Origin of the sequence: Pseudoalteromonas sp. OF7H-1 (assembly GCF_022347825.1) — a bacterium.
In the GTDB taxonomy this organism is placed as follows: Bacteria; Pseudomonadota; Gammaproteobacteria; order Enterobacterales; family Alteromonadaceae; genus Pseudoalteromonas; species Pseudoalteromonas maricaloris.
Map to the genome: position 1 here is coordinate 115344 of NZ_JAKRFX010000001.1, position 115343 is coordinate 230686.

The window sequence follows — 115343 nt, forward strand, 5'->3', positions numbered from 1 at the left end:
CTATCTGACTTTTCAGTTCACTGCCAAAGTTACTAAGCCGGCGTTTAATCAGTTGATAAGAGTCTTGTTCGAGCGTTCGCTCTGGCGCTTGTTGTGTTGCTTCCGTCATTCTATGCTTTCCTATGTGCGCTGTCGCAAATGGGGGAGAGGAGCCAAGAAGATTGACTCCTCAGGGTTAATTACTCTAGAGGTTCGCTTTGTTTACTGCCATTTAACGAGCCGCCAAGTAACTTGAGTAGCTGCTGTTTGTCCGCATCTGAGCTATTGCTTAGCTGTTGGAAGAACTTACTCATGTTGATGTTTTTTAGCGTTTCTGACGACGCATTAGCACCAGCCAACACCCCTTTTAGGTCGTCCATCAAATTACGTTCACCGTTTAGGTGATCTTTAAATACGGTTTGTACCGTCTTACTTTCGCCGACTAAGCCGTCAATTGACTTGCCCACTGTGATGGCATTCATAAACTGGTTAAAGAACTGGCCGTCGCCGCCCATAAAGTTGATATCAGCACCGCTCAGTGCTTTACCTAATACTTCAGCCTGACTCGCAGAAACCTGCTTGTTCGCCTCGATACTCGCAAGCGTCAGCTCTTTTTGTTGGTTTAACTGTAGCGTGAAGCCTTCGTATTCACGGGCGTCTTTATCCATCTTATTCAGTGCTTCTAGCTTCTCTGTAAGACCTTTGGCTTCTGCTGACATCTTACGTTCAAGGTTGATAGCTTCTGCTTCACCTTGTTTTTCAATTGCCTCAGCCATTGCTGATTGAACCTCAGCTTCTGCCAAACCAATTTCACGTTTGCCTTGCGCTTCGGCTTCACTTTGCTTCTTGGTTGCCTCTGCCATTGCTGCTTGTACTTCGGCTTCGGCGCGGCCAATATCACGTTTACCTTGTGCTTCGGCTTCTAGTTTTTGCTGTAGCACTTTAGCGTCTGTTTCGCCTTGTATCGCACTAGCAGCGGCTTTTGCCTTGATGATATCTGCTTCTGCAAGACCAGGTGCTGCCGCTTCAACTTGGGCAGCCTCGGCAAGAATTTTCTTCGACTCTGCGGTTTGGTTCGCAATACGTAGTTCTGCTGCGGCCATTTTTTCCATTTCACGGGCTTTAAATTCGGCAGCTTGCTCTTTAGCTTTAGCCGCTTCAATATCTTTAACCAACGCTTCTTCGGCCTCAGCTTGAGCAAGAATAATTTTTGCTTGTTTTTCACGCTCGGCTTCAGCAATACATTGCACGTCTTTGATGCGCTCTTGTTCCTCGGCAACGGTTTTCTCAACGGCAACCCGTTCGCGTTGGACATCGGCGATTTCTTTTTGCTCGACTTCCAGCGCTTTGGCTTTTTGGATACGTAAAATTTCGGTTTCACGCTCACGTTCGATAATTTCAATCTGGCGAGAGCGTGTGACTTTTTCTTCTTCAATGCCGAGTAAGCGAAGGCGATTTTGTTCTGCAACATCGATTTCACGCTGTTTATTGTGCTCTGCAATTGCGATCGCTTCGTCCGCTTTGAGACGTGCTTCTTCGGCTTTTAAGCGCTCTTCATGCTTAACACGTTCAGCTTCTGCGGCTTCGCGGGCGCGCACCGACTCGATTTCACGGCGTTGTCTCGCGCTGGCATCTTCTCGTTGACGCTCGACTTCTGCGGCTTTTTCAAAGGCTGCTTGGTTTTGGTTGTCGATTTGCGCTTTTTCATCACATTTAAGCTGGTTAGTTTCCACGTTTTGGCGTGAGGTCTTTTCGGTAATACGGCGAATACCTTCAGCGTCAAGAATGTTATTTGGATCTAACTTGTCGATTGAAGTTTGTTCAAGATAGTCAATTGCCACATCTTCTAACGTATAGCCAGATAAATCTTGTCCAATCACTTCTTTAATAGAATCTCGGAACTCATTACGATGTGTAAATAGTTCCTCAAAATTCATGCGCTTACCAACGGTTTTCAAGGCTTCGGAGAATTTTGCCTCAAATAATGCTTGCAAGGTTTCTGGTGCCGATGCGCGGGCACAGCCAACTTGTTTCGCAACGCGTAGGATGTCTTCTTTATTTTCGTTTACGCGAATGTAAAAAGTGATGGCGATGTCAGCACGGATATTGTCTTTACAGATCAGGCCGCTATTTTCACGACGCTCCAATACCATGCGGTTAGTTGAAATATCCATGACTTCCATTTTATGGATCACAGGTAGCACAATGCCGCCCGTTGTCGTGACATCTGGCTCGTTTTTCATCTTATTGATGATTAATGCCTGACCTTGTTCAACCTTGCGGTAGAACTTTCCAATCAGAAGTAGAATGGCAAAAATAATGACGATGGATATGCCCACGATTGCGAGCACCGGTCCGAGGTTGTTTAGAAATTCCATGTTTTTTCCTGCGTTGCGCTATGTTGTTTGAGTTGGTATTAGCTATGCCAACTCGTTCCTAAATTCCGTTATTTTTCGTACTATTACCAAGGTTTAGCCACAATCGTGTAGCTATGTGTAAGGGTGTCATGTTCGATAAGTAAAGCACTGTCTCCTAGTGTGAAAGTGTTATCTTCATCCGAGCGGACTTCGATAAGTTGCTCCGTTCCTTGAATAAATACTCTGGCTTGACCGAACGTGTTGCTAACCCTTGATGTTGCAATAACGCATTCGAGCCCAACCAGCGCTTGCTTAGAAGTGGTTTCTTGGCTTTCGAAAAAGCGTCGTAATGGCCTTACAATGACGGCTGTGAGTGGTAATGCTGCAATGAGGCTGGCAAGCATAAATACCGTGCCCATCAGGTAGTAAAAAATGCCATTGCCTAGTAGGTAAGCAAAAAACTGTTGCACATAAATACTGATAATCCAGCCCAGCGCGATGATTAAACTCAATGAAATACTCACAGGGACGCCGCCAAAAGCGACTTCCCAAAAAGAACCAGAGCTTGCGCCTTCGGCTTCAATATCAACATCGCCTTCTAAGATATCGATATCAGCAAAACCGAGTAAAGCAATTAACCAGAACAACAGCACTATCAGTAATAGTGTTGAAAAAATAACAGTGGGAAACGTAAATGCAGTATTTAAAAATTCCATTGCTGATCCTAGTTCCTTGTATTTCCTTTTAAGCGGTTAAGTCAGTGAATTGTCCACTCAGCGCCGCAAGGTGTCTTTGTGTTTATCAAGCGGTGAGTTCCGCATCATAGAATGTGAGATGATTGAGTGAAGCGAATAGCGTTCGTGTCCGGTAAGACGGAGACACTGTAGGAAACAAATCCGAGAAGCTAATCAATCAGCTTAAAAACCATCCATGCGTAGTGAGAAAACCTCACATGCGTTTCTAAAGTTGCCACAATTAGACATATTATGTCAAACGTTTTTTGCTGTAAAGATAAGCAATTTATTCTGTTTATCGTGATAGTGGGGAAGCGTGTTCGTAGAAGCTAGAGTATCAGAGTATGTGCTAACCTGTGAGTTAGCACCGATAAAAATAATAGACTAAACGTTATCGAACAGGGTTTTTACTTTATCTAAAGTAACGTCGATTTCAGATACTTTGGCAGGGGCAATAAAAATCGTGTCATCGCCAGCGATGGTACCTAATACGCCATCTGCGGTACCTAATGAGTCAAGTAGCCTCGCAATTAACTGTGCAGCACCGGGACTGGTTCGAATAATAATCATCATTTCGTTGTGCATAATATCAACGACTAACTGACGCAAAGGGCTTTTTGCTGTTGGCACGCTCATTTCAGCGGGTAAGCAGTAAACCATTTCTTGCTTAGCATTACGTGTACGCACAGCACCAAACTTGCTCAGCATGCGCGACACTTTGCTCTGACTGACGTTGTCAAACCCTTGTTGTTTTAGAGCATCAACAATTTCACCTTGAGAGCCAAAGTTTTCTTCTTTTAAAATGGCTTTAAATGCTTTGATCAGTGCTTCTTGTTTTTCTTGCGGCTGCATAGTCTGTCTTCTTTTACGGCTAATCTTTAAATTCTACACAAAACCGCCGAGATTCCCAAATTTGCGCGACCAAAATGGCAGTCGTAAAGCATAAGTGTACAAAGTGTCGCGATCTTTACACTTTTATTTAAGACATTAGTCAAAAAATCTCGAAAATAACCGTGATTAATTTGTGTTTAACAGCGCTTTTCATTATCTTTACTGCACACTCAATTCCACCTTCAAATTATGGAGAATTCAAATGAAAGTTGCTGTATTAGGTGCCGCTGGCGGTATCGGTCAAGCTCTATCTTTATTGCTTAAAAATGGTCTTCCAGCTGGCTCTGAGTTAGCGCTTTATGACGTTGCACCTGTTGTACCTGGTGTTGCAGTTGACTTATCTCACATCCCAACTGCGGTAAAAGTAGCGGGTTATGGTAAAGACGACCTAGACCCAGCTCTTGCTGGTGCTGACGTAGTGCTTATCCCAGCTGGTATGCCTCGTAAGCCTGGTATGGACCGTGCTGACCTATTCAACGTTAACGCAGGTATCATCAAGACACTTGCTGAAGGTATCGTTAGAAGCTGCCCTAAAGCACTTGTTGGTATCATCACAAACCCAGTAAATGGCACGGTACCAATCGTTGCTGAAGTGTTCAAAAAAGCAGGTACTTATGATCCAGCTCGCGTATTCGGTGTAACAACGCTTGACGTTATCCGCGCTGAAACCTTCATCGCAGAGCTTAAAGGTCTAGACGTTGCTGAAGTTAAGATCCCAGTAATTGGTGGTCACTCAGGTACTACAATTCTACCTCTACTTTCTCAAGTTGAAGGTGTTGAGTTCACTGATGAAGAAGTTGCTGCACTAACGACTCGTATCCAAAACGCGGGTACTGAAGTGGTTGAAGCTAAAGCGGGTGGCGGTTCAGCTACACTTTCAATGGGTGCAGCAGCAGCACGTTTCTGCTTCTCGCTAGTGAAAGGTCTACAAGGTGAAGAAGTACTTGAGTACGCATACGTTGAAGGTAACACAGGCGATGCAACATTCTTTGCACAGCCAGTTATCCTTGGTAAAAACGGTGTAGAGAAGTTACTTCCTTACGGTGAGCTAAGCGCGTTTGAGCAAAAAGCAAAAGACGACATGCTAGCGACACTTGAAAAAGACATCAAAGAAGGTGTTGATTTCATGGCGTAAGCCAGATTGATACAAAAAAACCAGTCGCTTCACAGTGACTGGTTTTTTTATGTGTGATTATTCTTAGTGAAGAATACGTGCTCTAATAGTTCCTTCAACTGCACTTAACTCTTTCAACGCCACTTCAGAGTGGTCGCTATCGACGTCGATAACCACGTAACCAATAGATTCATCCGTTTGTAGGTATTGCGCCGCAATATTGATACCGTGCTGAGCGAACGCTTGGTTGATTTGCGTTAGTACGCCTGGGCGGTTTACGTGTACGTGTAATAAACGACTTCGGTTTGATAATTCAGGTAGAGAAACCTCAGGGAAGTTAACAGCCGTGACTGTTGAACCATTATCTGAATATTTCGCCAACTTACCCGCGACTTCCACACCGATATTTTCTTGTGCTTCTTGGGTAGAACCACCGACGTGTGGTGTTAGCAGCACATTGTCAAACTCGCGTAGTGGTGAGACGAATTCTTCATGATTAGATTTTGGCTCAACGGGGAATACATCAATAGCAGCGCCGGAAAGCTTCTTGGCCGCCAATGCTTCAGCTAAGGCGTCGATATCAACAACCGTTCCACGTGATGCGTTAATTAGGATTGCGCCTTGCTTCATCACTTCAATTTCAGCCATGCCGATAAGGTTTTTGGTCTGTGATGTCTCCGGTACATGCAAACTGACCACGTCCGCTCTTTGTAACAATTGCGTAAGCGTGTGTAACTGCGTTGCGTTGCCGAGCGTGAGCTTATCTTCGATGTCATAAAACTCGACGTTCATCCCGATATTCTCAGCCATAATGCCAAGCTGGGTGCCAATGTGACCATAACCAATAATACCTAGCGTTTTACCACGAGCTTCGTATGAACCGTCGGCAGATTTATCCCACTCACCGCGATGCGCCTTTGCGTTGCGCTCAGGAACACGGCGCAGTAACAAGAGAATTTCACCCAGTACAAGTTCAGCCACAGAGCGAGTGTTAGAAAATGGCGCGTTGAATACGGCGATACCACGTTTTTTAGCGGCATCCAAATCCACTTGGTTGGTGCCGATGCAGAAACAGCCAACAGCGACCAGCTTTTCAGCTTGGTCTAATACTGCTTCCGTAAGGTGGGTACGCGAGCGGATCCCGACAAAGTGAGCGTCTTTGATCCGCTCGATCAGCTCAGGCTCCGGTAAGGATGTTTTAACGTAGTCTATGTTGCTATAACCGTTGCGCTTTAGCGTCTCAACGGCGCTTTGATGCACGCCTTCTAACAACAAAATTCGAATTTTATCCTTTGATAACGAAACCTTGCTCATCTGTAATCTCACTAGTTGATTTTAGGCCCTTCTGGAGTGCCTGTTATTACAACGTCAGCGCCACGCATGGCAAATAAGCCATTAGTCACGACGCCAACAATCTGGTTAATTTTTTCTTCAAGCGCTTTTGCTGCGCTAATTTCTAGGCCATGCACATCAAGAATGACATTGCCGTTATCAGTGATAACGCCTTGGCGGTAAACTGGATCGCCACCTAATTTTAGTAACTCTCTTGCCACGTAACTACGCGCCATTGGGATCACTTCAACTGGTAGTGGAAATGCGCCTAGCGTCTCAACATGCTTTGTATTATCAACGATACAAACAAATTTCTTGGCAACGGCTGCAACGATTTTCTCGCGCGTCAGTGCTGCGCCACCGCCTTTTATCATTTCGTTGGTGCTGTTGATTTCATCTGCGCCATCAACATATACCGCAAGCTCTGACACATCGTTTAACTCGAAAACTTCAATACCAAGTGCTTTTAGCTTCTCTGTTGAAGCTTCAGAGCTTGATACTGCCCCTTTGATTTGATCCTTGATACTGCCAAGCGCATCAATAAAGTGGTTTACCGTCGAGCCTGTGCCAACCCCAACAATGGTGTTTTCTTCTACATAGTTCAAAGCTGCCCATGCTGCGGCTTTTTTCATTTCATCTTGAGTCATAACGCTACACTTAGTTGTCATTGAAGTTGTATGGAGTATAACTCAATCAAAGTGTCAGCGTCATGGTCAAAAGCGCCTCAAAATGCGCTTAACTGTTTGCCTGCTCAATTATTTTTTGGCCAAGTGTATAGTTGGGTTGGAGTGAGGATAGTTGGGAGCGGTACATCCCAAGCTGCTGTTGGTAAGCTTGGAACTTGCTGGCAATCATGAGCAAGGCCAACAAGTGCTGGTTTAGCTCGCTGCTCAGCGTAGTGTAACGCTAATGTTCTATCGTAGTACCCACCGCCCATACCGAGGCGATTACCTTGCTCATCAAAAGCAACCAGAGGCATCAACAGTAAATCCAATGATGCAAGCGGTGCCACAGCTGAACAATCTAACTTAGGTTCCAAGATAGCATAGCGATTTGCCTTCATGGGTGAGTTTTTTTCATACTTCTGGAAGAGTAAATTTGCAGGATTGAAGGGGTGGATTACGGGTAAGAAAACCTGGTGTTTTTTGTCCCAAAGCGATTGAATTAAAAGGGATGTATCTAGTTCGCCATCGTTTTGAATATAGACCCCTACATTGGCATTTTCTGGGAGGTTTATTTGTTGAAAAAAATTAATATTGAGATGCGCCGCAGCTGTTTTCTGTTGCTCTGCTGATAGCGAGTTTCTTGCATTTCTAATCGTTTTTCTCAAATTAGCACGAGTAACTTGAGATTTATTTATGTTGTTATTAGTTTTATTCATTCTAACGCGAGCCACTCAGGGAAAAACAAACTTACACCAAGCAGAATAAATAAAATAATTAATACAGCGAGCAGATAATATAGCCAAGTCTTAGATTTAGCCGGAGGGCTAGGCTCAAAGTCGAGTTCATCAAATAGCTCCTTCGTCTCCCATTCTTCGTCTGTTGTATCTTCTATTTTAGTATGGGGAGTTGGTGCTACGCGTTGCTCGAGCTCCTCTAATCGTTCTTCGATGCGTATTAGACTGCTTGTGATGTAATCCAGCGCTTCAAATACGCGCTCTTGATCTGCGTTGGTAGGGGTCGCGGCTGTTTGGCTTTGCAGCTTGGCATTGATCCCCGCGCTTGCAAGTAATTTTACCTGTTTTAGCGCTTTGGCTTTATCTGCAGGAGCAAACAAGTTTTTGCCAGCGTAAAATTGCTGGATCTTTGAAGGTGAGGTTTTCAACCTGTCTGCCATTGCGATAGCGGCGCTTTGTTGATCCTTACCGTCGGCCATGCCAACGAAGACGACTTTAAACTGCTCGTTCATGGTGCGTGCCTAAGTTGTAGAGAGATAGTATTGAGTATATCTAGATTATAGGTAACTGTAGAAGGATAAAAGGAAATTTTTACAATCTGGTGAGCATTAAGATAAGTGACCGCTTGCGCGGCCACAATGGGTTGGAAATTTAGTAAAGTGCTGACTGATCCGCTTTGGGGGTTGTTTTTAAGATAAATTCGCGGAGATCTTCGTTCGACTTTTGTAAATCTTCATGACGCAGGTACATCATGTGTCCGGAGCGGTAACCTTTAAAGCTTAAGCGATCACGCATTTTTCCGCTCGGATCGAGTTGCCACATATTGTACTTGGCATCAAAGTAATTCGTTGCGCCATCGTAATAGCCAGATTGGATCATCACGTTTAGGTAAGGGTTTTGTGCCATTGCTAATCGTAATTGCTCACCGACATTATTATCGCTGTTATCCCAAGGGTAAACTGAACCAAACATATTATATTTTACATCGGTTTTATAGTTGAGCTCCGTTGCGAAGTAATGATTAATCGCTGGCGTAAATGAGTGCAACCAAGAGGTCAGCTCAGGCCAATAATCAGGGCGAGAACCTGCGTCTCTTTTATCAATACCAAGATAGCGTGAGTCCAACCGACCAAGCGTATAGCCACGCTCACGCAATAGCTCTTTCCAAAATGCCGCAGTAGGAATATCTAGGTTGTTTTGAGCTACAAAGCGCTCGCTTAAGCCACTATATTTAGCAACGGCCTGTGTCACACTTTGCTTTTCTTGGACACTGATAAATGCGCCTTTGGCGAGTGCGGGAAGATACTGATCAACCGTATATTGTTCAACCTCTGCAAGTACTTCGAGTAAATTTTTATTTTGCAATTCAGAAGACAACGCTTTGTGGTACCAAGCGGCGGCAGCGTAATACGGTAAACGGTTTGCCACTTCAACCGGACCTTCTCGTTTAATGCCGATTTCCGTAGGAGATACCAACACCACGCCATTGAGGTAAAGCCACTGGTTGTTTTGCATCGCGTGCGCAAGACCTGACACTCGAGTCGTGCCGTAGCTCTCACCAATCAGGTACTTAGGGGAAAGCATACGCTCATTGCGATGAATAAATGTATTGAGCCATTCGGCTAAGTACTTCACGTCCGCGTTGACGCCAAAAAACATCTTTGTTTGTTCGGCTTTACTAGGATATTTACCTTCAGCATTTTTGAGTACGCGAGAATAACCTGTGTTGACTGGGTTTACATAAACAATATCGGCAACATCTAGCACTGAATATGGGTTATCTTTCAAGCCGTAAGGTTGCAGTGGATATCCTTCGTCATCAATTTTTAATACTCTTGGGCCAGTATAGGCAATGTGCATCCACACGGAAGCAGAGCCCGGACCACCGTTAAATGAAATCAACAGCGGACGTTTGCTCATATCTTTGATTTTTGTGCGCTTGTAGTAGGTGTAATGCAACGTTGCAACTGCGTCGCCGTTTTCATTCCACACCGGCTGTGTGCCTGTTGTCGCGGTGTAGTTAATACGTTCACCTTTTATTTCGGCTCTATGCTCAGTTGTTATTTTATGATCTATCTCAATTGCGCGGTTGTGCTCTTCAGCTATGCTTGGCGCTGAGAGTAGGGCACAACTCACGAGCAATAGTGGTAGTAGTTTTTTCATTGCTTCCTCGGTATTGCAGTCGGTATGTCTGCATTAAAGAAGTATTTCATCTGAAATTCAAAGCCATTGAGACAAACTCAACAAAAAAAACGGCAGGTTTGAAAAATAGGCTGTTGTAACCTCGTTTATCGAAAAGTAACGAATTTGAGCCGATTTGGTTTTTTTTAGTGCAAGATTCGCGTATATTTAGTACTTTATTATGTAGTAATAAAGTATTTAGCCCCGTTAAATTCTTGTTTCACTGCGCTTCTCGTTGTACTTAAGAGATCTCAATCCATGCAAAGAATTTTAATTGTTGAAGACAGTAAAGTCGTACAACAGGTATTGCGACACCTTGCTGCTCAGCATCTAGATGTCGAAATCGATTTTGCTTGGTCCCTCAAGGAAAGTAAGGACTTCTTAGCACAGCACCAATATACATTGGCGCTGGTAGATTTAACGCTGCCCGATGCGATGGACGCAGAGGTCGTGCAGCTTACGCTCAGCCACAAAATTCCCACTGTGGTGCTGACCTCAAAAATAGATGAATATAGCCGCCAGCAAATGCTTGAAATGGGCGTGGTGGATTATGTGATTAAAGACAACCGTGATTCATACCTATACGCGGTCAAGTTAGCATCTAGACTGTTGAGAAACCAAGGTTGCAAGGCGCTGATCGCCGATGATTCTGTGATCAGTCGAGCGGTAATGAAGCAAATGCTTGAAAAGCAATTATTTACAGTGCTTGAGGCGCAAGATGGCGAACAGGCATTGGAGATGTTGCTATCTGACCATGAAATTAAACTGCTGCTGACAGACTTTGCGATGCCGACGATGGATGGCTTTGAGTTGGTGAAATCCGTTCGTAATAGTCGCGGACGAGATGAGTTGGCGATTATTGGTCTGTCTGGCGCTGGAAGTCATGGTTTGTCAGCAAAGTTTATCAAATACGGCGCCAATGACTTTTTGGCAAAACCTTTTATGAGTGAAGAGTTTCATTGCCGCATCATGCAGACGATGGAGCAGCTCAATTTGATTGCAGAAATCAAAGAATATGCGCATCGTGACTATTTAACAGGACTTTATAATCGCCGTTATTTCTGTCAGCAAGCAGAGCGTTTAATCAAGAACAAACCGAGTCAGCATATATTGGCATTGTTAGACCTCGATCATTTTAAATCTATTAATGATCAATATGGTCATGAAAGCGGTGATGATGTACTTAAACAAGTTGCTGATTTACTGCGTAGTGCATTTGGTCACTACATTGTCGCACGTATTGGTGGGGAAGAGTTTGCTTTGCTTATTCCAAGCTCAGATATGAAGATGGCAAAGCACATGCTAGAAGACTTTAGAGAACGCCTTGCGCAGCAAGCATTCAAAATTCCTGAGGGTAAGCATTATTGCACCATCAGTATTGGCCTCGCGGCTTGCCAATCAAAGAGTCTAAGCGAAGTAATGCGCAAAGCTGATAAAGCGCTCTATAAAGCGAAGGACAAACAACGAAATTGCGTTATCGCGCATTAGCTTTTCGTTATTTGGGTGTTTATGCACCAACTCAGTTCAGTCTTTATATCAATGCACCTAGATGGTGCATTTTTTATGCGTGAAATTCTATCTCCTACTTTAATTCATTGTTAATTAAGGAATAAAAAATTTGGCACAAAGGTTGGATTACTGCATACAACAGGATCAACTGTCCTAAGGGGACTCAGCATGAAAATGATAAGTGCAATAATAAAACCATTTAAGCTTGATGAGGTACGTGAAGCGTTAGCCGATCTGGGGATTGAAGGTATGACGGTTGTTGACGTTAAAGGGTTTGGACGTCAGCGCGGTCATACCGAACTGTATCGCGGTGCAGAATATCAAGTCGATTTCATTCCAAAAATAAAAATAGAAATTGCGACGTTAAGCGAAAACGCCGAGCGTGTTGTGGAAACGGTTACAAAAGCTGCGTTCACTGGAAAAATTGGTGATGGAAAAATCTTTGTTTACGACTTAGACCAAGTTGTTCGGATCCGTACCGGCGAACTTGATGAAGAAGCCATTTAAGGGGAGCCAGGCAATGGAAAATACAATAATAGAACTAAAATTTTCATTAAATACCTTTTACTTTTTGATCTCTGGCGTCTTAGTTATGTGGATGGCAGCCGGATTCGCTATGCTTGAAGCGGGATTAGTACGCTCAAAAAATACCACTGAAATCCTTACCAAGAACGTCGCACTGTACGCTATTGCTTGTACTATGTATTTGCTTATTGGTTACAACATCATGTATGTCGATAATGCCGAAGGTGGGGTTTTACCAAGTCTTGGTGCGCTCATTGGCAGTGCTGCTAAGGATGCCGACCATGCACTGCAATCCGACTTTTTCTTCCAAGTAGTATTTGTTGCAACGGCCATGTCAATTGTCTCGGGCGCTGTTGCTGAGCGTATGAAATTGTGGGCGTTTTTAGCATTTTGTGTGGTGTTAACTGGTTTTATCTACCCATTAGAAGGCTATTGGACGTGGGGCGGTGGTTTCTTATCTGAGCTTGGCTTTGTTGACTTTGCCGGCTCTGCCATTGTGCATGGTGCCGGTGCTGCTGCGGCACTAGCGGGTGTTTTGTTACTTGGTGCGCGCAAAGGAAAATATGGCAAAAATGGTGAGATTTACCCAATTCCAGGCTCCAACATGCCACTGGCTACACTAGGCACCTTTATTTTGTGGATGGGGTGGTTTGGCTTTAACGGCGGATCTCAACTGTTCCTTGCCGACAAAGAAAATGCCATCGCGGTCAGCCAAATCATGCTAAATACCAACGCGGCGGCGGCTGCAGGTGCGGTGGCTGCACTGTTGGTGTGTAAATTAATGTGGGGCAAGGCGGATTTAACTATGGTGCTTAATGGTGCACTAGCAGGTCTGGTGACCATTACCGCAGAGCCTGCCTCTCCAACACCTGTATTAGCGCTTATCCTCGGTGCCATAGGTGGTGCATTGGTGGTGTTTAGTATCGTTGCGTTAGATAAGGCAAAAATTGATGACCCTGTCGGTGCTATCTCTGTTCACGGTATATGCGGTGCGCTGGGTGTGATGATGGTGCCATTTTCAAACTCAGACGCTACTTTCCAAGGTCAGGCTGTGGGACTTATCACTATTTTAGGTTTTGTTTTCATTGCTTCTTATATTGTCTGGAGTGTATTGAAAGCGAGCATGGGGATCCGCGTTGGCGAAGAAGAAGAGCTAAGCGGTATGGATCAACATGATTGTGGCGTAGATGCCTATCCCGAGTTCGTGACAGTTCGCGGACAGTAATACCAATTTGGCTCTCGGTCAATATTGTAAAGTTCTCGTTGTCTAAACAAAGTGGGTCCAGTAGGGCTCACTTTTCTTTATAAATATTATTCTACTTTCAGCAGTTGTTAATTTAGGTTACCCTACCATCTTGCGATTCATTTTTTAGTTTTACTTGGGTCATGACGGATAAAAAGAAAAGAACACCTGCCAACAAATCAAACGTCAAAGCGAACACTTCGCGTAAAAACAATACCCAGCAAAACGGTTCTAAGATGCAAAGAATTAAAAGCCGTGTACTGAGCACGTTGTGGTCTTTCTTTTGGAAGGGGACTATTGCAGCGATATTCCTTGTTGCAATCTATATCATCTACTTAGACGCGAAAATAAGCCGGCAGTTTGAGGGTAATAAGTGGGAACTTCCCGTTCAAGTTTATGCCAGATCGATGCAGTTTTTTCCTGATCAGTTCCTTAATGAGGATGAAGTGCTGTGGGAGCTGAAGCGGCTTAACTATTCTCGTGTAAATCGTATCAGCCGTACCGGTCAGTATACCGTTCAAGGTCGTACAATCACCATTCATCGTCGCGCGTTCGAATTCTACGATGGCCCAGAAACAGCGCGTATTTTTACGCTTAATTTTGCTGGTAAAAAGCTTGCCAATATTGTCGATAATCAAGGTCGGCGCTTAGCTGGCGCTCGCTTAGAACCGGTGCAAATTGCTCGGATCGGCAATGAATCGCGTCAAGACAGAGAGTTTGTTCCGTTCGATAAATTCCCTAATATTTTAAAAGAAACACTGCTGGTGGTAGAGGATAGAGACTTTTACCAACATCATGGTGTTTCTGCGCTGTCTATTTTACGTGCGCTGTATGCCAACATCAAAGCTGGGCGAACTGTGCAAGGTGGCAGTACGCTTACACAACAGCTCGCAAAGAACTTTTATCTCACCAGAGATCGCACCTTAATCCGCAAGGTGAATGAAGCGTTCATCGCATTGATTTTAGATTTCCGTTACAGCAAAGATGAAATCCTCGAAGCCTATTTAAACGAAGTGTTTTTGGGACAAGCCTATAATCAAGGCGTTCATGGTATGGGGCTTGCGGCCGATTTTTATTTTGGTAAGCCAGTGGACGAGCTTGAGTTTGACCAAGTCGCTATGTTAGTTGCGATGGTTAAAGGGCCATCTTTTTATAACCCAAGACGCTATCCTGAGCGGGTAATGGAAAGGCGTGATTTAGTCTTGAGGCTAATGGTAGAAAATGGCCTTATCACAACGCCCGAATATCGCGCAGCGCTGGCAAGGCCGATTGATGTACAGCCTTTAAAAGCGAGCCGTATGCAGTCTTATCCTGGATATTTGGAGCTGGTGAATCGCGAGTTAAAGAAACTGGTGCCTGATGATGACATTGTCGACTCTGGAATTCGGATTTTTACCTATCTCGATTTACAAAAGCAAACGGCGATGGAAGATGCCGTTAAAAAGGGCTTACCTTACTTAGAGCGTCGCTTTAAAACGGAAGATTTAGAAACTGCCATGCTGTCAGTTAATGTTGAAAAAGCGGGTGTATCGGCGTTAGTTGCTGGTCGTCAGTTGAAGTTTTCAGGTTTTAATCGGGTATTAGACACCGAGCGTAATATAGGTTCACTGGTCAAGCCCGCTATTTATTTGAGTGCTTTGTCGAATCCAAACTACCATTTGGGCATGCTGCTTGATGACAGCCCCCTTGAAGTGACAGACGGTTCAGGTAAGGTCTGGTCTCCAGAGAACTTTGATCATAAATTCAGAGGCCAAGTGCCAATGTTTGAAGCGTTCAGCAATAGCATCAATATTCCGGCAGTAAACCTTGGTTTGGATGTGGGGGTTAATCGAGTCGCACAAACTTTGAATGACCTTGGTGTCTCTAAGTCGATTCCACTTTATCCTTCTTTATTATTGGGCGCGTTAGAGCTATCTAGTTTTGATATTGCAGAGGCGTACACCACGCTTGCTGCAGATGGTAAGCAGAGCGAGTTGACCAGCGTCATGGCTATCACCGATTCACTGGGTAAGCTGGTATACGAACATCCGGTACAAAAAAGCCAAACGCTAGACAGCGACGCGGTATACATGACGAAATACGGTATGAAACGCGTAACCAAAAAAGGCACTGCAAAACGCCTCAATCTTCACTTCCCCTCAATTCAACTTGCAGGGAAAACGGGGACGAGTAATGATTTAAGAGACAGCTGGTTTGCCGGTTTTGACCAAAATACGGTCACCGTTGCTTGGATTGGTCGTGATGATAACAAGCCAACGGGATTAACGGGCAGCCAAGGGGCGCTTGAGCTCTATATTCGTTACCTAAAACCACTAAACCCACAAGCGATTGTTGATGAGCGTCCAAAATCCATTCGCTGGGCGTTTATCAATCCGAAAACGGGTAAGCAGTCGCCTCCGAGTTGTGGTCCTGTATTGCAGCTACCTATTAGAGAGAGCATGTTCGAACCAAGACCTGGATGTTGAACCAAGTCTTGGCTACTAGGGTTTGTTGACGCTAGCACAGTCTCTAAGCTTTAAATTTATCGATTTCTTTATTTAAAGTTTGTGAGAGCTTGCCAAGCTTTTGTGCATCGCTTTGGGTCGCTCTTGCGGAACCCAGAGTATGCTGTGCTAAGTTACTGATCTCAGATGATTCATTCAATGCGTGTTCGGTCGCTTGGGTTTGTTGCTGTACCAGCTGACTGATCAGTTTCCCTTGCTCGTCTATGTCTCGCATGCTTTGCTCTGCGTGCTGTAGGACTTCATTAGTATCATTTGCGGCGATAACACTTTGCGCCATATTGTCTTCACTGCTGCGCATTTTGTCTTGCGTGTCTCTGGATGCAGCTTGTAAAGATTGAATAATATTGTGTATTTCTTCCGTTTGTTGCTGCGTTCTTTGCGCAAGCGTTCTAACCTCATCCGCTACCACCGCAAATCCTCGGCCTTGTTCACCTGCACGAGCAGCCTCAATTGCGGCATTGAGCGCGAGTAAATTGGTTTGCTCGGCAATCTCTCTAATCGCGGAGCTCACCTGACTAATGTTTTGCGTGTCTTCCGCGAGCTTATCTAAGGCTGCACGACTTTGTTGAAACTCAGCTTGTAGTTCGGTCATTTGCTCTGCAAGGGCTGTGGTATTGACGCTACTTTGCTTTACTTGTTTGGCTGCTACGGAGGCCAGCTCTGTTGCGCTAAATGCGGCATCCTCAACCGAGCGAGCGGACTGTGCCATATTCTCGAGAGAATGGTGGATAGACTGGATTTTATTCTCCTGCTGGGCAACGTCCTTCTCAGTATCTTGGCTTATTTTATTGAGTGTTCTTGTTGCATGCTGTAGCTCGTCACTACTTAATCGAACGTTACCAAGCAAAGAGATAAAGGCATGTAGTACCGCATTAAATTGTTCAATAATTTGGCTAAGCTCGTCGGAACCAGTTGTCTGCGCTTTGATGCTTAAATCCCCTCGGGAAGCGCTCTGCGCTGCATGTGAGAAAGTCGTGATGGTGCCCATGACCGAGGAGTAAAAGCCAACCATAAGATAAATAGCGATGATCAGTGCGAGTAGTGAAGCCAAGGCAACGGTGTTTCTGATCCACCGTTGCTGGTTTTGTTTTTCAGCGACAAGCGCGGCAAGCGTGGGTGTTGCAACATTAACAAACTGCTTGATAGCATCACTTGCACTTTGGTAGTAACGGTTAAATTGCGCTTGTGACAGTGCTAGTTCATCAGGGTCTAACAAGCCTGTTTTCACCGCTTGCTGGTAATCAGAGAGACTAGACTCAAGCTCAGCTAAGGGCTGACTGAGCTGCTTTTTGAGTTGCTGGTTATCATTGATAGCAATGTTAAGTTTGCCTGAAAATTGTGTCGTGACGACAGGTAATCCTTTGTTTAAATTGGATAGTGCAATAAAACTATCTGGAGTAAAACTGCCTCTACTGATGATATCGCGTGCCTGCGCCTCAATTTGATTGATTTGCGATATGAGTCTTGGCGCAGATTCAACAAGCGTGCGATTCAGGTAACTGCGTCCAAGATCATCATCGACGGCAAGTTGAGAGGCAATAGAGAGCTGTTCAAGGGCGCTTGCGCCTGCGGCGCTCACTTTAGGTAGTTTAGCGCGTTGCAATAAAATTGAATTATCGGAAGCTTTACCCGCTAAAATGTTTTCCAACATACTAGGGTAAAGCGTGAGCCCTTGCCTCTGCATCTCACTGACAGAAATAGAATGGTTAAGTACACTGTTTAGAAAAAACAAGCTGAGGCTTAGCGGTAGTAATAAAATACCAAATACAACGGCCATTTTGGTTTTGTATCGCAACCGCGCCATCAAACGGGTTGCAGGATTAATGAGTGTATTAAATCCAGCCATCACTTCCTCTGTATGATAGTTTTAACTTAGCACAGCGTTATTACCTAAGTGCGCCTAAATAACTTGAGTCTAGGTTAAATAGACCGAAGCTTTTGAAAAGCTTATTCAAAGCGTAGCTGAAAAAACAAAAAAAGCCCTGAGCGGGCTTTTTAAATACAAACTAATATGGGTTGTAATCTGTGATTACAACTTGGCAAATGCACGCTTTGCAGCATTGATAGTGTTAGCGATTTCTTCGTCAGAATGCATTGTGCTCACGAAACCCGCTTCGAATGCAGATGGGGCTAAATAAACGCCTTCATCTAGCATCAGATGGAAGAACTTTTTGAAGCGCTCTAGATCGCATTCAGTTGCTTGCTGATAGCTGGTTACTTTTTTAGCGTCAGTAAAGAAGAAGCCAAACATACCACCTGCGTAGTTAGTCGTAAGCGCGATACCTGTTTCATCAGCAGCCGCTTGGAAGCCTTCACACAGGGCTTTACTCTTAGCTTCAAGCTCTGCGTGCAGCCCTTCTTTTGAAAGTAGCTCTAGCGCTTTTAAACCGGCGGCCATGGCAATTGGGTTACCAGATAGCGTGCCCGCTTGATAAACAGGACCAACTGGGGCGATGTAATCCATGATTTCTTTTTTACCGCCAAACGCACCCACTGGCATACCGCCACCAATCACTTTACCTAAACAGGTTAAGTCTGGGGTGATGTTGTAGTACTGTTGAGCACCACCAAGTGCAACACGGAAACCCGTCATGACTTCATCAAAGATAAGCACACTTTGATTGTCAGTACATACTTCGCGCAGGCCTTCTAAAAAGCCTTCTACCGGTGGAATACAGTTCATGTTTCCAGCAACAGGTTCGATGATCACACAGGCGATTTGATCTTTGTACTGCTCAAAAATCGCTTTTACTTCATCAAGGTTATTAAATGAAACCGTTAACGTATGCTTAGCAAAATCGGCAGGAATACCAGGGGAGTTAGGCACGCCCATGGTAAGTGCACCAGAACCTGCTTTAACAAGCAAAGAGTCAGCGTGACCGTGGTAACAGCCTTCAAACTTTAAGATCTTATCGCGGCCGGTGTAACCACGAGCAAGGCGAATAGCGCTCATGGTCGCTTCTGTACCAGAGCTTACCATGCGTACTTTTTCAATAGATGGTACTAGCGCTTTTACTTTTTCCGCCATTAGGATTTCAGTTTCCGTCGGCGCGCCGTACGATAGGCCATTTTCAACCGCTTCAAGCACTGCTTGTTTAATCTCAGGATGGTTATGACCTAAGATCATCGGGCCCCAAGAACCCACATAATCAATGTACTGTTTACCGTCGGCATCAAAGGTGTGAACGCCTTCGGCTTTGGTGATAAATAGTGGCGTACCACCTACACCATTAAAAGCGCGAACAGGAGAGTTAACGCCTCCAGGGATTGAGTCTTGGGCGCGTTTAAATAAGTCTTGACTGATTGTCATTGTCGATCCTTTTTAGCTTTCACGTTTGCGGCTAAACCAAGGTACTTCTACCTCGTGTTTTTCCACTTGGTTTTCAACACCTAGCGTTAGGGCAAAAAGTGCCATACGGATCAATACACCATTTTGAACTTGGCGGAAGATAGCTAGGTTGTCGTTGTTATTTAGGTCGTTGTCTAGCTCGTTTGCATCACTACGGCTGTCGCGAGGTAACGGGTGCATTAATACTGAGCTAGGCTTACAGTGAGCGTCATAAATCGCTTGGCTGATCCTAAAACCACCACGGTATTTGTTTGCTTCTTCTTGAGAAGGGAAACGCTCTTCTTGAATACGAGTCTGGTAAACGATATCGGCAGCTAAATTGCCTTCCATCTTAGACACGACTTCAATACGATGACCGGCATTGTCTACGACATCTAAAATAGACTGAGGCATTTGTAAGCCATCCGGTGCAACCATTGTAAAGCGGATATCTTTGTAGTGGCTAAGTAACTTTGATAAAGAATGCACGGTGCGGCCGTATTTTAAATCACCGACTAGGGCGATGTGCATGCCGTCAATTCCAGTGCCAAAGCGGCTAAGCTCTCGGTCAATCGTCAGTAAGTCCAACAGTGCTTGAGTTGGGTGTTCATTAGGACCATCGCCACCGTTGATGACAGGAACATCGGAACCGGTTGCAAACTCGGCTACTGAGCCTGCGTCTGGGTGGCGCATTGCCACGGCGTCAGCATAAGCTGAAATCACACGGGCGGTATCGTACAAAGATTCGCCTTTTGCCAGTGCTGAGCTTTGCATACCTGTGGTTTCACGGACTAGGCCTCCCAGCAGGTTAAATGCGGTGCCGAAACTTACGCGTGTTCTCGTGCTTGGTTCAAAAAATAGATTTGCCAAAATCGCCCCATTAAGTACTTGGGTACGTTTTTGCTTTTTAGCATAGGGTTCCATTTTTTTGGCAATGGAGAAGATGTGTTCAATTGAATCTCTGTCTAATTGATTGACAGAAAGAATGTTTTCACCTTGGAAACTGAACATTTGGCGATTCCTAAAGACAAATTGACTACCGGGTTGCAAGGTCGCTCACCCAACCAGATAACACGCAGATTGTGGGCGGTTACTTGGGCGCATATTATACCCAAGTACCCCCAATAATGCACGGTTACAGTGCAGGTTTTAAAACGGCAAGAAAGACAATGGCTAATAGGATTAGTACGGGAAATTCGTTGAAAAAACGATAGAACTTGTCGCTTTTACGATTACGATCATGTTTAAAATCGGCAAGCAATTTAAAGCAATAGCCATGATAAATATAAAGTAAAATCACTAAGGTCAGTTTGTAGTGCAGCCACATACTGTGTTTAAACCACTCACGTCCATATTCTGTAATCGTTAAGACTCCAAACACCGCGGTGAGAATAGCAAATGGAGTTACAAAATAGAGTAGGCGGCGCTCCATGATTTTGAGCATTGAGCTACAAGATTTTTCTTCAGTCATCGCGTGATACACAAAGAGACGTGGCAGATAAAAAATCCCTGCAAACCAGGCAATCATAAAAAAGATATGTAAGGCTTTATACGTTAGCAATAAGCTCATTATAAATTCCACTTTTTAGATTAGAGTAAACTGTTTCTGGTGGTGAGTATGTGACGAATTTGGTCCCATCGCAATAACCCAAGTATTTGTTTTTCATCCTTTTGGTTGTATATATACACCGCGCCTGAACGTTTATCTTTAAGCACATCAAAGGCGTCTGCTAAGGTCGCTTGTGTGCTTAGTCCTTGTAGCTCGATATAAGAGACCGATACGCTGCCTTCGGAGATTAAGTTTAAATCGTATTCGGCTAAGCGGTAGCCGCTCTGTTCATCATAAACAATGAGCGGTGTTTGGCTATCAACCGCGGATAGGGTTTCCTTTATCTGCTCTTTGTCATCGGAATAGAGCAGTTTAAAATTCTCATCCATCTCAGCCACTATCCCTACTTTCTGTAATGCCTCTTTTGCCGGGGATACTTGGTAAGGCAGCCCTTGGAAATCTAGTTGTTGAATAAAAATAGAGCGGTTGCCAAACGCCTGTAAAGCCGTAACGTAAGCTGTGGTGATCACCAGCATAGCTGGAACGATTATTTTTGGATTGGAAGTCAGCTCCATTACCGCTGTGAGTGCAGCAAGCGGGGCGTGCAAAGTTGCCGCAAGTAAGCCTGCCATACCGAGTACACCATAAGTTCCCGCAACATCGACGCTGGGTTCAATAAACTGGGCAAAGAAAGACATCAAGGTGCCCATGATGACCCCAAGCCCAATCACTGGACCAATAATACCACCGGGAATACCAAGTCCAATCGCAAATAAAGTCGCCATCAGCTTGGCAATCAATATTGTGGTGAGTAGCTGTAAGTTATGTGGAGATTCAACGGCTTGGGTGATAGCGCTCATACCTGAACCCATGGCTCCCGGTACGGCGTAGCCAATTAATCCCGCAATTAAACCCGCTAATAAAAGGCGAGGAAACATGCTGATGGGCTTAAAAGTTTTGATGATCAGCATTAGATTTTGATTGAAGGCAAAAGCAACCGCTCCTAATGCTGCACCACAAATAATTAAATAAGGGTAATGCCAAAAACTCAACGGAGTGATATGAATGAGCGCCAGCTCGGAACTATTACCAAACACATATTGCGTGCTCATTGCACCGATCACTGAAGCCAACATCACGGGCACGAAAATGTGAATTTTATACTCCCTGAGCACGACTTCCATAACGAATATCACCGCCGCGAGCGGGGTGTTAAATGAGGCCGCAATACCTGCTGCTACACCGCAACCGGCCAAAGTTCGCGCAGCATTGAGTGGTAGATGTAAACGCTCTGATAGAATGCTCGCCGCTGTTGCCCCCATGTGCACAGATGGTCCTTCTCGACCAACAGAAAAGCCACTGATCAAAGCAACGGCACCACCAAAAAATTGGTTAGCAGAATTCCAAATTGGCATATGACCGTAGTGGTGTTTGATCCGATTGATCACATATGGAATGCCCAAACGGTAATGCTTAAACCCGGTTAAGGCGGCAAAGACCGCGATGAGTAGCGCAGCAAGCACAGGCAAAAATAGCCGATGTAGCTCAGAAAGCTCGGTAAAGTCATCAGGTTTATCGAGAAATGTGCCTTGGATTAATTCAATAGTAAGACGAAAAGCAATGATAAGTATCGCCGCAAGCAGGCCAGCACCGGCACCAAGTAGGCACAGTTGCGCTGAAGTTTTAGGTTTTGCAAGGCTTCGTCTTAATGTATCCAACGACATGAACGTCATTCCACAATAGTAAACCGTTTAAGAATATCAAATTTTTTACACTAAGTCCTTGTGCTAACGCAACTTAACTGAGGCAATAGTCTTATTTTCTTTGGTTAAGCATTATAGATACCAATATGCATTCAATAGCAGGTTAGGTGCAGAGTTAAAAATCTCTCAATGACAAAAAATAAATAGAACCGTTTTGACAGGTGAACGACGAGTTCTTTGTTCCAAAAGTGGATCATTTATCAAAGATAATTGGTACAAACGCTATACTTGATTAAAATACTCAGGTATTAGATAATTTGCAGATTACAGGATTAGGGGTCTAAATCTATGTCTGAACAATTACCAATTCAGTTTTCTGACGCTGCCGCAAGCCGCGTAAAGGAACTTATTGAAGAAGAAGAGAATGCCAATCTTAAGCTACGCGTGTATGTAACGGGTGGCGGTTGCTCAGGCTTTCAATATGGTTTCACTTTCGATGAAAAAGTAAATCCGGGTGATTTGGAAATCGTAAAAAACGGTGTCACTATGGTTGTCGATCCAATGAGTATTCAGTATCTAATAGACGGAATCGTAGATTATACTGAAGGACTTGAGGGTGCACGTTTCTTTGTGAACAACCCCAATGCAACAACCACTTGTGGCTGTGGTGCAAGTTTCAGCGTCTAGACATTATTCGCACTACGTTCCACTAAAGAGTCATGCGTTTGTCATGGCTCTTTTTGTTTCTGCCCATCACAACTCAATTTGCTTTATTCGTCACAAACTCCCTGTTAAATACATCATTAAGACAAAAAAGCCCAAAACAAAAGATGAAAATACTAAGATGTAGATAAAGCCTTTTTTCCCTTGCTTAAGCGGCACGCCGTTAGAACGAAGGAAGTAAATCCAGCCTAAGCACAATAGAATTGGCAGTAAAAACAGTAATCGAATCATCTAGTAATAGCCTCTTTTTTAACCACTCAGTAAATGTTAGCTGTAAGTTTTTATTTTTTAAAGAAAAATAATTTATTTCAAATACTGGTACATTTTTTAAAAAATTTGTTAAAGTGTTACTGGATATTACAACCCTTAATGAATTAAGAAAAAGTAAAAAATTAATTAGGTGTTACTCGTGTTTTAGTCTATACCTAATTGGGTACATAGGGACAAGTTAACATTTTGTCTACGTGTTACTGGTTTGGCATAACTTATCGCAGCTAGCTGGTAAGTTGTACCGCATTCGGGGTAAACTGTAAGCTTGAGCGAGTTCTAAAGGCAAAAATGCTGAGTTCATACAGGCTTAACATTTTGCATTGTAGAGTTCCTCGATAAGCTACAACTGTAATATTTAGATAATAACTAAATGAGACGGGCATATTTCATTTAGATAATTTAGTCTTTCATCTAGTAGGAGATGTTTAATTATGATGGGTAAAACGGTTTCTTCTGAAGAAAACGGCAAGCTAACGAAGTGGCTAAAATCAAAGCGCCACGAGAAAGGTCACACAATGCGTAGTCTTGCGCAGGTGTTAGGTACGCCTCATTCATTCATCGGTAAGATTGAGAATCAAGAACGTCGATTGGATGTCATTGAGTTTTTACGTTACTGCGAAGCGTTAGAAGTTGATCCTTATGAAGGCTTACAGCTAATCAAAGAAGATCAATAAGCGTTTAGTTAGCAAAAACGTAAAAGGTGCAAGGACCTGCACCTCTAGTTTTTGTTAGCATGATACGCCTTTTCAATAGCATACAGCTTGTGCCGAATAAAATATAAAAACAATAATGATGGAAGCACCATAAGCGCAGTTAGCGCGAAGAAGAGTGCCCAATTACCTCCAAGCAAATCATCTATCACAAAACCACTATAGCCTGATAGCACGGTACGGCCTAAACTGCCAAGTGATGCCAGCAAGGCATAGTGGGTTGCACTAAATGCTCTATCACAGAGCATAGAAATAAATGCCACCATGGCGACCAATGACCAAGCTTGGGTAAAGCCGTCTACCACAATTGCTAGCGCGTACAGATGTTCTTGAGGGCCAGCTATGGCAATCCAAGAAAACATTAAATTTGATGCGGCCATAGCAACACCACTAATAAATAAGCCCTTCACGATACCGTATTTATGGTTAAAGATACTGCCAAGAAAAGCAAATACGATAGTGATCACGCCGGTACCAAGCTTGGAATATTGTCCGATTTGGGTATTTGAAAATCCAACTTCTTTATAAAATACGATGGACATACGGGCTAAAAAGGCCTCACCTATCTTAAATAGAAAAATAAAGGCGAGTAGGGCACATGCCGTTTTAACCCCATTTTTTTCAAAAAATCGCTTAAAGGGTTCAACCAAAGTCACAGCAAGCCAGGCATAGATCTTTTTAGACGCATTTGACGAAGCACTGTAGTTAAGTTTTTGCTCGTAACTCTTCTGTAGTAGTGCCTGTACTTGCTCGCGATGAGATTTTGGCTCTTTTGCCAACAAAGTGACAACTAACAAACACACTACGATGACGCTTAGCATCTGATAGATGATGGGCCAACTAAAGCCGGGTAAATCGGCCATAAAGAACGGAATTGCACCAAGTAAGGCATAGCCAGACCACCAACCTGAAGTCGCCATCGCTGCCGCTGCCGTTGCCTTTTCACTTTCATCTTCTGGTAAAATGTCGATGCGATAAGCATCTATTGCAATATCTTGTGTAGCTGAAAATAACGCAATAATAAAGCACAATAATGCAGCATGCGAAAGGTGGTCTTTAATTGAAATAGTGGCTAATGCAAAGGTGGCAACAATAATAATAAACTGGCAACTTGCTATCCAGCTTCGTCTTTGCCCTAAGCGATTATACAGCAGAGGGATTTTTACTCGGTCAACGAGTGGGGACCACAAAAAGTTGATAGTATAGGCGCCATATACTAGGCCAAATAGGCCAATGGTGCTGCGGCTTAACCCTTCATCTTTAAGCCAAGCTGACATCACCGAACCAATCAATACCCAAGGAAAGCCGCTACTTATTCCAAAAGCAAAGACAGTTAATAGACGTTTGTCTTTGTAATAACCAAGATATTGTGAAAAGCTAGATGATATCAACATAAAAGGGTATTACTCTGGCTGCTTTAATACTTCGACTGAAAGAATAATGACGGGCTCTTTAGGTATAAAGGTATAGCCAAGCTTTTCATTGTAGCCGGTTTCCACCTTCATAATCGCGTCCAGTGTTTCATAGCCTTCAGAGACATTCCCGAACACGGCAAAACCCCAGCCTCTACCTGGGTTCAAGTGATCGTTGTCATCCATATTAAAGAAAAACTGTCTGGTACCTGAGTGTGGTTTGTTGTCTTGGTATGCCATGGCAATGGTATACATATCATTTTTCAGACCATTACCGCTTTCATTGAAGATAGCTTCGCGCTCAAACATGCCATCGTACTCTTTGTCGTAGCCTCCACCTTGGATAACAAAGTCTTTTTCATTGGCTTCATCACGCTCAACTCGATGAAAGACAGAGCCGTTATAGTCTTTGTTGATAACGTAAGTTAAAAAGTTATTTACTGTAATAGGCGCTCTCGATCTGTCTAGTTCGACAATAATCGGCCCTTTACTGGTATTGATTTGAACTCGAGGGAATAGATTATTCTTTTGTACGAATTTACCGTTCATTTCGGCAAAGACATTCATACTTAATAATAGGATGGTTAAGCTTAGAATTATTTTTTTCATTAACTTCCTCTCACAAATTGAATAAATTCAGGATCTTGAACGATTCGAGTAACAACCTGTTGAGCTAGGTTGTTGAGCTGCTCTTCGACTTTGGCTTGGTCGTGTTTTAGTGGGCCATTTAAATTAGCACTACCTTTATATTGCTTTTCGAAACTGCGAGCGCCTTGCTTTATCAGTACGGTGACGTCAGCTTCAGCATCACTTTGATGAGTCGAGAAAGATTCATCAATAATCGCTTTAAAGCGATTGATATTCACAGTGATTTGCGCAGCAGCGGCCGGTGTTATTTGCGCGCCATGTGCGGTGAGTGCTTGCGTTAATACCTGATTGAAATTAACTGGTAAATTAGCATCAGGTACGTAAAGTGCGGGCTCTTGGTTTTTCACGCGAATGGTGTATTTTGTGGTCCGCAGGTCGTTTACTTTGACCGCCACATTGGCGGCAAGCGCGTTTGACGAAGGTCCTTGATACTCCGGATGAAGAATGACACTGCGTGGTGAGCTTTCACAGCCCACGAGTATCAAGGTTAGCAAAATAATCAGCAATGAAAAACGCATGAAGTTAGCTCCTCTTTATTGCACTTAAAACAGTGAATTTTTTGTTGTTGCCTAGTGTCTTGCTGTTACCGAACAAACGCTTGAGTTTGTCGTCGTATTCCAAGTGGCGGTTACCGATAATTCTTAACTCTCCCCCTTGGCGAAGCGCAGCCTTAGCTTGTAAAAACATCTGCCAAGCAATGTGATCGGTGATTGCGTTGGCCTGATGGAATGGTGGGTTACACAGTATCAGATCCGCACCGTAATTTTCAAAACCCGTAAGGCAGTCGTTTTGAACGAACTGACAATCAGCAACACGCTCGGGTAGGTTATTCACGATATTTTGCTCCGCGCTATGCACCGCCATCGCCGACTCGTCGATAAAGGTGACGGTGGCATTTGGCATTTTTGCGAGCGTCATCAATCCGATGACACCATTACCACAGCCGAGATCAATGACCTTCAATGGTTTTTTACCCATAGGAAGGTAATTGATAAAAAAACGTGCGCCAATATCAAGAGAGTCTCGTGAGAAGACATTTGCTTCATTCGACAAGATAAAATCGGTTTTTTCCAGCGGCCAAGACACAGGGAATTTACTATCAATGGCTTTGGCTGACGTCTTGCTGAACACTAAACGCGATTTTTTTACCGCTAAGCTAGTCGTTGGCTCAGTCAAAAAGTGGCTAAAGCTTTTTAAAGTTGAGGTGTGAATTTCTTTTGCTTTGCCAGCCGCAATTACGGGAATGTCTGTAGTCAGTTTACTTAACTGTGCAAGTTGCGCTTGCAATAGCCCTGAATTTTTGGGAATTTTTATTAATATCAGATCGATATCTTTTGGCAGCTCATCCATGCTAGTGAGTACATCAACCTGAGCGTCCGCAAGTTCGTTGGCCTCTAAATTATACTCATAGGCGAGGGTACTTACATAAGAGTCGGTGACTACTGTGCAGTGCTTGTCAGCAAGTGCACAGCATAATGCGCCAAAACTATCGTTGAGAATGAGAATACGGTTTGCATCGCGGTGATGTTCAAAGACATAATCTAACAGGTATTCGTCGGCTGAATCCCAAGCTTGTAAGCTGCGATTTTTTTGATCGAGTGGAAACCTATGTAGCGTAAAAGGGTTTCCGGCTAGAATTGCATCAGTCGTCATGTGAATGTTCTATAAATAAAAGCAGCGGGTAGTTTAACATGAGAGCAGTAGACAAAGCACGGAACTTGCCGAGCGGTTTTAGCTATCAAGCACAGGCTATTAGCTTCGACAAAAGTCTAGCGCTATATAATGTACTACTGAATAGCCTTGCGTGGCAGCAAAATACCATCACCTTATTTGGTAAGACCCATCAAACGCCTCGACTTGAATGCTTTATTGCCGACCCAGACGTGCATTATAGTTATTCGGGAAAGCGACTCGAAAATGCTCCTTGGCCTTCGGTATTGCTTGGGATCAGACAAACGCTAGAACGCAGATTTAATATTCCTTTTAATGCGGTATTGGCCAATTATTATCGTAATGGTCAAGACAGTATGGGCTGGCACAGTGATGATGAACCCGAACTCGGTTTGACGCCCATAATTGCTTCACTGTCGCTTGGCGCGACCCGCAAATTTAAAATACGCCACAAAGTAAGCCTCTCTGTAACCGACATTTTATTGGAAACGGGCAGCTTATTGGTAATGCAAGGTGATAGCCAGCGCGACTATCAACATGCTTTGCCAAAGCAGGCCAAGGTGACTCAGGGGCGTATTAATCTCACCTTTCGAAGTGTTGGAAATACGCGCTGAACGGCGTATAGTAGCGTCACGAATTGCTCTAGGAGACAAAGTATAATGTCAATGCAATCACAGATTTATGACAAAATAGCTGAAGCCGTTGCGTGCAAGCATCTGAACGTTATCAATGAAAGCCATATGCACAGCCGTGGCGAAGAGTCTCACTTTAAAGTCATTGTTGTAAGCGAACAATTTGTCGGCCAGAGGCTGCTGCAACGTCATCGAAAGATCAATGAAGTGCTAAAAGATGAGCTGCAAAACCATATTCACGCTTTGGCCATTCATGCCTATACACCAGAAGAGTTTTCAGACAAAGAAGGTCAGACGCCAGAGTCACCTAAATGCTTGGGTGGTTCTAAGTTCGATAGCTGATCAGATGTGTGTTTTACATATCTGCCAGTACACTACGCAGTAATTTTAATAAAGTGAGAGCAATCTCACTTTTATTTTGTATCAAATCAATGGATAGGATCTCTTATGGTCATCAAACCAAAAATTCGTGGATTTATTTGTACTAATGCGCATCCGGTAGGCTGTGCTGCACACGTTCAAGAACAGATTGAATACGTAAAACAACAAGGCCAAATCGAAAATGGCCCCAAGAATGTATTAGTAATAGGTGCATCGACAGGCTATGGCTTGGCGTCGCGTATCACCGCTGCATTTGGTGCCGGTGCGAAAACGCTAGGTATCTTCTTTGAAAAAGAAGGCTCAGAGAAAAAAACAGCATCAGCGGGTTGGTATAATACGGCTGCATTCCAGCAAGCTGCAGAAGAAGCGGGTTTATGGTCTAAAAATATCAATGGTGATGCGTTTTCTGATGAGTTGAAGCAAAAAACCATCGACACAATCAAAGCTGAATTGGGTAAAGTAGATTTAGTGGTATATAGCCTTGCGTCTCCTCGTCGTAAAGACCCTAAATCTGATGAAGTTTATTCTTCAACACTTAAGCCAATTGGCTCAGCTATCACGACTAAAAACCTAAATACTTCTAAGCGCGTTATTGATGAAATGACAGTTGAAGCTGCTAACGAAGACGAAATCGCCAATACGGTTAAAGTGATGGGTGGTGAAGACTGGGAACTTTGGATTGATGCACTTAAGCAAGCAGATGTGTTAGCTGATGGTTTCAAAACAACGGCATACACTTATATCGGTAAAGAGTTGACTTGGCCAATATACGGCCACGCAACGATTGGTAAAGCAAAAGAAGACTTGGACCGTGCGACGCTGGCAATTCGCGAAACCACAGCGGATATTAAAGGCGAAGCTTATGTGTCTTCACTGAATGCAGTAGTGACGCAGGCAAGCTCTGCTATTCCAATTATGCCTCTTTATATCTCTGCACTATTTAAAGTGATGAAAGGTGATGGTACATATGAAGGGACAATCGAGCAAATCCATGGATTGTTTACTGAAAACCTATATGGCCAATCACCGCGCTTTGATGATGGCGGTCACTTGTTCCAAAACTATAAGGAACTAGAAGACGGCGTTCAAGCTCGTGTACAAACTATTTGGGATACTGTTGATACCGATACAATTGATGAATTGACGGATTATGTTGGTTATCACAACGAATTCTTGAAGCTATTCGGCTTCGGAGTTGACGGCGTAGATTACGAAGCTGATGTGGATGCAACGGTAGAAATTAGTCACCTCGTTTAATTTCACGGTTTTTGATCTCACTGTTTTTGATTTTGCGGGCAAAGTGCGAATTGGTACTTTGCCCGTTTTTGTTTGACCGTGAATTTTTACTTATTTTGCAGATAAGGGTAAGAAAAATTTTATCTATGCAACTTTGGTCTATACTCCTTCCAGTGATGGATTTTTCAACTAATCTAAATCCACGTTAAAGTCGTATTAATTTCATAATTCCACTCGCATACTCAGTACGATTAATGTTAAAATCAGAGAAATATGTGAGGACTTTTATCACGACGCTGCTTTTTTGTGCGCGTTGAGAGGTATTTTAAAGGGGCTTGTTTGGGAACCCTATCCGGACTCATAACTTTCTGCTCTTTATACCTAATACTTAGTACAAACGAGGTGGCGCTGTGGTGACTAAAGATATTTTCAGTTTCTTTCCGTTAATGTAATGCAAGTGCGTATGATCAACATAAAAAAAGGTCTGGACTTACCAATAGAGGGCGCACCTCAGCAAGTTATTCATGATGGTTCTGCTGTCAAACGAGTAGCTGTGCTAGGTGAAGAATTCATCGGTATGCGTCCTACCATGCATATTCGTGTGGATGACCAAGTCAAAAAAGGCCAAGTTCTTTTTGAAGATAAAAAGAACCCAGGCGTCAAGTTTACTGCGCCAGCTTCTGGTGTAGTTAAAGAAATTAACCGTGGTGCTAAGCGTGTACTTCAATCCGTTGTGATCGAAGTTCAAGGCGACGAGCAAATCACTTTCGAGAAGTTTTCAGCTGCTGATTTAAGCAACTTAGACTCTGAAAAAGTGAAGGAAGTGCTAATCGAGTCTGGTCAATGGCCAGCGCTTCGTGCACGTCCATTCAGCCGTGTCGCTGTGCCGAGTGCAACACCTAGCTCAATCTTTGTGACAGCAACAGATACTAACCCGTTAGCAGCAGATCCTGCTGTTATCATCGCAGAAAACGTGGAAGCGTTTGAAGCGGGTCTAGCGGTTGTATCTCGTTTGACTGAAGGCAAAGTATTTGTGTGTAAGAAAGCGGGTGCTAACGTACCTAGTTCTTCTATCTCACAAGTAGAAGTTCATGAGTTTGCAGGTGTGCACCCAGCAGGTAACGTGGGTACTCACATTCACTTCCTAGATTCTGTAGGTACAAACAAGCAAGTTTGGCACATTGGTTACCAAGATGTCATCGCGTTTGGTAAGTTGTTCCTGACAGGTGAAATCTACTCAGACAGAGTTATTGCTCTAGCAGGTCCTCGAGTTAAGAACCCTCGCTTAGTAAAAACTCATGTCGGTGCGTCGCTAACAGATTTAGTTGCAGGCGAGCTTGAAGACGGTGATAACCGAGTCATTTCTGGCTCTGTGTTAGCTGGTAAAACAGCAACTGGCCCTCATGCTTACCTTGGTCGTTACCATACTCAAGTATCAGTTTTACTTGAAGGTCGCGAGAAAGAGCTATTTGGCTGGATCGCTCCGGGTAGTGACAAATTCTCAGTAACACGTACATTCATTTCACACTTAACACCTAGCCGTTTGTTCAAGATGACAACGTCTACTGGTGGTTCTAAGCGTGCGATGGTACCAATCGGTAACTATGAGCGTGTTATGCCACTCGATATTTTGCCAACGCTATTATTACGTGATCTTATTTCACGTGATCTAGATTCTGCGATTTCGTTGGGTGCACTAGAGCTAGATGAAGAAGATTTAGCACTATGTACTTACGTATGTCCGGGCAAATATGAGTACGGTTCAATCCTGCGCGATTGCCTGACTACTATCGAGAAGGAAGGTTAAAAATGGCCTTAAAGAAATTTTTAGAAGACATTGAACCTCACTTTGAACCTGGTGGTAAACACGAGAAGTGGTACGCGCTTTATGAAGCCGTAGCAACTATCTTCTATACTCCAGGTTATGTAAACAAAGGTGCAACGCACGTTCGCGATAACATCGACCTAAAACGTATTATGATTTTAGTGTGGATGGCGACGTTCCCTGCAATGTTCTTTGGTATGTTCAACATCGGTCACCAAGCTGCGCTTGCACTAGGTAACGGTTTTGAGCTTGCTAATACTTGGCAGGTAGCTATCTTCCAAGCACTTGGTGGTGAATTAACCGCTGATGCCGGGTGGGGCGCCAAAACGTTCTACGGTGCGTGCTTCTTCTTGCCTATCTATGCAACCGTGTTTGCGGTTGGTGGCTTCTGGGAAGTGTTATTCGCGTCAGTTCGTAAGCACGAAGTAAACGAAGGCTTCTTTGTAACCTCGGTTCTATTTGCGCTTATCCTGCCTGCGACAATTCCGTTATGGCAAGCTGCTTTAGGTATTACGTTCGGTGTAGTTGTTGCGAAAGAGATCTTCGGTGGTACAGGTCGTAACTTCTTAAACCCAGCGCTTGCAGGTCGTGCGTTCTTATTCTTCGCATACCCAGCTGATATCTCTGGTGACACAGTGTGGACTGCTGTTGACTCATTCTCTGGTGCAACTTATCTAGGTCAAGCTAGCGCAGGCGCTTTAGATTACAGCAATATGGACCTTTGGTTTAATGCGTTTTATGGCTTTATCCAAGGTTCTGTTGGTGAAACGTCGACCTTAGCTATTTTATTGGGTGGTTTGTTCCTCATTTATGTTCGTATTGCATCATGGCGCATTGTACTGGGCACATTCATCGGTATGGTTGTGATGTCATTTGTTCTAAATGCAATCGGTTCTGAAACTAATGCTGCGTTTGCAATGCCTTGGCATTGGCACTTAGTACTTGGTGGTTTCGCATTTGGTATGTTCTTTATGGCAACAGACCCTGTATCTGCGTCTTTCACAGACAAAGGTAAGTGGTTATACGGTGCGCTAATCGGTGTAATGGTTGTGCTTATCCGTGTTGTTAACCCGGCATATCCAGAGGGCATGATGTTGGCAATCCTATTCGCTAACCTTTTTGCTCCACTATTCGACCACTTCGTAGTGCAGTCTAATGTGAAGAGGAGATTGGCACGTGTCAACTAAGAATGAATCAATGGGCAAAACGCTCGGCGTAGTTGTTGGCTTATGTTTAGTGTGTGCAATCGTAGTATCTTTTGCTTCGGTTCAGCTTCGCCCTATGCAGCAAGCAAACAAAAACGAAGATATTCAACGTAACATTTTAGCCGTTGCTGGCTACGATAAAGTTAAAAACGTGTCTGAAGTTTTTAACCAAAATATCGAATCACGTGTTGTTAGTCTTAAAACAGGTGAGTTTGTAGAAGACGTTAAAGCGGAATCTTTTGACTTTGAAGCGACTAAGTTTGATGCCAAACGTAGTTACAAACTTTCAAAAGCAGAAGACAAAGCGGGTATTCAACGTATCACGAATAACTCTCCAGTTTATTTCGCAAAAGATGACCAAGGTAAAGTGTCTACTATCATTCTACCAATCCAAGGTTACGGCCTTTGGGGTGTGATGTATGGCTTCCTTGCGCTAGAAGCTGATGGTGAGACGATTAAGTCAATCAACTTTTATAAGCACAGCGAAACTCCAGGTCTTGGTGGTGAAATCCAAAATCCTAAGTGGACTGCACTTTGGGATGGTAAAGAGCTTCCTATCGACGTAGTTAAAGGTAGTGCTGGCGGTAACGAACACAAGGTAGACGGTCTATCTGGTGCAACACTTACTTCTAACGGTGTTGATCACACAGTTGATTTCTGGACAAGCGACAAAGCGTTTGGTCCATTCCTTGCGAAAGTACGTAAAGGAGCATTGAACTAATGGCTAATGCAAAAGAAATGAAGGAAGTCTTGTTTGGTCCTGTTTTTGCGAACAACCCGATTGCACTACAAGTGTTGGGTATCTGTTCTGCATTAGCGGTAACATCAAGCCTTAAAAATGCACTTATCATGTCAATCGCGTTGACATTGGTTACTGCGTTTTCAAGTTTATTTATCTCAATGATCCGTAATCACATTCCTTCAAGTGTGCGTATCATTGTCCAAATGACGATTATTGCATCTTTAGTAATCGTTGTAGACCAAGTGCTTCAAGCCGTTGTTTACTCAACAGCAAAAGAACTATCAACGTTCATCGGCCTTATCATTACTAACTGTATCGTAATGGGTCGTGCAGAAGCATACGCAATGAAGTCGCCACCAACAATGTCATTCCTTGACGGTATTGGTAACGGCTTAGGTTACTCTGTTGTACTTCTAACAGTTGGCTTTATCCGTGAACTATTTGGTGCAGGTACATTGTTTGGCGTTGAAATCCTTCCACTTATTTCTGAAGGTGGTTGGTATCAGCCTATGGGTCTACTAGTTATGCCATTCAGCTCGTTCTTTATTGTTGGTTCTTTCATTTGGGTACTTCGTACTTGGAAGAAAGAGCAAGTAGAAGCGAAGGCATAAGGGGAGAGAGATGGAACAGTATATTAGTTTATTCGTTAAAGCGGTTTTCATTGAAAACTTAGCTTTATCTTTCTTCTTAGGTATGTGTACTTTCTTGGCGGTATCTAAGAAAGTAACAACGTCGCTAGGTCTAGGTATTGCGGTAGTTGTAGTACTTGGTATCTCTGTACCAGTGAACAACTTAGTTTATCACGCAGTGCTAGCGCCGGGTGCATTAGAGTGGCTAGGTTTTGCAGAAGTAGACCTTAGCTTCCTACGCTTCTTGACGTTTATCGGTGTAATCGCAGCGCTAGTTCAAATTCTAGAAATGACGTTAGATAAGTTCTTCCCTGCGCTATATAACGCACTAGGTATCTTCCTACCGCTAATCACAGTTAACTGTGCGATTTTCGGTGCGGTATCATTCATGGTTGAGCGTAACTTAAACTTCGGTGAATCTGTAGTTTATGGTCTAGGTTCAGGTGTGGGCTGGGCACTTGCTATCGTATTGTTAGCAGGTATTCGTGAGAAGATGAAGTATGCAGACGTTCCTGATGGTTTACGTGGCTTAGGTATTACCTTTGTTACTGTAGGTCTAATGGGCTTTGGCTTCATGTCATTCTCTGGTATTTCACTGTAAGGTAGCGAGGAAACTATACGATGGAAACTATTGTATTAGGCGTAAGCATGTTCATCGCTATCGTTGTGATGCTAGTGCTTATCATCATTGCAGCGAAATCGAAGCTTGTAGCAAGCGGTGACGTTACAATTGATATTAACGGCGATCCTGAAAAGGCGATCAAGACTCCTGCTGGCGGTAAGCTACTAGGTGCACTTGCAAACGCGGGTATTTTCGTATCGTCTGCATGTGGTGGCGGTGGCTCATGTGGCCAGTGTCGCGTACATATTAAAGAGGGGGGTGGTGATATTCTACCAACCGAACTTGACCACATCTCTAAAGGTGAAGCACGTGAAGGCTGTCGTCTAGCGTGTCAGGTTAACGTTAAAAACGACATGGAAATCGAAGTTGAAGAATCAATCTTCGGTGTTAAAAAGTGGGAATGTACAGTTATCTCTAACGATAACAAAGCAACTTTCATCAAGGAGCTAAAACTAGGCATCCCTGAAGGTGAAGTTGTACCTTTCCGTGCCGGTGGTTACATTCAGATTGAAGCACCAGCTCACCATGTTAAATATGCAGACTATGATATTCCTGAAGAATATCGTGCTGACTGGGAACGTTTTGGTTTCTTTAAGCTAGAGTCTAAAGTTGACGACGAAACTATCCGTGCGTACTCAATGGCTAACTACCCAGAAGAGTTTGGCATCATCATGCTAAACGTACGTATCGCAACTCCGCCGCCAAATAACCTAACATTACCTTGTGGTAAGATGTCATCGTACATCTGGTCACTTAAAGAAGGTGATAAGGTTACTATTTCTGGTCCATTCGGTGAATTCTTCGCGAAAGACACAGATGCTGAAATGGTATTTGTTGGTGGTGGTGCTGGTATGGCGCCAATGCGTTCACACATCTTCGATCAGCTTAAGCGTCTTAACTCTAAGCGTAAGATGTCTTTCTGGTACGGTGCACGTTCTAAGCGTGAAATGTTCTACGTGGAAGACTTTGACGGTCTAGCTGAAGAAAATGATAACTTCCAATGGCATGTTGCCCTTTCAGATCCTCAACCAGAGGATAACTGGGAAGGTTACACGGGCTTCATTCATAACGTACTTTTTGAAAACTATCTTAAAGACCATGAAGCGCCAGAAGATTGTGAGTTCTACATGTGTGGTCCTCCAATGATGAACGCGGCAGTTATTAACATGCTTAAAGACTTAGGTGTTGAAGACGAAAACATCCTACTTGATGACTTCGGTGGTTAATTAGGTTTCGGTCTAACAATGAACTTAAGTTAGAATATAAGCCCTCCAGCAAAATGCTTTGCTCGAGGGCTTTTTTATACCCGTTGGTACTAAACTCAGGGAATTCTGATGCAAGCAAGTTACGCTTTTTTATCTAGATTTTTTATTATTTCGTTTTTATTCGTTTTTTTAACAGGGTGCCAAGACGCTAAACCTGAAGCCAAGGAAATCGTGCTGACTGGTAAAACCATGGGCACGACTTACAACATCAAGGTATTCCCCGGTGAAAAGCCGCTCGAACAAGCGCAGTTGCATGAGGAGGTTGAGCAAGCATTAAAGGCTGTTAATCAATCTATGTCCACCTATATCCCAGATTCTGAGATTAACCAGTTCAACCGTTTAGCCGCAAATACTGTTATGTCTATCAGTGAAGACTTTCGCTTGGTAGTTGCTGAATCTATCCGCCTTGGAAAGTCGACCAAAACGCTTGATGTTACGATGGGACCGCTTATCGATTTGTGGGGATTTGGTCCTGACAAAAGACCAACAATGCGTCCGTCACAGGCCGAGTTAGACGATATGCGCACTCGTATCGGTGTTGATAAGCTTATTTTAAATGACCGTGGTCTTGCGAAAACAGTTGCGGGGCTGGAATTATCATTTTCTGCAACCGCTAAAGGTTATGGCATAGATAAGGTCGCTGAGGTGATTGAGAGTCATGATATTCATGACTATATGGTTGAAATCGGTGGCGAGCTTCGCGTTTCTGGCAAGAAGCCGGATGGTGAGTGGCGTATTGCTATCGAGAAACCCGATGCGCCTGTTGGTCAACGCCAAATTCACCGCGTGATAGAGCCCGGCAAAAATGGTATTGCAACTTCAGGAGACTACCGTATTTTTTATGAAATGGACGGTGAAACCTTTACACACCTCATTGACCCTACAACGGGTCGCCCAGTTAAACATGAGCTGGTATCGGTAACGGTACTACATCCATCTGCGATGACAGCTGATGGCCTAGCGACGGCATTGACTGTGATGGGCACGGAGCGTGCAAAGGCGTATGCCACTGAGCATCAACTCCCCGTGTATTTGATGTATAAAAGTCCTGAAGGGATCAAGAGTTACGCGAGTGAAGCATTTAAGCCGTACTTGAATTAAGCTGAACAACACCCCATAATTTAATTGTGAGTGACGCCATGAAAGCGTATAATTTGCGCGTCGTCACTCAATTCAATGTAGCAATAAAAGGGGCTAGATAATGTCTTTATTCCTCCTTACTTTCGGTTTACTTATGCTTATCGCTGTTGCGATGGCTGTAGGCGTTATCGTACAAAAGAAATCCATGGCCAGTAGTTGTGGTGGTTTGGGCTCAATGGGCATTGACAAAATTTGTGATTGCGACGATCCATGCGACAAACGCAAAAAGCGGTTAGCAAAAGAAGAGATGTGGAAAGAAAACCAGATCCTGTAACCGTAGAATGATATTAATTGAAAACGCAAGCTTAGCTTGCGTTTTTGCTTTTTGGGTAACAAACCTTAGGTTAAGTAAAAATGCAGCGGCAGCTATATTTTGTTCGTCATGGTGAAACGACCCTATCAGGCCATTTACTTGGAGTGACAGATCCCGAACTCAGTACCATAGGCGCTCAGCAATTGCTGCAATCGTTAACGAGTCTAAGTGGCCTGCGGCGTATTATTAGCTCTCCAAGGAAGCGCTGTCTGAATACTGCTACAGCCTTTGCAAAGCAGTATCAACTCCCCGTTGAGGTGGAGCCAAATCTCGCCGAATTTGATTTTGGATTATGGGATGGACAATCCTATGATACGCTTTGGCGAGAAACCCAATCTCCAAGTATTGGCGATTTTTGGCAAAACCCTTGGCTGCACACGCCTCCTGAGGGCGAGTCTATGTATGATTTCCATCATCGGGTCGCCACATGGTGGCACAGCATTTTGGCGTCGCCAAGTGAAGAGTGTACCGCCGTCGTAGCGCATGCTGGAGTAATAAAAGCGCTTGTAGCACTTATTCTTGACCTATCGCCTGAGCTTACTGCATACCAATCGAAGATAGATATTCCTTATGCGGGTATAGTAAAAGTTGAGGTGTTTTACGACAGTAGCCAAACGGCTTGGCCAAAAGTTGTATTTTAGACGTCTAGACTTCATAATATTGCAAATTTCGTGATAGGCAGATATTGGGAATGAGGTGTGAGTCCTCAACTGTCCCCGCAACTGTAAGTGCTTGAGCCTTGCCTCTTGCATAAGTCAGATACCAAGGCCTATCCATATACTTAAGCGGGCAGACTTAAGTCAAAGTTGTCGCTTGTCTATAAGCTACTACTTTGCCGTGCCCAATCAGAGGTGCTATGGCAGTCACTCCACAGTTTCAAGTCGATAAACTTAGCGTGCAGCTTGGTGGTAAAGCCATCTTAAAGGCACTCAGCTTTGCTATTAATTCGGGTGAATTTATTGGTTTGCTCGGACCGAATGGTGCTGGAAAGTCGACTTTGCTGCGCACTTTATATCAATACACAGCACCAAGTTCTGGGGCGCTACTTTTCAATGGTAAGCCGTTAGCTAGTTATGGACGTAAAGCCTACGCGAGACATGTTGCTGTAGTGCTACAAGAGATCCCCGCTGAGTTTACTCTGCCATTATTTGATATGGTATTGATGGGGCTAACACCGAACAAATCACTGCTCGCGACAACGACGGCCGCTGAAAAACAGGTAATCTTACATGCCATTGAGCAAGTTGGATTGAGCCATAAATTGGAGCAATGTTTTAGCTCCTTGTCTGGTGGGGAGAAGCAAAGGGCAATGATCGCACGTGCTATGGTGCAAGCGCCTCAAGTATTGATAATGGATGAGCCCACCAGCCATTTGGACATTAAATATCAAATCCAAATTATGGAGCTGGCCAAACAGCTTGGTGTTACTATCATTGCGTCTTTTCACGACTTAAATTTGGCTAGCGCCTTGTGCGACCGCTTATTAGTATTAAATAACGGTGAGCTTGTTGCAGATGGGTCGCCACTTGAAGTCATTACCGAAAGCCTATTAAGCCAAGTTTTTGGGGTATGTGCAGAGGTTTCTACTGTCTGCCATCCGCCAAATAACAGTGAGATCCCACATATACGCTTTTATTACGGGTATCAATTATGATTGCCGCAAAGCGGATCGCGTTGATATCGATACTGCTATTGAGCTTGTGCTGTTTTAGCATGCTGATGGCACTTAAGATCGGTGCGATTGATTTATCTTGGCATACGGTTATACAAGCGATTATTAATTTTGATCCCAACGTACTTCAACAACGGGTGGTAGTTGAACTTCGTCTGCCACGGACGTTACTGGCGATGAGTGCGGGAGCAGGACTGGCGATAGCGGGCCTTATTTTACAAACCGTGACGCGTAACCCTCTAGCTGATCCTTATTTATTTGGTATTTCTTCAGGTGCTTCATTCGGTGTGGTGGTGCTTATCGCGCTATTTGGTGCACAGTCTAGCCTAATGATGTCTGGGGCTGCATTTGTCGGAAGTTTGCTGTCTATCTTGCTACTTTTATTTGTGGCAAATCGCAATGCGCTACAGCAGGTGGAAACTATGCTCTTGGCGGGCGTTGCACTTTCTTTTCTGTTCAGTGCCTTTACCAGCTTGTTGCTTTATTGGAGTGACCCTCAAGCCATCAGTGCAATCTTGTTTTGGAATCTAGGCTCGTTTGCAAGGGCGAGCTGGCAATGGCTATGGCTTCCATGTTTGGTCGTGCTACTGAGTTTTATCACGCTTTTAGTGATGCGTCGGCCACTCAACGCCTTGTTGCTCGGAGATGAGAGTGCCACCACGCTTGGCGTGAATGTAGGACGAGTGCGAATAGGTATGTTGTTATTGAGCTCCTTACTCACCGCAGTACTTGTGGCTGCGTGCGGCGGAGTCGGATTTGTAGGCTTGATGATCCCGCATATCGTGCGCTTTTTTATCTCGCAAGCAAAGGTGATTGGGCTTGTGGCCACCGCGCTGTGCGGTTCGCTTTTGATGCTATGGGTGGACGTATTGTCGCGCACGCTTATCGATAATCAGGAACTTCCTGTGGGTGTGATCACCGCTGCCATTGGCAGCGTGTTCTTCTTAGCATTGCTTATTTTCAAAAATCGCCGCTCTGGAGGCGTCGGAGTTACCCATGGTTAAACCGTTAGATACTCGCTTAAACACGCTTATTCAACAGCGCATTGACTTAAAAACCAAACCGCTAGGTGCGCTAGGTAAGCTTGAAGCCTTGGCTGCGCAGCTAGTACAGATCTTCTCACAAGGGCAGACGCAATTAGACATAGAGCAGTTAGCAATAATACGCCCTGCAATGTTTGTTTTTGCGGGTGACCATGGTATTGCAAGCCAAGGGGTTTCTATTGCGCCAAGCGAGGTGACTGGACAAATGGTTGCAAACTTTGTGCAGGGGGGCCGCGATCAACGTCTTTTGTCGACAACTTGGTTGGCAGTTAACCGTAGTAGACTGTGGCACATTAGTGCCATGTGAGCCTGCGCCGAATTTGCGCTCACAGCGACTTGGCGATATTACTCATGCTTTCCATAAACAGTCCGCGATGAGCGAAATGCAGCTCAAGCAAGGACTTGAATATGGAGAGCAAGTGGTGATGTCCGCTATTGAAGCGGGTAGCAACGTGATTGCTTTTGGTGAAATGGGGATTGGCAATACCAGTTCTGCAGCTGCAATTTTAGCGGCGCTTAGCGGGGCGAGTGTGGAATTATGTGTGGGGCGTGGTACAGGCATTGACGATGAAACGCTTTGCAAAAAACGGGCACTTATCAAACAGGCTCTAGAATATCATCAAGATAAGCTTGCGACGCCAGAACAAATTTTGCAGCGCCTGGGTGGCTTTGAAATTGTGCAAATGGTTGGTGCCATGCTGGCGGTTGCTCGGGCACAAAAAGTGATTATAGTGGATGGCTTTATCTCCACCGCAGCGGCTATGTTGGCAAGTAGAATAGCACCGCATAGTAAGCAATATATGGTGTTTGCTCACGGCTCTATGGAGCAAGGCCATAAGTTAATGTTGGAGCAGTTAAACGCTGAGCCATTACTGCATTTAGATATGCGCTTGGGTGAGGGAACGGGCGCCGCTCTAGCGCTTCCATTATTACAAGCTGCGCTAGGCTTTTTTTGCGAAATGGCAAGCTTTGCCGATGCCCATGTTACGCAAGTGGTAGACGCATAATGCAGTGGCAACAAGAGTGGCGACTGTTTAAGCTTGCTGTGGTATTTTTAACGCGAGTGCCAATTCATTTGGATCCTGCCCCTTCATCTGATGAACTTAACGAAGTGAGTGGTTACTTTGCTTTAGTTGGTTTATTTGTTGGTGGCTTCTCGGCCATACTTGGCTATGTTGCCAGTAGTAGTGTGTCGCCAATGTTCGGCGCCGTCGTTGCACTGGCTGCGAGTATTTTACTTACCGGCGCTTTCCATGAAGACGGTCTTGCCGATGTTTTTGACGGTTTTGGCGGTGGCTGGAGCCGTGAACAAAAGCTTGAGATCATGAAAGATAGCCGCCTTGGTACATACGGTAGTTGTGCGCTGATATTACTGTTAATGGCCAAGTTTTCGCTTTTGACCATGCTCTTTAATGACTTTGCAGTGACACTCGCTGCATTTATTTTAGCCCATAGCCTAAGCCGTGCCTTTGCGGTGTCTTTAATCGGTGCGCTTAACTATGTACAGGCTGATGAGCTGAGCAAAGTTAAGCCGGTAGCGAAACATCTATCAAGTGCTGCGGCGACTCGCCTTACGCTCACTACCACCGCGATTTTAATTTTTTGTTGGCCATGGCTTGCGCTTTCACTGTTCGACTTGCTGATGCTGTGTACTTGCTTATTTGTGTTAAGACTTGTGTGCATTAAATGGTTTAACGCGCAACTCGGTGGTTACACCGGAGACTGTTTAGGGGCTGCGCAGCAACTTGCTGAGCTTGCTATTTTGCTTTTTATTGTGGGTCATCTCTAATGGCACAAATACAGTTAATACTGGGCGGTGCTCGCTCAGGCAAGAGTCGCTTGGCAGAGCAGCGCGCTATTCTATTGTTAGAGCAAGGTGCGGTGAACGAACTTTACTATGTTGCAACTGCAAAAGCCCAAGATGAAGAAATGAAAAGCCGCGTGTTTGCTCACCAGATGCAGCGTGATAGCCGCTGGCAGCTAGTGGAAGAGCCGTGGCATATTGATAAGCTTATTGCTACTGCACGCGAAGATGCGCTGTTACTTATCGATTGTTTGACCTTATGGCTGAGTTTTGGCTTATGCGAAATGGGCAAAGCCGCGACCATAGACAAAAAAGAACATGTGCTGGCGGCACTAGAAAGCTGTGCTGCCACTGTTATTTTGGTGAGTAACGAAGTGGGGCATGGGATAATTCCGCTTGGCGAGCTAAGCCGTGAGTTTGTTGATGAGTCTGGTTGGCTCCATCAAGACATTGCTAAAGTGGCCGACAGAGTCGATTTTGTTATTGCAGGCTTGCCACAATGTTTAAAAGGTCAAGACGTATGAAAACCTTAATGGTGCAGGGTACCACGTCGGATGCCGGTAAAAGTACACTGGTTGCGGGACTTTGCCGGGTGCTGCAACGAAGAGGCTTATCGGTTGCGCCTTTTAAGCCGCAAAATATGGCACTAAATAGTGCTGTCACACCTTGTGGCGGTGAAATTGGCCGGGCACAAGCACTCCAAGCCGAGGCCGCAAAAGTCCCGCTATCCACAGACTTTAATCCTATTTTGCTTAAGCCAAACTCTGACACTGGCGCTCAAGTGATCATTCACGGCAAAGCCATTAGCAATATGGAAGCAGCCGCTTATCATGACTACAAAAAGGTAGCGATGGAGGCCGTACTTTCCTCACATCAACGCCTCAGCGAACAATTTGAGCTGTGCATAGTGGAAGGGGCGGGGAGCCCAGCTGAGATCAATCTGCGTGAAAATGACATTGCCAATATGGGGTTTGCCTGTGAAGTCGCGTGCCCCGTGATCATTATCGCTGATATCGACAAAGGCGGGGTGTTCGCACACTTGGTTGGCACACTTGCGCTATTAAGTGACTATGAACAAAGCTTGGTTAAAGGGTTTGTGATCAATCGCTTCCGTGGTGATATTGCGTTATTGCAATCTGGACTTGACTGGCTCGAGCAAAAAACGGGTAAGCCTGTACTTGGGGTATTGCCCTATTTGCATGGCTTAGCGCTCGATGCAGAAGATGCGGTGACGGTGGACAATATCTGTGAACGGGGATCGTTAAGCGTCAGGGTTTTACTATTTCCTCATATTAGCAATCACACCGACTTTGACACCTTGCGCTTAAACCCTGAAGTGGATTTGCGTTACGTACGCTATCAAGAATCTATAGGTCCTTGTGACTTAATCATTCTGCCTGGCAGCAAAAATGTGTTGAGCGATTTAACCTTCTTGCGCAAACAGGGTTGGGCAGAAGAAATCAAACGGCACCTGAGGTACGGTGGTAAGGTACTAGGTGTGTGCGGCGGTTTGCAAATGTTAGGTAAGTTCATCAGAGATCCAAATGCGGTGGAATCAACACTCGGTGAAGTCGCTGGGCTTGGTCTGGCTGACTTTGAGACCACACTCTCAGAGCAAAAAGTACTGACGCAAGTATCTGGCATTTGCCAATTGGATGAGCAAAGTGCTGAAATTTGTGGTTACGAGATCCATGCAGGGATTTCTTCTGGAGCGGCACTCGAGGTGCCATTCTTGCGATTTAACACACATCCAAATAACAGTGTGCAGGACGGTTTTATCTCTCGAGATAATCAAATTGCAGCCACCTATTTACATGGTTTATTTGATACGGTCGCCGCGACACAGGCTATCTTGTCTTGGGCCGGTAGTAAGCAAGCGGGTACAGCCGCGATTGATTTAGCGAAGCACAGAGAGCAGCAAATTACGCGTCTTGCCGACAGCTGTGAAGCACATTTAGATTGGCAAAAATTGATGAAAATAATTGAGGAATAACATGAGCGAACAACAAGATAAGCATCAGCAACGACAGCAAAAAGTAAAACAACAAGTCGATGAAAAAATTGCCGCAGCGCAGCAAGAGCAGGGCATTTTACAAGTGATCACAGGTAACGGTAAAGGTAAGTCAACATCTGGTTTTGGCACCGTTGCACGCTGTGTCGGTCATGGTATGAACGCTGCGGTTGTACAATTTATTAAAGGAACCTGGGATTGCGGTGAACGCAATTTGCTCGAAAAAGTCGGCGTGCCATTTGCTGTCATGAAAACGGGCTTTACATGGGAAACGCAAAACCGTGAAACTGACACTGCTGCTGCGCAGGCGACGTGGCAGCAAGCAAAAGTATGGCTACAAGATGAAAGCATCGATTTGGTATTGCTTGACGAAATTACGTATATGTTGAGCTATGACTATCTAGATTTGGACGAAGTCATAACGGCGCTAGAAAACCGTCCTACCATGCAATCAGTGATTGTAACTGGGCGCGGTGCACATCGACGCCTGACCGAGCTTGCAGATACCGTGAGCGAAGTGCGTAATGTGAAGCATGCGTTTGAGGCCGGCATTAAGGCGCAAAAAGGGTTTGACTACTGATGCTAAAATTCGCCTTATTTATTGTTCTAGGTTTTGCCTTTAGCGTTAGTGCTAAGCCCGCAGAGCGGATCATCGCGCTTGCGCCTCATATTGTCGAAAATCTTTATGCAATAGGAGCTGGGGAGCGGGTTGTAGGCACGGTAGCCTATGCAGATTATCCAGAATCAGCCAAGCAACTGCCTCAAGTTGGTGACTATCAAGGCATTTCGGTTGAGAAAATTTTGGCACTTAAGCCTGATCTTATCATTGCGTGGAAAAATGCAAGTCACGTTCCTATGCTTGAAAAGCTCGAAAGCTTTGGTGTTGAGGTGATTTATAGTGAAGCGAAATATCTCGATAAACTACCCGAGGAGTTGCTACGCCTAGGTAAAATTACTGGCTTTGGAGCCCAAGCTCAGCAACAGGCTGATTTATTTACTAAACGTTTAAATGAGCTAAAAGCCCAGTATACACAAAGCGCTAGCTTAGCTGTATTTTATCAATTGTGGCCATCACCGCTAATGACAGTGGGAGGCGAAAGTTGGTTACAGCAAGTATTTACTGTGTGTAATGTGAAAAATGTTTTTGCCGACGCCACCACGGACTATCCGCAAATTAGCATTGAGAATGTTCTGTTGAAATCACCACAAGTGATTGTGATCCCAGAAGAAAAGACTAAACAAGAAGTTAAGTCAATTGCATGGCAGCAATGGCCGTCGATCCCTGCGGTAAAGCACCAACAAACTATTTCGGTGGATGCCGATCTGCTCCATCGTTATAGCTATCGTATGCTCGAGGGAATATCGGATTTATGTGGTAAACTCGACGTTTCTCGAAGCCATTATAATATGATGAAAAAAGGTGAAGCATGACAACGTGGAGTGACGTGTTAGGTCAGGAAAAACAACAAGATTACTTTAAACAAACCATGGATTACGTGGCAGAGCGTCGTGCTCAAGGTATAAATGTGTTTCCGCCCCATGAACAGGTATTTGACGCGTTCAAAGTCACGCCTTTTGATCAGGTTAAAGTGGTGATTTTAGGGCAAGATCCCTACCACGGACCCAATCAAGCTCATGGTCTATGTTTCTCTGTGTTGCCAGGGATTAAGCCGCCGCCGTCGTTAAATAATATGTATAAAGAGTTGGTGCAGGATATTGACGGCTTTCGCATACCTAATCACGGCTACCTAATTGACTGGGCTAAACAGGGCGTACTACTGTTAAATACGGTGTTGACGGTAGAACAAGGCCAAGCCCATTCACATAAGCATTTGGGCTGGGAGCGCTTTACAGATGTAGTGATTGAAAGGCTTAATGCCCACAGCGAAGGTGTGATTTTCTTACTCTGGGGCTCACACGCCCAGAAAAAGGGTAAAAGCATAGATACAAACCGTCACCATGTTTTACACGCACCACACCCTTCGCCGCTCTCAGCACATCGCGGCTTTTTTGGTAGTGGCCATTTCAGTAAAACTAATCAGCTGCTCACCCAAATGGGTAAGCAGCCAATCGATTGGCGATTGGCCGAGCTATAGCAGATAAAAACCAAAAAGAGCGCCGTGAAGGGCGCTCTTTTTAGTTAAAATCAAATTCGTCTAAATCAACACTGTCTGCGAAAATATCCAATTCCTGTAGTTCTTTGCGTAGTCGCTGTTTATCTTTTAGCGCTTCAATTTCACGCCATTTTCTTTTTTTGCCCTTAGATGAAGTTTTTTTCCTAGTATCCGGACTTTCTAATAATTCTAATAACTCGTCTAGGGTATCCATGAAAATCTCCTATTGATAAAAACAACCTAAAGTGGCATTTGCTTTGGCTGTTGTTAGCACTACAACTGCAATGACACCGTTGATTTCTTCATACTATTTGGCAAACCTCAATATGAGGAACCGATAAAAGTCTGATAGCTAAAGTACGCTACAAACAACCCCGCGTTGCTTGCTTTTTGTACCAAAACCAGAAAGTAGCGGCATCAATTTTCACTTCAAGTGATATTGATATACCACAGACGGGATAAAAATAAAACACAATTGTGTCTTTTGGGTTAAAAGCAAGTGACAGTTTGATGAAGGTCAACTCGGGTGATATCTAGGAGGTGTTCAGAAGGGGTTGTATTGAGAGCGATAACAAAAACGCCGCAATATGCGGCGTTTCGAAATCGAATGTTTAAGGCACTTACAGTGCTTTAAAGCGTGCGACTAATGTTTCTTGTGCATCGGCAAATGAGCGAATACCTTCAGCAAGCTTTTCTGTAGCCATTGCGTCTTGGTTATGTAACCAACGGAACTCACTTTCGCTAAGCGCAGCAGGTTTTGCTTTAGGCGTAAAGTCAGCCTCAAGTAGGTAATCTTCGTTTGCAGGCATTGCAGCAAGCTCTTCTAATAGAGAAGGGCTAATCGTGAGCTTATCGCAACCCGTTAGGGCTAGAATTTCACCTGTATTTCTGAAGCTGGCGCCCATTACAACGGTTTTATAACCGTGCTGTTTATAGAATTCAAAAATACTACGAACAGATTGTACACCCGGATCTTGTAGTGGGTCAGTTGGTTTTTCTAGGCCGTTGGCAACGTGCCAATCTAGAATACGCCCAACAAATGGTGAGATTAAAAATACGTTTGCGTCGGCACATGCACGTGCTTGCGCTTCGCTAAATAGCAACGTTAGGTTACACTTAACACCTTCTTTTTCCAGTGCTTCAGCGGCTTTAATACCTTCCCAAGTCGATGCAATCTTAATCAAGATTTTGTCTTTGCTTACGCCTTGCGCTTCATATAAATTTAATAGCGTTTTTGCTTTTGCGATAGTTGCTTCGGTATCAAAAGATAAACGTGCGTCTACTTCGGTTGAGATATATCCCGGCACAGAGTTTGCGATTTCTTTACCAATCACAACGGCAAAATAGTCACAAGCAAGCGCTAATTGCTTTTCAGCGTCACTTTCATTGGCTTTGGCATAATCCCAAGCTTCTGTTAGATAAGGCTGATAAGCAGGCGTCTCTGCCGCTTTAAGTAAAAGAGAAGGGTTAGTTGTTGCATCCTCAGGCTGTAGCTTGCGGATGGCTTCAATGTCACCGGTGTCAGCGACGATTGATGAATGTTGTTTTAGCCTATCTAATGCTGAAGTCATGTGTTCCTCATTCCAATATTGATAACAGCGAAGTGATATTAGACGCCTTATGTTGCAACACCATTAAATAGCTGAATAGGTCATATGTCCGTATCGGGCGACATATCACACTCGTTATTTAGGGTTATTGTTATATAAGGTCGAGTTGTAAAGCGAAGCTGTACTTTAACAGCGAATTGCTTAAACCCAAGTGAAAGCGGACAAACACTTGAAGTTACTTGGGGATAGTGTTGAAATTGACATTAATTACTAGCTAAGTCAATAGGCAAACCATGATCACAGTTATCTCTCCAGCGAAAAACCTAGACTATGAAACACCCGCACCAACCAAGATGCACACACAGCCAGAGCTGCTGGAGCATAGCGAGTCACTTATTCAAGTTTGTCGCGATTTATCACCACAGCAGATCGGTAGCTTAATGAAGATAAGCGACAAGCTCGCTGGCTTAAATGCGGCAAGGTTTGCCGAGTGGTCAGAGCCTTTTACACAAGACAATGCTAAACAAGCTATTTTTGCTTTTAATGGCGATGTGTATGTCGGTTTAGAAGCACAAAGCCTAACTGAGGCTAATTTAAATTATGCGCAAAATCATTTACGTATCTTATCTGGGCTGTATGGCATCCTAAAACCACTTGACTTAATGCAGGCCTATCGTTTAGAAATGGGTACAAAGTTAAGTAACCCGCGTGGCAAAAACCTGTATGAGTTTTGGGGCACGATTATCGCTGAAAAACTGAATAAGGTCATGGAAGGGGCACAAACACAATACTTGGTAAACTTAGCTTCAAATGAGTACTTTAAAGCGGTAGATAAGAAAGCGCTGAAAGGCGACATTATCACTCCTATCTTTAAAGATTGTAAAAATGGTCAATACAAAGTCATCAGTTTTTACGCGAAAAAAGCGCGCGGTATGATGGCAAGGTATATCATTGAGAACCAAGTATCGGATTTGGAAAGCCTGAAAGCGTTTGATATTGCAGGATACCGCTTTAGTGAAGAAGCAACGCAAAAGGCCCAAGAACCGGTGTTTTTGAGAGCAGAACAATGACAACAAAATTATGGGTAGCAGCAGTGTTCGCCGCTGTGTTTGTTAGCGGCTGTAGTGGACATTTTACAACTAGAGTCAGCAATGTGCCGGTCGATTGCGAAGGTGATTCACGTTCGTGTTCTATGAGCTGTCGCAGAGATTACTCAGATCCGATGCAAGTACAAAACTGTGAGGACAGGTGTTTCCAACAGCAAAATCAATGTCGAGTGGATAGACCAACAGAAGATAAATGGGAAATTACGGACGAAAAACCGACTTATCCCGCTTCCTTCTAATTCACTACGCTACGCGCCTTTGGGTAAGCTCATATAGGCGCGTACAACTCTGTCTCTAAATGCTAAATCCGCTGCTTTTTCGGCAGCTCTGTAAAGTTGGCAAAACCCCTCGGGCTTTCCTGTCTGCAATAAGATGTCATCTAAAGCATCGATGCCAGTTAGGGTCTGCTGCCAGCGAGATACTAGGTTAGTGTCAGGCTCTGGCAGCTGACAGAGGATTTGCTCAGATAACCTAAACTCACTGTTGGTAGCGACTTTGATCATATCGTCATTGGCCGCAGCTAACCAAGTAGCGCCTTTTGCGTTGACACAAATTAACGGTAAATAAGGCGCGATGGCTGGAAAGGCTGTGTTTTTAAACACCTCCACTTGCCAGTAAGCGCGAGCAATCTTCACAAACTGCTCGAAATTAGTGATGGCTGAAAAGCCTGATTGTGCGATGGGTTTGATTTCAACTCTGGGTTTGTTTGCATTCACCGTATCGTTTGCGGTATCTATATACCAATCTCCCACCAACATCGCATTTTGAAAGTACTCATCGCGTAGCGAACCCCATACTTTTTTGAGCTCGGCATTCTCTTTAAGCATGTAATTTCTGAGCACAGATAAACGTTCTGAATTTTGCTTGAGCTCCGTGGTGACGAGTTTAAACATTTCATCGCGAATTTCTAGGCAGCGACCAAGCGGGTAGGGTTTATCTGAAAAATAACTGTACTTTGGTGCAAGCGCAAGATCGGCTTTGAGACGAAGGTTTGCCAGCTCAAAAGCGAGTAAATCTATTTCCTGTTGTGTCAAAACAAAGCCACTGGGTAGATACTAGATGGCACTAGTATAACCACAGTGGCGAATTTGGCCTATTTAATTGAAGAAATTAAATAACTTAGGATTGCATCTGGCTTAGGATCTCGGCTCGTATCCGGCAGATATTTAGGCCTTGTGAATATACCTTGCTCTACTAACGCGTCCAGTGCATCTAAGTGCGCAATGCCCGTTTTACCGAGATATAAATTATCTAAGCTGCGGGTATTGGCAAGCTGCACTATGTCTTTAAAGCCTTTTAAGTAGAGGTGATCTTTAGTAAATCCGCCACCACGGAAGATACGCGTGGTCAGCGCAAAGGCTTCATTGACGTTTAATACACCTGAGTCAGCCAAAAATTCATACACTTGATAGAATTTGTCGCCTTTAAGCAGCATGTTGACCGCAATCACCCTGAGCGCCAATACTTTCAATCGTGTCAAATTTATTTGCCCAGATTGATACTCACGATAGATGGCAAGGCCTTCTTGAGTATAGGTATTGCCAGGTAAACCTAAGTGCAGCACTTTAAGTTGCTGGGCGTCAGCATTTAAGGTCGTGAGCAAGTGCACGCCAATTTCATGCTCTATCAAGGCATTGATATCAAGCTCAGATAGCATCGCACTGCTATTTACAAGCAGAAGACGTTTACTATTGTCGACCATTGCTTTGGCAACAAGTTTGCTTGATATAGCGACCTTACAAGGTAAGCCCATGGTCTCAATCGCTTGATTAAAACGTACTAGGGCCTGCTCGGCTGTAATGTCTTTTTTTGGCAAGGTTTCGGTTTCGCGCGCGTGCAGCAAGAAGGTCGCATTATTTATATCGTTGTAATCCGGCTCACCATAATAGCGTAGCGAGTTATACAAAAAGGCTTCGCGACCAATTTGGGTGATCAGTTCGATTTTTGTGGCGTAGCTGTCGATCACTTTACGATATAAATCTTTTACGATCGGATCTTGGATTTTTCCAACGGGCAAGCGATAGAGTTGCTCTTTAAACTCATACGGGTCAATTTTCAGCGGGCGATATTTAAACGCAGGTTGATAATGACGTTTCGAGAAAAAGCGACGTTTCTCTTGTGCGATATTACTTGGGTTAACGTAATGCAGCGTTTCAAGGTTTCTGGCTATGCGGTATAGCGCTGAGTCCACGTTAATCAGCGCAGGGTCAAGCTGCGACGTTGATTTTGCTTTGCGAAGTGGCTTATAGCAGTGATTTTTAGCAAATGTTTTTGCCGTTTTACTCAAAGCAACATGCATGTTGCGCTGTAGTTTTTCAAACACCACAGGGAATAATTCGCCACTGTTTTCGTCCATAAAGACTTTTTTGACTTCCAGCGGTACCACTAAGGTGTTATCAAAGTGGCTGGTAATATATTGCGCTTGATAACCATGGCCCTGAAAGACGGTATTTTCAGCACAATCCACCAGCTGGCCTGCCAGTTTTTTCAGTCCTAGCTGCTTTTTCAGCTCATCTAATACGGCGCGAAAACGCAAGGTATCAAGTTGTGCAGTGCCAATATTAAAGGTTGGTGCATAAGGGTAGCTACGAATTTGATAATTATAGCTGTGCACATCAAATAGCAAGCAGGCACCAAACTTACGCTCAAGCGTGGTTAACAGTGCACTGAGCACACGGTAATAGGCTGCATGCTTTGACAAGCTAACATCTATGTCTGCATTTGGTAGCGCTTGGCTCCACACTTGTTTACCCCATGCTTCTTTGTATATCGCAAGCTCTGGCGCACGGTTAAGATCGTATTCGTAACGTGAGTCACGCGCGATAAGCGTGATGGGTAATGATTCAATCATGCCGTCGGTAAACGGATCTTCCTCTTGTAAACGCTCAGCATCGCTAATGGCGAACAAGCCTTTTAGGCTAGCACGGGTGCGGTGGCCTGCGTGTACAGCAGTGGCGACATAAGGCACGTATTCCCTCACTTCGAGGTGAAAAGCACCTTCAGCAAATTGTCCACTGATGGGTTTGCCGGCTTCAAGCGCGGCAATGATGGCTTGTTCAGATAGCATGAGCATCTTCTATTACTTGACGGAATTGGTTTTTGCGATGCGTTACTAGCTCTTTGGCGTGCACCACACTCTCTACAAAATCGATAACTTGCACTTGCAGCTTACAGCGGTTTAAACGGTTAATACGGGTTATCCCACCAGGCGAGAGTACGTTAACTTCGATAAGCTTGCCGCCTATCACGTCAATGCCAACAAAATACAAACCATCACGCACAAGCTTAGGACCGATGTGCTTACATAGCGCTTTTTCTTGGTTAGTGAGTTTGTGTTTCACCACTTTGCCACCGGCATGTACGTTGGCACGTACTTCATTTGCTGCAGGCACACGTTTCATGGCACCAATCGGTTCGCCGTTAAGCATTAGGATGCGAACATCACCCTCGTCGGCACCTTCAACATAGTCTTGTAAAATGACGTAGTTGCTGCCTTTGCCAGCCTCGTCGCCACCAATATAAAACTCAAGGAGTGAGCTAAAGCTTTGCTTCGCGCGTTTCTCAACGACGATAACACCGCGACCGCCAAAGCCATCAAGTGGCTTTAAGATCATTTTCTCTTGCTCTGACTCAGAGAATATACGCTCTAAATACTCTTTGTTTTTAGATACATGCGTATTTGGTATAAATTCTCTCGCGATGCCTTGGAAGGATGCCGTGTATAGCTTGTTATTAGCAATGCGCAGGCCATCAATGTCGTTGATGATGAAAGTATCATCACGAACAGAGTCTAAAAAGTTCATCGCTAAGGTATCAAGCGGCGGATTAGCGCGCATAAATATTGCGTCAAAACCTGCCAAAGGAAGCTGTACTTTTTTAAACTCAGCTTTGTTGTAAAAGCTCACGAAGTTATCAGATACTTTTTGGCCCGCAACAAATACATCACAGAAGGCACTAGCAACACTTTCGCGAATAGTGAGGTTGTTTACGGTGGTGATGGCAACGACGTGACCGCGCGATACGGCTTCGTGGATAAGTCTTAGCGTGCTGTCGTTTTCAGCTTCTACACGCTCCCAAGGGTACATAATAAAACAGATTTTCACGGGCTATTTTTGCTCAGCAAATAAATTGGCAATATAGCGGTAAAATAGCTAAGACGCTCACGGATTATTTTTATCGACAAGATAAGGAATATCAATCATATATTGGGCAAGAAGCAGAGCACTGACAGGTGCTCTGCAAGGTGGATATCATACTCTAAAGCGGTTAACTATGTCACTCAATTCGTGACTTGCTCGTGTTAGTTGCTCACTGGTGTTGTTGAGTGAATGTGTGGTATCCAAAGAGTGATGGGTGGAGTCAGAAAGCTGAGCTATTCGCTCATTAACTTCTTGTGCTGCAAGACTTTGCTCGTCGGTGGCTTTGGCGATGTGGGTACTCATATCCGAGATAGCGTCAATAAGGCGCTCAATTTCGGTTAATGCGTTATCGGCAAGCTGTACCTGTTCAACCGTTTGCTCCGAGATTTGTTGGCTAATTTTAACTGCTGCTACGGCCTGCTGCGCTTCTTTTTGCAGTCGCTCGATCATGTTGTGGATTTCATCTGTGCTTTGACCTGTACGACTTGCAAGGGTGCGTACTTCATCTGCAACTACGGCAAAGCCTCGTCCTTGTTCACCTGCTCGAGCGGCTTCTATTGCCGCGTTTAATGCAAGTAAATTGGTTTGCTCCGCAATACCTCGAATAACATCGAGCACCGACCCTATATGCTGACTCTCTTGCGCAAGACTCGTTGTGGTCACGCTCACAGATTGAATTTGCTCTGACAGTTTTTTAATGGCGGCGATGGTTTGAGAAATAGTTTGTTTGCCTTTTTCACTGTAATTGCGCGCGTCTGCGGCGGAATGCTCTGCAGTGTCTGCATTGCTACTGATCTCACGAACTTGCATGGTCATTTGTTCGGCAGCCGTGGCGACTTGGCGGCTATTGTCATTTTGCGACTCAATAAATGCCAAGTTTTCTTCGCCAGCCGCTTTTACCTGATTGGCCAAAGTTTCAACTTCTTTGGCGTTATGGGCCACTGTCGCGATGGAATGACGCATCTTCTCAGTATACAAGTTGAAATATTTGGCAAGCGCGGTTATCTCATCTTTGCCGCTTTCGTCGAGTTGTCGAGTCAAATCGCCTTCGCCTTGAGCGATATCTTTCATCATGTCTTTGGCTTGTTGAATGGGGGTGATGATGCTCTTACCTATGATTGCACTAAATGGGAATAGCAAAATAATAAGCACCGCCATCTCAATTAATAGCAAATTTCGAATGTGTGCAAACTCAGCTTCGATAGTGTCGAGGTACACACCGGAGCCGATGATCCAACCCCAAGGTGTAAACGCTTTGACGTAAGATATTTTTTCGACAGGAGCTTCTTTACCGGGCTTTGGCCACAGGTAGGGAACAAATCCCGCACCACTTTTTTCTGCCACTTGTACCATTTCAACGAATAAGCGCTTGCCGGTGGGATCTTTTGATTGGCTGAGATCTTTGCCGTTGAGCTCGCTTTTAAATGGGTGCATCACCATTTTTGGGTGATAGTCGTTGATCCAAAAGTAATTATTACCTTCGTATCGTAAAGCGGCAACGGCATCAAGGGCTGCGGATTTCGCTTGCGCCTCTGGGAGTTTCCCAGATACATATTGTTGATGAAAGTAAGCCACTAAACTATAGGTATTTTCAACAAGGTTTTGAGTTTTATGATATTGCTGCTTTTCGAGAGCATCATACTGTTGCGATAAGCTTACTGCGCTTTGAAGGATAACGCCGATAATAACGACAATGATAAGTAACGCGAGGCGCTGGAAAATGGTGAGATTTCGAAAAAACTGTTTGGACATAACGCAATCCTTATGTCGTTTTTATTATTGAAAGTAGAAGCGCAAACGCCTCATCAATTCATACTAATTAATCTTAGTAGTAATAACTTGAGATAGAACAATAAATTCAGTTTTTCTTAGTCTAGAAGAATAAACAATTAGACCAATGGACTAGAACTAAATGTAGAGAAAATAAGAAGCGCCAGCTCATAGGAAGCTAGGCGCTATTAAGTGTTTACTTAGCTTCAACCTCAAAATGACGATTAAAGAAGTCAGTAATGGTTTGATGCAAGTGGGTTTGTACTTTTTTGCCACGTAAGCTGTGCTTCGAGCCTGGATAAGTCATCATTTCAAATGGCTTAACCTCGTCCTGCAACTGCTTAAATAGTTTCGTTGCATGGGTAAATAGTACGTTATCGTCCGCCATACCGTGATAAATCATCAGCGGGCCTTTTAGTCCATCAGCATAAGGGAACACCGCGCTTTGCTCATAGCCCTTAGCATTTGTATCTGGGTGACCCAAGTAACGCTCAGTGTAATGCGTGTCATATAGAGCCCAATCTGTTACTGGCGCACCAGAGACACCAGCTTTAAAGTAGTCGCCTGCTTTAAACATTGTCATCAGCGCCATGTAACCACCATAGCTGTGACCATAAATACCAATACGCTCAGGGTCGACGTACTCTAGTGTACGTAAGAACTCAACGCCTTTAATTTGGTCAGCCACTTCCACTACACCTAAGTGCTTGTAGATTGGATCTTCAAACTTTTTACCACGGTTGTATGAACCTCGGTTATCTAATTGGAAAATCACATAGCCTTGTTGTGCAAGATATTGGAAATACAAGTTTTTGCTACGCCAGCTGTTGGTCACGCGTTGTGCATGAGGTCCGCCATACACGTTCACAATAACCGGATATTTCTTACCGTTTTCAAGCTTTGCTGGCTTAAATAAGCGGTAATACATGGTTTGACCATCTTCCGCTTTAAGCGTGCCATATTCTGGCGTAGCTAGATTGCTCAAATAAGGCGTTAACGGATGTTCGTTATTCAGCGCATTTTCTTCAAGCCAAGTCACAAAGTCACCATTCACTTTTCGTAACGCAACGGCTGGTGGACGGTTTACAGAAGAGCTTTTATCGATAAAGGTGCGGTTATCTTTCGCCAGTACGACACTATGATAGCTGCCTTTTTCGGTAATACGTTTTGCATCACCATCTTTAAAAAGTGGTACGCTGTATAGGTGGCTTTCAAGCGGTGTGTCTTTGCGGCCGGAGAAGTATACGATACCTTTTTTCTCATCGATGCCCTGAAGGCTTTCAACAATCCAATCGCCTTTAGTAATTTGGCGGACAAGTTGGCCATTGGTTCTGTACAGGTAAAGGTGTTTAAAGCCATCGCGCTCAGATGCCCAAACGAAATGCTTTTTGTCCTTTAAGAATTCAAGGTCAAAGTGTAGGTTAATCCAAGTATCACTGGTTTCGGTCAGGGCAACCTGCTGTTTTTTGCTTTTAGTATCGTAAAAGCGCAGTTCCAGTTTTTGCTGTGAGCGATTTTGCCACTGGTATGACAATGTTTTGTTGTCTTTTAACCAATTTGCACGGGCAATATAGATATCTTTATCGTCGCCTAAATCAATCCAATCCACCTTTTGGTCATTGATCTTTACAACACCCAGTTCAATTTCAACGTTAGCAGTACCAGTATATGGATAGCGTTGATTGAATAACTTGACCTCTTCGGCATAGATTTCGTTACGAATGGCTTCTTGAACAGGGCTTTCATCAATGCGTGTGAAGGCGATTTGTTGCTCATCACCCGACCACCAATAGCCCGTCATACGGCTCATCTCTTCTTGAGCAACGAACTCAGCCATGCCGTTTTTAATTACGCCACCGCCGTCTTTAGTTAATTGCGTTTCTTTACCCGATTTAAGGTCAATGGCATAGAGGTTTTGCTCACGAATAAAAGAAACAAAGTTACCTTTTGGTGAGAAGCGAGCGTCGGTTTCGAATGCTTCCGTTTCCGTTAGTTTCTTGCTCTTACCAGAAGCGATTTCATAGTAGTACAAGTCGCCATTGAGTGGGAAAAGTAGCGCTTTGCCATCTTTTGACCATTTGTATTCTAAAATACCACGGCCAAAAATACGTTGACGCTCACGACGTGCTTTTTCTTCATCTGAGAGGTTCTCTGGGCCAGAAAATAGCGCCGCAGAATCTACCAACAAGCGGTTGGTATTGTCTTTTAGATTGTATTCCCAAAGGTCGTAACGGTTATAGTCTTCTTTTTTACCTTGAAGATAAGTAACACGAGAACCGTCAGGAGAAAATTGCAGTTTTACAGGCGCTTTACCTGAAAGAGACGGGTCGTCAAAAAGTCGCTCTAGCGTTAGTTGCTCTGCGCTAACGGTGACAGAGGCAAGCGCTAACGGAAGGGCGATGGTGTAGTGTTTAATGCGAGAGTGCACGGTAGCCACCTTGTTATATTTTTAAAGTCTGATCGGATGGTAATGAAGCCGCTTTGCAATAGCAACAAATTCGGATAGAGTGCCGAGTAAATAGGATTTAAAGAAGTTCACTATGTCATTTGAATTAGCTAAAGAATTACAACGAGACTGTATCTTAATTACCGAGTGGCCGCTGTGTAGCGTGTTGTTAATGAACGATGTTCAGTACCCTTGGTTTATCTTAGTACCTAGGGTTGTGGGCGCGAAAGAAATTATTGATTTACCTGAGTCGCAGCAAGTTCAATTTTGGCAAGAATCGGCTAAGCTGAGTCGTTTGTTACAAGACACCTTTACCCCAGATAAATTAAATGTGGCTGCGCTTGGTAATATGGTGCCGCAACTACATGTGCACCACATTGCACGATTTAAAACCGATATTGCATGGCCAAAACCGGTTTGGGGACTCTATCCAGCAAAACCCTATAGTGATGAGGAAGTTGAGCAGCTAAAAGCGAGTTTTGCTTAAAGCCTCAAAAAGGCCATGAGACTGAAAACACATCAAGCGCTTTACAAACTTTTTAGCTCTACGTGTTTTGTGTTTATATCTGGAACTGTTATAACTGAAATTGACTTTTGCCGTTTTAAATCAAGGAGTACGCGATATGAATAAAAGTTTAGTTGTTATTTTGGCAGTATCATTATTATCCGCCTGTAAGGCGACTGTGCCAGAGCCTTATCAAAAAGATCGTGAACCAGAATCCAGAACTGAATATAGTGGTGTGGAAGGGTTGGCGCAGCAACAGCAAGATCAAAATTATCTGATGCGCAAAGAGCTACAAGACAAATGCGATGATGCGAAAGTAAATTTAGCGATTGCTAAATCTGACAAAGCTACAAAAGCCATCAAAAAACACCAAAGAGAAATCAAAGATTATTGTATCTAGGATTAATTACACCATGGTAGTAAGCACTACCATGGTGTGCTCGGTAATTACAGTCCTAGCACCTGCTTACCTTGCTTAAAGGTAACATCAACAGGAATGTTCGCTTTGGAAAGCTTATCTAGATCTTTTTGTAGTTCCGCTTTGATATCGCCGTGTGTTGCGATCAGTTGGTCTACTTTTTGATAGTCGCCGTCACCTTGTAGCGTTAGGATAAGGTTAGACAGTTTCTCCATCGCTGCGCCCATCTTTTCCATATTCACTTGATATAAACCATCCGTGTTCTTAGAAAACGCGCCTTCTTCTTTAAAGAAGTTAAAGCGGATCATGTTTGCTTTACCGTGCGCACTGGATGCGCCAAAACGTACTGAGCGGAAGATACCAGCCATAAAGGTGATGTAGTAATCCTCAAGCGTACCTTCGGTGATCTCGCCTTTTTTAAGTAGTTGCTCAACCATATATAGGCCTAGGATATCTGCTTTGCCTTCTTCAAGCGCACTGGCGTGTTCTTGCAGTGATTGGCGCACAGTACCTTTACCTGTAATGGTATTTTTAATGCCTAGACCATGGGCCACCTCATGGAACATGGTATTAGCAAAGAAAGCATCAAAGGTGATGTGCTTACGTTGCTCAGGGACGATAAGTTGATCAGCAATTGGTACTAAGATCTTATCGAATTTTGCGCGCATGGCGTTTTTAAGCTGTAGGCGACGTGTACCTTTTTGGAGTTGCACTTCTTCGTCATTTGGCAGGTTAATCGCAATGGTTTTACTACCCGCGTTTGAATGGCCTGCATAATAAATGACGTCATATGCATTTAGGTCAGCATCAGATCCAGGCACTTCTTGCTTGTATTTATCATCAACAGGCAAGCCAGTTTGTAGCTCAGGTAAGAAAGCAGCAAATTTAGCGAGACGCTCACTCCACGCCAAATCTTTAACCAGAACGTAAGATTCAAAAGCGGCGCGATAGCCAAATAGCTGGTCTTCATAGGTTTCAATTGGGCCAATCACCACATCAATTGGGTTATTCTTCATGTCCATCCAAGCGAAATCAGACGCTTGGTAGCTATTATTGACTAATGCATCTGCGCGCAAGTTTAAGTAGTTTGCAAACTCTTTGTCTTGTGCCAGTTTACTTGCTTGGCGTAAAAGCTCTGCGGCTTTATCCAATTCTGCTTTATACGCGGATGAGTAAGAAGTGCTGTATAGCTTGCCGCTTTCATCGCGGCGGATAACAGAATACAGTCCTGTTTTATCTTTTACATCGGCGTTATTTAGCTCGTCTTTGGTGATGTCGCTTGGATAAAATTCTGCACCCAGTGCTTTTTCTTCAAAGCCAGAAAGAAAAACTTGGTCGCCATTTAAACGATCCCAAGGCCCATAGTTAATGTCCGCGAATTGGCGTACTTTTTCGTCTGAGATTTTGCTTAGGAATGTTGCTTTGTCTTCGCCGAACGCTTGCTGCCAAAATAAATCATCCATAATAACCGAAGCGTCGATGAGTAAAGCTAACATCTTTTTCTGGTTATCGTTTAAGTGACTCAAGTCTGTTTCGAGTGTTACTGGGGTATAAATATCTAGCCGATCTTGAGATGCATTAACTAGCTTATAGCCTGATTGTTTAGTATCAACTTGTGCTTGCTCAGTTTGTGCACTAGGTTTCTCTGAAGAGGTTGATGGCTCAGAGCAGCCAGTTAGGGTGAGACCTGTTGCAAGCGCGATTGCAACTGAAATCATAGAGTGTTTCATAATGCTCCCTTGTTGTCTTAATTATGTGGCGATCACCTTACACGATTTTGTATCACAATACTTAGTTAACTTAGGTTGGCGTGTGATACGCAAGCCGCTGTTAACGTGAAAGGTCATCATTTGTGTCCAGCTGTGGGTCATTTTCAGTATTTTTGCGGCAAAGTTTGCCACAATACACCGCATGCTATGAATTCTAACTTGCTAATTATTGAGGGTATATAAATAAAATATTATTTTTTTAGATTTTCTTAACTTTATCCGAAAGTTAGACAATACTTACGTCATAGATACTAAAAATCAGCAGTGTGACCTCCAGCAAGCAAGTGCTTACTTTTGCCATAAGCTTACGCTTGTAGTCGGGTCTTTTATTCAGTTATTAAGGGATTTGGTTTCATGTCTACAGAAAATGCTTTGCTCACAATTCTAACTGACAGAATTAATAACGACACCTTGGTATTGCCGACATTACCTGAAATCGCAGTGCGAGTTAGGCAAGCGGCAGATGACCCTGAAATTAACTTGATGCAGATGGCAGATGTTATTTCTCACGACCCGGCCCTTGCAGCACGTATGATCAAAGTTGCCAACAGCGCTTTTATGGGCCGTTCGGTGAAGGTAAACACCTTAAACCAAGCTGTAACTCGTATCGGTCTCAGACAAATCAAGAATATAGCGACTGCAATGGCGATGGAGCAGCTATTTGTTTCTAATAACAAGCTTATCAAGACTTACATGGACAAAGCTTGGCAGAAAACGCTAAAAGTTGCTTGCCAAGCGATAACAACGATGGATTTTTATCTTCGCGTCAATAAGCATACGTCGCTTAACAAAGATACAATCACTTTGGCTTCTTTGGTGTTTAATATCGGTGTTTTACCGATTTTGACGGAGGCCGAACGTCACCCTGAAGTGTTTGCCAATCCAAGCTTTTTGGCTCATGCCATCCAGAAATTAGGCGGCAAAATTGGGGGGGCAATAATGCGAGAGTGGGAATTCACCGATGAGTTTGTTGAAGTCGCAGAAAGCTGGGCAAATCCAAATTATCGGCCTGAACATGTTTGTTATGTCGACTTTATTCGTGTTGGTGCAATTGTAGAAGGTATTTTGCAGGTGTCGGATAAGTCTGCAGCGCTAAAACAGTATGAAGAAAAAGGGGTAATAAGAGAGGTGAATATGTTTGCTGATGACACTTATTTGAATGTACTCGAAGACGTTAAAACAATGTTTGCTTAGCGCCTTTTGCTTACTGTGAATACAAAGACCTCTGTTGAGGTCTTTGGCGTTTAGGGCATAGCCTCAGCCCGGGGCTTTCTAAATATTCTGCTTATCCGAGCACCTGTAACTGAAATCGTTAAGCCACATAAAATAAAACCACCCCCAACGGCTTCCATTAACATCAATTGCTCATTGAGTAATAGTGCTGAACCTACAATGCCGACAATAGGGATTAATAAAGCAAAAGGCGTCACTGCCGCGGCCTTGTGATTTTTAAGTAGCCAACCCCATATTGCGAATGCAATTAGTGTCGAGATATAACCCACATAGGCAATGGATAGCCAAGACTGTGTTGTAGTGTTTAGTAGTAAGGTCAATGGGGCATCAGTTTCAATAAAATAAGACAGTGTAAAAAGTGGCAATGGCGGCACTAGGCTTACCCAGACAATAAAGTGGAGTAAATTAACGTCTTGCAGGCGCTTCATAATGAGATTTGAAAACGACCAAAATAATGCTGCGAATAGAATGAGCACCGCGCCCAATATTGTCGTTGACCCAGACGAGTTGATAAAAAACAAACTAAAGCCAAACGTTGCAATGCTAATCCCCACCACTTGAAAGCGATCCATGGTTTCCTTTAACAACAAAACACTTAGCAAAACCGTGAAAATGACTTGGGCTTGTAGCAGCAAAGAAGCAATGCCGGCTGATGCATTTGACTCCATCGCAATAAACAGCAAGCTAAACTTAAGCACACCTAAAAACAGCCCAACACCGAGTACGTTCCATACCGACGTTTTAGGAAAAGGAATAAAGAATACTGCAGGGATCGCGACTACCAAAAAACGCAAGCCTGAGAATAAAATAGGAGGCAACTCTGCTAGGCCAAATTTAATGACCGAAAAGTTAAGCCCCCAAATTATCACTACTATTAAAGCCAATGAAATGCTTTTTACATTCACGCGCGTCAAACTCCGTTTAATTGTACGAGTTACCGTTTTCGGGTATCGGACTACTGGCGTAAATTGTCTTCGATACCTGAAATTCAGGTTAGCAAAGCGTTACTGCCAAAGCCGAATTGCTATCATGCCATTGACGAGTAAATAAAGCGCGACAAATGCGTTGGTTAGTGCAAATAAAGTGGCGAGTCAGTAACTATACGCTCGTACTTGAGTGCGTGTAATCCGTTCGCTATTGGCGCAAAGTGACCTTGTGAAGATAAAGTATTGAGCAGGATTAAGAAAAATTGATAGCCATATCCGCTATCAATTTTTCGTACCCAGAGGCCAACAGGCCCTAGGTGATACTAAATTAAGACTCTAGGCCTTCGTCGTCACCAAGACCTTTGGTTAGATCTTCTAACAACTCTTTGATTTCTTCCGATACCAAAATAAAGTCAGCATCAAGTTTAACGGCTAGATCTTCTTTAGGGATATCCGCATTTTGGTCTTTAAGTGCTTCTGCATAGCTTAAACGCTTTAATGTGCCATCGTTTTGTAAAACGAACTTCACGCGCTCACGCCAATCTAACGCGAGTTTAGTCACACGTTTACCATTTTCTAGGTGCGTTTTGATTTCGTCTGATGAAAGGTCATGTTGTTTTAACTTTACCTGAGCGCCGTTGTCGTCTGGCTCTTGCAACTCAGCATCGGTGCCTATTGCAAAGCCTTCAGGTGCACTAAACTCGGTGAGCCAGTGTGTTAGCTGTAAGTCTAAATCATAGTTTGCAAAAGCAGGTACAACAGGAAGCGTGCCCAGAGACTTACGCAGTAGTGCAAGTAGTTCTTCCGCTTTATTGAAGCTGGCACTATTTACAATCACCCAACCTGATTTTTGGTCGATAAAAGCAAATTGCAGGCTCGATTTTTTGAACGCTTGAGGCAATAAAGTGGCTAGGATATTTTCTTTAATATCGTCTTTTTCTTTTTTCTTTACTGGACGATTTTCTTGTTGCTCTATTTGCTCAATTTTTTCGGCGACCATTTCATTGACTACGGCTGCAGGAAGCACTTTTTCTTCACGCTTAGCACAAACTAAGATACTGTCTTGAGAAAAATGTGAAAGCATCTGACCATGTTTACCGAAGGCTTTTGTCCAGCCAAAAGTGGTCATGTCTTGGCTACCACAAGGACGAAAAATATCCTGCTCGAGTGCTTTTTCGAAATCTTCTTGTGCGTAAGTTACATCTTGTTTGAATTTGTAGCAGATTAAGTTACTGAACCACATAGAAATATGCCCGTCTGGAATAAAATTGCGGTCATCATAACAAAAAGGTCACGGCTTGTATTCCACTAGATGATGTTTGGTGGTGGGGGATATATCTTGCGCCAATACGCCACTTTGCAGCTTGGCGTATTGGACGGTTGTCGTGTTCTAAACTTGGTTAGCTAAACATCGCCATTGGTTTTTGTAAGTCTTTTGGGAAGCTGATGTAGTAGGTGAGGCCTTTGCCTTCTTCACTATTTACTTCGATATCCCCATTCAAAGTTTGTTTTACGAGGTTTAGGGTAATATGGGTACCAAGCCCACTGCCACCTTGATCGCGTTTGGTCGTAAAGAAGGGGTCAAACAACCGGTCTAGTTGGGCCTTACTTACGCCCTTACCGTTGTCTTTGTAGACGATATTAACCATACCATTGTCTTCTTTAATCTTAATATCTATTTGTCCTTGGTCTTGATTTTCAAAACCATGGATCAAAGAGTTCATGATAAGGTTAGTGAATATTTGGCTAATTGCCCCAGCTGGTAAATTTAGCGTCATGTCTTCAGGGCATTCAACATTCACTTGATGATGAGTTTTCTTCAATTTTGGATGTAATGAGCGGATCACTTCACCAAGGTATTGCTTCAGGTTAATGGTACGAACCGCTTCACTGGCCTGATCGACTGCAATTTGTTTAAAGCTTGCGACAAGTTCCGATGCACGGTCTAAATTGGTGGTAAGTAGGCTAGCACTTTGCTTTGCTTCGCTAATGAATTCTTCTAACGCTTTTGGTGATAAGGTTTTTCCGTTGTACGCCGCCTCAAGCTGATCTAAACGTTCCTGTAAAAACGACGTCGCAGTCACGCCGATACCAACGGGCGTATTAATATCGTGCGTAATACCGGCAACGAGACCACCAAGTGCCGCCATTTTTTCAGAGCCCACTAGGCGCTCTTGTGCCATGTTCAGCTCATCTACGTACTTCTCAAGTTCTTTTTGTTTCGTTAATAGTTCTTCTTCTGTTTGTTTTCTTAAATCAATCTCTTCTGTGAGCGTTAACTTCTGCTTTTCTAATTCATATTTTTGTTGCTGAAGATCCATCATCGCTTGGCTCAGGTTTGAGGTCTTACGTGCAACTTCTTGTTCCAACTGAATGTTATGTTGATCAAGTTTTTCATTGCTGATCAAAAGCTCTTTTTGAGTTTGATCGAGTTTTTTACGATATTCAGAGACCTTATCAATCAGCTTATTGAATGCCTCTTCCATGATCTTTAGTTCATTGCGCTCTTTTGCGCCGATATCTATTTTATGGCCATCAACGTTGTCGACCTCAAAGTCTTCAATTTGCTCGGTGAGGTCGCTTAATGGCTCGGTAAGTAGCTTTCTGAAGGCAATTAAAAACAGAATAATCAAGAATGTTGTCTTGATCATCGCATTACCTATCAAAAAGTAGATAGAAATCATAATGCGACTAAAGACGACTTCTCGGCTAGAAAACAATGTTACATCACCGACTTGTGTTGCACGTCCCGAAAATTCAAAAATCAACGGAAATGTATAACCAAATAAACCAGAGGGCGTATCTTCGATTATTGCTTCTTCTTGAACAAGCTGTTGGCTATATAGCTCGTGGATATCTAGTGAGCGGCCAAGCTGCGAAATAATCTCACCGCTGTCATCACGTACAATAATTCCTTCGATCATGGGGATCGCAAGTAGCCCCTCAGCCGTAGTAACGGTCTGCTTCGTATTGAGTTCCCAAATGGCACGGGTCAAACTGCGGCTAAAGGTTTTTTGCAGCATGGTAAGTTCATTGCGAATATAGTCTTTGGTATTGACGTATTCAGCAACGATTTGACCACATGTGACGACAAAGGTTAGAAGGAAGTAAACCGACAGCACATTGGTGAGCAATTTTTTTGAGAGGCTTTTTTGCAGCATGAATTAAGCTGAGCTCCTACGGTAAGTTCATCGCCTTTGTATAATCTGTTTTTAAAGTTAGCCAATAAATGGTTAAAAATAAATAATTATCTTCATTAATTATGCTTTTTAGCGCCTTACCTAGGAAAGTTTAATGTGTTATAAGATAGCGATATCCAGTGACCGTTTTATTAACGATAGTACAAGACTGACCACTTTATGAGTTATTCCGTCTTAGTTTGCGATGATTCGGCTGTCGCCCGTAAACAAGTCATTAAAAACTTACAGAGCAAATTAGACCTGACCTTGCACCAAGCACAGAATGGCCAGCAGGCGATTGATTTATTGAGAACTCAGCAAATAGATTTATTGTGCCTGGATTTAACCATGCCAATACTTGATGGGATTGCTGTGTTAGAGGCAATAAAAGCACACCGAATTGAATGTTTCGTGGTGGTTATTTCGGCAGATGTTCAGGCCAAGATGAAAGAAAGAGTAGCAAATTTGGGGGCGTTAGGGTTTTTAGAAAAACCGGTTAAAGCAGAGCAGTTATTAGAATTACTGCACCAGTTTGGTATCCGATAACTTATCTATGCAAATTACAAATGTCACTATTAGAAATTTGCATAATCTATTTTGCTCTTTCGTATTGACAGCGCGGCTAAACTTCAGGCACTCTAAAATTATGAAAACGAATATTATCACTACGACCATTATTACAACCACCATCCTAACGGGATAGTGGCATAGGTCAGTGCGAGTTTGAAAAAGGCCTGTGTTCACTAAGAACACAGGCCTTTTTTGTTTTTGGAATGAGGAAAAATGATGCGAGTACTAAAGTTTGGAGGGTCTTCCCTCAAAGATTTTGCCTGTTTACAAAGAGTCAGAGAGCTAGTTAAAGACCATGGCCAACAACAAGCGCTTATCGTGCTGTCGGCTCCCGGTGGCATGACAGATCAGCTCGTTGAGCTTGCTGATTTGGCTGGACGAGGAGAAGCGTTTGACTCCCAGTGGCAGTCATTTACTTCCCGCAGCCAAGGCTTATACGATGAAGTACAAGCGGTGTACGGTGGTGTTGTAGGCTGGCCTGACTTTGAATTACTTAAGAATAAATTAGATGGGGCCAAGTTACTGGGACACTGCCCAGATCAAGCAAGAGCCTATGTTATTAGTTTTGGTGAACGCATTAGCGTTGCGCTGATGGACACTATGCTGCAATCAGACTCAGTGGCGCTCAATGCTGACGCTTGTGTAAAAACGCAGGGCGGGTATCTTGATGCCGAGGTTGACCTTAAGCTAAGTAAGCTATGTTTTGCAGAATTAGTGCGTGCCCAAGCGTCGCGTTTTTATATCATGGCAGGATTTACGGGAAGCAATGAAGCGGGCGAGCTGACAACACTTGGTCGCAATGGTTCTGACTACTCTGCGGCAGTCGCTGCTGCGTGTCTTGAAGCCGAAATCTGCCAAATCTGGACTGACGTTGATGGTGTCTACAGTGCAGATCCTCGCCTAATAAAGAAAGCGACTAAGGTTGACGTGCTATCTTATAAAGAAGCGATGGAGCTATCTTATTTTGGCGCTAAAGTGTTGCACCCAAAAACAATCTTACCTTGCGCCAAAGCAGATGTGCCTTGTGAAATTAAAAATACTCATGACCCAGAAGTGCCGGGTTCACTGATTTGTGCTCAAGGCGGTGGCGAGGCTCCGGTAAAAGCGCTTTCGAGTCTTGATAAACTGGCTATGTTGACCGTGGCAGGACCTGGGATGAAAGGCAAGGTTGGCATGGCTGCTCGGGTCTTTTCCGCACTGGCAGCAGATAATGTATCCATCGTACTTATTACGCAATCTTCTTGTGAATTCAGCATCAGTTTTTGTGTCCATGAGCAAGACTTAACACTTGCGCTGGTTGCGCTTGAACAGGCGTTTGAGCTTGAAACGCAAGCTGGCTTAATTGACCCAATTGAAGTGCAACGTAACCTTGCTATCGTTACTTTGGTTGGCGACAACATGAAAGCGCACAAAGGTCTTGCGGCCAAATTCTTTGCGTCACTTGCACAGGCTCAGGTGAATATTGTTGCCATCGCGCAGGACTCAACGGAGAGTTCTATTTCGGCGGTGGTTGACGGTGAACTTTGCCAAGATGCAGTAAAAGTGTGTCACGAAAACTTCTTCACGCACGTGCCATCCATCGATGTTTTCTTGATTGGCTGCGGTCTAGTGGGTCAAGAATTAATGAAGCAGTTTCATAAGCAGCAAGTATGGCTTGAAAAACGCAATATCCGTTTGAATCTCTATGGCATTGCAAACTCAAGTAAGTGTTACTTAGACCCAGAAGGCGTACCGTTTGATAACTGGGAGCTGGCGCTTGAGAAAGCGGAGTCGGGCTTTGATTTACAACAGGTGAGTCAGTTTGTTCGACAAAATCATTTAATTAACCCTGTGATTGTCGATTGTAGTGCGGCTCAATTCGTTGCCGATGGCTATTTAGACTTTCTTAATGCGGGCTTTCACGTCGTTGCGGCCAACAAAAAAGCCAATACTGGCAGCTATGAGTATTATCAGTCACTGCAGCAGGCTGCACTTGCTAAGCGCCGTCACTTTCTATACGAAACCAACGTTGGCGCCGGACTCCCTGTATTAGACAACCTTAAATTGCTGTTTGGCGCAGGAGATGAATTGCTTTCATTCAGTGGTATTTTGTCTGGCTCGCTATCGTATATCTTCGGCGTATTGTCGGATGGTTTATCGCTATCGGAAGCGACAGAGAAAGCTAAACAAAGTGGTTTTACAGAGCCAGATCCGCGCGATGACTTATCTGGTACGGATGTCGCGCGTAAACTGCTTATCATTGCCCGTGAATCGGGACTGCCGTTGGAGCTCAGTGATATTGAAGTTGAATCAGTATTACCTGAAGGGTTTGCTGAGGGCGCCAGTGTTGATGAATTTATGGCGCAATTACCGCAATTAGATGATGCTTTCGCAGCGCGTATTGCTGCGGCAAAAGCACAAGGCCAAGTGCTACGCTATGTCGGTTCAATCGTTGACGGTAAATGCCGCGTTGGCATTGAAGCGGTAGATAAAGAGCACGCTCTGTACGATATTCGCGATGGTGAAAACGCACTGGCTATTTTAAGCCAATATTATCAACCAAAGCCTTTTGTGATCAGAGGTTATGGCGCGGGCGCAGAAGTAACCTCTGCTGGCGTATTTGCTGATATCCTAAAAACACTGTCGAGGTAGGAGTTATGAAGACATTTTATGCACCAGCGTCAATGGGCAATTTTTGTGTTGGCTTTGACGCCCTTGGCGCCGCACTCCAGCCTATTGATGGCAGTTTATTGGGTGATCAGATCAGTGTTGAAGCCGCAGAGCGTGATACGTTCAATTGTATTGGTCCATATGCTGAAAAGCTCTCCGCCGATCCTAAAGACAACTTGGCGTTTCAGTGTTTACAGCACTTCAAACAGTATGTAGCTCCCAGCATGCCTGCGGTTGCCATGACCTTGTATAAGGGCCTCCCTGTTGGTTCAGGTCTAGGCTCTAGCGCCTGCTCTGTGGTTGCCGCTTTTGCTGCACTCAATGATTTTGCCAATACGCAATTAAGCCAAGAGGCGCTCATTGAATTGATGGCCGACTTTGAAGCAAAAGTCAGTGGTGGTCGTCACTACGACAACATCACGCCATGCTACCTTGGTGGACTACAACTGACTGCGGACTGCATTCCAAGCAAAGCAATCAGCGTTGCGCATGATGAAAGCTGGTTTTATGTTATTGCATATCCTGGCTTTGCATTGAATACAGCGAAAGCAAGACAAGCACTACCGCAGCAATTTTCTTTGCATCATACGGTGGAATTTGCCCAGCGACTGTCGGGCTTTTGTTTATTGATGCAGTCAGGTCAATTTGATAAAGCACTGTCGATGATGAAAGACAGTATTGCCGAGGAAGCGAGAGCGCCACTCATTGCTGGCTTTAGTGAGGCAAAAGACGCGCTACCAGCTTTAGGTGCCGAGCTGGTGAGTATTTCAGGGGCTGGGCCTACGCTATTTAGCATTTGTAAGTCTGAGCAACAGGCAAATGCAGTGCAGCAATGGTTGCAACAAAATTACATTAATGAAGCTGGTTTTAGCCATATTTGCCGATTAGATACGCTTGGCACAAGAGAATTAAAGGATCAAAAGTAATGAAATTAGTGAATTTAAAAGACGAACATCAGGTTGTTTCATTTGTTGAAGCGGTAAAAATCGGTTTAGGTCGTAACCAAGGGGTATTTTTCCCTCCTACATTTGAGCGTATTGCGGATGTTGATGCACTACTTGAATTACCTCTTGCTGAGCGTAGTGCCAAGGTACTACATCACCTTATTGGCGATGAACTACCACGAGATACGCTCGATGCGATGGTAAAACGCGCCTTTAATTTCCCAGCTAAGTTAGTCGAAGTTGCTAAAAATCAGCATTGTTTAGAGCTTTTTCATGGACCAACACTGGCGTTTAAGGACTTTGGCGGCCGCTTTATGGCGGAATGCATTAGCATGTTTAATCAAGGTGAGCGCGTGACTATCCTCACCGCAACAAGTGGTGACACGGGCGCCGCCGTTGCCCATGCATTTTACGAAAAAGAAAATGTCGATGTGGTGATCCTTTATCCTCATGGCAAAATTTCGCTTGCCCAACAAAAGCTGTTTACAACACTTGGGAAAAACATTCATTGTTATGCTGTAGATGGCAGCTTTGATGACTGCCAAGCGATGGTAAAGTCTGCATTCCTTGATGACGAAGTAAAGCAAAAGCTTGGTCTTAATTCGGCAAACTCCATCAACATCAGTCGTTTAGTGGCACAAGTGTGTTATTACTTTGAAGCGCTAGCGCAATTACCTAAATCGCAGCGTGATAAAGTACATGTTTCAGTGCCAAGTGGTAACTTCGGCAACGTCTGTGCAGCAATGATTGCGGCGGCGATTGGATTACCTATTGCTAAGTTAAGTGCCACGACAAACCAAAATGATACTGTGCCCCGTTACATTGCCTCGGGTGAGTGGCAACCAAACGACACTTTAGAGTCACTCTCTAATGCGATGGACGTGAGTAAACCTAATAACTGGCCTCGTGTTGAAATCATGTTAGAAAGAGGGGATTTTAACAAACATGACTTTTATTCACGTTCGGTGTCAGAAGCGCGGACTCAGGCGGTAATGCAAGAATTACATGACAAAGGTTACTTGGCTGAGCCGCACACTGCGATAGCCTACGAGGGATTAGCGCTGGACTCTCAAGCGGATGAAACCGGAATTTTCCTTGCCACTGCGCATCCTGCGAAATTTAAAGAATCTGTAGAAGGTGTTTTAAATCAGCAGCTTGATATGCCTAAACCGTTGAACGATGCATTGCAAAAACCATGTTTGGCAGAGCCGCTTAGTGCAGATTATGATGCTTTGAAGGCGGCAATGTTAGCAAAACTCAACTAAATCAGAGAACCTGTCTGAGTGGGTAGAACGTCCACTCAGATAAGGTCAATTTCAAGACTATATTAGCTTTTCAAATGCAACTTGGGTTGTCTTATTTAAAATATTAATGTTTAAATAAAAAAATATCATCGCGATAGGGGTGTGAAATAAATTCAATCCCTGCTTAAATATGCCCATGCTGATTTCATAGGCAAACTGGTTATCTTGTGATGCTAGATTGTCTTTAAAAATACCCTTACGTTTACCTAGGAGAAACCATGTTAGAACGTAACATGAATATTGCAGATTTTGACCCAGAACTATTTGCAGCGATTGAAGCAGAAACTTCACGTCAAGAAGAGCACATCGAGCTTATCGCTTCTGAGAACTACTGTAGCCCACGTGTACTTGAAGCGCAGGGTTCTCAGCTAACAAACAAGTATGCTGAAGGTTACCCAGGTAAGCGTTACTACGGCGGTTGTGAGCACGTAGACGTGGTTGAGCAACTTGCGATTGACCGCGCCAATGCGCTATTTGGTTCGACTTACGCAAACGTTCAGCCTCACGCAGGCTCACAAGCAAACGCGGCGGTATTCCAAGCGTTACTTCAGCCACATGACACTGTGCTAGGTATGAGCCTTGCTCACGGTGGTCACTTAACGCACGGTTCACACGTAAACTTCTCTGGTAAAACGTACAATGCTATCCAGTACGGTCTAAACGAAGAAACTGGCGAAATCGATTACGCGCAAGTTGAAGCGTTAGCACTTGAACACAAGCCAAAAATGATCATCGGTGGTTTCTCTGCGTACTCAGGGATCGTTGACTGGGCGAAGTTCCGCGAAATCGCTGATAAAGTAGGCGCTTACCTACTTGTTGATATGGCGCACGTTGCAGGTCTAGTTGCCGCTGGTATTTATCCAAGCCCAGTGCCTCATGCACACGTTGTAACAACAACAACGCACAAAACGCTAGCGGGTCCTCGTGGTGGTCTTATCATCTCTGCTTGTGATGATGAAGAAATCTACAAAAAGCTAAACTCTGCCGTATTCCCTGGTGGCCAAGGTGGTCCTCTATGTCACGTTATCGCTGCGAAGGCGGTTGCGTTCAAAGAAGCACTACAGCCAGAGTTCAAGTCATACCAAGAGCAAGTGGTTAAAAATGCACAAGCTATGGTTGCGGTACTTCAGGAGCGTGGTTATAAAGTGGTTTCTGGCAAAACTGAAAACCACCTGTTCCTACTTGACCTGATTGATAAAGACATCACAGGTAAAGATGCAGATGCAGCGCTTGGCCGTGCAAATATCACAGTAAACAAAAACTCCGTACCAAACGATCCACGTTCACCGTTCGTTACTTCTGGTCTGCGTATCGGTTCTCCTGCAATCACTCGTCGTGGCTTCAAAGAAGCTGAGTCGAAAGAGCTTGCTGGCTGGATCTGTGACGTACTAGACAACATCAATGATGAGTCTGTACAGGCACAAGTGAAAGAAAAAGTAAAAGCAATTTGCGCTAAATTACCTGTTTACGCATAATTTCGCTCACAAAAAAGCAGTTTTTTGTTATGATTAAGGCCGCATTCAAGCGGCCTTTTTTGTTTTTGAGTCAACGAGAGCGTCTATGCATTGTCCATTCTGTACAGCCAAAGATACCAAAGTGATAGATTCACGTTTGGTTGCTTCCGGCCACCAAGTCCGTCGCCGTCGTGAGTGTATTTTATGCCACGAACGCTTTACTACCTTCGAGGGCGCAGAGCTCTTAATGCCGCGCGTGATAAAGCAAGATGGTACCAGAGAGCCTTTCAATGAAGATAAGCTACTCAATGGCATGCACCGAGCGCTGGAAAAGCGCCCAGTCAGCACAGAACAAATAGAAGAAGTAGTACACCAGATTAAATCTCAAATTCGTGGTACGGGTGAACGCGAAGTACCAAGCGACATGATTGGCGAATGTATTATGGAAGCCCTCAAAAAGCTCGATAAAGTGGCTTATGTGCGATTTGCTTCAGTATATCGCTCTTTTGAAGATATTCGTGAGTTTGGTGAAGAAATTGCGAGGTTGGGGGATTGAGCCAGTTCACAGCGCAAGACCATGATTACATGAGCCGCGCCATCACGCTTGCAAAGCGCGGTAAATACACCACAACACCTAATCCAAACGTCGGCTGTGTGATCGTAAAAGACGGTGAAATCGTCGGCGAAGGCGCGCACTTAAAAGCAGGTGAAGGCCATGCTGAAGTGCATGCGCTTAAGCAAGCTGGAGCTAAAGCCGCTGGTGCAACTGCCTATGTAACGCTTGAGCCGTGTAGTCACTATGGCAGAACGCCGCCGTGTGCTAAAGGTCTGATTGACGCAGGCGTCAGCAGAGTGGTTGCAGCCATGGTTGATCCCAACCCACAAGTTGCAGGGCGTGGATTGGCAATGTTAGAGGCCGCGGGAATTGCAACGGCTTTTGGTTTGTTAGAGCCACAAGCAAGGGCACTGAATACCGGATTCTTGAAGCGAATGGAGCATGGATTGCCATTCGTGACTTGTAAGCTTGCCGCTTCTCTTGATGGTAAAACCGCACTAAACAATGGCCAGAGCAAGTGGATTACCTCAGCGGAAGCGCGCTTAGACGTACAGCGCCACCGCGCGCAGAGCTGTGTGGTCTTGACCGGAGCGGATACGGTTATGGTAGACAACGCCAGACTCAATGTTCGTGAGGAGTTTTTGCAAGACACCGATTATCCTCAATCTGAGCTACGCCAGCCGATACGTGCGATTATTGACTCACAAAATCGTCTGACACCAGATCTTGCGCTATTTAAAATTACATCTCCGGTGATTATTTTTCGCCGTACTATTGATAATTCAGCGCAATGGCCTCATTTCGTAGAGCAAATTGTCGTGCCTGAAATCAACGGTAAGCTCGACCTAAAAGCCGTGCTCAACAAGCTGGCTGAAAAGCACTGTAATTATGTTTGGCTAGAAGCCGGTGCCACCCTTGCGGGGGTAATGCATGAACAAGGGCTAATCGATGAATATATCGTCTATTTGGCACCGAAAATAATTGGCGCTGGAAAAGGGCTGTTTAACACCACGCCACTGAGTGCCATGTCGCAAATACCAGAGTTAGTGTTTGGCGACGTTTGCCAAGTGGGGCCTGATCTCAAACTTATCGCGACTAAAGAGAAGTAAAATGTTTACAGGTATTATCGAAGCAACAGGAACATTAACTCAATTGCAGCTCAAGGGCGGCGATTTAATTGTTCGTGTGACCACGACATCTCTTGATATGAGCGATGTAAACTTGGGTGATAGTATTGCCACTAACGGGGTTTGCCTGACCGTAACTGAGAAGTTTCATGATGGCTTCAAAGCCGATGTTTCTAACGAAACCTTAAGTTTGACGCGTTTTGCCGAGTACCAACAAGGCCAAAAGGTAAATCTTGAAAAGGCACTGCAGCCGATTTCACGTCTAGGCGGTCATTTGGTGTCAGGCCATGTGGATGGTATTGCTGAAGTGGTTGAGATAACCGCTAATGCCAGAGCGACTGACTATTGGTTAGCCGCGCCGTCATCGCTAATGAAGTATATTCCGTATAAAGGTTCGGTTGCCATTGATGGTATCAGTTTGACGGTCAATGCCGTGGAACAAAATCGCTTTAAACTGACCATAGTGCCACACACGGCGCAAGAAACGACGATTGCAGGTTTTCAAGTCGGGTCAAAACTAAACCTAGAGGTTGACCAAATCGCCCGCTACCTCGAAAGACTAATTCAGGGTGAGCCAAGCGCTGCCAGCGAGTCCACTCTCACAACCAGTCTATTGGCGAAAGCTGGCTTTATAAAGTAGCCACAGACAAAGTAAAAATGGGAAAACTATGAGTTTAAATAGTGCTGAGGAAATCATCGCGGACATTAAAGCCGGTAAAATGGTTATTTTGATGGACGATGAAGACCGAGAAAATGAAGGTGATCTGATCATTGCAGCAGAGCACATTACACCAGATGCAATTAATTTCATGGCAACATATGGTCGCGGGTTAATCTGTTTGACCATGACACAGGAGCGCTGTGAGCAGCTGAACTTGCCACTAATGGTGAAAACCAATGGCGCTCAGTTCTCTACCAACTTTACTTTGTCTATTGAAGCTGCAAAAGGCGTAACGACGGGGATTTCAGCGGCAGATCGTGCTCGTACAGTGCAAGCTGCAGTTGCCAAAGGTGCGGTGCCTGAAGATATTGTACAACCTGGTCATATCTTCCCAATCATGGCGCAACCAGGCGGCGTTTTAACGCGTGCAGGCCATACTGAAGCTGGATGTGATTTAGCACGTTTGGCGGGATTGGAACCTGCATCTGTGATTGTTGAAATTCTAAATCCAGACGGCACTATGGCACGTCGCCCACAACTAGAAGTATTCGCAAAAGAACACGATATTAAAATCGGCACCATTGCTGATTTAATTGAGTATCGTAATTTAAACGAAACCACTATCGAAAAAGTAGCAGAGTGTAGACTGCCTACTGAGTTTGGTGAGTTTAATCTAGTGACGTACAAAGACACCATTGATAATCAACTTCACTATGCGATGGTAAAAGGCGAGATAAAATCGGAAGAAGCCAATTTAGTACGTGTGCATCTGCAAAGCACGTTTAACGATATTCTTCATTCAGATCGCAGCGCGGATAGAAGCTGGACACTGCAAAGTGCCATGAAGCACATCGCCGACAACGAAGGTGTATTAGTCATTCTTGGTAAGCAAGAACGCAGCGAAGAGATGGAAGCGCTGGTTAAGGCATTTGCTGCGGAAGATGCGGGTGAACAGGTGAACTACCGTAAATTCCAAGGTACTTCGCGCACCGTAGGTGTGGGGTCGCAAATTTTGGCTGATTTAGGCATTCAGAAAATGCGCCTAATGAGTCTACCGAAAAAATATCATGCACTGTCTGGTTTCCACTTAGAAGTGGTTGAATACGTCGAACCAAAATAATTCCAAAATGCCAAATTGATCGCAATCGCCTATATTCAGATAGTAGGCGATTGCCACATTACTGTGCTATCATGCGCCTCAATTTGGCAATTGCTCATACAGATTAGGAACATCTAATGAAAGTAATCGAAGGTAATAAATACGCTCCTGGCAAAAAATTTGCCATTGTCATTTCACGTTTTAACGATTTTATCGGTAGCAGCTTACTTGAAGGCGCTGTAGATGAATTAAAACGTACCGGTGGTGTTAGCGATGAAGACATCACGGTTGTATATGTACCGGGAGCGGTTGAACTACCACTAGCAGCAAAACGCGTTGCGATGAAAAAAGAGCACGACGCGATTATTGCGCTAGGTGTGATTATTCGTGGTGGTACGCCACACTTCGATTTAGTTGCTAACGAGTCTAACAAAGGCTTAGCTAGCGTTTCATTAGATTATGACATCCCTGTTGCTTTTGGTGTACTTACTACTGAAAGCATTGAGCAAGCTATCGAGCGCGCGGGCACTAAAATGGGCAACAAAGGGGGAGAAGCCGCCCTTGGAGCTCTAGAAATGGTGAACGTGCTAGAGCAAATTTAAGAGGAATCTCAGTGAAACCAGCAGCTAGACGCAAAGCACGTGTACTTGCTTTACAAGCTATTTATTCTTGGCAGCTAAGTGGTAACCCAATTGCCGATATCGAACAGCAAATGCTGATCGAAAACGACGTAACGAAAGTCGATGTAGAATACTTCAAAGACTTAGCACGTGGTGTTGTTGTTAACCAAAAGCAGCTAGACGAAGCAATTCGTCCGCATTTAGCTCGTCCACTTGAAGAATTGGATATGGTTGAGCTTGCCGTGTTACGTGTTAGTGCTTATGAGCTTAAATTCCGTGAAGATGTGCCATACAAAGTGGCTATCAACGAAGGTATTGAGTTAGCGAAAATGTTTGGCGCTGAAGAAAGCCACAAATTCGTTAACGGTGTACTGGACAAAGCGGTTAAGTTTATTCGCAAATAAGCTTTACTATAGGAATAGCCGGCCTTGGCCGGCTTTTTTGTGTATGAAAGAATTTGAGCTAATCAATCACTATTTTAAAGGTCGTGGCATTATTCGCCGAGATGTAGAGCTTGGGATCGGTGATGACTGCGCCTTAGTTTCAGTTCCTGCTGGCAATCAGCTTGCGGTAACAACGGATACGCTAGTTGCGGGTGTGCACTTTTTTGAAGATATTCCACCACGGGCGCTTGGCCATCGTGTGATTGCGGTAAACCTTAGCGACTTAGCTGCTATGGGCGCTGAACCTACTTGGGTGTCACTTGGTTTAACCATACCCAACGCTGACTTAGAGTGGTTAGAGGCCTTCACCGAAGGCATGCATGAAATCGCCGAGTACTATAACGTACAAGTAATAGGTGGCGATACAACGCAAGGTCCATTGACTATCACTGTATGTGCAAAAGGTATTGTACCAACTGGTAAAGCACTCAAGCGCTCAGGAGCGCGAGTGGGTGATTGGATTTATGTAACAGGTCCACTTGGTGACGCAGGGCTTGCTATTGAAGCGCGAAAGCAGGGCTGGACGCTTGAGCCAAAACATTACAAAGCGGCGCTTGAAAAGTTTCACTACCCAGCGCCACGGGTTGCAGCTGGTCAAGTGCTTAGAGGGCTTGCTACCTCAGCAATCGATATCTCAGACGGTCTACTCGCGGATCTTAAGCATATTTTACGTAGCTCGTTAGTTGGCGCTAAGATAAATGCCGATAAAGTCCCACAGTCTGATGCGCTGCGCTCAAGTCTTGATGAAGATGCACGCATGAGGCTCGCGCTCGGTTTTGGTGATGACTACGAATTACTCTTCACTGTCAATGATAATAACAAAAATGCCGTGGAAACCAGATTGAAGCAATATGGTGTTGAGCCAGTTTGCATTGGCCAAATTACGGCTAATAATGGCGAAATTCAATTGCTCAAAAAAGGTCAACCTTACCAGCTCTCAGGGCTTGGTTTTGAGCATTTTAGCTAGGAGTTGGTTTGGCTAAGCAGTATGTATTTAATTTAAAGAAGCCGCATCAATTCTTTGCACTCGGGTTTGGTCTTGGTTTAGCGAAAAAAGCACCTGGTACTTTTGGCACCTTCGCCGCATTACCGTTTATTTTTGCAACCCAGGGCGCACCAATTTGGCTGCAATGTCTGGTTGCGATTGTCATGACATTATTTGGGATTTGGGTGTGTGGTAAAACAGCGGACGATGTTAATGTTCATGACCATCCAGCCATTGTCTGGGATGAAGTGGCAGGCTTTTATATTACCATGATAGGGGCGGCACTTAGCTGGCAGTCATTAATCGTTGGCTTTATTTTGTTTCGCTTTTTCGATATTTTGAAACCGGGTCCGATAAGATGGCTCGATAAACGTTTGCACGGTGGCTCGGGGATTATGCTAGATGATGTATTAGCTGGCATTTTTTCATTGATTTGCGTGCAAGCTTTGTTTAAAACTGGCATTTTAGTCTAACTGTGCTGATGTGATGGAATCGAGATGACAAGGCTATTGTTTTTCATTTTCACTTTGCTGCTACCAATTACGAGTTTTGCGGCGATAGATGATTACGTAGTTAAACAGTGGAATATCCAAAGTGGATTACCGTCACAAAGCGTTAAGAGTGTTGTTCAAGACAATCAGGGCTACATTTGGCTCGGAACTCAGTTTGGCTTAAGTCGGTTTGATGGTCATCAATTCCAAAACTTCAATACCCAAAATACCGAATTTTTAAATAGCAATGCCATTAATAAATTGGTGGTGGATCGATTTGGCATGCTCTGGGTTGGCACGCGTCGAGGATTGTTAAGACTCAATCCCCAAACCTTAGAAGCTCGACGCTTCGATCTGCAGGGGCCTGTACGGGATATCTTGCAAGATGAAGATGGCGGGATCTGGATTGCTGCGAATGGTCTGTATTATGTTTCTGCGAAAAAGCTGACGTTAGCGGCCAATAACATCGAACAAAGTACGTTAGACGTTACCCAAATCAATCAAATTGTAGGTTCAGTGACTAAAATGGCGCTGGTGCCAGATGGCATTTGGTTGGTAAATGAACGTCACTTACTTAAAATCAGCGAATCAAACAATCGCACTGGCGATGGGGTTCGGCTTGAATTGGCAAGCAAAGTGTCATTACCTGAGCAGTTAGCGCAAACCATCATACATGACTTAGCTTGGGTCGATGGTAAGTTGTTCTTAGCATCAGAGCTGGGCGCCTATTTTCTGGATATAGATGAAGTACTACGTCGTTACCAAGAAGTGGGTAACAATGCGGTATATAAGTTTCTTAACGATAAAGAAGGTGGCCTGTGGGTTTCCACTTATGGGCGATTGTTATACCGACAAAATAATGGTATTTGGCAAGCTGTTGAGCCCATTCAACTAGATCAGAGCATCTGGTTTGCCGATATTTTTATGGATAACGATAATAATATCTGGCTCGCTAGTTTAAATGAGGGACTTTGGCTAGCTCACTCAGGTAAGGTTGAGCGTCATCATATCGGCCAGCGGACAAATCAAGCTATTTCAGCAATCACTCAAGGCCCCAATGGCCAATTGTGGGTAGCTAGCAGAGAAGGTCTTGGTATTATCGGGTTAAATGATAGTTATCAACCCGTGCTCACAAGTGCTCAGTTAAATCGCTCTGTAATACACGACTTAGAATTTATCGGTGAAAAGCTCATTCTTGGTACTGACCGTGGCGCGCTTATCTATGAAGATGGCACACTGCAAAAGTTAAGTGAGCGTGAGCTCAGGCAAAATCCGGTATTTTCTCTCAGCCCTTCAAATCGTGGGGGGATGTGGTTTGGTACTGGCAGGGGCTTGTATCGTCTTGATTACAAGGGGATAACGCCGTTCGCCTATAATGCCTTTCTCGGTAGCCAATTCGTCACTTTTGTTGAAGACTTCCCTAGATACGGCTTCATTGGTACAAATAAAGGGGCTTATCGTTACAATGATAAGGGGATCGAAAAAATTGGTTCTCAAACGTCATTGGATACCGCTTATATCACCAGTATTTTGCATTTGGATACCGTGACGACTTTAGTTGGTTCTCTCAACGATGGGCTATTCTATCGTACCTCAGATGGTGATTGGTACCAGCTTGATGCTTCAAATGGATTGCCTTACGGATCGATATTTTCGCTGCATTATGACAAGAGCAATCAGCTCATCTGGGTGAGCACAATGAAAGGGGTATATCGCATGCCCGTTGCGCAATTCGGTCACGTTATAGAGAGTTTGCAAGTTGAACAAGTAATAAGCCCATTCGATAGGCAGCTTGATGGCAGACCAAGCCAATGTTGTTCAGGACTTGGGCATGATGCCGTGGTTGAAACCGAGTCAGCTATTTTTTACCCCAGCTTACAAGGCGTTGTTGAAATCCCTAAAAATGTCCAGCTTTTTGGTGGTGGGGATTTATTGCCAAGGCTAGAGTCATTGTCTACCCACGATAGAGTATTTAGTACAGAATCATTAAATCAAGTGATCCAGCTTGATACATCTGAGCGTGATTTAACCATTAATTATACTGCAATCGATTTTTACGCGCCGCATAGCATTGAATTTAGATACAAGCTAGAAGGGCACGATACGCAATGGCGTGATGCTCAGTCACGCCGCGAAGCAATTTATACCAATTTACCACCTGGCAACTTCACCTTTGTTTTAGAAGTTAAGCGCCAAGGGCAAGATTGGGAGCAGGCGAAGGTGCTTAACTTATCTATTACGTTACCGCGCCGTTTCGATGAGACGATTTACTTTAGGCTGTTTATCACTTGTGCGTTTATCTTTATGTTCTATCTCATTTTCTGGGTATTTAGAGCACAAGAAAGAAGGAAGCAAGCCGCGCTAGAAGCGTTGATAGCAGAGCGTACGACAGAGCTCAGAAAAGCCAACGAAAAGCTTAATCAAGTCAATACTCAGCTTAAACTTGTAAGTCACTCAGATGAATTGACGGGGCTACGTAGTCGTCGCTTCCTCTTTGATCAGTTACCAAAAGATGTAGAGCATTATCAGCGCAATGCACAGTCATTACAGGCTCAAAATAAGAGTTTGGTATTGATGATCATGAACATTGATGATTTTAGCAAAATTAATGATTCTTATGGTCCAATTGGCGGTGATAGTTGTTTGCAGCAATTAGCGACGTTACTCAATACACGAACACAAGGTTCTGATTATGTTGTCCGTTGGAGCGGTGATGAATTCCTATTACTACTACGTGACTTTAGCAGAGACTATATCGAAGAGTATGTCAGCGACTTATGTAAGGCGATTGCTGAAACGGATTACCGCTTACCGAACGGTAAAACGACTAAATTGACGGTGTCGATGGGGTGGTCTTATTATCCATTGCCACTACTAGGCGGTAAGGTCATTGGTTGGGAATCATCTGTGAACCTAGCTGATATCGCATTACATCAGGTCAAACAACGTGGCGGTGATGGTGCTGCGACAATCATCTTTGACGATCAATTGGATGCATTCGAATTTGAGCAAAGCGCGAACATAGAGTCTCAGCTACAACTTTTGCAAAGCAATGGACTTGCGGAAGTAAGAGTGTGGATGAGGTAAAGCTCATCACTAGCTCTTAAACTGTCAACGTATTGCAGGACGAGAGGCAGAGCATAAAAAAGGCTTCCAAATGGAAGCCTTTTTTAGAACAGCTCAAAGTCAAGACTGTGGATTTAGCCAAGTCTTAATTTGCTGACTTATTCCTTCGCTGCTTAAACCCAGTTCGGCATGGATCTCGGTTTGTGAACCATGCTTAATAAACTCATCAGGTAGGCCGAGTAGTTTGATTGGCTTTAGATGGCCTTGGGCTAATAGATATTCGCTCACAGCTGAACCTGCACCACCAGCAATAGCGTTGTCCTCAAGTGTTACAAAGCGCTCGTGAGTTACCACTAACTCTTCGATAAGTGCGGTATCTAAAGGTTTTACAAAGCGCATATCAACTAGTGTCGCATTTAGCTCTGCGGCAACGGCTTGAGCGTTTTCAAGCAATGTACCAAAGCTTAAAATAGCCAGCTTTTCACCTTTTCTTACTACCTTGCCCTTACCAATTTCCAGCTCGCTCATTTCTGTACTAATCTCTGTGCTTCCCGCACTGCCCCTAGGGTATCTTACCGCAGCTGGCTTATCTAGGCGGTGACCAGTATAGAGCATTTGACGACATTCATTGAGGTCGCTTGGTGCCATGATCACCATATTAGGAATGCAGCGCAAAAAGCTTAGATCATAAGCCCCTTGGTGCGTTTCACCATCGGCACCAACGACACCTGCGCGGTCAATAGCAAAAAGTACTGGCAGATTTTGTAGTGCAACATCATGAATTAATTGGTCATAAGCACGTTGTAAAAAGCTTGAATAAATAGCAACAATAGGATTCAAGCCCTCACAGGCAAAGCCTGCACCAAGCGTAACAGCATGTTGCTCCGCAATTGCAACGTCAAAATACTGGGCTGGGTACTCTTTAGAGAAACGCACCATGCCAGAGCCTTCACGCATTGCAGGTGTTATAGCCATCAGCTTATTATCTTGTGCGGCCATATCACAGAGCCAGTCACCAAATACTTTTGAAAAGGTCGGTGCGCTGGGTTTTGATTTGGGTAAGCTGTGCACGGTTGGATCAAACTTTGGTACGCCATGGTAGCCAATAGGATCCGCCTCTGCAGGCTTATAACCTTTCCCTTTTTGCGTTTTAACATGCAATAACTGTGGCCCCTTAAGGTTACGCATATTGCGCAGCGTATCAACTAGGGTGCCAACATCATGTCCATCGATTGGGCCAATATAGTTAAAGCCAAGCTCTTCAAAGAAAGTACCTGGGATTATCATCCCTTTTAAGTGTTCTTCCATTCTGCCAGCAAGTTCTTTAACTGGCGGTACACCAGCTAACAGCTTTTTACTGCCTTCACGAATATTAGTATAGAAGCTACCAGATAGGATCTTAGCGAAATGGTTTGTAAGTGCGCCAACGTTTTCTGAGATAGACATTTCGTTGTCGTTCAAGATCACGAGCATGTCCGGATTAACATCCCCCGCGTGGTTCATGGCTTCAAACGCCATACCAGCAGTCATTGCGCCATCACCAATAATAGCAACAGTTTTACGGCCAATTGCTTCTCTTTCAGCGGCAATAGCCATTGCAAGCGCTGCAGAAATCGAGGTGCTTGAGTGACCAACACTAAAGGTATCGTATTCACTTTCCTCTCGATATGGGAAAGGGTGAAGCCCATCTTTCTGGCGAATAGTATGCATCTGGTCACGGCGGCCAGTTAGGATCTTATGGGGATAAGCCTGATGACCTACGTCCCACACCAATCTATCCTGTGGTGTGTTGTAGACGTAATGCAATGCAACGGTCAATTCAACCGTGCCAAGACCTGAAGCTAAGTGACCGCTGCTTTGAGAGACTGAGTTTAGCAAATACTCTCGTAATTCATCACTTAACACAGATAACTTATGCTGGGGTAATTGACGAAGTTGACTTGGGTCGTCAATTAACGCGAGTAAAGGATACTTGCTACTATCAAGTTTCATGGTATTTATCAGAGTCCTAGTGAGTCTTTGCTGAGTATTTACCCGCGCAGCTCACTTCATAATTATTAAAATTCGTCACCAACTGGTCATAATATTATGTTAGCCAGTATTTACAAAGTACTTGTGAATATTTTCTTAGCTTGGCGTAGTTAATTTATACGTCAGCTTAATATTCTCGATCTATGATGTATTTTGCTAAATCTGCAAGTATTTCTGTGTCACCATCTATTTTCGTAAGCGCATCTAGTGCTTCATTTATCAACTGTTCGGCTTTTTCTTTTGCTTGCTCTAAGCCTAACAGTGCAGGGTAGGTAGACTTATTATGTTCTATGTCAGAGCCTTGTGGCTTACCAAGCACTGCCGTGTCACCTTCTACATCAAGAATGTCATCTCTGACTTGGAATGCAAGGCCTATTGCACGACCATAAGTGCGTATTGCACTACAGGCTTGCTCGGTAACTTGCTCTGGGTTGCCGCATAAGATCCCAAGCTCTACAGCACAGCTTAGCAGTGCACCTGTTTTTAGCTTATGAATACGTTCAAGTTCGTCTATGGAAATTGAACGATTAGTAGCAGCTATATCAAGTGCTTGGCCACCAACCATGCCTTGTAGACCCGATGCTTTAGCTAGCGCGGAAATCATTTTTATTTGCGCATGGTGGCTTACTGCGAATTGATGCTCACTTAACAGCTCAAACGCCAGAGTTTGTAAGGCATCGCCAGCTAAGATAGCTGTCGCTTCATCGAATTGAATATGGCAGGTTGGACGGCCGCGCCTAAGTTCATCATCATCCATCGCGGGTAAATCATCGTGTACCAACGAATAGCTATGCACGCATTCTATTGCTGCAGAGGCCTTGTCTAAGTCTTCTGGAGCCGCACCAAACAATTCACCAGTGCAGTACACCAAGAATGGTCGCAAGCGTTTACCACCATTTTCTATACTGTAGCGCGTTGCGGCTTTGATATTTTCTTCTGTATCAAGCACATTATCAAAATAGTGTAAAACGGTGGTTTCTACACGAGTCTTAGCAGACAGGAGTTTTTCTTGTAATTTTGCTGACATTAGGCTTCGTTTTCAAATGGCTGTAATTGCGCTTGCTCATCTTCGCCCATTAAAATAGCGACCTGCTGCTCAGCTTGCTGAAGTTTTTGGTTTGAAGCTTTTGCGAGCTTTATCCCACGCTCAAATTGTTTAAGTGCTTGATCCAGAGGTAAGCTACCATTTTCCATGTCTGCAACGATTTGTTCTAATTCTTGCATGGCCTCTTCAAAGCTCAAGTTATCAGGTTTTTTTACCGCCATATGTCACACTGACCCGTAAAGTAAAAGTGTGGCAATTTTAGGGGGATTGCGCGCCAAGGTCAAAAAAACCAGAGACTTTTTGATCTGACGGAGTATCGGCATTACAAGATCTGCTATAAACTCGCATTTTAAACACTTTTTAATATAATAGTGTTAAGTTGTAGAGAAACTTGCCGATAACTCAAACAATAATAACTGCGTGATTTATCACAAATAACTTCCCCCGGAGGACATGTGGATTTAGCAACGGTAATAGGGATCCTGGGTGCCATAGGTTTGATTGTAATGTCGATGGTACTAAGTAGTGATGGCCAGATCGCTATGTTCTATAACACGCCTTCCGTCGTTATCGTATTTGGTGGTTCAATTTTTATCGTATTGTCTAACTTTACGCTTGGACAATTTTTCGGCATTGGTAAAGTGGCCGGGAAGGCCTTCATGTTTAAGATTGAAACCCCTGAAGAGCTGATTGAAAAAGCCGTTGAGCTTGCTGATTCTGCGCGTAAAGGTGGTTTCTTAGCGTTAGAAGAAGCTGAAATTCCCAACCAATTTATGCGTAAAGGCGTTGATATGTTAGTCGATGGCCATGACGCTGATGTTGTGCGCGCCACACTGCAAAAAGATATTGCTTTAACGTCCTCAAGACACCAGTTAGGCGCCGGTTTATTTAAATCCCTCGCTGATATAGCGCCTGCGATGGGTATGATCGGAACACTCATCGGCCTAGTTGCTATGTTGTCTAACATGGACGACCCAAAAGCAATCGGGCCTGCCATGGCTGTTGCACTTTTAACAACTTTGTATGGTGCGTTCTTAGCTAACGTGGTTGCGATCCCAATTCAGGTTAAGCTTGAGCTTCGTAAAGATGAAGAAGAGCGAAATCAGCGGCTCATCTTAGATGCTATTTTAGGTATTCAAGATGGCCAAAACCCGAAAGTCATTGAAGGCATCTTGAAAAATTATTTGCCTGAGTCTAAACGTGGCGCTGAGGCTGAGGAATAACCATGTCAGATGAGAATGAATGTAAATGTCCTCCCCCAGGTCTTCCCGCCTGGATGGGGACATTTGCTGATCTGATGTCATTACTGATGTGCTTCTTTGTACTGTTACTGGCATTTTCTGAAATGGACGTGCTGAAGTTTAAGCAAATTGCCGGGTCGATGAAGTTTGCTTTTGGTGTGCAAAACAAAATTGAAGTAAAGGATATCCCAAAAGGTACCAGTGTTATCGCGATGGAATTTACTCCTGGTAAGCCAGAACCAACACCAATTGAAACTATCCAACAACAAACCGTAGAAATGACGCAACAGATGCTTGAATTTCAGGCTGGTGATGAATCGTCTGCGGGTGGTCGGCAAGAGCAGCGGGGCAATAAGCGTGGTGGTGAGTCAGCCAGTACAGCTCAAGAAATGGCGTCAACGCAAGCAATCGCATCCGCAGATCAAGAACAAGTTAATGAGCTTGTTAAAAAGATTGCGCAGCAGCTAGAAAAGCAAATAATGGATGGTGCGATTGAGCTTGAGTCTCTAGGGCAGCAAATCATTATTCGTATCCAAGAGAATGGTTCTTTCCCCGCAGGTAGTGCGTTTTTACAACCTAAATTTGAACCAGTGATTGCCGAAATTGCAGAGCTACTCAAAGATGTACCCGGTGAAATTACTGTCTCGGGTCACACAGACGATTTTAGAGTCACTAACGAACTTTACTCCAATAACTGGGATTTATCGGCGACGAGAGCGGTCGCTGTTGCGACTGTGATGGAGCGCGTTCGTGGTTTTGATAAGAACAGAATGGTCGTGGTTGGTCACGCAGACACCAGACCGCTTGTTCCCAATGACAGTGATGCTGATAGACGCCGCAATAGGCGTGTTGAAATCTCGATTTTACAGGGTAAACCTAAAGAGTCAGATCCTATTGAAGTGAGGCAAAATTAATTACAGTTTATTGCCAAATTACAGGGAATTCGCTAAAGTTCTAGCTGCTCTACAAACTCTCGATAAGGATAAAATGATGGACATTAAAAATTATAGATTACCAGGTGATAACGGCTCTGGCGGCGATGATGAAGCTGAAAAAAAGCCAAGTGTAACAAAGTAATTAATTATGTGGTCCGCGTGGGAGCCTGTTAGGCTCTTCTTTTTTGAGCATAGCGTTTGGGTATCTTTTATCGCGGTTATTTTATGTCTCGCAGTTCGTGATATAAAAGCGTTAAGATATGCAACTCTAATTGCGTTGTTTTATGTCTTGGGAATTCTGAATTCTGATTATATTAGGGCTGCTGATCCTGATAAAGTTTATCGGTATATCTATTGGGCCCTTTCAGACATTGTCTTCATGGCAATTATTGCTTACTGGGCTGTTAAAGATAAGATGTATCTATGGCAAAGTATTCTTGCCCAAATAATCATTATTCCAGCACCGCTATTACAGTTTTTTAGACTTGTCGACAGACATTTTATGGATCTGTCCTATTCAACTTACCTGTACCCTACAATTATTCCTATGGTTAATGTGGCTACTCTGTGTTTAGCATTTGTGCCAGTCTTTACCTTTTGGAAACTAATGCAAGATAGAAAAGAAGCGAGACTGGCTAGGGAAAATAGATTAGCAGAAACGACTAGTTAACCTAAACCTCGGATAATTAATGCCTTATCCAAGGTTCAGGTTAATTTGCAGTTGTTTTGCTTACCCTAAACTAGGAATAAGGCCAGCCATTTGCATTAGCTGAGAGGTGATGATCATCACACCAAAAATGGCGGCAAGTCCTAGTCCAAGCGTACCACCTTTAACCTGATATCCATCATTACCTCTAACTTTTCTCTGTTTCCATACCATAGCAACTGGTAGAAATACCGCTAACACCACGAGCGCAATTGCCGCATATCCCAGTGCCATGATAAAGCCCTTTGGATAAAAGAGGGCAAAGCCAAGCGGTGGTAAAAAGGTAATGAACGCCGTTTTTACACGGTCTTTCTTAGTATCTTGCTTTTTAAAGGCATCTGCAAAAAAGTCGAATAAGCCGAGACTAACACCTAAGAATGAAGTCGCGAGAGCAAGATCTGCAAAAACCGTCACAAATAATTGTACGTTGTCGTTGTGTGCGATAGACGAAATACTGGTGACAAAACCCGGCAGTCCCTCACTTGCCATTAAGCTCTCTTGACCCATAACACCTTGGCTTAGTAGTTGCCAAAATACATAGATGATAAGCGGGAGGGAAGCACCAAACATCATTACTTTACGTAATTGGCGGATATCTACGCCCACGTACTTAACGATTGATGGGATTGAGCCATGAAACCCAAATGAAGTGAAAATTACAGGAATTGCCGCAATAACAAGTCCTTGCTCCACTGGCATATCGATAAGATGTTGGCCATGAACATAGGGAGTCAGGATAAAAAACAAACTCGCGAGCACGATAACTTTAATGGTAAATAGTAACTGGTTAAGCTTGTCGACAGTACTTGTGCCTAATGTCACTATGGTTGCTATGATAACAGCAAGCAATACTGAACCGAGTTGGGGAGTGATCCCGTCACCTAGTACACTAACCAGTTTGCTTTGAAGTTGTGCACCACCTCCCGCGATGTAAGCTGCGCACAGTGCATAGAATAAAAATACCATAGAAAAGTTAGCGACATATTGGCCCGTTTTACCGAGCAAGTTTTTCGCCAGTGTATTTAGCGTTGCGTCTTGATCTGCGTATTGATGTACTTCCAACATAAGCAAAGCGGTATAGGTCATTAACAACCATGTGATTGCTAATAATGCGATAGCGGTAGAAAAGCCGAGTCCTGCTGATGCAATAGGGAGGGCGAGCATACCCGCGCCAATTGTAGTACCTGCTACAATCAGCATGCTGCCCAAAGTTTTATTCTTAAGCACGTTTTGCCCCTGATTATTATTATCTGGTGAGGCAAGATATAACGAATAGCGAGGAAATGAAACCGTTTTGCTGCTAATACCAATTCGCGTATAAAATTTATGCGTTAAAAACAAATAAGCCGCATATCAATATGCGGCTTATTCTACTCACTGGTATTTTCATCCAGTGAGTTTGTGCTTGTACCTTTAACTTTTATATAAAGTCTTCATCTCTCATGAAAATGCACCGTATCAAGCTAACTTACCTAAGAGTCTATTGCGCTCGTACTAAATTGTCAAACCAATCTTGACCTCTCGAACTGAGCGACTTTAGCACAATAAGGTCACTTTCACCGTCGGGCAGCTTCACTCTTAAATGCTCATCAAGCGCAATTGCACGTTCCAAATGGCTGCGGATTTCACCCAGCGTCCGGACCATACAATCTAGCTCCTCAGGTAAGCCTTCGCTAAAATCTATACGAGTCTGGTAACAGGCTATATTCCAATGCATACGAGCTCTGACGGACTCACTCATATCTGAGATGGAAAGTGCGCTTTCTAGCAGCTTGATGGCTTCTGCAAGCTTACCATCTCGGCTGAGTGCTCTGGCTTTTATGCCAATTGCTCTTGCATGGTTTGGATGAATGTTGGTAAGAATGTCATCACAAACCTTAATTGCTTCATCGTATTGTGTGTTTGCAATCAATTCCCTAGCGCGTTGGAGTGCGATTTCTACGGTATTCTTACGTGCTATTTCATACTCTTCTTTAACCTTTTGTTGGATGTCATTGAATTCATCTTCGCCAACGTAGCGCTTGTAGGCGCTAGAAACGAGTCCTACACCACCAAAACCGCTTAAAATAGAGAATGAAAAGATTTTAATCCAAGTCCAAAATGCTTTATCAGAACCGGTAATTGAGTCGTTTTCCCGCTTCAAGTTGTGCTCAACGACCACTTTGATGATACGGTTGATCTCAACGGCATTATCGTTATGCGCAGATGAAAACATCGCCACGGGAATGAGTATCTCGTCATTGTTTTGATGGTGGGAGTCGTGCTCCCCATTTTGATATGATTTAAATGCATACTTACTGACTGGGCTGAAGTCAGCAGCGCCCGCCATGGTGAGCACACCGATTGCCATAAATGCTGAGATCACACCGGCTAGAATGACACCGAATCCACCTAAGTCCCAATACTCTGGGGCGGCGCTATTCGCACTCTTAAACTTAGGTTTGCGAAACTTATATGACGACGTTGAGCGCATCGCTTGTAAGAGCCCGCCTAAGCTGCCTCCAAGTACCACAACGGCAATAAAAATAGCGTAAAAGCTGATTGGTCCGTATTCCATATTATTATTCTAAGTAACCTGAGCTGGGGATAATTAAAGCCTTGTTACCACTATAACTCTCTGGCTATACAAGGATGTAAATTAAGCGAATTTTGGCTATTTTACATTGAATTTACATGAATGCGTAGAGGGGAAGTCGGAAATTGTATGGGTATTGCTCCTACTGACGACTAGGAGCAATATCCGTGTTACTTGAACTTAAGTTCGTAGCAGAAGTTATTTTACTTCTTTACCGGCGGCTTGCTGATCTGCATGGTAGCTAGAGCGTACAAATGGTCCGCAAGCTGCGTGGCTAAAGCCTATTTCGTCGGCATACTCTTTTAGCCCATCAAACTCAACCGGTGGCACGTAGCGCTTGACTGGCAAGTGGTGCTTTGAAGGTTGCAGATATTGGCCTACGGTAAGCATATCTACGTTATGCTCACGCAAGTCTCTTAAGACTTCTTCAATTTCAGAGATTTCTTCGCCTAGTCCAACCATCAGGCCTGATTTAGTTCTTACTTCTGGATGTGCTTCTTTAAAGCGGCGTAGTAATTCGAGTGACCACTTATAATCGGCACCAGGACGCGCTAGCTTGTAAAGTCTCGGTGCAGTTTCAAGGTTGTGGTTGAATACATCTGGCGGTGTTTCACTCAAGATCTCAAGCGCTCTATCCATACGACCACGGAAATCAGGCACAAGAATTTCGATTGTAATACCTGGGTTGTGCTTACGGATCTCACGAATACAGTCAGCAAAGTGCTGCGCACCACCGTCGCGCAAATCGTCACGGTCAACAGAGGTAATAACAACGTAGCTTAACTTCATGTCTTTGATGGTAAGTGCAAGCTTTTCCGGCTCTTGGGCGTCAGGTTTTAGTGGACGACCGTGGGCCACATCGCAGAATGGACAGCGGCGAGTACAAATTGCACCTAATATCATAAAGGTTGCTGTACCGTGATTAAAACACTCAGAAAGGTTAGGGCAAGATGCTTCTTCACAAACAGAGTGTAAACCGTGCTTACGCATTGCTTGTTTAATGCCATCGATACGTTCACTTGATTTTGGCAAACGGATCTTTAACCACTCAGGCTTTCTCAGCATTTCTTCGCGTTCTGTTGGCATGATTTTAACTGGGATCAATGCCATTTTTTCAGCATCGCGGAGCTTTACCCCTGGCTCCATTTTGACTGGTTTACTCATACGTTTTCAAACCCTTCAGTGTATTCGACATGCTCAGCATTAATGCGTTTTAGCATGTGTTTTACCAGACCAGCCCCCGCATCAGCGACGGTTTGAGGTCCATTAATTTCGCTACTTTGCACCATATTCATGCCCGCATAACCACATGGGTTTATTCGTAAAAATGGACCAAGGTCCATATTGACGTTGAGTGCGAGTCCATGAAACGAGCAGCCACGGCGGACTCTAAGTCCAAGAGATGCTATCTTGCTATCGTTGACGTATACACCTGGTGCATCGGCTTTAGCATAAGCCTCTATCCCATATTCTTTTAGGGAGTCGATAATGCTTTCTTCTAGCCAAGTGACAAGTTCACGTACCCCTATTTTTAATCGTCGTAAGTTGAGCAGTACATAAAGCATTTGTTGCCCAGGACCGTGGTAGGTAACTTGACCGCCGCGATCCACTTTTACGACAGGAATATCACCCGGCGCCAAGACATGCTCTTCTTTACCGGCTTGACCCTGTGTAAAAACAGGCTCATGCTCCACCAGCCAGATTTCATCCGCTGTGTTGTCATCACGCTCATCGGTAAAAGATTGCATTTTGTGCCAAATTGGCTCGTAACTACAAAGGCCGAGTTGGCGCACAATTAACTTACGAGATTCCATAACTAGGGGTCCTTACCAACTACAGGATGTAACGGACGTCTTCGATGCCACCGATCTCGGTATAAATCTGCTCGATATGCTCTTTGCTGGTTACGGTAACGACAAGAGATACGGCTTCATAGGTGCCTTTGCTGCTGGGTTTAACCTTTGGTGCATAATCACCCGGTGCAATAACCTGCAGTTTGGCTAGGATCTGATCCGTCAAATTGACATTTGCTAGGCCCATAATCTTGAATGTAAATGGGCAAGGAAATTCTAAGTATTCATCAAACTTAGTATTTTTAACTGGTTTTACCACGACGGTATCCTCACAACGAACTACTTGCTGACGCCTTTATTTGGTCACTTAGCGGCTCTTTCAAGCCTTGAGTTGCCAAGGTCGTCATTTATTGGCCGCATTCTATCATTTTTGACGCAAAAAAAAACGCCTCATGATGAGGCGTTCACTTACATAAAATGGGGTTATTGCGAGATCTGTAAACGTAGGTAGTCGTAGATCTTGCTAAAGAATCCACCTTCTTGGATCTCTTCAAGCGTAACCAGTGGGTATTGTGCTACGTCTTCACCTTCAAGCTGTAGGAATAAAGTACCAACTTTAGTGCCTTTTGCTAGCGGCGCTTCGAGTGTCTTATCTAGCTCAAAGTTAGCCTTTAAGTTCTTGCTTTGACCACGTGGGATAGTAATTGGCGTGTCTTCCATAATGCCAAGCGATACGGTTTCTTTGTTACCCATCCATACACGCTGATCGGCAAAAGCGTCACCAGCTTGGTAAGGAGTAATGGTTTCAAAGAAACGGAAGCCGTAGTTAAGCAACTTTTTGCTTTCAACTTTACGTGCTCGCTCACTCTCTGTGCCCATGACTACTGCAACAAGACGCATATCATCTTTAATCGCTGAAGTAACAAGGCTGTAGCCGGCATCTGAAGTATGGCCGGTTTTAATGCCGTCCACTTCAAGGCTTGCATCCCAAAGTAGTGAGTTTCGGTTATATTGCTTTATGCCGTTGTATGAAAAAGACTTTTTCTTGTATAAAGCGTATTCGTCAGGTACATCACGAATAAGCGCGGCACCTAGGGTCGCCATGTCTCTTGGAGTGGTGTAATGCTCATCGGTGTCTAGGCCATGGCTATTGATAAAGTGACTATTCGTCATGCCTAGCTTTTCAGCATGTGCATTCATCAGATCTGCAAACGCACTTTCACTACCAGCAATGTGCTCGGCCATTGCAACACAAGCATCATTGCCTGATTGAATAATGATCCCGTGGTTTAAGTCATCAACACTGACCTGCTTACCCACTTCGATAAACATCACCGATGAACCAGGAAAATTCTTAGCCCACGCTTTTTCGCTAATGGTGACCTGATCAGATGGACTAATGTTACCTGCCGCGATTTCAGTACCAATAACATAACTGGTCATCATTTTGGTTAAACTTGCTGGCGCTAGCTTAGTATCGGCTTCACCTTCTGCAATCACCTTTCCAGTTGTGAAATCAACAAGGAAATAGCCTTTCGCATTAATCTGCGGCGGCGAAGGAATAATTTGTGCACTGGCACTCATAATAGAGAAAGTGCACACCAGTCCAAGGACTTTTTTAACGATTTTTGGTTTGATAGAAGTCATTATGCTCGCTTTTTTGTTTATCGGCATTCATTGCGGTTATTCTAAAGTTCCTGCTCACTGTAAAGCAAGAAAGCACGACTAAATTGACCTTGTTGTAAGGTTTTTAGTAAAGATTGTGCTTGATTGTCGTCGGTAATTGGGCCGACTCTAAGCTTGTACAGGTTGTTTTCAAACGTGATGGGTGTACCTAACCCCAGTTCTTGTTTTAACTGACCTGCTAATAACTGTATGTTCTCAAGTTTACTGCCAGCAGCAACTTGTACATAGGTTAGCCTTGGAGACTCGCGCGATAGAGTAATGGCTTCGACCTTAACGCGCGCTGTACCCTGAAGGTGATAGCCTAGCTTATAGGCTGCAGCGTAAGACAGGTCGATTAATCTATCGTCGTGGAATGGACCTCGGTCGTTAATTCTAACGATAGCAGAGCGTCCGTTGTCTAAGTTTGTTACTTTGGCAAAGCTAGGAAGTGGCAGCGTTTTATGTGCCGCTGTCATATCGAACATATTAAAAATTTCACCATTGGAGGTGTGGTAGCCATGGAATTTACGGCCGTACCACGAAGCAGTACCTTGCTGTTGATACCCATGTTCGTCTGAGATTGGTGTGTAACGTTTTCCAAGAACAGTGTAGGGGCGATTGGCACTCACGCTCTTTTTCTCGTTGGTGACAATGGCATCCTGCATTTCCAGTTCGGTAGGCTCGCGCAGTGGCGCTTTATCATGACGAATATGATAGCGACTTCCACAAGCGCTGAGCACGCTTAACAGGGCAAATACTAAAACCAGTTTTGAAATTAGGGTAATACGAACTGTCATTATTTTAACAACATCCTCTTATCTGTTGCGATTGCCATAATAATGCCAAAACCGGCCATTAAGGTCACCATCGATGTGCCACCATAGCTAATTAGGGGCAGAGGTACACCGACTACTGGCAAGAGACCAGAAACCATTCCGATGTTTACAAAGACGTAGACGAAGAAGGTCAACGTCAGTGCTCCTGCAAGCAGCTTACTGAAAGCGTCTTGTGCCTGCACTGCGATATACAATCCGCGACCAATTATAAAAAGATACAAGCTGAGTAAAATAGTGACACCCAACAAGCCAAATTCTTCGCTCAACACCGAGAAGATAAAGTCGGTATGGCGTTCGGGTAAAAATTCTAATTGAGATTGGGTTCCATGTAGCCAACCTTTGCCTTCCACGCCACCGGAGCCTATCGCAATTTTCGATTGGATTATATGGTAACCAGAGCCCAGCGGGTCGCTTTCTGGATCTAAAAAGGTCAGAACACGTTGCTTTTGATAGGCATGCATTCCGTAATGCCAAAACGCATAGCCTCCGGGTACCGCGAGTAACAAACCAGAGCCGATTAAACGCCAACTTAACCCAGCTAAAAAGAGCGCAAAAATGCCAGAGCTGGCGATTAAGATAGAAGTACCCAAGTCGGGCTGCTCTTTGATCAGAATGGTTGGCACTAATACAATCGCAAAGCCGATTGTTAAATTCAAAATACTAGGAGGTAAGTGAGAGCGGCCAATAAACCAAGCGACCGTCATGGGCACTGCTAGCTTCATTATTTCAGAAGGTTGAAAGCGGGTAATGCCTAAATCAAGCCAGCGCTGAGCCCCTTTACTACTGACTCCAAAAAACAGCACGGCGACGAGCATGCCAAGACCTAAGAGGTAAACCGGAATTGCCACACGCTTAAGTGTATTCGGAGAAAACTGCGCCATAAATAGCATGGCAACTAACGCACCAAACATGCGTGTGCCGTGGCGCATCATCATGCCCATATCTTGTCCACTAGCACTATAAACAATCGCAAGGCTACCAATCATCATAGTGATCAAGGCTGCAAATAATGGTAGGTCGATGTGGACTTTTTCGAATAGCGAACGTGGCTTATTCAGCGGGCTCATTGCTGTTGCTCCTTCTCAAGCGGGTAGGCTGAAAAGTAATAATCCATCACTTGGCGTGCCATTGGCGCTGCGATAGCACTACCACCACCTTGGTTTTCTACAACCACAGTGATAACAATTTGAGGGTCATCAAAAGGTGCAAAACCCACGTAGATACCATTGTCTCTGTGTTTTTCTTTCAGCTTCTCGGCATTGTACCTTTCGCCTTGAGCAATACTGATAACTTGCGCGGTACCTGTTTTACCAGCGTGATCATAGGTCACGCCCTTAAATGCACTTTTCGCGGTACCTATTTTTACTGTGTTGTGCATGGCTTTTAACGCGATATCCCAGTGATAAGGATTTTTCAACACTACAGGTGGTTTTTCTTCCGTAAATAATTGTTCTACTTCAGTGTCTTGCTTAGAAATTTGTACTAAGTGAGGCTGGCGGTGTATGCCTTTATTGACCAAAATGCTCAGCGAGTTCGCTATTTGCATTGGAGTGGCAGTCCAGTAGCCTTGTCCTATCCCAACAGAAATCGTATCTCCGGGATACCACGACTCTTTAAAACGTTCTCTTTTCCATTCAACGGATGGCAAAATGGCGGAGGTTTCTTCATGAATATCGATACCCGAAAGCTCACCAAAGCCAAACTGGTTCATAAAGTCGCTAATTTTAGTTATGCCGAGTTTATATGCAGCTTCATAAAAATAGGTGTCGCAAGACTGCTCAATAGCCTTATACACATCAACATGCTCATGGCCCCAAGGACGCCAGTCACGCCATTTATGTTTTACATTGGGAATTTGAAAAAAGCCGGGATCCCAAATTTTGGTTGTTTCGGTGACAACACCTTCTTCCAGTGCAAGCACCGCGAGATGGGGCTTCACTGTGGAAGCAGGTGCATAACGGCCTTGAGTTGCACGGTTGATAAGTGGTCTGTCTGGGTTGAGCAAGGCTCGGTAGTCTTTGCCGCTGATCCCGTGAACGAACAGATTTGGGTCGTAACTTGGGTTAGAATAGAGCGCTAAAATTCCGCCATCTCGTGGATCCATAACAATGATCGCGCCTCTGGTGTCTTTTAGCACATGTTGGACGATTTGTTGCAAGCCGATATCAAGCGTTAGCACCAAGTCTTTACCTGGTTGTGGCGTTTCCATGCTTAATGTGCGAATGATACGGCCGCGATTATTCACCTCGACGCGGCGAGAGCCCACAATACCGTGTAGCTGTTCTTCATAAAACTTCTCGACGCCGAGCTTACCGATATCATGGGTGGCACGATAGTTCGTGTCTTTGCCTTCTAGCTCTAAGTCAAAGAGTTCCTCTTTATTGAGCTTTGCGACATAGCCAAGGGCGTGTGTGAGGGTATCGCCATAAGGATAATAACGGGACAATCGAGCTTCAACGCTAAAGCCTGGCAAACGGTGTTGGTTAACCGAAAGGATCGCCACTTCTTCTTCGTTCAGACCACCTTTTAATACTTGGCTTTTGAAGCGGCGGTTATGCTTGATTTCCTTTTTGAAATCTTCTACTTCTTGCTCAGAAATTTCGATGAGTTGACGTACAGAAGCTAATGATGCTTCGAGATCTTCGACATCTTCTGGGATCACTTCAAGGTTGTAAACAGGGCGATTTTCGGCGAGCAAAACACCATTGCGGTCGTAAATCAGACCACGGTTAGGGGCGACCGGAATGACTTTTATACGGTTATCGTTGGAGCGGGTGCGATAGGTCTCGTGCTCGGTCACCTGAAGCTTATAGACATTGTGAAACAAGATCCCAACAATAATAACGACAAAAACAAAGCCGACAAAGGCCCGTCTCGCAAAGAGGTTAGCCTCGGCAGAATGATCCCTAATCGTCGGCCGTTTTTTTATCATTATTATTCTCTGTGGTAAGGGTGATTGTTATTTAAACTCCAGCCGCGATACAAGCTCTCGGCAACCACTATACGCACCAAAGGGTGGGGTAGGGTTAAGTTTGATAATGACCATTTTTGTTCAGCCGCAGCAATACATTCTGGTGCAAGCCCTTCAGGGCCGCCAATCAGTAAGCTAACATCGCGACCGTCCAACTGCCACTTTTCCATATTGCTCGCAAGTTGGTGTGTATCCCATGGCTTGCCAGTCACTTCTAAGGTTACGATCCGATTGCCTTTTGGAATAGCGGCTAAGGTTTTTTCACCTTCTTGTTGCAAAATGCGTTTAATATCTGCGTTTTTCCCCCGTTTGCCAGCGCTAATTTCAATTAACTCCAGTGGCATATCTTTGGGGAAGCGTCTTTGATATTCGGTGAAGCCAGTTTCAACCCACTTCGGCATTTTGGTACCTACTGCAATGAGTTGGATCTTCACATTAGCCCCACAGCTTTTCTAGGTCATAAAAATCACGGGTTTGGTCTTGCATTACGTGAACAACAACGTCACCCAAATCAACCAATACCCACTCACCAACGTCTTGACCTTCTTGGCCAATTGGTGTTTCTCCAGCATGACGTGCTTCTTTTGCGACATGATCGGCAATCGATTGTACATGGCGTTTTGAGGTGCCTGTACAGATCACTAAGTAATCGGTGATTGAAGAAGTTTCGCGAACGTCGAGCTTAACAATATCACGCGCTTTCATATCATCTACTTTGTCTAGCGCGAAATCTAATAACTGTTGTGAATCCAAGTTTTTGTCTCTGTATTTCAAATAATCGGCGATTTTAACATGCTTTATGGGGTTAATCAGCATACAAGCCATGGCTATTTATATAATCTATGACAGAAGCAGGCAGCCAATGTTCCAAATATTCTTTGTCATGCTGTGCAATTGCAGCTCTTATTGTACTCGATGCAATGTCTTTTTGCTCACCGTGAAGGAAATAGCAATGTCCAGCATTGCTGGTTTGGAGCTTATTTAAGTTATCTGTGCGTGCTTTGACCAAGTAAGCCGAGACTTTAGCATCTGGTGAGCAATGTTCATTTGGGCGTTGATACACCACTAGGTGACACAACTTTGTGATTTCTTGCCATTGATACCAAGTGTGCAGGCTATTAAACGAGTCCATACCCATTAAAAATAAAATCGGCTGGTCCTGATATTCGTTACGCAGCTCTTGCAGTGTTAGCAGGCTGTAAGAGGGTCCTTGTCGGTCAAGCTCACGTCTATCAATAACCAGTTTTTGTTGCCCTGATAGCAAATTTGCAAGCATCGCTAGGCGATGCTCGTCACTGATGCTGGGCTTTTGTTTATGAACCGGTATGGCACAAGGTAAAAATTTTAACTCAGCCAGATTTAGCTCGTCGACGCAGCGCATCGCCATATTTAAATGGCCCAAATGCGGAGGATCGAAAGTACCACCAAACAAAGCAATCATACATGCTCACTTTGGCTAATTGGTAACGGCATTGCTATAGGTGTAGCAAAGGCTAGCGCGATGTGTGCTAGAGCTTGATATGGCGCAGTGAGCCTTGCTTCTTTATATGCGGTATCAAAGTCTGCCATCATACAGAGCAACTGTTTCATCTGCTCTAGCGTTAATCTGTCTAACGCTTGCTGCGTGATGGTTTGCTGATTTTTCCAGACATTATGCTTTTTATAGGCATCCGCAAGCGTAGTGCCGGTTTGCCACAAGGTTTTAACACCTAGCAGGGTGCGTGCTTGGTTTTGCAAGGTCCAGAGAATACTCGCGGGCTCTACATTATCGCTGGCTAGCTTATTCAATACTTTGATGATTTGTTTAGGGTTGCCACTTAGCAATCCAGTATTTAAATCAAAAATATCGAACTTAGATTGATTTAATAAGCCGCTCAGCAATTGCTGTTCATCAACCGGGTTTTTACCAAATAGTAAGGAGAGCTTTTCGAGCTCCTGATGCGTTGCAAGCAAGTTGCCTTCTGTGGCGACGAGGAGGGCGCGCTTGCCTTGTGGTGACACAGACAGCTTCAGCCGCTTACATTCATCATCAAACCAACGCTCAAGATGACGGCCCGTTAACGCATAGCAAGGGACAAACAGGCCTTTAGGCTCTAATGCTTTGAACCAAGCAGTGCGTTGAATGTCTTGACCTGCGCCCAGCCCTTTAAAAATAACAACGACATCTAGATTGACCTGTTCGGCCAAAGACTTTAAAACCGCAACACCTTGGGTAGGAACTTTTTGCTCGTTAAAGTCGAACTCGATGAGCGTACGCGCACTGAACAAAGACATACTGTTGTACTGCGCACTGAGCTCTTGCCAGTCAAATCCCGGAAGTAGCGCAAATTTAATGACTTCGTCAAAGCCTTGCTGCTTGGCTGCGGTTCGTATGGCAAGTGCACATTCGCCTTGCTGAAAGGGTTCTTCACCAAAGACCAGATAAAAAGGTGCAAGCCCTTTACTTAGATAATTGGAGAGTTGATTGGCATAACAGCGCATTACAGTTGCGACAACTCTCGAATAATACGTTGGCTTGCAAGACGACGCATCTCGGTTAGGATCAGCTCAAGCTCTTTTGCCTTTGCTAGCGCATTGTCTGGGTCGTCCTGATAGTTACGATACAGCTCGAACATTTGTTTAACGGGTTCTTGGCCCGGACGACTCAATCGGTACGACACGCGATAAGCCAGTTCATACTGAGCAACCTGACCATTTTTGAACAAACTGAGTGTTTGACGTTCAAGTGAGTCATTGTACAAGTACAACTCAGCAGCTTGTTTGGTATTTTTTGGTGTAAGAGATACCTGTGCACGCTGAAGATCAGACTGTAACTGTTCAAACAAGGCTGAACGCTTGTCGTCTCCGCTTAAGGTGATTTCTTTCAGATCGTCAGGAAGGTAAGAGGCTTGCTTGAGGTGAAAACCGCAGCTCGCCACGAAGAAGCAAGCTAGCAAAACTGCTAGCTTGCTGGTATGCCAAAATAGGCTACGCATCTTAGTTTGCAACCACATTAAGTAGCTTACCAGGAACATAGATCACCTTACGGATGGTCTTGCCGTCAGTAAACTTAGTGACGTTTTCTTCGCTAAATGCAATCGCTTCAACTTGCTCTTGCGTTGCATCTGCCGCCACGGTGATTTTAGAGCGCAGTTTACCGTTGACTTGTACAACAATAAGCTTTTCATCTTCAACTAGCGCGCTTTGGTCGATAACAGGCCATGCCGCATCAAGAATATCACCAGCCTTGCCAAGCTCAGCCCATAGCTCGTGACACATGTGCGGTGTGATAGGCGCAAGCATGATCACCATGGCTTCTAGCGCTTCGTTTGCTAGTGCAATGTCTTGCTCATCGCTAAGTGGCGCTTTGATAAGCTTATTTGAAAGCTCCATCACCGCCGCAATTGCCGTGTTGAACGTTTGGCGACGTTCGATATCGTCTGTCACCTTAGCAATGGCTTTGTGGATGTCGCGACGTAGCGTCTTTTGCGCTGCATTTAGTTTGCTTAAATCAAGCTCGGCAGTACCTGCTTGCTTTACGTCAACTGCGTATTTCCAAATACGACGAAGGAAACGGTGCGCACCTTCAACGCCTGAGTCAGACCATTCAAGCGTTTGCTCTGGTGGAGCCGTAAACATCATGAATAAGCGAACTGTGTCAGCGCCGTATTGCTTGATAACCGTTTGCGGGTCAATACCATTGTTCTTCGACTTAGACATTTTGCTCATGCCTGCAGAGAATACCGGCTCGCCGTCTTCTTTATGCCACGCTTTAGTGATGCGGCCTTTGTCGTCAGTCTCAGTTAATACGTCAGTTGGTGCGATCCAAATGTCGCCGCCTTTCTCGTCTTTGCGGTAGTAAGTGTCCGCAAGTACCATGCCTTGACATAGTAGACGCTCAAATGGCTCATCAGAATTCACTAAACCGAAATCACGCAGCAACTTGTGGAAGAAGCGCGAGTACAACAAGTGCAAGATAGCGTGCTCAATACCACCAATATATTGGTTTACTGGTAGCCAGTAGTTTGCAGCACCTGGTTCAAGCATACCTTCATCGTAACGTGGGCTACAGTAACGTGCATAGTACCAAGATGACTCCATAAAGGTGTCGAATGTATCGGTTTCGTGGAATACCGCTTCACCATTTATCGTTGCTTTTGCCCATTCTGGATCTGCTTTAATCGGTGAAGTTACCCCATTCATGACTACGTCTTCAGGTAGACGAACAGGGAGCATGTCTTCAGGTGCCGCAAGCTCAGAACCATCTTCTTTGTTCAACATTGGGATTGGCGAACCCCAGTAACGCTGGCGGCTCACACCCCAATCGCGAAGACGGAAGTTTACTTTACGTTTACCCACGCCAAGTGATTCTAGTTTAGTCGCGATGGCGTTAAATGCGCCTTCAAAGTCTAGGCCATCGAACTCGCCAGAGTTGATAAGCGTGCCTTTTTCGGTAAACGCTGCTTCGGCCAGATTGGCTTCTACTTCTGCGCCGGCTAGAGGCTGAATAACTTGTTTGATCTCAAGACCATAAGCGGTTGCAAACTCATAATCACGTTGGTCGTGACCTGGTACTGCCATCACGGCACCTGAGCCGTAATCCATCAGTACAAAGTTAGCTACCCAAATTGGCACCTCTTGTCCTGTGAGTGGGTGGATAGCCGTAAAGCCAGTTGCGATGCCTTTTTTCTCCATTGTTGCCATATCCGCTTCGGCAACTTTGGTGTTCTTGCACTCTTCAACAAAGCGAGAGATTGCATCGCTGTCTTTCGCCGCTTCTTGAGCTATTGGGTGACCGGCCGCAACTGCCACATAAGTCACGCCCATAAAGGTATCAGGGCGGGTGGTGTATACGGTGAAGCTTTCGTCGTTGTCGGCGCGTTTAAAGTCGATTTCAACGCCTTCTGAGCGACCAATCCAGTTACGCTGCATGGTTTTAACTTGCTCAGGCCAGTGGTCAAGCTTGTCTAAGTCATCCAATAACTCTTGTGCATAATCGGTGATCTTAATGAACCATTGTGGAATTTCTTTTTGCTCGACAATGGCACCAGAGCGCCAACCACGGCCGTCAATTACCTGTTCATTTGCCAGTACCGTTTGGTCAACTGGATCCCAGTTTACCGTTGACATCTTTTTGTATACTAAGCCTTTTTCGTAAAGCTTAGTGAAGAACCACTGTTCCCACTTATAATATTCAGGGTGACAAGTCGCGATTTCACGATCCCAGTCGTAACCAAAACCAAGTAACTTAAGCTGGTTGCGCATGTAGTCGATATTTTCGTAGGTCCATTTCGCCGGTGCGGTATTATTTTTAATTGCCGCGTTTTCAGCTGGAAGACCAAACGCATCCCAACCCATAGGTTGCATAACGTTTTTACCTTGTAGGCGTTGGAAACGAGAAACCACATCACCAATGGTGTAGTTACGTACGTGACCCATGTGGAGGCGACCACTTGGGTATGGGAACATTGAGAGGCAGTAGTACTTCTCTTTACTTTCGTCTTCGACAACTTTGAAGGTATTGTTTTCTTCCCAGTACGACTGTACTTTGGCTTCGATATCTTGCGGGTTATATTGCTCTTGCATCTAGGTTTCCAAACATCTGGCAAAATTAATAGAAAATTGCTCGATAGCATACCCGAAATTGGCCAGCAATCACAGCACCTAAAGTGGAATTATTTTAGTCGATTGCCGCGGACTAAAGGTGGTGTCGAAGTGGAGATTAACGACGCGAAGACCAGCAGCGGTAAAAGGGGAAGTTTTGTGCTGTTGCAAGTAAGAGTTATTATCACTTACTATTGCTAAATATCGAAAGAAGTTTGAGAATTCCCTTGATAAAATTGTGGTTACGCCGTGCTCACCTAGTAATGGCGCTAGTATCTGGTGCGTTTATTATTTGCTTAAGCTTAACTGGGGCACTGCTTATATATGCCAAAGATATTCAATATCTTACTCAGCCTCAGTTGTGGCGAGTTGAGCCACAGTCTGAGCCTCTTGGGGTAGAGCAAATAGTCACCTCAGTTGAATCTACAACCGCTGAAAAAGTTTCACTGTTTATGCCTGAGCAGCAACCGGATTTGGCATGGCAACTGAAGTTGTCTAGCGGTGATTATGTTAGCGTTAACCCCTACAGTGGCGAGATCCTTCATCGCTACGAGTATTATTCTACGATATATGGCTTTACGATGGCGCTACACCGTTGGTTGTTGTTTGAAGGTGCTGACAACAAAAAGCCGCTTAGAGATTGGGTATCTATTTGTGCACTTGTACTCATTATTGAGTTAGTGTTGGGTTTTTATCTTTGGGTAAAGCCTAAAAATCGCTTGAAACGGCTAGTGATAAAGCCAAAAGCTAAGCTAAGGATCCTGCTTTATCAGTTACACACCGTATTGGGGGTATATTTGCTTTTACCTATACTGCTCATTGCCTTCAGTGGTATGGCGTTTAACTGGCAGCCGCAAACTAAGGCTGTGGTTGAGTGGTTGAGCTTTGACGAGGTCGAAGCAAGACCAAAGCCGCCCACTATTGCGGTTAATTTTCACAGCTTACCCTATGATTTAAATAGCGCTACAACACGCGCGCAATCTATCTTCCCAGACAGTCAGCTGTTCCGTATCTATATGCCTGACAAAGCGTCCGACAGCATCGCTTTCAGAGTTCAAAATCCAGGCGAAAGTCATGCCTATAGCTGGGTTTGGGTAAACCCTTATAATAGTGAGGTAGTAGCGCAATATGATGCGTCAAAAGCGGGAGTCGCTACGCAAGTTTGGAACTTTAAGTACAAGTTTCATATTGGTGATTTTGCAGGACCCATCGTGCAATTTGTCTGGTTAATACTTGCCTTAGCTCCGACCTTTTTCACGGTATCCGGCCTGTATTTTTGGTTACAACGCCATCGCAGGAAGAGGTAATTAACTTCGCTCTAAGTTACTGTTATGTAGATATAATTGCAAAAAGTGGTGCAGAGTAGGGTGATTTTTCAGTGAAGGGTAATGCAAATTATTCACATTTGCCTTGTTTTTACTGGGGTTTGGCAATATTATATTGCCGCTTTTTACATCATTATTATTCTAAATCCAGCAAGGATAACCATGTTAAAAACTACTCTCAGTATGGTAGCGTTGGCTGTTAGCGCAGCAGCCATTGCAGACGATACCAATGTTAAAGATCTTCAAGCTGCAGATATGGAGCATATCGTGGTCTCGGGCAGTCGTGTGTTTGAAAGCATCGATGAAGTGCCTGCCTCTATTACGATTATTAATCAAAAACAAATCGAAGATCATTTAAAAGTAAATCCAGAACTACAAAGTTTGTTATCTCAAATTGTTCCTGGTCTTGCTCCGGATACGGGTAGTTCAAGTAATACTGGGCAATCGTTGCGTGGACGTGCACCACTGGTGATGATTGATGGTGTACCTCAGTCTACACCACTGCGAAATGGTTCTTTAGGTGTAAAAACGCTCGATCCAAGTGCCATCGCCCGTATAGAAGTGATCAAAGGGGCAACCTCAATTTATGGTAATGGTGCTTCGGGCGGGATCATTAACTACATCACCAAGCAGGCCAAAAGCGATGGCAAACCAGAAGGTGAAATTAGCCTATCTAGCCGCTTTAGCGCAGTAAAGCTTGCAGAGAGCGCAGGTGCTCGAATTGCGGGCGCGATTAATGGCCGCGTTGACCAGTTTAGTTATTTAGTCACGGCAAGCTATGAAGAAAACGGTGTTCAGCGTGATGCTGAAGGTGATATTCTAGGTTTACAGTATGGTCTGTCGGATACCGTGACAGAAAACTACTTTACTAAGCTTGGCTATGACTTTGATGGCGATAAACAACTGCAGTTTAGCTATAACTTCTACAGTTCACAGCAAAAAACGGACCTAGGTGATGTGTTTGGCAACATCAATTTAGGTGAAAAATCTTACGCTATTCACGTGCCACCAGCTCAGCAGAAACAAGGTAAGCCACAAGGGCCAGAAGGTAATGAAAACATTACGTTGAAATACACCGATATAGAAGTTTTTGCTAATACACAAATGACGCTTGATGCGTATATGCAAGACATTGAGAACGTGTTCTTCTTCTCTCCAAGCTTAGCAAACCCTGATGAAGGATACACTGGCGGTCAATCTATTATCCGTTCTGAAAAAAAGGGCGCGCGTGCAACATTTAATACCTTGGTTGATTTTGACAATGTCCAAGCTACCTTCATTTATGGTATCGATGCGTTGAATGATGTGACCTCACAGCCACTTGTCGATGGTCGTATTTGGGTGCCGGAAATGGACATGGAAAGCATCGCAGGTTACCTACAGACCAAGTGGATTGTTGCCGATGACCTAGTGTTAAAAGCGGGAGTGAGACAAGAAAGTATTGATCTTGCGGTAGCTGATTACCAAACACTAAAACTTTGCCGTTCAGCGGATCAGTGCTCTGTGCCACTTAACGTGAAAGGCGACACCATTGACTATGACGCCACAACGTACAACGTGGGTGTTAAATATAACGCGAATGAAAAGTTTAGCCCATTCGCCAGTTACTCGCAGGGCTCTGATATCTCGGATATTGGCCGTCTGCTGCGCAGTGCAACGGTAGAAGACATTGGTCAAATTCAAACAGAAGCGTCGATTGTTGATAACTACGAAATCGGTTTTAACTCTCAATTTGAGACGTTACGATTTGAATTTGCGGCATATAGAAGTACGTCTGAGTTTGGTACAACGAATAAATTCAATGAAGTAACCGGAGTCTATGAGCCAGTTCGAGCACCACAAAAAATATGGGGTTATGAGGCACTTGTCGATTACAAGATCAACGACACGCTAAAACTTATTGCCACATATAGCTATGTAGAGGGTAAAGATACCGAAACCGATACTTATCTTGGCTCTAGACAAATTAGCCCACCAAAGCTTACGGCAAACCTAAACTGGCAGCCAGTTGATGCGTTATCTATGACGTTAAGCTGGTTACATGTGGGCGACCGTAAACGTTTCGAGCGAGACGATAAAGGTAACTATGTTGGAGATCAAGGTCCAATTGACAGCTATAATGTGGTTAACTTTAGTGGTCAATATCAATTCGACCAAAGCTGGCAAGCTTTTGTTGGTATTGAGAACCTATTTAACTCAGACTACTTCCCAGCTCGCGCACAAGCCTATACGTACGGTGGCTACAACATTAAAGGCCTTGGTACAACAGCAACCGTTGGTGTGAAGTATCGTTTTTAAGCTAATAGCAATGACTTTTGGCTTCATAATCTGAAGCAAAATGGGTTTGCTGAGCACCAAGTTCAGCAAACCCTAATACAATGAATGGTATATCTGGTCTACACTTAACCTATTGGCGAAACAGGAGTGTAGCAATGGCGGATTATCAAAAATGGCTGGATCAATTTTCCGATTGGCTCAAAGACGTCAAAGAACATGAAATTGACGATTTATCTAAGCGATTCTGGGAAGCGCAGAGCGCACTGAAAGACTACACCAAACAAACCTATGATGATTATAGTTACTATCTAAAACGTGACTTAGAACATCTCCTCGAAAACAAATCCTTCTATGATGAAGCGGCTTGGAGTGAACTCAAAGCCAACATCTTATTTGAAATATCCCAATTAGAAGATAGAACTCAACTTGAGTGGTCCACACTTTTAAAAGATTTTGAACACCAAGGCATTTATAAAGAAGGTGAATGGATAGCTTTGGGACAATTAGTGTGTAAGAATTGTGGCTATAAATTAGATGTTTATTATGCCATCAAGATCCCAGCTTGCAGCGAGTGCGGGCATGGGGAATATACTAGAAAAGCATTAGCGCCCTAAAGTGTGGGCGCTCAGCTTGGAAGCACCAAGTTGAGTAGACTAACGTATGCGAATAATACAAAGAAGTTAGAATGACCAAATCTAAATTGTCGTCTGAAAAAGCACTGCCTGCGAGCCAGCTCGCGCCATCAGTTTCGTTGACTCACATAGAAAATTGTATCCAAAATCCTTACCCAGAAGCGCTACCGTTTATTGGCCAGCAGCGCGCTCAAACCGCGCTAGACTTTGCCTTGGGAATGGAGCTTCCCGGTTATAATGTGTATGTCATGGGAGAAGCGGCGCTAGGTCGTTTTACCATGGTAAAAGACAAGCTTGAGGCACACAGTAAAACTAAGCCAACGCCCAAAGAATGGTTGTACGTCAACAACTACGACGACCACCGCGAGCCTATCGCGCTATTTATGCAGGCGGGCGAAAGTAAGCAGCTTGAGGCTGATATAGACGCCTTTATCGATGAGATCTTAGATACTTTTCCTGCAGCTTTTGACAATCCGGGTTATCAACGCAAGAAAAAGTCGCTAGATAAAGAATTCGAACAAAAATACGATGCTGCGATCACCGCTGTTGAGCAGCAAGCTATGAATATGAGCGTTGCACTGATAGAAGATACGGGGACAGTTGGCTTTGCTCCTGTGGTCGATGGTAAGCAGCTCAGTGATACGGAGTTTTCGGCTCTGGACGAGCATGTTCAGGCACACTTTTTAACCGCAATTGAAACATTAGAAGATGCCCTAATCGAGTCGCTTATTGAGCTGCCCAGATGGAAGCGTGAATCTTCTGAGCGCTTGCGTAATCTTAAAAAAACCACCATCGAAGTGGCGACCAAACCGCTATTAAAAGCGCTTGAGCATAAGTATGCCGCACACATTGGCGTGCTGCGTTATCTTAAAGATCTGAAGGTTGAAATTGTCGATGCGGTATTAGATTGGCTAGACGACGATAGTAGCAACAGCGACGAAAACAAAGATGACTTTGACTCAAAGGGAATGCTCACGGACTTTTTTGCGCCCAATATTCTGGTTGAGTTTAAAGAGGACGACCCTGCGCCTGTGGTGTATGAGCCAAATCCGACCTTTGGTAATATTTTTGGTAAGGTGGAGTATGCAACCTCTCAAGGTAATTTGATCACCAGCTATCGCTCTATTCAAGCAGGTGCATTGCATCGCGCCAATGGCGGCTATCTGATCATGGATGCTGAAAAGGTCATGGCTAACGCGCAGGTGTGGGATGGCCTTAAACTGTCGTTAAAAACCCACCAAATTAAAAATGACCTACCGTATCAAGACAATTCGGTGGGCAGCAGCTTTACCTTAAAGCCGCAGTTAATTCCGTTGGATGTCAAAATTATTCTTTTGGGTTCGCGAGACCTGTATTACACCATTGGTGAATACGATGAAGAGTTTGCAGAGCTATTTAGAGTGCTGGCCGATTTTGATTACTATTTACCAAGCTCGGACAAAATGCAGTACCAATTCATCACGAAGGTGATGGAATACTGTAATGATACCTTGAAGATTGAGCTTAGCTCAGCGGCGCTGGCGCGTATGCTTAAATTTAGCTATCGCCAAGCGGAGCACCACAGTAAGCTTTCGGCGCGCTTTGCTGATGTTTTGGAGCTGGTGGCAGAAGCCAGTTTTTATGCCAAGCAAGATGGCGTAAACCAAATTGCCGCTAATCACATCGATGAAGCGATAGCTGGAAAAGAATATCGAACAGGACAGTTAAGTGAAAACATGCTCAGCGATATCCAAGAAGGGCATACCTTGATTGCAACCGAAGGCACCGCAATTGGTAAGGTAAACGGCCTGACGGTACTGCATATTGGTGACACCGCGTTTGGTACGCCTGCGCGTATTACCTCTACGGTATACGCGGGTGCTGACGGGGTGATTGACGTTGAACGTGAAGTAGACTTAGGTAAGTCAATTCACTCAAAAGGCGTGATGCTGCTTACGGGTTACCTAGGTAACAAGTATGCGCAAGACTTTAGCCTGACGCTTAGCGCAAATATCGCCATTGAACAAAATTATGGTTTTATTGACGGTGATAGCGCATCACTTGCAGAACTTTGTGCGCTGCTATCGGCGGTGACGCAACTCCCCGTGGATCAATCATTAGCGCTCACTGGCTCAATTAACCAACACGGTGAAGTACAAGCCATTGGTGGTGTAAACGAAAAAATCGAAGGTTTCTTTAAACTCTGTAAAATGCGAGGCCTCACAGGTAAGCAAGGGGTGATCGTCCCTGAATCTAACAAGGTCAACTTAGTGTTAGATGATGAAGTGATTGCAGCTGTTGAAAAAGGCTTATTCCATGTCTATGCCGTTGCTACGGTAGATGAAGCGCTTAGCTTGTTAATGGATAGACCAGCAGGGGAGCTAAGTGAAGAGGGCTATCCTGAAAACAGTATCAATGCAGTTGCAATGGCGAAACTGGAGCGTATTGCAAAAGTCGTAAACGGCGATGATGACAAAGGAGAAGAAAACCATGACGACAACTAATATTATCCTCGTTATTGTTGCACTGGTGATTGCGGTGGTGTTTTTTCGAGGTGGCCAAAAGCAAAAGCAGCTTGCGCAGTTTAATCGAATTCAAGCGGCTGACTTTTTGAAAGAAAACGAAAAGCGCACAGAGGTCCATAAAACTGACTCAGGTCTTCAGTACGAAATAATCACTCAAACTGACGGTGGCAAACAGCCAAATGCAACGAGCAAAGTTAAAGTGCATTATCACGGCACTTTACTTGATGGCTCCGTATTCGACAGTTCGGTACTGCGTGACCAACCCATCAGCTTTGGACTTAATCAAGTGATCCCGGGTTGGACCGAAGGTGTGCAGTTGATGAGCGAAGGGGATAAATACCGCTTTTGGATTGGTCCAGACTTAGGCTATGGTGACCGTGCTGCAGGTAAAATCGAACCGGGTTCGTTATTGGTGTTTGAAGTTGAGCTGCTCGCGGTAGAGTGATGTTCTCAAAGCGATGAAGCTCTAGCAGCTATCTTTATTTGCCCAAGCGTGATTAACCGACGCTACAATTGTTAAAGTGGCTGCTAGAGAGAAATGATGTTATTTAAGCTCAGGTTATTTAGAACCATTCTGTGCTGATTTTGTGACAAGGACGTCACAAAGAACATTTTTGAAGATGTGTATGCCAGCAGCTAATGCTCCGAAAATGAGTAGGTTTGGAGATAGTGGATCATCTTCCAATAAGTAGTTATTCAATAATGCTATTAGTAACATCATGATGACTACGAAAATAAGTGGTTTCACACTATGTTTATCAATACTTTTCTTAATCTCTGCTTCTGTCATCGTTCCCTCTTAGGTTGTAGCTTTAACTATTTAAAATAGTTGGAGAATTAATGGATTGGTATTACTGCTTACTTGTTTCTTTTATCTGAGTAGCGACTGAGTAGCATATTGGCGACCTGTTGCTTTACGGCCCGTTTGTCGTGGGGGTCAACGCCAAAACGTTCCGCCAGTAGTGCGATTTCTTCATCGGTTAGATTGAAGGATAAGCGTTGCCGAGTTTTCTTCGATTTAACTTCTAAATCAAGGATCTTTCTGATCATATCGGATGGCGTTAGCTCTTCGTCTATTGCCTGTTTTTTAATACTTTTTTGTACTTCCGTGGTTAAATCGAAGGCCATTTGTGTGGCCCTCAATGCCACTTCTTGACGTTTCCACTTGTCTTCTCTTGTGGTCACGAGTTCGCTCCAGGAAATAGGTCGACAATATCGCTCAGTGGGCGACACATGGTTAGTGACACGTCAGTTTCCCCTCCATCCCAGATCTCGATATTGATAGCGAACTTTTCGTCAGGACTAAGTAACTCGATAACTTCACATACTTCGCCACTTTCATCTTGATAGCGTGGCAAAGCGCGGCCGCGATAATCGCTATCGTAAAAATAGCAAACGTAGGGCGCTTCACTTTGTTGATAGCTTTTACCTAAAAATCGCTCGAAAATCTCTGGAGTAGCGTGGGTGTCGATGTGGGTCAGTGCTTCTTCATCGAAAATACGCGCAAATTCATCAAGCGTAAAAATAGCGTCGACGTCTTCTCTTTGGATTTTGATAGAGAAATTCGCGTATTCCTCACCGTCACTTTGTTCAATTTGCAAAAAAGTAATGTTACCTGAATCACTTTCGAGAACAAATTCATATGCAGCGCTGCGTTCAAATTGGTAAGTTTGTACGCCAACCACTTTTAGGGTTTGTCCCTTGAGCCAGCTTGGGTAAGCGAACGAATCGATGATGGTGAGCATGTCCCCAACTTGCAGATCTTTTGCATGAGTAAGTTGTCGCTCAGGAGTTTTTTTTGATTTAAAAAAGCCAAACATAGTACACCTACATAATCAAAAAGGGTAAAAAGGAGGCGAGGCCTCCTTTTTCTAATCAGCAAATATTAGTTGCTTTGTTTAGCTCTAATACGTTCAAGAATATCATTACTCTTTTGCGTAGAGCCAATTCCCGCTTCTGCCATTTTGGCTTTTAGATCTGCACCCGTTGCAGCGGCTTCAAGCTCTTTTGCCGCAGCCAGTTGATCTTGCCTATCTTGCTGACGTTGCTTGATACGCTCAAGCGACTGACGTGCATTTACCATAGATGACGCATTGGTATTTAGCGTGCTGTTTACTGCCATGGTTGCTTTTTGAACGCTGTCTGTGGTTTTTACCATTGTCAGCTGGCGTTGGTTTTCTTTAATCGTTTTTTCAGCTTCTTTGATCTGCTGTTTTAACAGGATCACATGTTTACTAAAGCCGTCTAGCACTTGCTGATGCTCTGCGCGCTCAACTTCAAATTCACCGATTTTCTCTGCGATTTCTACCGCTAAAGCTTCGTTACCTTTTTCGAGCGCTTGTCCAGCATAGTTTTCATGCTCGATAATGCTTTCGTCAAGTGCAGCTAATTTGCGTTTTGTCTGCATCTCTTTCGCCATTACTTCTGTTAAGCTTTTTTTTGCTTTAGCTAATGCGTTTTGTGCGTCAGCAATTTCTTGCTCAAAAATACGAATGCCATTTGCATCAACAATTGACTCACCAACTTCTCTAGCGCCACCACGAACAGCAGTAAATAATTTCTTTAAAATACTCATTTCACAACTCCAATATTATTCATTCAAATACACAGTCACTGCATCTAATGCTTCGATTGCATTGTCCGCTAGGGTGACCAGTTCGTGCGTGATCTCATCAATTGAGGAGGAAACGGCTAGAGCACCAAATATCGCATACTGCTCATCAATTTTAGCAAACGCACTCAGCGGGATCGGCACATTCAGTTTTAATAGTGCTTCATTTAACTCGTTTAGCAACTCAGGCTTTACCTCATTCTCTTTAAATAGGTAACTAATGCATACAAGTTGTTCTTCAGTCTGAGTCACAAAAATTGGTAATTCGTCATTTCCGTCAACAATCACTTGCAATACATCTTGCTCGCCTTCATTGGCGATTAAGAAAGATTCGAAGTTAGCACCTTCTGTTTCAAATGATGCTAATTTGATTGATAGTTCATTTAATTCCATCTTCATTTACCTTTTTTGTTTTGACATATTATGTCTGAGTTAAGAGTTGCACGTAAGACATAATATGTCAATGGTCGTGCGCTAGTTTTTATACAACTCATCTTCTGTTTGCCATGCTTGGCGATAATAATCGTATAGTCTCCCTGTTCCTAACTGGTTGACTTCAATATCTTTTGCTCCATCAAAAAAGCGATTAGGGAAGGCGAAAGTCGCGAGTAAATACTCTTTGTTTATCCAGTTACTTGGGACAGGCAAAGACTCGACTGCTCGGATCCTAGCACTTGCAGGTTGCCCTGTTCTCGTTGCGATTGTCCATCCCCACTGGCCAAATGAGGGAATATTCTGTTGGTATTGCTCAACATGCGTAAACCCGGCATGTTTTACCGTTTTGGCTATGCTAATAAACGCTTTTTTGGCGTGATAAGGAGACGTTGATTGAATAGCGAGTGCACCATCGGGTGCCAGTAATTGACGCACATGATTATAAAAGTAGTCGCTATATAGCTTATTCAAATCAGGGTGATTAGGGTCGGGTAAGTCGATAATGATAGTGTCAAATTGTCTACCTTGGTCAAGCATTTTTTCTACTTCTAAAAAAGCATCTGCAACGATAACAGTTGCTCTTGGGTCGTTTAAGGCGTCGCCATTCAAAAGAGTTAATTGACTGGTGATATGTGGTCTAGCAGGGTAGGGTTGCCCTTGTAGTCCAAATAGTGAGAGCAGTTGCCCATCCAAATCGATTAAGGTTGCATTTTCAACAGGCCATTCCAGTACATCTCGAAGTGCCAGACCATCTCCGCCACCAATAATTAACACCTTTTCGCGACGGTTGGATGCCAGCATTGCAGGATACACAAGCATAGTGTGATAGATCTGTTCATCCACAGATGAAAACTGTAATCGACCATTTAAGAATAAATCGTTAATTGGCATCGGTTGTGCGCGGCTCAATCGCTCAGTGATGACAACATGTTGATACTTCGTTGACTCTGAATAGATTACCTTGTCTTTGTAAAGCACGTTGCTGAGGTCTTTCATCCAAAGAGAGCCATGGCTCAGGATGACAAAAAAGATACCAAGTAGAACAAAGTGGCAAGCAAACAGCAGCTTAGCGAAGCGGACATGAGCATGGTAACGCCATAGGAAGATAAGTCCTGCAATGATATTAAATAGCGCAGTCCACGCGGCTGCTTGCATTATTGGCAGCGCAAGCATAATCGTGACCCAAATGGCAGCACCAACACCAGCACCGATATAATCTGCACCGTAAATGGTACCTGCGTTATTTTCAAGGAAGCGGCCATACACTTGTTGACGGATCCTAGCAATCAGTGGAATTTCCATGCCAATTAAAATGCCTAGGATGAGGCCGAAAACATAAGGTAAAAATCGGGCAAATGCTTGTAATTGCGCAAATGGCATGCCATCTAAGACACTATCTGGAGGCAGGCTGTAAAGGCTAGAAAGTGTATGGGGCAGGGTATAGGTAAGTGCAATAACACTGGCGATCACCAAAATACTGCTCATGCCGAGTAGCGCGATTAGGCTTTCAAGCCATGCAAACGCGGTAAAAGGATCTTTGAACCAGCGTGCTAAAAATGCGCCAATGCCCATGGCCACGATCATAGTGCCAATCATGGCATAAATCGCGCTTTCTACAGAGCCTAAAACGCGACCAGCATAATGAGAGAGTAAATATTCGTAGATTAGGCCGCAACCGGCCAAAATAGCCATGACGCCAATAAGTAAGGTGTCGTGACCGAACAACGACCAGTTGCCGGTCACTCTTGCTGAAGTTTGTGGTGCAGATACGCTCAAGGGTTATGCACCTAACAAACTAGCCATAGTCGTACCAATGGCAAAAGAAAGCGCGGCTGAGATTGCAGCAACACCAACATTCTTTTGTCTGTTCACTTCATCGGAAATATCTTTACCCGCAAGAATAATTTTTATCATGACGAGGTGTAAGACGATGAAAAGCACAATGCTACCCAGTGCCGCAATACTCCAGTACAGTAGGCTTGAGTTAATGTTGTCCGCTACATACGGCGCTAAACCGGACGCTGCAGTCAGTGCTAGTGCTGAGCCGATTAAAAAGCCCGCGTAGCGGATCCCGACCGCGATATTGTTGTCTTTGATTGCTTGCTGTAAACAGTCGCCACTTTTGTTGGTGCGCTTAAATAGTTGTACTCGGTATTGGCTCACAAGCAACATACAAATATTACCAATAATAAAGGCAGCAACCACAATCGGTAAACCGTACCAGCCCTCTGTGAGTACCCAAAGCAAAGCTGAGCGGATCACAATGGCAACGCTCACCACATGGCCAAAATCAATCAGTGCTGAGGTGACATTACCTTTAACGATTTCGTCATGAAGGTTCACCTTGCGTAGCGCGACTTTGTCTTGGAAAAAGTGGCCGAGTTTGATAAGGATGATACCAACGATACCGTAGCCCGCCATTTGTAGCGCTTCTTGAACCAAAGAACTGGCAAAAGCACCACTTGAAATACCTGAAATTACGATGGCCAAACCTGCTAAACCACCAGCAAAACTGAGGCCAAATGCAAAGTTGTCTTTTTCTGTGATTTCATCGTTTGCATGAAGGTTAGATACCCAACCTTTGATGTATTTTAAGCTAACAAACAACGCGACGATCACCGCCATATCTATTAGCAATGCTTGAAAAGTCCAAGCTGTTAATCCGTTAAATTGGTACATATGTTAACTCCGCTATATATGCGCTATTTGCCCCGGCTTACGCCACGGGAGGTTCTACTTGAGCTATTGCGAA

Annotated in this window: 109 protein-coding genes, 1 pseudogene and 1 riboswitch (2 of these 111 cut by a window edge); of the genes and pseudogenes, 55 read left to right on the forward strand and 55 right to left on the reverse strand. The window is 44.2% G+C overall.

All coding sequences use genetic code 11. The features are described 5' to 3' along the window. The 4 genes from MHN30_RS00505 to argR form a co-directional block, all read right to left on the reverse strand. Positions 1-109 carry the beginning of a DNA repair ATPase gene (locus MHN30_RS00505; protein ID WP_239356939.1) on the reverse strand. The gene continues 5390 nt to the left of window position 1, outside the view, so only the first 109 of its 5499 coding nucleotides appear in the window; it begins with the start codon at positions 107-109; the stop codon falls past the left edge of the window. A gap of 70 nt (positions 110-179) precedes the next feature. Then, a complete protein-coding gene (locus MHN30_RS00510) occupies positions 180-2357 on the reverse strand; it encodes an SPFH domain-containing protein (RefSeq protein ID WP_017216416.1) in 2178 nt (725 codons plus the stop codon). Between the two features lie 83 nt (positions 2358-2440). Further along, positions 2441-3052: an OB-fold-containig protein gene (locus MHN30_RS00515; RefSeq protein WP_039493778.1), complete on the reverse strand. Its 612-nt coding sequence runs from the start codon at positions 3050-3052 to the stop codon at positions 2441-2443. A gap of 402 nt (positions 3053-3454) precedes the next feature. After that, positions 3455-3922, reverse strand: a complete 468-nt coding sequence (gene argR, locus MHN30_RS00520; protein ID WP_010372285.1) for a transcriptional regulator ArgR — start codon at positions 3920-3922, stop codon at positions 3455-3457. A gap of 241 nt (positions 3923-4163) precedes the next feature. Here argR and mdh point away from each other — a divergent pair, with 241 nt between their 5' ends. Further along, positions 4164-5096 carry a malate dehydrogenase gene (gene mdh, locus MHN30_RS00525; RefSeq protein WP_010372282.1) on the forward strand — a complete coding sequence of 311 codons (933 nt, stop codon included), beginning with the start codon at positions 4164-4166 and terminating at the stop codon, positions 5094-5096. Between the two features lie 63 nt (positions 5097-5159). Here the strand turns inward: mdh and serA are convergent, their stop codons facing one another. The 5 genes from serA to MHN30_RS00550 all read right to left on the reverse strand — a co-directional run bounded on the left by serA (position 5160) and on the right by MHN30_RS00550 (position 9969). Then, on the reverse strand, positions 5160-6389 hold the full coding sequence (serA, locus tag MHN30_RS00530) for a phosphoglycerate dehydrogenase (RefSeq protein ID WP_130163536.1): 1230 nt from the start codon (positions 6387-6389) through the stop codon (positions 5160-5162). 11 nt (positions 6390-6400) lie between these two features. Next, positions 6401-7054: a ribose-5-phosphate isomerase RpiA gene (rpiA, locus tag MHN30_RS00535; RefSeq protein WP_130163537.1), complete on the reverse strand. Its 654-nt coding sequence runs from the start codon at positions 7052-7054 to the stop codon at positions 6401-6403. A 104-nt stretch (positions 7055-7158) separates the two neighbouring features. Continuing rightward, positions 7159-7788 (reverse strand): 5-formyltetrahydrofolate cyclo-ligase, encoded by a 630-nt coding sequence (locus MHN30_RS00540; protein WP_069023020.1) that lies wholly within the window; start codon positions 7786-7788, stop codon positions 7159-7161. Next, on the reverse strand, positions 7785-8318 hold the full coding sequence (locus MHN30_RS00545) for a hypothetical protein (protein ID WP_045987695.1): 534 nt from the start codon (positions 8316-8318) through the stop codon (positions 7785-7787). Before MHN30_RS00545 ends, MHN30_RS00540 begins: the two co-directional genes overlap by 4 nt. Positions 8319-8457: 139 nt before the next feature. Beyond that, entirely contained in the window at positions 8458-9969 is a 1512-nt protein-coding gene (locus tag MHN30_RS00550; protein WP_239356941.1) for a carboxypeptidase, read from the reverse strand. Positions 9970-10245: 276 nt separating this feature from the next. Here MHN30_RS00550 and MHN30_RS00555 point away from each other — a divergent pair, with 276 nt between their 5' ends. From MHN30_RS00555 to mrcB, 4 genes are all read left to right on the forward strand, one after another. Continuing rightward, on the forward strand, positions 10246-11475 hold the full coding sequence (locus MHN30_RS00555; protein ID WP_010372263.1) for a diguanylate cyclase: 1230 nt from the start codon (positions 10246-10248) through the stop codon (positions 11473-11475). Positions 11476-11664: 189 nt separating this feature from the next. Beyond that, complete coding sequence (locus MHN30_RS00560) at positions 11665-12003, forward strand: P-II family nitrogen regulator (protein ID WP_010372259.1); 339 nt, start codon at positions 11665-11667, stop codon at positions 12001-12003. A gap of 13 nt (positions 12004-12016) precedes the next feature. Then, positions 12017-13246 carry an ammonium transporter gene (locus tag MHN30_RS00565; RefSeq protein WP_045987693.1) on the forward strand — a complete coding sequence of 410 codons (1230 nt, stop codon included), beginning with the start codon at positions 12017-12019 and terminating at the stop codon, positions 13244-13246. Between the two features lie 161 nt (positions 13247-13407). Next, the gene (gene mrcB, locus MHN30_RS00570; RefSeq protein WP_045987692.1) at positions 13408-15729 is read left to right on the forward strand and encodes a penicillin-binding protein 1B; all 2322 of its coding nucleotides are present in this window, start codon (positions 13408-13410) and stop codon (positions 15727-15729) included. A 43-nt stretch (positions 15730-15772) separates the two neighbouring features. Here the strand turns inward: mrcB and MHN30_RS00575 are convergent, their stop codons facing one another. The 5 genes from MHN30_RS00575 to MHN30_RS00595 form a co-directional block, all read right to left on the reverse strand. After that, on the reverse strand, positions 15773-17614 hold the full coding sequence (locus MHN30_RS00575) for a methyl-accepting chemotaxis protein (protein WP_130163539.1): 1842 nt from the start codon (positions 17612-17614) through the stop codon (positions 15773-15775). 183 nt (positions 17615-17797) lie between these two features. Next, positions 17798-19078: a glutamate-1-semialdehyde 2,1-aminomutase gene (gene hemL / locus MHN30_RS00580; RefSeq protein ID WP_039493759.1), complete on the reverse strand. Its 1281-nt coding sequence runs from the start codon at positions 19076-19078 to the stop codon at positions 17798-17800. Positions 19079-19090: 12 nt separating this feature from the next. Continuing rightward, positions 19091-20107 carry an aspartate carbamoyltransferase gene (locus MHN30_RS00585; RefSeq protein WP_010372246.1) on the reverse strand — a complete coding sequence of 339 codons (1017 nt, stop codon included), beginning with the start codon at positions 20105-20107 and terminating at the stop codon, positions 19091-19093. 124 nt (positions 20108-20231) lie between these two features. Continuing rightward, on the reverse strand, positions 20232-20666 hold the full coding sequence (locus MHN30_RS00590; protein WP_010606087.1) for a CopD family protein: 435 nt from the start codon (positions 20664-20666) through the stop codon (positions 20232-20234). Between the two features lie 20 nt (positions 20667-20686). Continuing rightward, on the reverse strand, positions 20687-22369 hold the full coding sequence (locus MHN30_RS00595) for a chloride channel protein (RefSeq protein ID WP_010372240.1): 1683 nt from the start codon (positions 22367-22369) through the stop codon (positions 20687-20689). Between the two features lie 327 nt (positions 22370-22696). On the opposite strand from MHN30_RS00595, the gene erpA reads away from it, so the two are divergent. Both erpA and MHN30_RS00605 read left to right on the forward strand, forming a co-directional pair. Further along, entirely contained in the window at positions 22697-23035 is a 339-nt protein-coding gene (gene erpA / locus MHN30_RS00600) for an iron-sulfur cluster insertion protein ErpA (protein ID WP_010372235.1), read from the forward strand. 737 nt (positions 23036-23772) lie between these two features. Beyond that, complete coding sequence (locus MHN30_RS00605) at positions 23773-24015, forward strand: helix-turn-helix transcriptional regulator (RefSeq protein WP_017216404.1); 243 nt, start codon at positions 23773-23775, stop codon at positions 24013-24015. Positions 24016-24059: 44 nt separating this feature from the next. On the opposite strand, the gene MHN30_RS00610 is transcribed toward MHN30_RS00605, so the two are convergent. From MHN30_RS00610 to MHN30_RS00625, 4 genes are read right to left on the reverse strand one after another with little or no spacing between them, the layout of a single operon-like run. Continuing rightward, positions 24060-25445, reverse strand: coding sequence for an MFS transporter (locus MHN30_RS00610; RefSeq protein WP_239356944.1), 1386 nt, complete (start codon positions 25443-25445; stop codon positions 24060-24062). Between the two features lie 9 nt (positions 25446-25454). Further along, positions 25455-26072, reverse strand: coding sequence for a peptidylprolyl isomerase (locus MHN30_RS00615; protein WP_010606092.1), 618 nt, complete (start codon positions 26070-26072; stop codon positions 25455-25457). Beyond that, positions 26072-26629: a YajG family lipoprotein gene (locus MHN30_RS00620; protein WP_130163541.1), complete on the reverse strand. Its 558-nt coding sequence runs from the start codon at positions 26627-26629 to the stop codon at positions 26072-26074. The genes MHN30_RS00615 and MHN30_RS00620 overlap by 1 nt, the downstream gene beginning before the upstream one ends. A 4-nt stretch (positions 26630-26633) precedes the next feature. Beyond that, positions 26634-27764: a methyltransferase gene (locus MHN30_RS00625; RefSeq protein ID WP_130163542.1), complete on the reverse strand. Its 1131-nt coding sequence runs from the start codon at positions 27762-27764 to the stop codon at positions 26634-26636. A 38-nt stretch (positions 27765-27802) separates the two neighbouring features. Here MHN30_RS00625 and MHN30_RS00630 point away from each other — a divergent pair, with 38 nt between their 5' ends. The 21 genes and pseudogenes from MHN30_RS00630 (at position 27803) to ung (ending at position 46398) form a co-directional block, all read left to right on the forward strand. Further along, complete coding sequence (locus MHN30_RS00630) at positions 27803-28396, forward strand: alpha-ketoglutarate-dependent dioxygenase AlkB (RefSeq protein WP_130163543.1); 594 nt, start codon at positions 27803-27805, stop codon at positions 28394-28396. Between the two features lie 45 nt (positions 28397-28441). Next, a complete protein-coding gene (locus MHN30_RS00635; protein ID WP_039493750.1) occupies positions 28442-28756 on the forward strand; it encodes a BolA family protein in 315 nt (104 codons plus the stop codon). Positions 28757-28861: 105 nt separating this feature from the next. Next, on the forward strand, positions 28862-30052 hold the full coding sequence (gene fabV, locus MHN30_RS00640) for an enoyl-ACP reductase FabV (protein ID WP_010372210.1): 1191 nt from the start codon (positions 28862-28864) through the stop codon (positions 30050-30052). Positions 30053-30494: 442 nt separating this feature from the next. Next, on the forward strand, positions 30495-31838 hold the full coding sequence (locus tag MHN30_RS00645) for a Na(+)-translocating NADH-quinone reductase subunit A (protein ID WP_010372207.1): 1344 nt from the start codon (positions 30495-30497) through the stop codon (positions 31836-31838). Between the two features lie 2 nt (positions 31839-31840). Continuing rightward, positions 31841-33043 (forward strand): NADH:ubiquinone reductase (Na(+)-transporting) subunit B, encoded by a 1203-nt coding sequence (locus MHN30_RS00650; protein ID WP_010606097.1) that lies wholly within the window; start codon positions 31841-31843, stop codon positions 33041-33043. Then, positions 33033-33782, forward strand: coding sequence for a Na(+)-translocating NADH-quinone reductase subunit C (locus MHN30_RS00655; protein ID WP_010606098.1), 750 nt, complete (start codon positions 33033-33035; stop codon positions 33780-33782). The genes MHN30_RS00650 and MHN30_RS00655 overlap by 11 nt, the downstream gene beginning before the upstream one ends. After that, positions 33782-34414 carry an NADH:ubiquinone reductase (Na(+)-transporting) subunit D gene (locus MHN30_RS00660; RefSeq protein WP_010606099.1) on the forward strand — a complete coding sequence of 211 codons (633 nt, stop codon included), beginning with the start codon at positions 33782-33784 and terminating at the stop codon, positions 34412-34414. The genes MHN30_RS00655 and MHN30_RS00660 overlap by 1 nt, the downstream gene beginning before the upstream one ends. Positions 34415-34424: 10 nt before the next feature. Further along, on the forward strand, positions 34425-35033 hold the full coding sequence (gene nqrE, locus MHN30_RS00665; protein ID WP_045987684.1) for an NADH:ubiquinone reductase (Na(+)-transporting) subunit E: 609 nt from the start codon (positions 34425-34427) through the stop codon (positions 35031-35033). 20 nt (positions 35034-35053) lie between these two features. After that, on the forward strand, positions 35054-36280 hold the full coding sequence (nqrF, locus tag MHN30_RS00670; RefSeq protein ID WP_010372196.1) for an NADH:ubiquinone reductase (Na(+)-transporting) subunit F: 1227 nt from the start codon (positions 35054-35056) through the stop codon (positions 36278-36280). Positions 36281-36388: 108 nt separating this feature from the next. Then, positions 36389-37420 (forward strand): FAD:protein FMN transferase, encoded by a 1032-nt coding sequence (locus MHN30_RS00675; RefSeq protein WP_130163547.1) that lies wholly within the window; start codon positions 36389-36391, stop codon positions 37418-37420. A gap of 100 nt (positions 37421-37520) precedes the next feature. Beyond that, positions 37521-37733, forward strand: coding sequence for a (Na+)-NQR maturation NqrM (nqrM, locus tag MHN30_RS00680; protein ID WP_010372193.1), 213 nt, complete (start codon positions 37521-37523; stop codon positions 37731-37733). A gap of 80 nt (positions 37734-37813) precedes the next feature. Further along, positions 37814-38413 carry a histidine phosphatase family protein gene (locus tag MHN30_RS00685; protein WP_239356947.1) on the forward strand — a complete coding sequence of 200 codons (600 nt, stop codon included), beginning with the start codon at positions 37814-37816 and terminating at the stop codon, positions 38411-38413. 18 nt (positions 38414-38431) lie between these two features. Further along, a riboswitch (cobalamin riboswitch) is annotated at positions 38432-38560 on the forward strand. A gap of 68 nt (positions 38561-38628) precedes the next feature. After that, complete coding sequence (locus tag MHN30_RS00690) at positions 38629-39426, forward strand: ABC transporter ATP-binding protein (RefSeq protein WP_239356950.1); 798 nt, start codon at positions 38629-38631, stop codon at positions 39424-39426. Next, positions 39423-40448 (forward strand): iron ABC transporter permease, encoded by a 1026-nt coding sequence (locus MHN30_RS00695; protein ID WP_045987679.1) that lies wholly within the window; start codon positions 39423-39425, stop codon positions 40446-40448. Before MHN30_RS00690 ends, MHN30_RS00695 begins: the two co-directional genes overlap by 4 nt. Then, positions 40441-41494 (forward strand): annotated as a pseudogene (gene cobT / locus MHN30_RS00700) (nicotinate-nucleotide--dimethylbenzimidazole phosphoribosyltransferase). Before MHN30_RS00695 ends, cobT begins: the two are co-directional and overlap by 8 nt. After that, entirely contained in the window at positions 41494-42276 is a 783-nt protein-coding gene (locus tag MHN30_RS00705) for an adenosylcobinamide-GDP ribazoletransferase (RefSeq protein WP_239356953.1), read from the forward strand. The pseudogene cobT and the gene MHN30_RS00705 overlap by 1 nt, the downstream one beginning before the upstream one ends. Beyond that, positions 42276-42815: a bifunctional adenosylcobinamide kinase/adenosylcobinamide-phosphate guanylyltransferase gene (cobU, locus tag MHN30_RS00710; RefSeq protein ID WP_010606107.1), complete on the forward strand. Its 540-nt coding sequence runs from the start codon at positions 42276-42278 to the stop codon at positions 42813-42815. The genes MHN30_RS00705 and cobU overlap by 1 nt, the downstream gene beginning before the upstream one ends. After that, on the forward strand, positions 42812-44284 hold the full coding sequence (locus MHN30_RS00715; protein ID WP_130163552.1) for a cobyric acid synthase: 1473 nt from the start codon (positions 42812-42814) through the stop codon (positions 44282-44284). The genes cobU and MHN30_RS00715 overlap by 4 nt, the downstream gene beginning before the upstream one ends. Before the next feature lies 1 nt (position 44285). Beyond that, positions 44286-44882 (forward strand): cob(I)yrinic acid a,c-diamide adenosyltransferase, encoded by a 597-nt coding sequence (cobO, locus tag MHN30_RS00720; protein ID WP_045987675.1) that lies wholly within the window; start codon positions 44286-44288, stop codon positions 44880-44882. Further along, positions 44882-45733 carry a cobalamin-binding protein gene (locus MHN30_RS00725; protein WP_239356955.1) on the forward strand — a complete coding sequence of 284 codons (852 nt, stop codon included), beginning with the start codon at positions 44882-44884 and terminating at the stop codon, positions 45731-45733. The genes cobO and MHN30_RS00725 overlap by 1 nt, the downstream gene beginning before the upstream one ends. Then, complete coding sequence (ung, locus tag MHN30_RS00730) at positions 45730-46398, forward strand: uracil-DNA glycosylase (protein ID WP_039493728.1); 669 nt, start codon at positions 45730-45732, stop codon at positions 46396-46398. Before MHN30_RS00725 ends, ung begins: the two co-directional genes overlap by 4 nt. Positions 46399-46438: 40 nt before the next feature. Here the strand turns inward: ung and MHN30_RS00735 are convergent, their stop codons facing one another. Together MHN30_RS00735 and tal are read right to left on the reverse strand one after the other, a co-directional pair. Beyond that, a complete protein-coding gene (locus tag MHN30_RS00735; protein ID WP_010372168.1) occupies positions 46439-46630 on the reverse strand; it encodes a DUF3545 family protein in 192 nt (63 codons plus the stop codon). Between the two features lie 406 nt (positions 46631-47036). Beyond that, the gene (gene tal, locus MHN30_RS00740; protein WP_239356958.1) at positions 47037-47987 is read right to left on the reverse strand and encodes a transaldolase; all 951 of its coding nucleotides are present in this window, start codon (positions 47985-47987) and stop codon (positions 47037-47039) included. A 272-nt stretch (positions 47988-48259) separates the two neighbouring features. On the opposite strand from tal, the gene yaaA reads away from it, so the two are divergent. Together yaaA and MHN30_RS00750 are read left to right on the forward strand one after the other, a co-directional pair. Beyond that, a complete protein-coding gene (gene yaaA, locus MHN30_RS00745) occupies positions 48260-49036 on the forward strand; it encodes a peroxide stress protein YaaA (protein ID WP_010606114.1) in 777 nt (258 codons plus the stop codon). Continuing rightward, complete coding sequence (locus MHN30_RS00750) at positions 49033-49311, forward strand: hypothetical protein (protein ID WP_130163554.1); 279 nt, start codon at positions 49033-49035, stop codon at positions 49309-49311. The genes yaaA and MHN30_RS00750 overlap by 4 nt, the downstream gene beginning before the upstream one ends. 9 nt (positions 49312-49320) lie before the next feature. Here the strand turns inward: MHN30_RS00750 and MHN30_RS00755 are convergent, their stop codons facing one another. The 5 genes from MHN30_RS00755 to MHN30_RS00775 form a co-directional block, all read right to left on the reverse strand. After that, on the reverse strand, positions 49321-50106 hold the full coding sequence (locus MHN30_RS00755) for a hypothetical protein (protein WP_069022977.1): 786 nt from the start codon (positions 50104-50106) through the stop codon (positions 49321-49323). Between the two features lie 59 nt (positions 50107-50165). Then, the gene (locus tag MHN30_RS00760) at positions 50166-52145 is read right to left on the reverse strand and encodes a flavohemoglobin expression-modulating QEGLA motif protein (RefSeq protein WP_045988952.1); all 1980 of its coding nucleotides are present in this window, start codon (positions 52143-52145) and stop codon (positions 50166-50168) included. Beyond that, positions 52129-53175, reverse strand: coding sequence for a glutathione synthase (gshB, locus tag MHN30_RS00765; protein WP_010372154.1), 1047 nt, complete (start codon positions 53173-53175; stop codon positions 52129-52131). Before gshB ends, MHN30_RS00760 begins: the two co-directional genes overlap by 17 nt. A 147-nt stretch (positions 53176-53322) precedes the next feature. Further along, positions 53323-54963: a methyl-accepting chemotaxis protein gene (locus tag MHN30_RS00770; RefSeq protein WP_045988951.1), complete on the reverse strand. Its 1641-nt coding sequence runs from the start codon at positions 54961-54963 to the stop codon at positions 53323-53325. Positions 54964-55177: 214 nt separating this feature from the next. Continuing rightward, entirely contained in the window at positions 55178-57409 is a 2232-nt protein-coding gene (locus tag MHN30_RS00775) for a S9 family peptidase (RefSeq protein WP_039493718.1), read from the reverse strand. Positions 57410-57521: 112 nt separating this feature from the next. On the opposite strand from MHN30_RS00775, the gene MHN30_RS00780 reads away from it, so the two are divergent. Then, a complete protein-coding gene (locus MHN30_RS00780) occupies positions 57522-57914 on the forward strand; it encodes an HIT domain-containing protein (protein WP_211858344.1) in 393 nt (130 codons plus the stop codon). Positions 57915-58050: 136 nt separating this feature from the next. Then, a complete protein-coding gene (locus tag MHN30_RS00785) occupies positions 58051-58332 on the forward strand; it encodes a hypothetical protein (RefSeq protein ID WP_010606121.1) in 282 nt (93 codons plus the stop codon). 47 nt (positions 58333-58379) lie between these two features. On the opposite strand, the gene MHN30_RS00790 is transcribed toward MHN30_RS00785, so the two are convergent. After that, entirely contained in the window at positions 58380-60080 is a 1701-nt protein-coding gene (locus tag MHN30_RS00790; RefSeq protein ID WP_239356969.1) for a Zn-dependent hydrolase, read from the reverse strand. A gap of 393 nt (positions 60081-60473) precedes the next feature. Between MHN30_RS00790 and MHN30_RS00795 the strand changes: the two genes are divergently transcribed. Next, complete coding sequence (locus MHN30_RS00795) at positions 60474-61313, forward strand: HDOD domain-containing protein (RefSeq protein WP_017216375.1); 840 nt, start codon at positions 60474-60476, stop codon at positions 61311-61313. Positions 61314-61363: 50 nt separating this feature from the next. Here MHN30_RS00795 and MHN30_RS00800 read toward each other — a convergent pair whose 3' ends face one another. The 3 genes from MHN30_RS00800 to MHN30_RS00810 all read right to left on the reverse strand — a co-directional run bounded on the left by MHN30_RS00800 (position 61364) and on the right by MHN30_RS00810 (position 65439). Beyond that, a complete protein-coding gene (locus MHN30_RS00800; protein WP_239356980.1) occupies positions 61364-62236 on the reverse strand; it encodes an EamA family transporter in 873 nt (290 codons plus the stop codon). Between the two features lie 370 nt (positions 62237-62606). Beyond that, a complete protein-coding gene (gene rdgC, locus MHN30_RS00805; protein ID WP_010606126.1) occupies positions 62607-63521 on the reverse strand; it encodes a recombination-associated protein RdgC in 915 nt (304 codons plus the stop codon). Between the two features lie 157 nt (positions 63522-63678). Further along, positions 63679-65439, reverse strand: a complete 1761-nt coding sequence (locus MHN30_RS00810) for a HAMP domain-containing sensor histidine kinase (RefSeq protein ID WP_010372128.1) — start codon at positions 65437-65439, stop codon at positions 63679-63681. Positions 65440-65637: 198 nt separating this feature from the next. On the opposite strand from MHN30_RS00810, the gene MHN30_RS00815 reads away from it, so the two are divergent. The 14 genes from MHN30_RS00815 to MHN30_RS00880 all read left to right on the forward strand — a co-directional run bounded on the left by MHN30_RS00815 (position 65638) and on the right by MHN30_RS00880 (position 81447). Continuing rightward, the gene (locus MHN30_RS00815; protein ID WP_239356995.1) at positions 65638-66003 is read left to right on the forward strand and encodes a response regulator; all 366 of its coding nucleotides are present in this window, start codon (positions 65638-65640) and stop codon (positions 66001-66003) included. Positions 66004-66243: 240 nt separating this feature from the next. Continuing rightward, positions 66244-68658 carry a bifunctional aspartate kinase/homoserine dehydrogenase I gene (gene thrA, locus MHN30_RS00820; protein WP_239357701.1) on the forward strand — a complete coding sequence of 805 codons (2415 nt, stop codon included), beginning with the start codon at positions 66244-66246 and terminating at the stop codon, positions 68656-68658. Between the two features lie 5 nt (positions 68659-68663). Then, a complete protein-coding gene (thrB, locus tag MHN30_RS00825; protein ID WP_239357002.1) occupies positions 68664-69602 on the forward strand; it encodes a homoserine kinase in 939 nt (312 codons plus the stop codon). Beyond that, the gene (gene thrC, locus MHN30_RS00830) at positions 69602-70885 is read left to right on the forward strand and encodes a threonine synthase (protein ID WP_239357006.1); all 1284 of its coding nucleotides are present in this window, start codon (positions 69602-69604) and stop codon (positions 70883-70885) included. The genes thrB and thrC overlap by 1 nt, the downstream gene beginning before the upstream one ends. Positions 70886-71142: 257 nt before the next feature. After that, entirely contained in the window at positions 71143-72399 is a 1257-nt protein-coding gene (gene glyA / locus MHN30_RS00835; protein ID WP_010372111.1) for a serine hydroxymethyltransferase, read from the forward strand. A gap of 85 nt (positions 72400-72484) precedes the next feature. Then, entirely contained in the window at positions 72485-72934 is a 450-nt protein-coding gene (nrdR, locus tag MHN30_RS00840; protein WP_010372109.1) for a transcriptional regulator NrdR, read from the forward strand. Next, entirely contained in the window at positions 72931-74043 is a 1113-nt protein-coding gene (ribD, locus tag MHN30_RS00845; RefSeq protein ID WP_239357018.1) for a bifunctional diaminohydroxyphosphoribosylaminopyrimidine deaminase/5-amino-6-(5-phosphoribosylamino)uracil reductase RibD, read from the forward strand. The genes nrdR and ribD overlap by 4 nt, the downstream gene beginning before the upstream one ends. A 1-nt stretch (position 74044) precedes the next feature. After that, entirely contained in the window at positions 74045-74701 is a 657-nt protein-coding gene (locus MHN30_RS00850) for a riboflavin synthase (RefSeq protein WP_010372102.1), read from the forward strand. Positions 74702-74729: 28 nt separating this feature from the next. After that, entirely contained in the window at positions 74730-75842 is a 1113-nt protein-coding gene (gene ribBA / locus MHN30_RS00855; protein WP_069022948.1) for a bifunctional 3,4-dihydroxy-2-butanone-4-phosphate synthase/GTP cyclohydrolase II, read from the forward strand. Between the two features lie 116 nt (positions 75843-75958). Continuing rightward, the gene (gene ribE / locus MHN30_RS00860; protein WP_010372096.1) at positions 75959-76423 is read left to right on the forward strand and encodes a 6,7-dimethyl-8-ribityllumazine synthase; all 465 of its coding nucleotides are present in this window, start codon (positions 75959-75961) and stop codon (positions 76421-76423) included. Positions 76424-76434: 11 nt separating this feature from the next. Beyond that, positions 76435-76845 carry a transcription antitermination factor NusB gene (nusB, locus tag MHN30_RS00865; RefSeq protein WP_010372094.1) on the forward strand — a complete coding sequence of 137 codons (411 nt, stop codon included), beginning with the start codon at positions 76435-76437 and terminating at the stop codon, positions 76843-76845. Between the two features lie 43 nt (positions 76846-76888). Further along, the gene (thiL, locus tag MHN30_RS00870; RefSeq protein WP_239357030.1) at positions 76889-77851 is read left to right on the forward strand and encodes a thiamine-phosphate kinase; all 963 of its coding nucleotides are present in this window, start codon (positions 76889-76891) and stop codon (positions 77849-77851) included. 8 nt (positions 77852-77859) lie between these two features. Beyond that, on the forward strand, positions 77860-78342 hold the full coding sequence (locus MHN30_RS00875; protein ID WP_010606135.1) for a phosphatidylglycerophosphatase A: 483 nt from the start codon (positions 77860-77862) through the stop codon (positions 78340-78342). A 24-nt stretch (positions 78343-78366) separates the two neighbouring features. Continuing rightward, positions 78367-81447: a ligand-binding sensor domain-containing diguanylate cyclase gene (locus MHN30_RS00880; protein WP_239357039.1), complete on the forward strand. Its 3081-nt coding sequence runs from the start codon at positions 78367-78369 to the stop codon at positions 81445-81447. A gap of 99 nt (positions 81448-81546) precedes the next feature. Here MHN30_RS00880 and dxs read toward each other — a convergent pair whose 3' ends face one another. The 3 genes from dxs to xseB all read right to left on the reverse strand — a co-directional run bounded on the left by dxs (position 81547) and on the right by xseB (position 84723). Next, positions 81547-83418: a 1-deoxy-D-xylulose-5-phosphate synthase gene (gene dxs / locus MHN30_RS00885; protein ID WP_045988938.1), complete on the reverse strand. Its 1872-nt coding sequence runs from the start codon at positions 83416-83418 to the stop codon at positions 81547-81549. A gap of 166 nt (positions 83419-83584) precedes the next feature. Next, positions 83585-84484, reverse strand: a complete 900-nt coding sequence (gene ispA / locus MHN30_RS00890; protein WP_239357050.1) for a (2E,6E)-farnesyl diphosphate synthase — start codon at positions 84482-84484, stop codon at positions 83585-83587. Further along, positions 84484-84723 carry an exodeoxyribonuclease VII small subunit gene (gene xseB / locus MHN30_RS00895; protein WP_010372081.1) on the reverse strand — a complete coding sequence of 80 codons (240 nt, stop codon included), beginning with the start codon at positions 84721-84723 and terminating at the stop codon, positions 84484-84486. Before xseB ends, ispA begins: the two co-directional genes overlap by 1 nt. 234 nt (positions 84724-84957) lie before the next feature. On the opposite strand from xseB, the gene pomA reads away from it, so the two are divergent. The 3 genes from pomA to MHN30_RS00910 all read left to right on the forward strand — a co-directional run bounded on the left by pomA (position 84958) and on the right by MHN30_RS00910 (position 87348). Then, positions 84958-85725, forward strand: coding sequence for a flagellar motor protein PomA (gene pomA, locus MHN30_RS00900; protein WP_069022938.1), 768 nt, complete (start codon positions 84958-84960; stop codon positions 85723-85725). Positions 85726-85727: 2 nt separating this feature from the next. Beyond that, positions 85728-86657, forward strand: a complete 930-nt coding sequence (locus tag MHN30_RS00905; protein WP_069022936.1) for a flagellar motor protein MotB — start codon at positions 85728-85730, stop codon at positions 86655-86657. Positions 86658-86826: 169 nt separating this feature from the next. Next, complete coding sequence (locus MHN30_RS00910; protein WP_130125885.1) at positions 86827-87348, forward strand: hypothetical protein; 522 nt, start codon at positions 86827-86829, stop codon at positions 87346-87348. Positions 87349-87408: 60 nt separating this feature from the next. On the opposite strand, the gene MHN30_RS00915 is transcribed toward MHN30_RS00910, so the two are convergent. The 15 genes from MHN30_RS00915 to leuS all read right to left on the reverse strand — a co-directional run bounded on the left by MHN30_RS00915 (position 87409) and on the right by leuS (position 102789). Further along, positions 87409-88611 (reverse strand): aromatic amino acid transport family protein, encoded by a 1203-nt coding sequence (locus MHN30_RS00915; RefSeq protein WP_188249488.1) that lies wholly within the window; start codon positions 88609-88611, stop codon positions 87409-87411. Positions 88612-88864: 253 nt separating this feature from the next. Beyond that, complete coding sequence (locus MHN30_RS00920; RefSeq protein ID WP_239357061.1) at positions 88865-89941, reverse strand: tetratricopeptide repeat protein; 1077 nt, start codon at positions 89939-89941, stop codon at positions 88865-88867. A 216-nt stretch (positions 89942-90157) separates the two neighbouring features. Continuing rightward, positions 90158-91123 carry a lipoyl synthase gene (gene lipA, locus MHN30_RS00925; RefSeq protein WP_239357075.1) on the reverse strand — a complete coding sequence of 322 codons (966 nt, stop codon included), beginning with the start codon at positions 91121-91123 and terminating at the stop codon, positions 90158-90160. Further along, positions 91120-91773, reverse strand: a complete 654-nt coding sequence (gene lipB / locus MHN30_RS00930) for a lipoyl(octanoyl) transferase LipB (protein ID WP_239357100.1) — start codon at positions 91771-91773, stop codon at positions 91120-91122. Before lipB ends, lipA begins: the two co-directional genes overlap by 4 nt. Positions 91774-91792: 19 nt before the next feature. Beyond that, positions 91793-92071, reverse strand: coding sequence for a DUF493 family protein YbeD (gene ybeD / locus MHN30_RS00935; protein WP_010606146.1), 279 nt, complete (start codon positions 92069-92071; stop codon positions 91793-91795). Positions 92072-92235: 164 nt separating this feature from the next. Continuing rightward, positions 92236-93399, reverse strand: coding sequence for a serine hydrolase (locus MHN30_RS00940; protein WP_039493684.1), 1164 nt, complete (start codon positions 93397-93399; stop codon positions 92236-92238). Between the two features lie 41 nt (positions 93400-93440). Next, a complete protein-coding gene (locus tag MHN30_RS00945; RefSeq protein WP_039493682.1) occupies positions 93441-94214 on the reverse strand; it encodes a septal ring lytic transglycosylase RlpA family protein in 774 nt (257 codons plus the stop codon). Further along, a complete protein-coding gene (gene rodA, locus MHN30_RS00950; protein ID WP_039493680.1) occupies positions 94214-95320 on the reverse strand; it encodes a rod shape-determining protein RodA in 1107 nt (368 codons plus the stop codon). The genes MHN30_RS00945 and rodA overlap by 1 nt, the downstream gene beginning before the upstream one ends. Further along, positions 95317-97185 (reverse strand): penicillin-binding protein 2, encoded by a 1869-nt coding sequence (gene mrdA, locus MHN30_RS00955; protein ID WP_130125887.1) that lies wholly within the window; start codon positions 97183-97185, stop codon positions 95317-95319. Before mrdA ends, rodA begins: the two co-directional genes overlap by 4 nt. 2 nt (positions 97186-97187) lie before the next feature. Then, positions 97188-97658: a 23S rRNA (pseudouridine(1915)-N(3))-methyltransferase RlmH gene (gene rlmH / locus MHN30_RS00960; RefSeq protein ID WP_010372039.1), complete on the reverse strand. Its 471-nt coding sequence runs from the start codon at positions 97656-97658 to the stop codon at positions 97188-97190. 1 nt (position 97659) lies between these two features. After that, complete coding sequence (rsfS, locus tag MHN30_RS00965) at positions 97660-97977, reverse strand: ribosome silencing factor (RefSeq protein ID WP_010372036.1); 318 nt, start codon at positions 97975-97977, stop codon at positions 97660-97662. A 52-nt stretch (positions 97978-98029) separates the two neighbouring features. Then, positions 98030-98665 (reverse strand): nicotinate-nucleotide adenylyltransferase, encoded by a 636-nt coding sequence (gene nadD, locus MHN30_RS00970; RefSeq protein WP_239357111.1) that lies wholly within the window; start codon positions 98663-98665, stop codon positions 98030-98032. Continuing rightward, positions 98662-99705, reverse strand: a complete 1044-nt coding sequence (holA, locus tag MHN30_RS00975) for a DNA polymerase III subunit delta (RefSeq protein WP_239357122.1) — start codon at positions 99703-99705, stop codon at positions 98662-98664. The genes nadD and holA overlap by 4 nt, the downstream gene beginning before the upstream one ends. Next, a complete protein-coding gene (gene lptE / locus MHN30_RS00980; RefSeq protein ID WP_010606155.1) occupies positions 99705-100217 on the reverse strand; it encodes an LPS assembly lipoprotein LptE in 513 nt (170 codons plus the stop codon). Before lptE ends, holA begins: the two co-directional genes overlap by 1 nt. Continuing rightward, on the reverse strand, positions 100201-102789 hold the full coding sequence (gene leuS, locus MHN30_RS00985) for a leucine--tRNA ligase (protein WP_239357133.1): 2589 nt from the start codon (positions 102787-102789) through the stop codon (positions 100201-100203). The genes lptE and leuS overlap by 17 nt, the downstream gene beginning before the upstream one ends. Positions 102790-103037: 248 nt before the next feature. Here leuS and MHN30_RS00990 point away from each other — a divergent pair, with 248 nt between their 5' ends. The 5 genes from MHN30_RS00990 to MHN30_RS01010 all read left to right on the forward strand — a co-directional run bounded on the left by MHN30_RS00990 (position 103038) and on the right by MHN30_RS01010 (position 109990). Continuing rightward, positions 103038-104114: a PepSY-associated TM helix domain-containing protein gene (locus tag MHN30_RS00990; protein WP_165384081.1), complete on the forward strand. Its 1077-nt coding sequence runs from the start codon at positions 103038-103040 to the stop codon at positions 104112-104114. 180 nt (positions 104115-104294) lie between these two features. Next, a complete protein-coding gene (locus tag MHN30_RS00995; protein ID WP_130163571.1) occupies positions 104295-106430 on the forward strand; it encodes a TonB-dependent receptor in 2136 nt (711 codons plus the stop codon). Positions 106431-106564: 134 nt separating this feature from the next. Further along, positions 106565-107023, forward strand: coding sequence for a hypothetical protein (locus MHN30_RS01000; RefSeq protein WP_239357137.1), 459 nt, complete (start codon positions 106565-106567; stop codon positions 107021-107023). A 71-nt stretch (positions 107024-107094) separates the two neighbouring features. Then, positions 107095-109524 (forward strand): ATP-binding protein, encoded by a 2430-nt coding sequence (locus tag MHN30_RS01005; RefSeq protein WP_222241229.1) that lies wholly within the window; start codon positions 107095-107097, stop codon positions 109522-109524. Beyond that, positions 109511-109990 carry an FKBP-type peptidyl-prolyl cis-trans isomerase gene (locus tag MHN30_RS01010; protein WP_010606161.1) on the forward strand — a complete coding sequence of 160 codons (480 nt, stop codon included), beginning with the start codon at positions 109511-109513 and terminating at the stop codon, positions 109988-109990. The genes MHN30_RS01005 and MHN30_RS01010 overlap by 14 nt, the downstream gene beginning before the upstream one ends. 114 nt (positions 109991-110104) lie before the next feature. Here MHN30_RS01010 and MHN30_RS01015 read toward each other — a convergent pair whose 3' ends face one another. The 8 genes from MHN30_RS01015 to MHN30_RS01050 form a co-directional block, all read right to left on the reverse strand. Beyond that, entirely contained in the window at positions 110105-110335 is a 231-nt protein-coding gene (locus MHN30_RS01015) for a hypothetical protein (protein WP_239357140.1), read from the reverse strand. A gap of 68 nt (positions 110336-110403) precedes the next feature. Then, on the reverse strand, positions 110404-110730 hold the full coding sequence (locus MHN30_RS01020) for a hypothetical protein (RefSeq protein WP_130125892.1): 327 nt from the start codon (positions 110728-110730) through the stop codon (positions 110404-110406). Continuing rightward, entirely contained in the window at positions 110727-111365 is a 639-nt protein-coding gene (locus MHN30_RS01025; RefSeq protein WP_010606163.1) for a DUF4178 domain-containing protein, read from the reverse strand. Before MHN30_RS01025 ends, MHN30_RS01020 begins: the two co-directional genes overlap by 4 nt. A gap of 65 nt (positions 111366-111430) precedes the next feature. Beyond that, positions 111431-112120 carry a PspA/IM30 family protein gene (locus MHN30_RS01030; RefSeq protein WP_010371996.1) on the reverse strand — a complete coding sequence of 230 codons (690 nt, stop codon included), beginning with the start codon at positions 112118-112120 and terminating at the stop codon, positions 111431-111433. A gap of 15 nt (positions 112121-112135) precedes the next feature. Further along, positions 112136-112549, reverse strand: a complete 414-nt coding sequence (locus tag MHN30_RS01035; protein WP_010371994.1) for a DUF2170 family protein — start codon at positions 112547-112549, stop codon at positions 112136-112138. Positions 112550-112630: 81 nt separating this feature from the next. Next, complete coding sequence (locus tag MHN30_RS01040) at positions 112631-114367, reverse strand: polyamine aminopropyltransferase (protein ID WP_275446421.1); 1737 nt, start codon at positions 114365-114367, stop codon at positions 112631-112633. A gap of 3 nt (positions 114368-114370) precedes the next feature. Continuing rightward, positions 114371-115270 (reverse strand): DUF350 domain-containing protein, encoded by a 900-nt coding sequence (locus MHN30_RS01045; protein ID WP_239357143.1) that lies wholly within the window; start codon positions 115268-115270, stop codon positions 114371-114373. 23 nt (positions 115271-115293) lie between these two features. Next, positions 115294-115343, reverse strand: partial view of a CHAD domain-containing protein gene (locus MHN30_RS01050; RefSeq protein ID WP_130125895.1) — the 3' end only. 889 nt of this gene lie beyond the right edge of the window; 50 of the gene's 939 nt are visible here — the last part of the coding sequence; its start codon lies beyond the right edge, outside the window — the gene reads right to left on this strand; the stop codon is at positions 115294-115296.

What these genes read in the sequence shown, in the direction of transcription:
- MHN30_RS00510 (WP_017216416.1), bottom strand. Translation starts at nt 2,357, where the DNA reads ATGGAATTTCTAAACAACCTCGGACCGGTGCTCGCAATCGTGGGCATA.
- MHN30_RS00515 (WP_039493778.1), bottom strand. Translation starts at nt 3,052, where the DNA reads ATGGAATTTTTAAATACTGCATTTACGTTTCCCACTGTTATTTTTTCA.
- argR (WP_010372285.1), bottom strand. Translation starts at nt 3,922, where the DNA reads ATGCAGCCGCAAGAAAAACAAGAAGCACTGATCAAAGCATTTAAAGCC.
- mdh (WP_010372282.1), top strand. Translation starts at nt 4,164, where the DNA reads ATGAAAGTTGCTGTATTAGGTGCCGCTGGCGGTATCGGTCAAGCTCTA.
- serA (WP_130163536.1), bottom strand. Translation starts at nt 6,389, where the DNA reads ATGAGCAAGGTTTCGTTATCAAAGGATAAAATTCGAATTTTGTTGTTA.
- rpiA (WP_130163537.1), bottom strand. Translation starts at nt 7,054, where the DNA reads ATGACTCAAGATGAAATGAAAAAAGCCGCAGCATGGGCAGCTTTGAAC.
- MHN30_RS00540 (WP_069023020.1), bottom strand. Translation starts at nt 7,788, where the DNA reads ATGAATAAAACTAATAACAACATAAATAAATCTCAAGTTACTCGTGCT.
- MHN30_RS00545 (WP_045987695.1), bottom strand. Translation starts at nt 8,318, where the DNA reads ATGAACGAGCAGTTTAAAGTCGTCTTCGTTGGCATGGCCGACGGTAAG.
- MHN30_RS00550 (WP_239356941.1), bottom strand. Translation starts at nt 9,969, where the DNA reads ATGAAAAAACTACTACCACTATTGCTCGTGAGTTGTGCCCTACTCTCA.
- MHN30_RS00555 (WP_010372263.1), top strand. Translation starts at nt 10,246, where the DNA reads ATGCAAAGAATTTTAATTGTTGAAGACAGTAAAGTCGTACAACAGGTA.
- MHN30_RS00560 (WP_010372259.1), top strand. Translation starts at nt 11,665, where the DNA reads ATGAAAATGATAAGTGCAATAATAAAACCATTTAAGCTTGATGAGGTA.
- MHN30_RS00565 (WP_045987693.1), top strand. Translation starts at nt 12,017, where the DNA reads ATGGAAAATACAATAATAGAACTAAAATTTTCATTAAATACCTTTTAC.
- mrcB (WP_045987692.1), top strand. Translation starts at nt 13,408, where the DNA reads ATGACGGATAAAAAGAAAAGAACACCTGCCAACAAATCAAACGTCAAA.
- MHN30_RS00575 (WP_130163539.1), bottom strand. Translation starts at nt 17,614, where the DNA reads ATGGCTGGATTTAATACACTCATTAATCCTGCAACCCGTTTGATGGCG.
- hemL (WP_039493759.1), bottom strand. Translation starts at nt 19,078, where the DNA reads ATGACAATCAGTCAAGACTTATTTAAACGCGCCCAAGACTCAATCCCT.
- MHN30_RS00585 (WP_010372246.1), bottom strand. Translation starts at nt 20,107, where the DNA reads ATGTTCAGTTTCCAAGGTGAAAACATTCTTTCTGTCAATCAATTAGAC.
- MHN30_RS00590 (WP_010606087.1), bottom strand. Translation starts at nt 20,666, where the DNA reads ATGAGCTTATTGCTAACGTATAAAGCCTTACATATCTTTTTTATGATT.
- MHN30_RS00595 (WP_010372240.1), bottom strand. Translation starts at nt 22,369, where the DNA reads ATGTCGTTGGATACATTAAGACGAAGCCTTGCAAAACCTAAAACTTCA.
- erpA (WP_010372235.1), top strand. Translation starts at nt 22,697, where the DNA reads ATGTCTGAACAATTACCAATTCAGTTTTCTGACGCTGCCGCAAGCCGC.
- MHN30_RS00605 (WP_017216404.1), top strand. Translation starts at nt 23,773, where the DNA reads ATGATGGGTAAAACGGTTTCTTCTGAAGAAAACGGCAAGCTAACGAAG.
- MHN30_RS00610 (WP_239356944.1), bottom strand. Translation starts at nt 25,445, where the DNA reads ATGTTGATATCATCTAGCTTTTCACAATATCTTGGTTATTACAAAGAC.
- MHN30_RS00615 (WP_010606092.1), bottom strand. Translation starts at nt 26,072, where the DNA reads ATGAAAAAAATAATTCTAAGCTTAACCATCCTATTATTAAGTATGAAT.
- MHN30_RS00620 (WP_130163541.1), bottom strand. Translation starts at nt 26,629, where the DNA reads ATGCGTTTTTCATTGCTGATTATTTTGCTAACCTTGATACTCGTGGGC.
- MHN30_RS00625 (WP_130163542.1), bottom strand. Translation starts at nt 27,764, where the DNA reads ATGACGACTGATGCAATTCTAGCCGGAAACCCTTTTACGCTACATAGG.
- MHN30_RS00630 (WP_130163543.1), top strand. Translation starts at nt 27,803, where the DNA reads ATGAGAGCAGTAGACAAAGCACGGAACTTGCCGAGCGGTTTTAGCTAT.
- MHN30_RS00635 (WP_039493750.1), top strand. Translation starts at nt 28,442, where the DNA reads ATGTCAATGCAATCACAGATTTATGACAAAATAGCTGAAGCCGTTGCG.
- fabV (WP_010372210.1), top strand. Translation starts at nt 28,862, where the DNA reads ATGGTCATCAAACCAAAAATTCGTGGATTTATTTGTACTAATGCGCAT.
- MHN30_RS00645 (WP_010372207.1), top strand. Translation starts at nt 30,495, where the DNA reads ATGATCAACATAAAAAAAGGTCTGGACTTACCAATAGAGGGCGCACCT.
- MHN30_RS00650 (WP_010606097.1), top strand. Translation starts at nt 31,841, where the DNA reads ATGGCCTTAAAGAAATTTTTAGAAGACATTGAACCTCACTTTGAACCT.
- MHN30_RS00660 (WP_010606099.1), top strand. Translation starts at nt 33,782, where the DNA reads ATGGCTAATGCAAAAGAAATGAAGGAAGTCTTGTTTGGTCCTGTTTTT.
- nqrE (WP_045987684.1), top strand. Translation starts at nt 34,425, where the DNA reads ATGGAACAGTATATTAGTTTATTCGTTAAAGCGGTTTTCATTGAAAAC.
- nqrF (WP_010372196.1), top strand. Translation starts at nt 35,054, where the DNA reads ATGGAAACTATTGTATTAGGCGTAAGCATGTTCATCGCTATCGTTGTG.
- MHN30_RS00675 (WP_130163547.1), top strand. Translation starts at nt 36,389, where the DNA reads ATGCAAGCAAGTTACGCTTTTTTATCTAGATTTTTTATTATTTCGTTT.
- nqrM (WP_010372193.1), top strand. Translation starts at nt 37,521, where the DNA reads ATGTCTTTATTCCTCCTTACTTTCGGTTTACTTATGCTTATCGCTGTT.
- MHN30_RS00685 (WP_239356947.1), top strand. Translation starts at nt 37,814, where the DNA reads ATGCAGCGGCAGCTATATTTTGTTCGTCATGGTGAAACGACCCTATCA.
- MHN30_RS00690 (WP_239356950.1), top strand. Translation starts at nt 38,629, where the DNA reads ATGGCAGTCACTCCACAGTTTCAAGTCGATAAACTTAGCGTGCAGCTT.
- MHN30_RS00695 (WP_045987679.1), top strand. Translation starts at nt 39,423, where the DNA reads ATGATTGCCGCAAAGCGGATCGCGTTGATATCGATACTGCTATTGAGC.
- MHN30_RS00705 (WP_239356953.1), top strand. Translation starts at nt 41,494, where the DNA reads ATGCAGTGGCAACAAGAGTGGCGACTGTTTAAGCTTGCTGTGGTATTT.
- cobU (WP_010606107.1), top strand. Translation starts at nt 42,276, where the DNA reads ATGGCACAAATACAGTTAATACTGGGCGGTGCTCGCTCAGGCAAGAGT.
- MHN30_RS00715 (WP_130163552.1), top strand. Translation starts at nt 42,812, where the DNA reads ATGAAAACCTTAATGGTGCAGGGTACCACGTCGGATGCCGGTAAAAGT.
- cobO (WP_045987675.1), top strand. Translation starts at nt 44,286, where the DNA reads ATGAGCGAACAACAAGATAAGCATCAGCAACGACAGCAAAAAGTAAAA.
- MHN30_RS00725 (WP_239356955.1), top strand. Translation starts at nt 44,882, where the DNA reads ATGCTAAAATTCGCCTTATTTATTGTTCTAGGTTTTGCCTTTAGCGTT.
- ung (WP_039493728.1), top strand. Translation starts at nt 45,730, where the DNA reads ATGACAACGTGGAGTGACGTGTTAGGTCAGGAAAAACAACAAGATTAC.
- MHN30_RS00735 (WP_010372168.1), bottom strand. Translation starts at nt 46,630, where the DNA reads ATGGATACCCTAGACGAGTTATTAGAATTATTAGAAAGTCCGGATACT.
- tal (WP_239356958.1), bottom strand. Translation starts at nt 47,987, where the DNA reads ATGACTTCAGCATTAGATAGGCTAAAACAACATTCATCAATCGTCGCT.
- yaaA (WP_010606114.1), top strand. Translation starts at nt 48,260, where the DNA reads ATGATCACAGTTATCTCTCCAGCGAAAAACCTAGACTATGAAACACCC.
- MHN30_RS00750 (WP_130163554.1), top strand. Translation starts at nt 49,033, where the DNA reads ATGACAACAAAATTATGGGTAGCAGCAGTGTTCGCCGCTGTGTTTGTT.
- MHN30_RS00760 (WP_045988952.1), bottom strand. Translation starts at nt 52,145, where the DNA reads ATGCTCATGCTATCTGAACAAGCCATCATTGCCGCGCTTGAAGCCGGC.
- MHN30_RS00770 (WP_045988951.1), bottom strand. Translation starts at nt 54,963, where the DNA reads ATGTCCAAACAGTTTTTTCGAAATCTCACCATTTTCCAGCGCCTCGCG.
- MHN30_RS00780 (WP_211858344.1), top strand. Translation starts at nt 57,522, where the DNA reads ATGTCATTTGAATTAGCTAAAGAATTACAACGAGACTGTATCTTAATT.
- MHN30_RS00785 (WP_010606121.1), top strand. Translation starts at nt 58,051, where the DNA reads ATGAATAAAAGTTTAGTTGTTATTTTGGCAGTATCATTATTATCCGCC.
- MHN30_RS00790 (WP_239356969.1), bottom strand. Translation starts at nt 60,080, where the DNA reads ATGAAACACTCTATGATTTCAGTTGCAATCGCGCTTGCAACAGGTCTC.
- MHN30_RS00795 (WP_017216375.1), top strand. Translation starts at nt 60,474, where the DNA reads ATGTCTACAGAAAATGCTTTGCTCACAATTCTAACTGACAGAATTAAT.
- rdgC (WP_010606126.1), bottom strand. Translation starts at nt 63,521, where the DNA reads ATGTGGTTCAGTAACTTAATCTGCTACAAATTCAAACAAGATGTAACT.
- MHN30_RS00810 (WP_010372128.1), bottom strand. Translation starts at nt 65,439, where the DNA reads ATGCTGCAAAAAAGCCTCTCAAAAAAATTGCTCACCAATGTGCTGTCG.
- MHN30_RS00815 (WP_239356995.1), top strand. Translation starts at nt 65,638, where the DNA reads ATGAGTTATTCCGTCTTAGTTTGCGATGATTCGGCTGTCGCCCGTAAA.
- thrA (WP_239357701.1), top strand. Translation starts at nt 66,244, where the DNA reads ATGCGAGTACTAAAGTTTGGAGGGTCTTCCCTCAAAGATTTTGCCTGT.
- thrB (WP_239357002.1), top strand. Translation starts at nt 68,664, where the DNA reads ATGAAGACATTTTATGCACCAGCGTCAATGGGCAATTTTTGTGTTGGC.
- thrC (WP_239357006.1), top strand. Translation starts at nt 69,602, where the DNA reads ATGAAATTAGTGAATTTAAAAGACGAACATCAGGTTGTTTCATTTGTT.
- glyA (WP_010372111.1), top strand. Translation starts at nt 71,143, where the DNA reads ATGTTAGAACGTAACATGAATATTGCAGATTTTGACCCAGAACTATTT.
- nrdR (WP_010372109.1), top strand. Translation starts at nt 72,485, where the DNA reads ATGCATTGTCCATTCTGTACAGCCAAAGATACCAAAGTGATAGATTCA.
- MHN30_RS00850 (WP_010372102.1), top strand. Translation starts at nt 74,045, where the DNA reads ATGTTTACAGGTATTATCGAAGCAACAGGAACATTAACTCAATTGCAG.
- ribBA (WP_069022948.1), top strand. Translation starts at nt 74,730, where the DNA reads ATGAGTTTAAATAGTGCTGAGGAAATCATCGCGGACATTAAAGCCGGT.
- ribE (WP_010372096.1), top strand. Translation starts at nt 75,959, where the DNA reads ATGAAAGTAATCGAAGGTAATAAATACGCTCCTGGCAAAAAATTTGCC.
- thiL (WP_239357030.1), top strand. Translation starts at nt 76,889, where the DNA reads ATGAAAGAATTTGAGCTAATCAATCACTATTTTAAAGGTCGTGGCATT.
- MHN30_RS00880 (WP_239357039.1), top strand. Translation starts at nt 78,367, where the DNA reads ATGACAAGGCTATTGTTTTTCATTTTCACTTTGCTGCTACCAATTACG.
- dxs (WP_045988938.1), bottom strand. Translation starts at nt 83,418, where the DNA reads ATGAAACTTGATAGTAGCAAGTATCCTTTACTCGCGTTAATTGACGAC.
- ispA (WP_239357050.1), bottom strand. Translation starts at nt 84,484, where the DNA reads ATGTCAGCAAAATTACAAGAAAAACTCCTGTCTGCTAAGACTCGTGTA.
- xseB (WP_010372081.1), bottom strand. Translation starts at nt 84,723, where the DNA reads ATGGCGGTAAAAAAACCTGATAACTTGAGCTTTGAAGAGGCCATGCAA.
- MHN30_RS00905 (WP_069022936.1), top strand. Translation starts at nt 85,728, where the DNA reads ATGTCAGATGAGAATGAATGTAAATGTCCTCCCCCAGGTCTTCCCGCC.
- MHN30_RS00910 (WP_130125885.1), top strand. Translation starts at nt 86,827, where the DNA reads ATGTGGTCCGCGTGGGAGCCTGTTAGGCTCTTCTTTTTTGAGCATAGC.
- MHN30_RS00920 (WP_239357061.1), bottom strand. Translation starts at nt 89,941, where the DNA reads ATGGAATACGGACCAATCAGCTTTTACGCTATTTTTATTGCCGTTGTG.
- lipA (WP_239357075.1), bottom strand. Translation starts at nt 91,123, where the DNA reads ATGAGTAAACCAGTCAAAATGGAGCCAGGGGTAAAGCTCCGCGATGCT.
- lipB (WP_239357100.1), bottom strand. Translation starts at nt 91,773, where the DNA reads ATGGAATCTCGTAAGTTAATTGTGCGCCAACTCGGCCTTTGTAGTTAC.
- MHN30_RS00940 (WP_039493684.1), bottom strand. Translation starts at nt 93,399, where the DNA reads ATGACTTCTATCAAACCAAAAATCGTTAAAAAAGTCCTTGGACTGGTG.
- MHN30_RS00945 (WP_039493682.1), bottom strand. Translation starts at nt 94,214, where the DNA reads ATGACAGTTCGTATTACCCTAATTTCAAAACTGGTTTTAGTATTTGCC.
- rodA (WP_039493680.1), bottom strand. Translation starts at nt 95,320, where the DNA reads ATGAGCCCGCTGAATAAGCCACGTTCGCTATTCGAAAAAGTCCACATC.
- mrdA (WP_130125887.1), bottom strand. Translation starts at nt 97,185, where the DNA reads ATGATAAAAAAACGGCCGACGATTAGGGATCATTCTGCCGAGGCTAAC.
- nadD (WP_239357111.1), bottom strand. Translation starts at nt 98,665, where the DNA reads ATGATTGCTTTGTTTGGTGGTACTTTCGATCCTCCGCATTTGGGCCAT.
- holA (WP_239357122.1), bottom strand. Translation starts at nt 99,705, where the DNA reads ATGCGCTGTTATGCCAATCAACTCTCCAATTATCTAAGTAAAGGGCTT.
- lptE (WP_010606155.1), bottom strand. Translation starts at nt 100,217, where the DNA reads ATGTGGTTGCAAACTAAGATGCGTAGCCTATTTTGGCATACCAGCAAG.
- leuS (WP_239357133.1), bottom strand. Translation starts at nt 102,789, where the DNA reads ATGCAAGAGCAATATAACCCGCAAGATATCGAAGCCAAAGTACAGTCG.
- MHN30_RS00995 (WP_130163571.1), top strand. Translation starts at nt 104,295, where the DNA reads ATGTTAAAAACTACTCTCAGTATGGTAGCGTTGGCTGTTAGCGCAGCA.
- MHN30_RS01000 (WP_239357137.1), top strand. Translation starts at nt 106,565, where the DNA reads ATGGCGGATTATCAAAAATGGCTGGATCAATTTTCCGATTGGCTCAAA.
- MHN30_RS01005 (WP_222241229.1), top strand. Translation starts at nt 107,095, where the DNA reads ATGACCAAATCTAAATTGTCGTCTGAAAAAGCACTGCCTGCGAGCCAG.
- MHN30_RS01010 (WP_010606161.1), top strand. Translation starts at nt 109,511, where the DNA reads ATGACGACAACTAATATTATCCTCGTTATTGTTGCACTGGTGATTGCG.
- MHN30_RS01015 (WP_239357140.1), bottom strand. Translation starts at nt 110,335, where the DNA reads ATGACAGAAGCAGAGATTAAGAAAAGTATTGATAAACATAGTGTGAAA.
- MHN30_RS01025 (WP_010606163.1), bottom strand. Translation starts at nt 111,365, where the DNA reads ATGTTTGGCTTTTTTAAATCAAAAAAAACTCCTGAGCGACAACTTACT.
- MHN30_RS01030 (WP_010371996.1), bottom strand. Translation starts at nt 112,120, where the DNA reads ATGAGTATTTTAAAGAAATTATTTACTGCTGTTCGTGGTGGCGCTAGA.
- MHN30_RS01035 (WP_010371994.1), bottom strand. Translation starts at nt 112,549, where the DNA reads ATGGAATTAAATGAACTATCAATCAAATTAGCATCATTTGAAACAGAA.
- MHN30_RS01045 (WP_239357143.1), bottom strand. Translation starts at nt 115,270, where the DNA reads ATGTACCAATTTAACGGATTAACAGCTTGGACTTTTCAAGCATTGCTA.